This window comes from Enterobacter sp. Sphag1F (genome assembly GCF_014193275.1).
Lineage (GTDB): Bacteria > Pseudomonadota > Gammaproteobacteria > Enterobacterales > Enterobacteriaceae > Pantoea > Pantoea symbiotica.
This window is the reverse complement of record NZ_JACHZD010000002.1, coordinates 114,998-230,340: the sequence shown is the minus strand read 5'-3', so window position 1 is coordinate 230,340 and position 115,343 is coordinate 114,998. Positions and strand designations below refer to the sequence as shown.

The following is a 115,343-nucleotide window of genomic DNA, read 5'->3' as shown; positions in this document are numbered from 1 at the left end:
ACGGTCCGGTTCACTCACTGCGTGCTGAATTCGGTCCGGGTGTGCGTTACGACGATTTCCATGATGGCGGCCATGAAACCAAAGCATTGGGTTATGGTGCAGTGAGCTATCAATGGCAGCTGACAGATACCACCAAATTTATCCAGGGTGTTTCTGTGCTGAGCAGCTTCGGTGAAGACACCACGCTGAACTCAGAAACTGCGCTGCAGGTGGCCATCAATGCGCACTTCGCGCTGAAGTTGGGCTACAACGTGACCTGGAACAACAATCCGCCAGAATCTGCGCCGGATCGTACCGATACCAAAACCACGATCCAGCTCTCATACTCAATGTAAGCGAGACGGATGTGAATCACCGCTGCCAGGCCTGCGCCTCGCAGCGGTTTTTTTTATTTCTCTTTAGCTTAGCGAATTTCCGCACGGGTTTTGATCGGCGGCGAAAGCTGCTATTATCATCGCCGCTTTACATTCCTGGCGTCATTCCGACAACGTGGGTCTGACATCACGCCGGGTTACACACTACAAAACTCATTTTTGCATGTAGGCTTTCGTGTGGCTTACCACTGCAATTAAGGATATGAAATGCCAGTAATTACTCTTCCTGATGGCAGCCAGCGCAGCTTTGACCGTCCGGTCAGCGTGATGGATATTGCGTTGGATATTGGACCGGGTTTGGCGAAAGCCTGTATCGCGGGTCGCGTGAATGGCGAGTTGGTTGATGCGGTTGATCCGATCACCGAAGACGCTCAGGTCGCGATTATTACCGCTAAAGACGACGCCGGTTTAGAAATCATTCGTCACTCTTGCGCGCACCTGTTAGGGCATGCGATTAAGCAGCTGTGGCCAAACACCAAGATGGCTATCGGCCCGGTGATTGATAACGGTTTCTATTATGACGTCGACCTGGAACATACCTTAACCCAGGAAGATCTTGAGCTGCTGGAAAAGCGTATGCACCAGTTGGCTGAAAGCAACTACGATGTGGTGAAGAAAAAGGTGAGCTGGCAGGAAGCACGTGACGTGTTTGCTGAGCGTGGCGAAAGCTACAAAACCACCATTCTTGACGAGAACATCAGCCACAACGATCGTCCTGGCTTGTATCACCATGAAGAATACATCGACATGTGCCGCGGTCCGCACGTGCCGAACATGCGTTTCTGCCATCACTTTAAACTGCAGAAAATCTCCGGGGCTTACTGGCGCGGCAACAGCGATAACAAAATGCTGCAGCGTATTTACGGTACGGCCTGGGCGGATAAAAAGCAGCTGGCTGCTTATTTGCAGCGTCTGGAAGAAGCGGCGAAGCGCGATCACCGTAAAATCGGTAAGCAGCTTGATCTCTACCACATGCAGGAAGAAGCTCCGGGCATGGTGTTCTGGCACAATGACGGCTGGACCATCTTCCGCGAACTGGAAGTGTTTGTGCGTACCAAGCTGAAAGAGTACGACTACCAGGAAGTGAAAGGTCCGTTCATGATGGACCGCGTGCTGTGGGAAAAAACCGGGCACTGGGAGAACTATAAAGAAGCAATGTTCACCACCTCTTCAGAGAACCGTGAATATTGCATCAAGCCGATGAACTGCCCAGGCCACGTTCAGATCTTTAATCAGGGTCTGAAATCCTACCGCGACCTGCCGCTGCGTATGGCGGAATTTGGTAGCTGCCATCGTAACGAGCCATCAGGTGCCTTGCATGGTCTGATGCGCGTACGCGGCTTTACCCAGGATGATGCTCACGTCTTCTGTACCGAAGATCAGGTACGTGATGAAGTGAACAGCTGTATCCGCATGGTCTACGACATGTACAGCACCTTCGGTTTTGAAAAAATCGTGGTGAAACTGTCGACCCGTCCGGAAAAACGTATCGGTACCGACGAAATGTGGGATCGTGCGGAAGTGGATTTGGCAGAAGCGCTGAAAGAGAATGACATTCCATTCGAATATCAGCCGGGAGAAGGTGCCTTCTACGGCCCTAAAATTGAGTTTACCCTGTACGATTGTCTCGACCGCGCCTGGCAGTGTGGTACCGTTCAGCTAGACTTCTCCCTGCCGAAACGTCTGGACGCGACTTTTGTCGGTGAAAACAACGATCGTCAGACACCGGTGATGATTCACCGCGCAATTCTCGGTTCAATGGAGCGCTTTATCGGCATCCTGACCGAAGAGTTCGCTGGATTCTTCCCGAGTTGGCTGGCACCAGTGCAAGCTGTGGTGATGAATATCACCGACAGTCAGTCAGAATACGTCAGCGAATTGACAAAGAAACTGCAGAATGCAGGTATTCGTGTCAAAGCGGACTTGAGAAACGAGAAGATAGGCTTTAAAATCCGCGAGCACACATTACGTCGCGTCCCTTATATGCTGGTTTGCGGTGACAAAGAGGTGGAAGCAGGCAAAGTTGCCGTGCGCACCCGCCGTGGTAAAGACCTTGGGAGCATGGACGTAGATGTGTTTGTTGAGAAGCTGCAACAAGAGATTCGCAGCCGACATCTTCACCAATTAGAGGAAACAGGTTATTAAAGGCGGAAAACGAGTACAACCAACACGTCCGAACCGTATCAACGGCGAAATCCGTGCTACCGAAGTGCGCTTATCTGGCGTAGACGGCGAGCAACTTGGCATTGTCACCCTGCGTGAAGCCATTGAGAAAGCTGAAGAAGCCGGCGTAGATTTAGTTGAAATCAGCCCGAACGCCGAACCGCCGGTTTGCCGTATCATGGATTACGGCAAGTTCCTTTATGAAAAAAGCAAGTCTTCTAAGGAACAGAAGAAGAAGCAGAAAGTTATCCAGGTTAAGGAAATCAAATTCCGTCCTGGTACCGATGATGGCGACTATCAGGTCAAACTACGCAACCTGATTCGCTTTCTGGAAGAGGGCGATAAAGCCAAAATTACGCTGCGTTTCCGCGGTCGTGAGATGGCGCACCAGCAGATCGGTATGGAAGTGCTTAACCGCGTCCGTAAAGATCTGTGTGAAGACATGGATCTGGCGATTGTCGAATCCTTCCCTTCGAAGATCGAAGGTCGTCAGATGATCATGGTGCTCGCTCCTAAGAAGAAACAGTAGGCCTTCAAGTAATAAAGCCGCGCAGCGCTTGCGTTGTGCGGATTTTTATTCGCCTGTCTGATTCATTTTATTAACAATGCGAAGTGGATATTTGTAAAAATGCCAAAGATTAAAACTGTACGTGGCGCCGCTAAGCGCTTCAAGAAGACCGCTTCTGGCGGCTTCAAGCGTAAGCACGCGAACCTGCGTCATATTCTGACTAAAAAGTCTACTAAGCGTAAACGTCACCTGCGTCCGAAAGGCATGGTGTCTAAAGGCGATCTGGGTCTGGTTATTGCCTGCCTGCCGTACGCATAAGTAAGTTTTTTATAAATTTGCCCGAAAACTTTGCGTACTGGCCTTTGGCTTGCAAGGAATAGGGCGTCACAGAATATGATATAGGAGAGCTCACATGGCTCGCGTTAAACGTGGTGTAATTGCTCGCGCACGTCACAAGAAAATCTTAAAACAAGCTAAAGGCTACTACGGTGCACGTTCACGTGTATACCGCGTTGCCTTCCAGGCTGTTATCAAAGCTGGTCAGTATGCTTACCGTGACCGTCGTCAACGTAAGCGTCAGTTCCGTCAACTGTGGATCGCGCGTATCAACGCTGCGGCTCGTCAGAACGGTATCTCTTACAGCCGTTTCATCAATGGCCTGAAAAAAGCCTCTATTGAAATCGACCGTAAGATTCTGGCTGACATCGCTGTATTCGACAAAGTGACATTTACTGCACTTGTTGAAAAAGCAAAATCAGCTCTGGCGTAAGTCAGTTGAAAAAGGGAGCTTGCTCCCTTTTTTATTACCCGCAACTCACGCAAAAGATTGACATTTTGGCCGCTGCGCATTTCAATAGTGCGGTTTCTAAATATGACAAGGTAACGCAAGCATGAATGCTGCTATTTTCCGTTTCTTTTTTTACTTTAGCGCCTGAACATCAGGGGCTTTTGCGCATAAGAAAAGAAACGAAAAATCGCGCTAAAAGCCTCCCTCGTGGAGGCTTTTTTGTTTCTGGCGACACTTAATCGGATCAGCTGATCCCAACGAGAACTGACCAGCCCGGCTGGAAGAAGAGGAAATCATGTCCCAACTCGCAGACCTGGTGGCTCGTGCCACGGCCGCCATCGACGAGGCGGCGGATATCGCTGCTCTGGACGCCGTGCGCGTCGAATTTCTGGGTAAGAAAGGGCATCTGACGCTGCAAATGACCACCCTGCGTGAACTGCCAGCAGAAGAGCGTCCGGCAGCGGGTGCGGTCATCAACGATGCCAAACAGCAAGTGCAGGATCACCTTACCGCGCGCAAAGATACGCTGGAAAGCGCCGAGCTGAATACGCGTCTGGCTGCAGAAACCATCGACGTGTCGCTGCCTGGCCGTCGCGTTGAGAATGGCGGCTTACATCCGGTGACCCGCACGATCGACCGTATCGAAACCTTCTTCGGCGAACTGGGTTTCGCGGTAGTGACAGGTCCGGAAATTGAAGACGATTATCACAACTTTGATGCGCTAAACATTCCCGGCCATCACCCGGCGCGTGCCGATCACGATACCTTCTGGTTCGATGCCACGCGTTTGCTGCGCACCCAAACCTCAGGCGTGCAGATTCGCACCATGAAAAACCAGCAGCCACCGATCCGCATCATCGCGCCAGGCCGTGTTTATCGTAACGACTACGATCAGACGCACACGCCGATGTTCCATCAGATGGAAGGTTTGATTGTCGATAAGGACATCAGCTTCACCAACCTGAAAGGCACACTGCACGATTTCCTGAACAATTTCTTCGAAGAGAATCTGCAAATTCGCTTCCGTCCTTCTTACTTCCCGTTCACCGAACCGTCCGCAGAAGTGGATGTGATGGGTAAAAACGGCAAATGGCTGGAAGTGCTGGGTTGCGGCATGGTGCACCCGAACGTGTTGCGCAATGTTGGCATCGATCCGGAAATTTATTCGGGCTTTGCGTTTGGCATGGGCATGGAGCGTCTCACCATGCTGCGCTACGGTGTGACCGATCTGCGCGCCTTTTTCGAAAATGATTTACGTTTCCTCAAACAATTTAAATAAGGGCAGGTTATCCAATGAAATTCAGTGAACTCTGGTTACGCGAATGGGTAAATCCAGCCCTGGACAGCGCCGCGCTGTCTGAGCAAATCACCATGGCCGGCCTTGAAGTGGACGGCGTGGATCCGGTTGCCGGCGCTTTCAACGGTGTTGTGGTGGGTGAAGTGGTTGAGTGCGGCCAGCATCCAAACGCCGACAAACTGCGCGTCACTAAAATTAACGTCGGTAGCGATCGCCTGTTGGATATCGTCTGCGGCGCGCCAAACTGCCGTCAGGGCCTGAAAGTGGCAGTGGCGACCGTTGGCGCTGTGCTGCCGGGCGATTTCAAAATCAAAGCGGCAAAACTGCGTGGCGAACCCTCTGAAGGCATGCTGTGCTCCTTCTCCGAGCTCGGTATTTCCGACGATCACAGCGGCATTATCGAGCTTCCAGCCGATGCGCCAATTGGTACCGACATCCGCAGCTATCTGCAGTTGGATGACAACACCATCGAAATCAGCGTTACGCCAAACCGCGCCGATTGCCTGGGCATCATCGGGGTTGCGCGTGATGTAGCGGTACTGAACGGTTTGCCGCTGACGGCGCCTGCCATTGAGCCGGTAAAAGCCACCATCACCGATACTTTCCCGATTCGCGTCGATGCTACCGCCGCGTGCCCGCGCTACCTTGGCCGCGTGGTGAAAGGTGTTAACGTAAAAGCCGCTACGCCATTGTGGATGCGTGAAAAGCTGCGTCGTTGCGGTATTCGTTCAATCGATCCGGTGGTTGATATCACCAACTTTGTGCTGCTGGAGCTTGGCCAGCCGATGCACGCCTTTGATCTCGACCGCATCGACGGCGGCATCGTGGTGCGTATGGCAGAAGAGGGCGAAGCCCTGACGTTGCTGGATGGGACCGAAGCTAAACTCAGCAGCGACACGCTGGTGATCGCCGATCACCACAAAGCGCTGGCGATGGGCGGCATCTTTGGTGGCGAGCATTCAGGTGTGAATGAAGAAACGCAGAACGTGCTGTTCGAATGCGCCTACTTTGATCCGCTGGCGATTACCGGCCGCGCACGCCGTCAAGGCCTGCATACCGACGCATCACATCGTTATGAGCGTGGCGTCGATCCGGCTCTGCAGCACAAAGCGATTGAACGCGCGACGCAGCTGCTGCTCGACATCTGTGGCGGCGAAGCGGGCCCGGTCATCGATCAAACTGACGCAAGCGCGCTGCCGCCACGCGCCACCATCACGCTGCGCCGTGAAAAGCTTGATCGCCTGATTGGTCACGTGATTGCTGACGAACAGGTTACTGACATCCTGACGCGTCTCGGCTGTGAAGTGACGGTCGGTGCAGGCGAGTGGCAAGCCGTTGCGCCAAGCTGGCGTTTCGATATGGCCATCGAAGAAGATCTGGTCGAAGAAGTAGCGCGCGTTTACGGCTACAACAACATCCCTGATGTGCCAGTGAAAGCCAGCCTGATCATGACCCAGCATCGCGAAGCCGACCTGTCGCTGAAGCGTGCGAAAAATCTGTTAGTGGATAAAGGCTATCAGGAAGCGATTACTTACAGCTTCGTCGATCCAAAAATGCAGCAGTTGCTGCATCCGGGCGAAGAGGCCCTGATCCTGCCAAGCCCAATCTCCAGCGATATGTCGGCCATGCGCTTGTCACTGTGGACCGGTTTACTGGGCGCGGTGGTGTACAACCAAAACCGTCAGCAGGGCCGCGTACGCCTGTTTGAGAGCGGTTTGCGCTTTGTTCCTGATACACAGGCCGATCTGGGTATCCGCCAGGATCTTATGCTGGCCGGCGTTTTAAGCGGTAATCGCTATGAAGAGCATTGGGATCTGGCGCGTCAGACGGTTGACTTCTATGATTTGAAAGGCGATTTAGAATCGCTGCTGGATTTGACCGGTAAACTTGATGAGATTTCCTTCCGTGCGGAAGCCAATCCGGCGCTGCATCCAGGACAAAGCGCCGCAATTTATTTACGCGGCGAACGAATCGGATTTATCGGGGTGGTTCATCCAGAGCTGGAACGTAAGCTGGATCTTAACGGGCGCACCTTAGTGTTTGAACTGCTTTGGAATAAGGTCGCAGACCGCGTCCTGCCTGATGCGCGCGAGATTTCCCGCTTCCCGGCAAACCGTCGTGATATCGCCGTTGTCGTGGCTGAAAACGTGCCTGCAGCAGATATCATTGCGGAGTGTAAGAAAGTTGGCGTAAATCAGGTAGTTGGCGTAAACTTGTTTGACGTGTACCGTGGTAAGGGCGTGAACGAGGGTGAAAAGAGCCTTGCGATTAGCCTGATTTTGCAGGATACCAGCCGGACACTCGAAGAAGAGGAGATTGCCGCGACCGTTGCCAAATGCGTTGCGGCATTAAAAGAGCGATTCCAGGCAACCTTGAGGGATTGAACCTATGGCGCTTACAAAAGCTGAAATGTCAGAGTACCTGTTTGAAAAACTCGGGTTGAGCAAACGCGATGCCAAAGAGTTGGTAGAACTTTTTTTTGAAGAGGTTCGCCGCGCGTTGGAAAACGGAGAACAGGTAAAACTGTCCGGATTTGGTAATTTTGATCTGCGTGACAAAAACCAGCGTCCGGGCCGTAACCCGAAGACGGGGGAAGATATTCCTATCACCGCGCGCCGAGTGGTGACATTCCGTCCGGGACAGAAGTTGAAAAGTCGCGTCGAGAACGCGACACCCAAGGATGCTGACTAATTTCAGTACGACAAAAAGGCCGCTTAGCGGCCTTTTTTTTGCCTTAAATTTGGTCGTTTTACACGATTTATCCACGATGTAAGGATTTCGTAAGTATCCGGAAAATAGGGCGAAAATCGGTCCTCACTGATAGTGACAGCGTCGACACTTTTGTTATAACAGCGCCATCAAATAACAAGAGGTTCCGCTGATGAAAAAAACAGCACTTTTATTAAGCATCCTGTTAGGCATGCCGCTGCTGGCTAGCGCCAATGTTTCCGTCAACATCAACACACCGGGCGTTTCGATTCATATCGGCGATCAGGATAAGCGTGGCTATTATTGGGATGGCTACGACTGGCGTGCACCAACGTGGTGGAAACAGCACCATAACCAGCGCATTGGCACCAAAGGTCCGCATGGTTACTGGAACGGTAACGGCTGGCAGGCGCAGCATCCGGGCAATGGACCGCATCGGGATGACAAACGTCAGCCACAGCGACAGCCGCAGCCGCAGCATCACGATCAGCATGATAATCAGCAGAAGCGTGATAACCACGGTCAGCCGCTTCCTCCGCACCAATAATGCTTCTCCAGCGGCGCCTCCACAGCGCCGCTTTCTTTTTGCTGTAATCCCACTACAATCAAATCTCTGTTTTCTCAGCCAATCTTATCTATGACTCTGCTGGATCAGCTTGCTTCTCAGGCAAATCGCCGCAGCCAGCGCTGGCTCATCGCACTCAGTGCGCTGTTGTTGCTGCTCATTGGGCTTAGCCTGTCTGCCGGTGATAGCTGGATCTCCCCCACACAATGGTTTTCGGCGCAAGGCGATCTATTCGTTTGGCAACTGCGCATGCCGCGTACGCTGGCGGTGCTGCTGGTGGGTGCGGCGCTGGCGGTGTGCGGCGTGGTGATGCAGGCGCTGTTCAACAATCCGTTAGCGGAACCTGGCTTACTGGGCGTGTCGAATGGGGCGGGGATTGGTCTGGTATTGGGCGTAATGCTCGGTAACGGTTCGTTATGGAGTTTAGCGCTGGCGGCAATGGCCGGTGCGCTGCTGATCACGCTGATTCTGCTGCATTTCGCTCACAAACAACTCTCGGTGAGCCGACTACTGTTAACCGGCGTGGCGCTCGGCATTATCTGTAGCGCCATCATGACGTGGGCGGTGTACTTTAGCACCAGCCTCGATCTGCGCCAGCTGATGTACTGGATGATGGGCGGCTTTAGCGGCATCGACTGGCGCTATGGCTGGATGATGCTGGCGCTGCTGCCGGTTACGCTGCTGCTGATCGCTACCGCGCGCACCCTGAATTTGCTGGCGCTAGGTGAAACCTCGGCGCGTCAGCTCGGATTACCGCTGCTGCTGTGGCGCAACCTGCTGGTGCTGGCGATGGGCTGGTTGGTGGGCGTGAGCGTGGCGATGGCAGGGGCAATCGGCTTTGTCGGTCTGGTGATCCCACATTTGTTGCGTCTCAGCGGATTCAGCGATCATCGTTATTTGTTGCCTGCGGCGGCATTAGCCGGTGCCGCAGTGCTGCTGGGCGCGGATATTATTGCGCGGCTGGTGTTAACCTCCGCCGAACTGCCAATTGGCGTGGTAACGGCCACGCTCGGCGCGCCGCTGTTTATCGTGTTATTAGTGAAGTCTTCGCGCTAGCTACGGCTGGCAACGTGTTATCAACAACAGGAATCGACTATGAGCATTTATCAAACAGAACTGGTGACGCTGGACGGTGAAAAAACCTCGCTGGCCGCCTATGAAGGCAAGGTGCTGCTGGTGGTGAACGTGGCATCGAAATGTGGCCTGACGGCGCAGTACGAACAGTTAGAATCGCTGCAGAAAGCCTGGCAGGATAAGAACTTCAGCGTGCTGGGCTTCCCGTGCAATCAGTTCCTCGAGCAAGAGCCGGGCAGCAACGAAGAGATCAAAACCTTCTGCAGCACCACCTACGGCGTGACTTTCCCGATGTTCGATAAAACTGACGTCAACGGCGAGCATCGTCATCCGCTCTATGCGCAGCTGACGGCGGCGCAGCCAGTGGCGCAACGCCCGGAAGGCAGCGGTTTCCTTGAGCGCATGGAGAGCAAAGGCCGCGCGCCGAAAGCGCCAGGCGATATCCTGTGGAACTTCGAGAAGTTCCTCATTAATAAGCAGGGCAAAGTGATTGCGCGCTTCTCACCGGATATGACGCCGGACGATCCTATCATCCTGAAAAGTGTTGAGCAGGCGCTGGCCGAGTAAATGCTATTGCAGGGTCAGGGAGTCAGCGTCATAGGGCGCCTGGCTCCCGTTGAACTTAGCGTTAACGCCGGTGAATTAGTGCATCTGGTGGGGCCAAACGGCGCTGGCAAAAGTACCTTGCTCAACGCGCTGTCCGGTTTGTTGCCGAGTCAGGGCAGGATTGTGCTGGATGGCGCGCCGCTGTCCACGTTAAACGGTGCGGCATTGTCTCAGCTGCGCGGTTGGCTGCCGCAGCAGCAGATGGCGCCGGGACAAATGCCGGTATGGCATTACTTACGCATGCATATCTCCGCACAAACGGCGGAAACGGACCGCGTTTTACTGGATGTTTTCGCGCAGTTAGCTCTGCAGGACAAGCTGACGCGCAGCCTGACGCAGCTTTCTGGTGGCGAATGGCAACGCGTGCGGCTGGCTGCCGTGGTGTTACAGGTTCATCCGGCGATCAATCCTCGCGGCAAGCTGCTGCTGCTGGATGAGCCGATGAGCGCTCTCGACGTGGCGCAGCAACGCGCAGTTGATAAGTTGATGGCTGAACTGTGTCGCAGCGGTCTGGCGATTGTTGCCAGCGGGCACGACCTCAACCACAGCTTGCGCCATGCCGATCGCGTGTGGCTAATGCATCAAGGCGCGGTTGTGCGTCAGGGCAGCGCCCGCGATGTTTTGACCGCTGCGCAATTAGCACCGCTTTACCAAACCCCGTTTGAACAAATTGATACTGCACAAGGCCCGCTGCTGTTTATTCCCTGACAGAGGATTGCGTGGCGTGGCGCTTTGCCGCTAAAGTGACTGCCGGACGAGGGAGAGAGGAAAAGGCTGATGCGGCTGACAATTTTGATTTTGGCACTGTTGCTGGCGGGCTGTAGCCATCATGCGCCGCCGCCTAATGGTCGCCTTTCTGATTCCATCACCGTGATTGCCCAACTCAACGATCAGCTGAGCCGCTGGCGCGGAACGCCATATCGCTATGGCGGGTTAAGCCGCGGTGGTGTGGACTGTTCCGGTTTCGTCTATCTGACCTTCCGCGATAAATTCGAGATGCAATTGCCGCGCTCGACCATTGACCAAACCGACATTGGTACGCGTATCGATAAAGGCGATCTGCTGCCTGGCGATCTGGTGTTCTTCAAAACCGGCAGCGGAGAAAACGGTTTACACGTGGGTATTTACGATACCGACAACACCTTTATTCACGCCTCGACCAGCCAGGGGGTGATCCGCTCTTCGCTGGATAACGTTTACTGGCGCAAAGTATTTTGGCAGGCGCGTCGCATCTAAATAGCGCTTTTATCGCTTAATAAAGACGCGGAAAAAGAAAGGTTATCTCACCCTGAATTAATTCCGAATCGTGCCGATATTTAACTATCATTTAGAATGGCACTTTACCCGCCATCGATTTAATACTAATAATAAAGCTAAATTTATTTAATTGGTATGGACATTAACCCCGGTTTATTTGGCTTAAGTATTATTTGCGGCTTAAATCGGCGTAATAAGACCTAAAACGGCATCTCTTCAAACGTTTGGTCCTATTGCCTGGTGGTATTCGTTGATATACGATGCGCCAATTGCCATTGCTTCTGGCTTGAAAAATGAAAGTCCATTTGTCTGCCGACTATCAGTCGGAAACCTGGTTTTATCCAGTTTACTCTCTGGCGGGCCAGCTGACTGCGGTCGAGCTGGTGACGCAATTTGTCCACGACAGCGCACCTATTACGCTGCCGCAGGATTTGCTATTGCCACAATTGGACGATGCGCAGCAATTACGTTTGCTGCAGAGCCAGCTTTCATTGCTGGAAAAGTACCGCGACTTTTTTGAGGTTAATCAAATTACCGCTTTGGTACGTATCGATGATTCCATGGCCAATACACTTTTAGCCAGCGAATTTCTGTTAAGGAAATTCCGACAAATTCCTTTTATTGTTTTGGATATCAGCGAAACGTTTCCGCAATTATCTTTGGGTAAATCCCATCCGTTGCTCGCCGCATTACAAAGTGAATTTCGTTTATCGCTTTCGCAATTTGGTGCAGGAAAAGCACCGGCAACGGCGGTGTACGATAATCTGTTTAGTGTGTTAAAACTGGATAAAGCCTTTATTCAGAACCTGGCGAAACGCGCCTCGTTTACGCCTTTTATTCAGACGGTTATCAATAATTTTTCTGATTTTGCGGAGCAGATCATTATTTGTGGTATTGACGATAACCAAATGATGGAAAAGATGAGCACGTTGAGTGGTGCGCAGCTGCAGGGCAGTTTGTTCCCGGTGGTGAAAGCTGAACGTCTTAGCGATCTCATCTATTCCGATCTGAATTTACACACGCCTTCGCAGCAGTAATCCTTTCGCCTGTCTTCCACGCCGCGTCGGCGTTACAATCCTGGTTATCTTAAAACTCAATGCGGGTGCCTTCGTTAAGCGCACCTTCCGGAGTGTCGATGCAATTTACCAATAGCTGGCAGCAAGAATTAGCCGGATTCTACACCGCGCTGGACCCAACGCCGTTGGCAGGTGGACGGCTGTTTTATCACAATGCGCCGCTGGCACAAGAGATGGGTTTAGACGATGCGCTGTTCGCCGGCAACGGGCATGGCGTGTGGTCAGGGCGCGAACTGTTGCCCGGCATGTCGCCGCTGGCGCAGGTGTACAGCGGCCATCAGTTTGGCGTCTGGGCGGGACAACTGGGCGATGGGCGCGGCATTCTGCTGGGTGAACAGCAGCTGACGAATGGGCGTAAGCTCGACTGGCACTTAAAAGGCGCCGGTTTAACCCCTTATTCGCGCATGGGCGACGGCCGCGCGGTGATCCGCTCCAGCGTGCGAGAATTCCTCGCTTCCGAAGCGCTGCATCATCTTGGCATACCCACCACGCGCGCGCTGGCGCTCGCCATCGGCGATGAGCCGGTGCTGCGCGAAACCCAGGAACGCGGTGCGATGCTGATGCGCATTGCCGACAGCCATCTGCGTTTCGGCCATTTTGAGCATTTCTATTACGGCGGTGAACAAGACAAAGTGCGCCAGCTGGCGGATTACGCTATTCGCCATCACTGGCCGCAGCTGAAAGAGGAAGCGGACCGTTATCTGCTGTGGTTCACCGATATCGTTAAACGCACCGCCAGCCTGATCGCCCATTGGCAAAGCGTGGGCTTTGCGCACGGCGTGATGAACACCGATAACATGTCGATTCTGGGCTTAACGCTGGATTACGGTCCGTACGGTTTCCTCGACGACTATCAGCCGGATTACATCTGCAATCACAGTGATTATCAGGGCCGCTACGCCTTTGAAAATCAGCCGATGATTGGCCTGTGGAATCTCAATCGCCTGGCGCATGCCTTGTCGGGTCTGATGACCACCGAGCAGCTTAAACAGGCGCTCGGCCACTATGAAAATGAGCTGATGCGCGTCTGGGGAGAGAAAATGCGCGCCAAACTTGGCTTGCTGACGGCGGATGCCAATGACAACACGCTTCTGACCGGCTTGCTGGCGATGATGACGGCGGAACACAGTGATTACACGCTGACCTTCCGCCTGCTGAGCGATACGCAGCAAGATGAAAGCCGTTCGCCGTTGCGGGATGAGTTTATCGATCGTGACGCTTTTGATCGCTGGTACAGCGATTATCGCCAGCGTTTGTTGCAAGATCACGCCAGCGATGCGCAGCGTCAGGCGGTGATGAAGGCGGCCAATCCGGCGCTGGTGTTGCGCAACTATCTGGCGCAGCAGGTGATTGAAGAGGTTGAGAACGGCGAGACCACGGCGTTAGCCAGGCTGCACAGCGCGTTACAGCAGCCGTTTAGCGATGTGGCCGTCAGCGCGGAGTTGCGCCAACGGCCACCAGAGTGGGGCAAAACGCTGGAAGTAAGTTGTTCCAGCTAGGTCGGGATTAAAAACGGCTGTCGACCGCGGCAGCCAGTTTTGCCAGCACCTCGGCGCTGTCTTCCCAGCCGAGGCACGGATCGGTGATCGATTGGCCGTAGGTCAGCGCTTCACCGCTCACCACTTTCTGATTTCCTTCCTGTAGGAAGCTCTCGATCATCACGCCCGCGACTGCGCGCGATCCGGCACGGATTTGCGCCGCCACGTCATCGGCAACATCACGCTGACGACCATGTTGCTTCAGGCAGTTGCCGTGGCTGAAGTCGATCACCAGCTGCTCCGGCAGATTGAAGTCGCGCAGATTGGCCGCCGCAGCCGCCACATCTTCGGCGTGATAGTTCGGCTGACGACCGCCGCGCAGGATCACGTGACCATGCGGATTGCCGCTGGTTTGATAAATGGTCATCTGACCGTTTTTATCCGGTGACAGGAACATGTGGCTGGCGCGCGCGGCGCGAATCGCATCGACGGCGATCTGCACGTTGCCGTCGGTGCCGTTCTTGAAACCGACCGGGCAGGAGAGCGCCGATGCCATCTCACGGTGAATCTGGCTTTCGGTAGTACGCGCGCCAATCGCGCCCCAGCTGATCAGGTCGGCAATAAACTGGCCGATCACCATATCTAGGAATTCGGTGGCGGTTGGCATGCCGAGCGCGTTGATATCCAGCAGCAGTTTGCGCGCGATGGCGATGCCGCGATTTACATCATAGCTACCATCCAGATCCGGATCGGAAATCAGGCCTTTCCAGCCAATCACGGTGCGCGGTTTTTCAAAATAGGCGCGCATGACAATTTCCAGACGATCTTTATGGCGCTCACGCAGCACGTTCAGACGTTCTGCATACTCAATCGCCGCTTTGGGATCGTGCAGCGAGCAAGGGCCAATAATCACTAAAAGACGCGGATCTTCGCCGGTCAGAATGCGCGCGATGCGTTGACGGGAAGCGGTGACGTTGGCGGCAATCTCTGCCGAAATAGGGTGTTCATGCGCGAGCGCAGCCGGAGTTAACAGGCTACCGATGCGCGCGGTACGCAGTTCATCAGTCTTGTTCATTGGGTTCTCAAAAATTGTTTCTTCGCAGCGGTGAAATACCGGGAAGTGATGGTGGTCACAATAAACTAATAGCCTGCGAATTCAACCTGCTAAAAACAAAGGTCATCAAATCGGACGGAAGCGTGGCTTTACATTGGAATTACAGTGAGATCAGGTCGCCATAAATGGCGACCCTACGGATGTGTAGTGCGGTTTTTGTAGGGCCGCCATTTATGGCGACCGCCAGCAACACCTAATACATGTTGCGGTTCAGGCCCATAATGTCGAGGATTTTGGTGGCGATCTCCTCCACCGAATAGTTGGTGCTGTTGAGATAACGAATCTGATTGGTGCGGAACAACGCTTCCACTTCGCCTACCTCGAGACGGCATTGGCGCAGCGAGGCGTAACGGGTATTTTCCGCGCGTTCCTGGCGAATCGCCGCCAGACGTTCAGGATCGATGGTCAAACCAAACAGCTTGTGCTGATGCGCACGCAGCGCTGGCGGCAGTTTCAGGTTATCCATATCATCGGCGATAAACGGATAGTTAGCGGCACGCACGCCAAACTGCATCGCTAAATACAAGCTGGTGGGCGTTTTCCCGCAGCGAGACACGCCGAGCAAAATCACCTGCGCATCTTCCAAACCGCGCAAAGAAATGCCGTCATCATGCGCAAGGGTGTAATCGATGGCCGCGATACGCGCGTCATATTTGCCGAGGTTGCTGGCGGTTAAACCGTGTGTGCGGTGCGCCACTGGCATTGACGCCACGCCCAACTCGCTCTGCAGCGGTGCCACCAGCGCCTGCACGATGTCCTGACAAAAGCCTTCGCTCTCAAGAATAATTTCGCGTACATCGGGCGTGACAATGGAGAAGAACACCAGCGGGCGTACGCCGCTCTGCTGATAGAGCGCATTGATTTGTGCTTTAACCGCTTGAGCGCGCTGCACATTCTCAACAAACGGCAGCGTCACGCTGTGGGCCATTACCGGGAACTGAGATAACACCGCATGGCCCAGTACTTCGGCGGTTATGGCGGTGCCATCAGAAATGTAGAATACGCTGCGTTCAGTGTTCATCGTGCAAATATCCTCTTGCGTATCAATGCCTAAATTATTGATGACAATATTTCATTTTAATTAATAGTAAAATGAAATATCCATATTTTCCGCTATTGCGCTCTCAAAGATGAATCAGCGAATAATCAATATTAGATGAAATGCTGTTTTGAAAAGCGTTATTTTCGCGCATTTTCCTTTTCGCGCATGAAATAAAGTGTGAAGCCGTTGCGCAACAAAAATCAATCGCTAACCCTCTGAAAAGGGGAAAAATATCGTTGCAGCAATCCATTAGCGCGAAATAGCCAGGTTGCGCAACTCAATTAATTCTAAGTACTAATCCGATTTTGCCGTTCTTTTCCTGCTTTAACGATTCAACACTTAGTCTTTATTTATCGGTTGTGCCAGGCTGTTTTGGCGAATAGCAAAATGTTCCATGTGTATTCACATCATTTAAAAGGATAATCTCAATGTCCAATCAAGACCAACAGTCGCTAGTGCTCTGGTACAACCAGCTTGGCATGCATGATGTTGATCGGGTGGGAGGCAAGAATGCTTCCCTGGGAGAAATGATTACGAATTTGTCGTCGCTGGGTGTTTCCGTGCCAAACGGTTATGCGACCACATCTTATGCGTTTAATCTGTTCCTCGATCAAAGCGGACTGAACCAGCGTATTTATGATTTGCTGGATAAAACGGATGTTGATGATGTTGCTGAGCTCGCACAAGCGGGTAAACAGATTCGTCAATGGGTGGTCGATACGCCATTCCAGCCTGAGCTGGAAGCGGCGATTCGTAGCGCCTACGAACAACTCTCTGCTGATGATGCCGACGCCTCTTTTGCGGTGCGCTCGTCAGCCACCGCCGAGGATATGCCCGACGCCTCGTTTGCCGGCCAGCAGGAGACTTTCCTAAACGTGCAGGGCTATGACGCGGTGATCATCGCGGTGAAGCACGTTTATGCCTCTCTATTTAACGATCGCGCTATCTCTTACCGTGTGCATCAGGGCTACGACCATCGCGGCGTTGCGCTTTCGGCCGGTATTCAGCGCATGGTGCGATCGGATCTCGCCTCCTCGGGCGTAATGTTTACCATTGATACCGAATCAGGCTTCGATCAGGTGGTGTTTATCACCTCAGCCTTTGGTTTGGGCGAAATGGTGGTGCAGGGCGCGGTTAACCCCGACGAGTTCTACGTGCACAAACCGACATTGGCAGCCAACCGTCCGGCGATTGTGCGTCGCACCATGGGCTCGAAAAAGTTGCGCATGGTGTATGCCGATTCGCAGGAGCATGGCGAGCAGGTGCGCATTGAAGATGTCGAGCAGGAACAGCGCGATCGCTTCAGCTTAACCGATGACGAAGTGCAGGCGCTGGCGCGTCAGGCGGTGCTGATTGAGCAGCATTACAAACGCCCAATGGACATTGAGTGGGCGAAAGATGGCCACACCGGCAAACTGTTCATCGTGCAGGCGCGTCCGGAAACGGTGCGCTCCAACGGTCAGGTGATGGAACGCTATACGCTGCAGGGTAAAGGTAAAGTAGTGGTCGAGGGGCGCGCCATTGGTCATCGTATCGGTGCCGGCGAAGTCAAAGTTATTCACGACATCAGCGAAATGCACCGCATTGAAAAAGGCGATGTGCTGGTCACCGACATGACTGATCCCGATTGGGAACCGATCATGAAGAAAGCCTCGGCCATCGTCACCAATCGCGGCGGTCGTACCTGCCACGCGGCGATCATCGCGCGTGAGCTGGGCATTCCGGCGGTGGTGGGCTGTGGCGATGCCACCGATCACCTTAAAGATGGCCATAAAGTCACGGTTTCCTGTGCCGAAGGCGATACCGGTTATGTCTATGACGAACTGCTGGACTTTGAAGTCACCAGCTCGCAGGTCGATACCATGCCGGAACTGCCGCTGAAGATTATGATGAACATCGGTAACCCGGATCGTGCCTTCGATTTCGCCTGCTTGCCGAATGAAGGTGTTGGCCTGGCGCGTCTGGAATTCATTATTAACCGCATGATTGGCGTGCATCCGAAAGCGTTGCTGGAGTTTGATCAGCAAACGCCGGAACTGCAGCAGCAGATTCGTCAGATGATGAAAGGCTTTGATGATCCGATTGAGTTCTACATCGGCCGTCTGACCGAAGGGATTGCGACCTTGGGTGCGGCGTTTGCGCCGAAGCGCGTGATTGTTCGTCTCTCGGATTTCAAAACCAACGAATACGCCAATCTGGTCGGCGGCGAGCGTTATGAGCCGGAAGAAGAGAACCCGATGCTCGGTTTCCGTGGCGCCGGTCGTTACGTTGCTGACAACTTCCGCGACTGCTTCAAGCTGGAGTGCGAAGCGGTGAAGCGCGTGCGTAACGAAATGGGACTGACCAACGTTGAGATCATGATTCCGTTCGTGCGTACCGTCGATCAAGCCGAAGCGGTGGTCGCTGAGCTGGCGAAAAACGGTCTGAAGCGCGGCGAGAACGGCCTGAAAGTGATCATGATGTGTGAGATCCCGTCCAACGCCTTGCTGGCTGAGCAGTTCCTCGAGCACTTCGATGGCTTCTCCATCGGCTCAAACGACATGACGCAGCTGGCGCTGGGCCTCGATCGTGACTCTGGCGTGGTGTCCGCGCTGTTTGATGAGCGTAACGATGCGGTGAAAGCGCTGTTGTCGATGTCGATCAAAGCGGCGAAAAAGCAGGGCAAATACGTTGGTATTTGTGGTCAGGGCCCATCAGATCATCAGGACTTTGCGGCATGGTTAATGGAGCAGGGCATTGATAGCCTGTCGCTGAATCCGGATACCGTGGTTGAAACCTGGTTAGGTTTGGCAGAGTTGAACGCTGCGAAACATTAACCAAGCGGTAATTTGATGCTTCAAATGAGAATTTGACGTGTCATTAAGGTAATTATCAAGGCCAGCGCTGCTGGCCTTGTTGTTTTGCCTGAAAAAAAGCCAAAAAAAAGCCCATCACAGGGGATGGGCAAAGACTACACACAGCAATTCTTCACTTTACTCAGGGGAATAAGGTTGTTTAAAAATCAGTAGCTTGATTCCAAACATAGGAAACATGTTATTGATCAGGCCCGCTGGCGTCTTTAAGAATCCTCTTATTAGTTTAAAGCTGATAACCTTTCGTGGTGATTTTCTTAGTGATCTACCGCTGTTTCAGCTGCAAAAATAATCATTCCGTAAGCGAATCCCACCTAAAGCGCCTAAAACTGCGTTTTTTCTTAAAAATCGCTTATGGAAAAAAATTATTATCGGTAGGGAATGCAAGGTGACGAAGTTAAGGCATTAGGCGGGTTAAAGTAAGGCCAGTGTAAAACGGAGAGTTTATGCATCTTTTGTAGGATGCACTTTCATGTGAATCAGGTCGCCATGAATGGCGACCCTACGAACTTAACGTTGTTCTTCTTCGTGATCGGCTAGTGCTTCGATGGCGGTTTGCATATCGTCATCCGGTTCAGGTGCTTCATGCATCCACACCGAAACCAGACGATAAGAGACCGCCAATACCACCGGACCGATAAATAGCCCAATCATGCCGAAAGCAATCAATCCGCCAATAACGCCGGAGAGAATCAGGATCATCGGTAAATCGGCACCCATACGAATCAACATCGGACGCAACACACTGTCTAGCGTACCGACCACGCAACTCCATACCAACAGCACCGTGCCCCATGTGGTATCGCCGCTCCAGTAGAGCCAGATAATCGCTGGCACTAACACCACCAGCGGTCCGAGCTGCACCAGACAGGTCAGAATCATCAGCACGGTTAACAGCGTGGCGTAAGGAATGCCGGAAATGGCTAAACCGATGCCGCCGAGCACGCCCTGCACCAGCGCGGTGACCACCACGCCGAGCGCCACGGCGCGAATCGCCTGACCAGCCAGCAGCACGGCGGCATCACCACGGCGTCCGCTCATGCGATAAGCAAAATGACGAATCCCGTGACCCACCTGCTCGCCGCGCCAGTAGAGCAACACGCTGAACAGCAGCATCACGATGAGGTGCATCATAAAGCGGCCAAAGTGTCCGGCCTGCGCCACGAAGAAACCCGTTGTACGACCAATATAAGGCTGCACCTGATTGAGCATCGCCGCGCCGCCGCCATCCACTAATTTGTGGTAGCTGGAGTAGAGTTTTCTGCCGACATAGGGAATCTGTCGCAACCAATCGAAGTCTGGCATCACCAGATGGCGCTGCGTTGCCCAGGCAATCACCGGCGCGCTGTTATCAATCAGGCTGCTGACCAGCAGGGCGATAGGAATAATAAACAGCAGTAATAGCAAAATGGTCATGGCGATGACCGCCAGCGAGCGGCGTCCCCATAACATTTGTTGCAGACGAATCATCAACGGCCAGGTGGCGATCACCACCATGCTGGCCCAGGCAAAGCCGAGAATAAAGGGCTGCACCACCCACAGACTGGCGATGATCATGATCAGAATGAACATCAGTGAAAACAGCATTTGCGGTAAATCCATACCGCGTTGCAGGTCTTTCATCACAACGGTTAACCTCGAATGAATCCTTCAGAGTGGGGCTGAACAGCCCTGATTAATGATGATCTATTTCCTGAAAATTAAACAGGAAAAGCAGCGACGGCGGCGCGCTTTCCTGAAAAAACAGCAGCCAGCGGAAAAGTATGATAAAACCAATGGCTGAAAAAAATTACGACGCAAACGTTTACAACATCTCGGTCACTCAATAATGATCCCACAGATTTCTCAGGCACCGGGCCTCGTTCAACTGGTGCTGACATTCCTGCAGTCCTTAAAAGAGCAAGGCTTTACCGGCGATACCGCCACCAGCTATGCCGATCGCCTCTCGCTATCCACCGATAACAGTATTTATCAGCTGCTGCCTGATGCGGCGCTGTTTCCGCGCTCGACGGCGGATGTAGCCTTGATTGCGCGCCTCGCCGGTGAAACCCGCTTTACCAGCCTGGTATTTACGCCACGCGGTGGCGGCACTGGCACCAATGGGCAGTCGCTGAATCAGGGCATCGTGGTGGATATGTCGCGCTACATGAACCGCATCCTGGAAATCAACACTGAGCAAGGTTGGGTGCGTGTCGAAGCGGGCGTGGTGAAAGATCAGCTCAATGCGTGGCTTAAGCCGTATGGCTTCTTCTTCTCGCCGGAGCTCTCCACCAGCAACCGCGCCACGCTTGGCGGCATGATCAACACCGATGCATCGGGTCAGGGTTCGCTGGTGTATGGCAAAACTTCCGATCACGTTGAAGGTCTGCGTGCGGTGCTGCTGGGCGGCGATATCCTGGATACGCGCGCCATGCCGACCGCACTGGCGGAACAGCTGGCGAACACGCCAACGGCGGAAGGGCGCATTTATCAGCAGGTTTTAAGCCGCTGCCGTGAACAGCGCGATCTGATTCTGGAGAAATTTCCCAAACTCAATCGCTTCCTGACCGGCTACGACCTGCGTCATGTGTTCAGCGACGATTTACAGACATTCGATTTGACGCGTCTGCTGTGCGGCGCGGAAGGTACATTGGCCTTTATTACTGAAGCGCGCCTCGACATCACGCCCATCCCGAAAGTGCGGCGTCTGGTGAACATCAAATACGACTCCTTCGACTCGGCGCTGCGTAATGCCCCTTTTATGGTGGAAGCCAAAGCGCTGTCGGTAGAAACCGTTGACTCGAAAGTATTGAACCTGGCGCGTGAAGATATCGTCTGGCATTCGGTGAATGAATTAATTACCGATGTGCCAGACAAAGAGATGCTCGGCCTCAACATCGTGGAGTTTGCCGGTGATGATGGCGAACTGATTGAGCAGCAAATCAGCACGCTGTGCCAGCGCCTGGATGAGCTGATGCAGCAGCAGATGGGCGGCGTGATTGGTTATCAACTGTGCGACGATTTAGGCGGCATTGAGCGCATCTATAATATGCGCAAAAAAGCGGTTGGCCTGTTGGGGAACGCCAAAGGGCGCGCCAAGCCGATTCCGTTTGTCGAAGATACCGCCGTGCCGCCAGAACAGCTGGCGGATTACATCGTCGATTTTCGTGCGCTGCTCGACAGTCACGGCCTGAGCTATGGCATGTTTGGTCACGTGGATGCCGGCGTGTTGCATGTGCGGCCGGCGCTGGATATGTGCGATCCGCAGCAGGAGCTGCTGATGAAGCAGATCTCCGATGAAGTGGTGGCGCTAACCGCGCGCTACGGCGGTTTATTGTGGGGCGAGCACGGCAAAGGCTTCCGCGCGCAGTACAGCCCGGAATTCTTTGGCGAGACGCTGTTCAATGAGTTGCGTCGCATCAAAGCCGCCTTCGATCCTGACAATCGCATGAATCCCGGCAAGATCTGTACGCCGCTGGGCAGTGATGAAGCGATGATGCAGGTTGATGCAGTGAAACGCGGCACCTACGATCGGCAGATTCCGGTTACGGTGCGCAACGAGTGGCGCGGCGCGATGGAGTGTAATGGCAACGGTTTGTGCTTCAACTTTGATGCGCGTAGCCCGATGTGCCCGTCGATGAAGATTACCCGCAACCGCATTCATTCGCCGAAAGGGCGCGCCACACTCACGCGTGAATGGCTGCGCTTGCTCTCCGAGCAGGGCGTGGATCCGGTTCAACTGGAGCAGGCATTGCCCAAACAGGGCGCGAGCTTGCGTACGCTGATTCAGCGCACGCGTAATACCTGGCACGCAAACCAGGGTGAATATGACTTCTCGCACGAAGTGAAAGAGGCGATGTCGGGCTGCCTGGCGTGTAAAGCCTGCTCGACGCAGTGCCCGATCAAGATCGATGTGCCGAACTTCCGTTCACGCTTCCTGCAGCTTTATCACACGCGCTATCTGCGTCCGATGAGCGATCATCTGGTGGCCACAGTGGAAAGTTACGCGCCGTTGATGGCCAAAGCGCCCAAGGTGTTCAACTTCTTCCTCAAACAGCCGTGGATGCGCGAACTGAGCAAAACGCATATCGGCATGGTGGATTTGCCACTGCTGTCATCGCCGAGCCTCAAGCAGCAGTTAAGCGGTCATCCGGCGATGAACCTGACGCTGGAGCAGTTAGAAGCGCTGGATGCGGCGCAACGCGAAAACTGCGTGCTGGTGGTGCAAGATCCTTTCACCAGCTATTACGAGGCGCAGCTGGTCACCGATTTCGTCAAGCTGATTGAGAAACTCGGTTATCGTCCGGTGCTGCTGCCGTTCTCGCCGAACGGCAAGGCGCAGCATGTGAAAGGCTTCCTGCAACGCTTTGCACGTACCGCCAGCAAAACCGCCGATTTTCTCAACCGCGTGGCGAAACTGGGCATGCCGATGGTCGGCGTCGATCCGGCGACCGTGCTTTGCTATCGCGACGAATACAACCAGGTGCTGGGCGAGCAGCGTGGCGAGTTTAACGTGCAGCTGGTGCACGAGTGGCTGCAAACCGCCTTGTCTCCACGCGCGGAACAAACCGCCAGCGGCGAAGCCTGGTATCTGTTTGCGCACTGCACTGAAGTGACCGCGCTGCCATCCACGCCGAATCAGTGGCAGAGCATCTTTGCACGCTTTGGCGCCAGGCTGGAAAACGTCAATGTCGGTTGTTGCGGCATGGCGGGAACCTATGGTCACGAAAGCGCAAACCTGGAGAATTCGCTGGGGATTTACGAGCTTTCCTGGCATCCGCAACTGCAAAAGCTGCCGCGTCAACGCTGTCTGGCAACCGGCTTTTCCTGTCGTAGCCAGGTGAAACGCGCAGAAGGCAATGGCATGCGTCATCCACTGCAAGCGTTACTGGAAATGATGTAAACAAATTGTAGGAGACGTCACAAAGCTGGATTAGAATATCCAGCCTGCGTGGCGAACAAAATCACTCTGCAGGCGGGTAGCTTGATCCCACTCGCCGCTGAGCGCCAGTTGATGACACAAACGTGTTAATGACAGGCGCGCCAGTTGATAGGCCTGAATCCGGAACAAACGGTCACGATCGGCATTGCCCATCTCCTGCACTAAGCGGTGATGGAGCTTGCCCATGGCATGTAGAAAGCTGTGATCGTCGCCGTTAAGTTCGCAGATTTCTGCCATATCGAGGCAGGTGTCGTTGAAGCGACGCAGTTGGTCGAGAGTGCAATCGGTGCGGTTGAGCTTTGCCTGAGCCATGTAGAAGTCAACGGTGATATCGCGCACCGAAAACTTATATTCGTCGATTTTATGTTGTAACCAGGCTGAGACGGTAAGCGTCATATCGCCACCTTTTAGGTTAATGATAATCATTATCATATTCAACCGCGTCAGGAATGCAATTCCCGCTGTGAAATTTTATTGATTTCTTCTGCCTGTTACTAAAATCGGCAATAACAATTTCTTTACATAGTAGAAAGGCGTAACCTATCAATCAGGATTAAATCGTAAAATTGATTTTAAAAATTTTGCGGCAATTTAACGGGTTACGCAGGTCAGGCGCGCACGGGAATGCCGCCGTCAATCTGCTTTGAAGCGACTATGCTTAATAAAGCAGCAGTGAAAAATAGCACGAGATGATTATCCCTGCAAAACAAGAGGTTGAAGTGATATCTGATATCACTACCATAGGGGGATAGCCTGAAAAGGCCCAGACATACGAGGTAGCACAATGTCATCAGTAAATGCCGACTCCTTTTCACCCGAAGATTTCGTCTGGAAAGGGCTCACGCTGACCGAATCGGCAGCGAAACAGATTCTTAACCTGGTAGAACAAGACCCTGAAGTCAAGGGATTGAAACTGGGTGTGAAAACGTCCGGCTGTGCCGGCTTTGGGTACGTTATGGATCTGGTAAAAGATCCTGCCGATGACGACCTGCAGTTTGAGCAATTCGGCGCAAAACTGTTTGTGCCACTTCAGGCGATGCCGTTTGTTGACGGTACCGAGCTGGATTATGTCCGCGAAGGTCTTAACCAGATTTTTAAATTCAACAACCCTAAAGCTCAACACGCCTGCGGGTGCGGTGAAAGCTTTGGCGTCGAGTAAGTAAAACATGTCACGACACACCGAAGCATCTGATGATGTACAAATGTGGGAAGGCAAGCTCAACTATAAAGAGGGCTTCTTTACCCAGTTACAAACCGAAGAATTTGCTCACGGCATCAATGAAGATGTGGTGCGCGCCATTTCGGCTAAACGTAACGAACCTGAATGGATGCTTGAATTCCGTCTCAAGGCGTTCCGCGCCTGGGAGCAAATGGAAGAGCCGCACTGGCTGAAAGCGCACTACGAAAAACTGGATTATCAGGATTACAGCTACTATTCCGCGCCGTCCTGCGGCAACTGCGATGACAGCTGTGCTTCTGAACCTGGCGCGACCCAAACCTCCGGCAGCGTCGCCTCCAGCGACTACCTGACGAAGGAAGTGGAAGACGCGTTCAACCAGTTAGGCGTTCCGGTGCGTGAAGGGCGTGAAGTGGCGGTGGATGCGATTTTCGACTCCGTCTCCGTTTCAACTACCTATCGCGGCAAGCTGGCGGAGCAGGGAATTATCTTCTGCTCGTTCGGCGAAGCGATTCACGATCACCCAGAGCTGGTGCAGAAGTATCTCGGTACTGTCGTGCCGCCAAACGATAACTTCTTTGCCGCGCTGAACTCCGCTGTGGCCTCTGACGGTACCTTCGTGTACATCCCGAAAGGCGTACGTTGCCCGATGGAGCTGTCGACCTATTTCCGCATCAACGCGGCAAAAACCGGTCAGTTCGAGCGCACCATCTTGATCGCCGATGAAGACAGCTACGTCAGCTACATCGAAGGTTGCTCAGCGCCGGTGCGTGACACCTATCAGCTGCACGCCGCAGTGGTAGAAGTGATCATCCACAAGAACGCTGAAGTGAAATATTCAACCGTACAGAACTGGTTCCCAGGCGGTGAAGGCGAGGGCGGTATCCTCAACTTCGTTACCAAGCGTGCCCTGTGCGAAGGCGATCACAGCAAGATGTCCTGGACACAGTCTGAGACCGGTTCGGCGATCACCTGGAAATATCCAAGCTGCATTCTGCGCGGTGACTACTCGATTGGTGAGTTCTACTCCGTCGCGCTAACGGCGGGCCGCCAGCAGGCGGATACCGGTACCAAGATGATTCACATTGGTAAAAACACCAAGTCGACCATCATCTCGAAAGGTATCTCTGCTGGTAAGAGCCAGAACACCTATCGCGGCCTGGTGAAAATCATGCCAACCGCCACCAACGCGCGTAACTTCACCCAGTGTGATTCGATGCTGATTGGTGCCGAGTGCGGTGCGCACACTTTCCCGTATGTGGAAACGCGCAACAATACCGCCCATCTGGAGCACGAAGCCACTACCTCGCGCATCGGTGAAGATCAGATGTTCTACTGCCTGCAGCGTGGCATCAGCGAAGAAGATGCGATCTCAATGATCGTCAACGGCTTCTGCAAAGACGTTTTCTCCGAGCTGCCACTGGAATTCGCCGTGGAAGCGCAAAAATTGTTAGCTATCAGCCTTGAGCACAGTGTGGGCTGATGCCCGTTGCCGGAAGCAATGTGAAGGAAAGAGTATGTTAAGCATTAAAGATTTGCAGGTTAGCGTTGAAGACAAAGAGATTTTGCGCGGTCTGAACCTTGAAGTGAAACCGGGCGAAGTCCACGCCATCATGGGACCGAACGGTTCAGGTAAAAGTACCCTGTCTGCAACGCTGGCTGGTCGTGAAGATTACGAAGTCACTGGCGGTTCTGTCACCTTTAAGGGCAAAGATCTGCTGGAGCTTGAGCCAGAAGAGCGTGCCGGTGAAGGCATCTTCATGGCGTTCCAGTATCCGGTAGAAATCCCGGGCGTCAGCAACCAGTTCTTCCTGCAGACCTCGGTCAACGCGGTACGTAAATACCGTGAGCAGGAGCCGCTGGACCGTTTCGACTTCCAGGACTTTATCGAAGATAAAATCCAGCTGCTGAAGATGCCAGAAGATTTGCTGACCCGTTCTGTGAACGTGGGTTTCTCCGGCGGTGAGAAGAAGCGTAACGACATCCTGCAGATGGCGGCCCTGGAACCTGAGCTGTGCATCCTTGATGAAACCGACTCCGGTCTGGATATCGATGCGCTGAAAATCGTAGCCGAAGGCGTTAACAGCCTGCGCGACGGTAAGCGTTCATTCATCATCGTGACGCACTATCAGCGCATCCTGGATTACATCAAGCCGGATCACGTACACGTGCTGTATCAGGGCAAGATCGTTAAATCTGGCGACTTCTCGCTGGTGAAACAGTTGGAGGAGCAAGGCTATGGCTGGCTTACCGACCAAGAGTGATAACGCCCTGCAGCAGTGGCATCACCTGTTTGAATCGCGCGGTGACGTGCGTTCTTTACAGGCGCAGCAGCACTGGCAGCAACTGATGCGTGTCGGCCTGCCGACGCGTAAGCACGAAAACTGGAAATACACGCCGCTTGATGGCCTGCTGGCGCAGCAATTTGTGCTGCCACAACCGCAGGAAGTGAGCGCTGAGCAAGTTGAAGCGCTGGCGCTGCCGATTGATGCGGTGCGTCTGGTGTTTGTTGACGGTCGCTTTCAGGCCGAATTGAGCAGCCGTGATACCGGCCTGTTTGAAATTCAGCATGCGCAGGCTTCTGAGCGTCGTCCGCTGCCGGCACCGATTCAGCCGGAAGTGTTCCTGCATCTGACCGAAAGCCTGGCGGAAGAAGCTACCACTATTCGTCTGGCGCGTGGCAAATCAGCGGCTAAACCGCTCTATCTGCTGCACATCACCAGCGGTCAGGACGCGGGCACTAACACCGTGCATCATCGCCACCATCTGCAGCTGGAAGCCAGCGCAGAAGCGGAAGTGATTGAGCACTATGTCACGTTGAATGATGTGGCGCACTTTACCGGCGCGCGTTTCACTTTCTATGTGGCCGACAATGCCAAACTGCAGCACATCAAACTGTCATTTGAGAGCGAGAAGGCTTACCACTTCGCGCACAATGATGTGGTGATGGGCCGTGATGCGAATGTGGCCACCACCAGTTTCCTGCTGGGTGCGGGCTTATCGCGTCACAACACCAGCGCGCAGCTAAATGGCGAAAATACCAATCTGGCGATCAACAGCTTGTCGTTGCCGGTGAATCAGGAAGTGTGCGATACCCGCAGCTATCTGGAGCACAACAAAGGCTACTGCACCAGCCGTCAGATGCACAAAGTCATCGCGCGCGATAAAGGTCGTGCGGTGTTCAACGGCATGATCAAAGTGGCACAGCATGCGCTGAAAACCGATGGACAGATGACCAACAACAACCTGTTGCTGGGCCGTTTGGCTGAAGTGGACACCAAGCCGCAGCTGGAAATCTATGCTGATGACGTGAAGTGCAGTCACGGTGCGACCATTGGTCGTATTGATGAAGAGCAGATGTTCTATCTGCGCTCGCGCGGCATCGATGAGACCGCCGCACAGCGTATGATCATCCATGCATTTGCCGCTGAACTCACCGAAACGCTGGAGAATCCGGTACTGCGTCAGGTGGTGCTGCTGCGCATTGCCGCGCGTATTCCGGGAGTTGAGTCATGAGTTTCGATCTCGAACGCATCAGAGCGGAATTTCCGATTCTGAAACGTGAGGTCAACGGACATCCGCTGGCCTACCTTGATAGCGCGGCCAGCGCACAGCGCCCGCTCGCGGTCATCAATGCGGAAAGTTATTTCTACCAGCACGGCTATGCAGCCGTGCACCGCGGTATCCATTCATTGAGCGCGCAGGCGACCACCGACATGGAGAACGTGCGTCATCAGGCCGCGCGTTTTCTTAACGCCGCTTCGCCTGAAGAGATCATCTTCGTCAAAGGCACCACGGAAGCCATCAATCTGGTGGCTAACAGTTGGGGCGGCAGTCAGCTGCAGCCGGGCGATAACATCATCATCACCGAGATGGAGCATCACGCTAACATCGTGCCGTGGCAGATGGTGGCGCAGCGTACCGGCGCAGAAATTCGCGTACTGCCGCTAAATGCGCAGGGCGAGCTGGCGCTAGAGCAGCTGAGCGGCTTGATTGATAGCCGCACTCGTTTGCTGGCGGTGACCCACGTTTCAAACGTGCTCGGAACCGTCAATCCTGTGAAAGCCATCGTGGCGCAAGCGAAAGCCGCTGGCGTAATTACGCTGGTGGATGGCGCGCAAGCTGTGATGCATCACGCGGTGGATGTGCAGGATATCGACTGTGACTTTTACGCCTTCTCCGGCCATAAAATTTATGGTCCGACCGGTATTGGTGTGCTGTACGCGCGTAAAGCGTTGCAGGAGATCATGCCACCGTGGGAAGGCGGCGGTTCGATGATTTCTGAAGTGGTGCTGCCAACCGGCACCACTTTTAACAGTACGCCATGGCGTTTCGAAGCGGGCACGCCAAATACCGGCGGTATCATTGGTTTGGGGGCGGCGTTAACGTGGATCAGCGAACTGGGCCTGGACGTTATTCATCAGCGCGAATCGATGCTGATGCGTTATGCGCTGGATAAACTGGCTTCGGTGCCAGATCTGGTGATTTACGGTCCGGAAAGTCGCAGCGGCGTGGTGGCCTTTAATCTCGGCAAGCATCACGCGTTTGATGTCGGCAGTTTCCTTGATCAATACGGTATTGCGATCCGCACCGGCCATCATTGCGCAATGCCGCTGATGCGTCATTATGCGGTGCCGGCGATGTGTCGTGCCTCCTTCGCGCTGTATAACACCGAAGAAGAAGCCGATCGCCTGGCCGCAGGTTTGACCCGTATTCATCGTCTGCTGGGCGGTTGAGCAGATTTCAGGAGTGATTCATGGCGAATTTGCCAGATAAAGAGAGACTGGTTCGTAACTTTAATCGTTGCGCTAACTGGGAAGAGAAGTACCTCTACATCATTGAACTCGGTGGGAAATTACCAGAATCCTCCGAAAGCTTACAGCAGCCAGAACACGTGATTTCAGGCTGTCAGAGCCAGGTGTGGATACGCATGACCCCGCAGGCTGATGGCACCATCGCCTTCGAAGGTGACAGTGATGCCGCCATCGTTAAAGGGTTGATTGCAGTGGTATTTAGCCTATATCAAGGGCTTAAGGCGCCAGAGATTCTCGATCTCGATGTGCGTCACTGGTTTGGCGAATTGGCGCTGACCTCACATCTCACTCCCTCGCGTTCACAGGGTCTGGAAGCCATGATCCGCGCGATCCGGCATAACGCTCAGACCCTCAGCTAAGTTACACTCTCCAGACCCCGGCTTGACCGGGGTCTGTTCTATCCGACAAAGAGAAAATTGCATGAAACCAGCCTTACGTTTAGCCGGTGCATTGCTGTTGTCCTGTTGCGGACTCTCTGCACCTGCATTTGCTACGGAATATCCCCTACCAGCCGATAACAGCCGTTTAATTGGCGAGAATACCCTGACCACCGTGCCGGATGACAAACGGCCGCTGGAGAGCATTGCCGCGCGTTATAAGATAGGCATGCTCGGCATGCTGGAAGCCAATCCAGGCGTTGATCCCTGGCTGCCAAAGGCTGGCACGCAATTAACCGTGCCGCTGCAGATGCTGCTGCCTGATGCGCCACGCGAAGGAATCGTGATTAACCTCGCAGAACTGCGGCTCTACTACTATCCGAAAGGTGAAGATCGTGTGGTGGTCTATCCGATTGGTATCGGCCAATTGGGGGCCATGACGCCAACCATGGTCACCAGTATCAGCCAGAAAATCCCTAATCCTACCTGGACGCCAACCACTAATATCCGCAAGCGCTATGCCAAAGAGGGCATCACTTTGCCGGGCGTGGTGCCCGCCGGGCCAGATAACCCGATGGGGCTGTTTGCGATGCGTCTGGCGCGCGGTACTGGTCAGTATTTGATTCACGGCACCAATGCTGACTTTGGTATTGGTATGCGCGTAAGCTCTGGCTGCATTCGACTGCGACCGGATGATATTGAAGCGCTGTTCAACAGCGTGCCGAAAGGAACGCGCGTGCAGGTCATCAACCAGCCCATCAAATATGCGATTGAGCCCGACGGTAAGCGCTACGTTGAAGTGCATCAGCCTTTATCGCGCAACGATAAGGATGATCCACAAACCATGCCGATTGCACAGTCTGCGCAGCTGAAAGCCTTCTTAAAGAGTGAGAAGAGCGATACCGCGTTGATTAAGGAAGTGATAGCCCGACGTTCAGGAATGCCGGTGTTAGTGAGCAGCGGTGAGCCGGTAACTAATCAGAGTGCTGAAGCTGTAGGTGAAGCAGTAGCGCAACCCTGAATTCGGACCAGAGAAACGCAGAATCAGGACAAAAAAAATGGTGCCACATGGGCACCATTTTTCAACCAGTACTCTTACTTACGGTAAGAGTGAGCCTGGTTGTCCAGACGCTGGTTAGCGCGAGCTGCGTCATCTTTAGCAGCCTGAACGTCAGAACGGATTGCGTTCACGTCGTTGCTCAGCTGATCAACTTTAGCGTTCAGAGTCTGAACGTCTGAAGACAGTTGGTCGATTTTAGCGTTGCTTGAGCAACCAGCCAGCATAGTTGAAGCCAGGATTACAGCGCCCAGTACCAGTTTAGTGCGATTCATTCTTTATACCCTCTAGATTGAGTTAATCTCCATGTAGCGTTACAAGTATTACACAAAGCTTTTTGAGTTGAGAATAAATTTTTGATGAGAACATGCTTAATTTTGATCGTTCGCTCAAAGAAACAGCATTTCACAGAAGAAGATGAAAATAATTAGCTAAAACAGAGAGATTTAATCGGACTAACCTTAATCATACGAGATTTTGAATAGTTAATTTCGATTGGAAATTTCTGGTTTTTGTATTACATCAGCAATAAAAAAAGCGCCTGGAAAAGGCGCTTTTTAATAAAAATTCAGTTGCTAATCAGATTACATGTACAGAAGCGGTGTTTGTCGTTCCGCTTGGTACTAATGCGCCTGAAACCATGACCACAACATCGCCTTTCTGCGCATATCCGCTTTCCAGCGCCATTTCTTTACCAATGCGATAGAAATCATCAGTTGAGGCAATTTCTGTCACCAGGTGGGTTTCGATACCTTTGCTCAGAATCAGCTGACGCGCGGTGGTTTCGTTGGTGGTGAGCGCCAGAATGGTGGCATCCGGGAAATACTTACGGATCGCTTTGGCAGATTTACCGCCTTCGGTAGCTACAACAATCAGTGGTGCTTCCAGCTTCTCTGCAGTCTCAACCGCACCGCGGCACACTGCTTCGGTGATGCGCAGCTTGCGTGAGTCTTGCAGTGAATCGATGCGGGATTTCATCACGCGATCGGTGCGCTCACAGATGGTCGCCATGATGGTGACCGACTCCAGCGGATAGCGGCCTTTCGCGCTCTCACCAGACAGCATCACCGCATCGGTACCATCGAGGATGGCGTTAGCCACGTCGCCGGCTTCTGCGCGGGTAGGGCGCGGGTTTTTGATCATTGAATCCAGCATCTGCGTCGCGGTGATCACCACTTTGCGGGCTTTATTACATTTTTTGATCATCATCTTCTGCGCGAAGATCACTTCTTCAACTGGGATCTCAACGCCGAGGTCGCCACGCGCAACCATGATGCCGTCTGACGCTTCAAGGATCTCGTCGAAGTTGTTCAGGCCTTCCTGGTTCTCGATTTTCGAGATGATCTGAATGTGTTCGCCGCCGTGCGCTTTCAGGTGCTCACGGATTTCCAGCACGTCAGAACGCTTACGGATAAATGAAGCGGCGACGAAATCAACGTTCTGCTCGCAACCAAAGATCAGGTCGCGCTTATCTTTTTCCGCCAGTGCAGGCAGCTGAATGGAGACACCTGGCAGGTTAACGCCTTTGTTCTCACCCAGATCACCGTTGTTCAGGACATTACAGACCACTGAGTTCTCAGTGACTTCAGTCACCTGCATACCGATCAAGCCATCGTCGACCAGTACGGTGTTACCAATTTTCAGGTCTTCAGTGAAACCGGCGTAGGTCACTGCAACACGTTCGCTGTTACCAATCACCGACTGATCGGTAGTGAAGGTGAAGGTCTGGCCGGCTTTCAACGATACATCGTTGCCGCCTTCCAGTTTCATGGTACGAATTTCCGGACCTTTGGTGTCCAGCAGAATAGCGGCCTGACGACCGGTTTTTTCCATAACAGCACGCATGTTGGTGATGCGTTGGCCGTGTTCAGCGTAATCCCCGTGCGAGAAGTTCAGGCGCATCACGTTCATGCCCGCTTCCAGCAGTTGGGTCAGCATCTCTTCAGATTCGGTTTTTGGACCGATAGTACAAACGATTTTGGTCTTTTTCATGTCAGGTTTTCTATAAGTTGTGATGGATGATAAAGGTCGGAATTCGATGCGCATGGCACCGAAGTGAGAATATTTATGGTGTTGGAACGGATTTCACAGAAATAAGAATAGGAGACGAAAGCAAAGCGTGCAGAGAAGTTATGCAGTACGCGAGGGAACTGAGTGATCAGTGTTGCGCAAATCATTGGAGTTGTTTGCATAGGCACGTTAGCGCTGAAACCTTTCAGGTGGAACAACGCGGCATAGTATAGTCGCTAAGTATGCGAAAACCAATATAAAAGCGGCGTGATAAAGACGATGCAGATCAAGAAAAAGGTGTTGCGCAAGGAGATAAAACCAGAGTGGTGCGCTCTAATGGACTCGAACCATCGACCCCCACCATGTCAAGGTGGTGCTCTAACCAACTGAGCTAAGAGCGCATGCAGAATATTCAATAATTGGTGCGTCCGAGTGGACTCGAACCACCGACCCCCACCATGTCAAGGTGGTGCTCTAACCAACTGAGCTACGGACGCACTTGGTGCGCTCTAATGGACTCGAACCATCGACCCCCACCATGTCAAGGTGGTGCTCTAACCAACTGAGCTAAGAGCGCAACACGCTGTCAGGGCGACAGCGGGGACGAATATTAACGGCAGGCTGTGATGCTGGCAAGGGGAAAAAGTGTTTTTCCCCTACGACTGACCAGCAACTGTGCTATGCGTCGTTTTTTTCGCCGTTACCAGCCACTTAGCGCGCGGCGCGCGCCAAAATCACTTGCGCAGGCAGGCGCTGCAAACGACGGATGCGCCAAATCATCATCACTGCTGCGGAGGTCAGGCCGATAATAAAGCCACACCAGAAACCGGCGGGACCGAGTTTTGGCAATACCCAATCCGTCATCGCCAGTACATAACCCACCGGCAAACCCAGCACCCAATACGCGATAAAAGTAATGAAGAAGATCGAGCGCGTGTCTTTATATCCTCGCAAGATACCGCTGCCAATCACCTGAATCGAATCTGAGAACTGATAGATTGCCGCCAGCAGCATCAGTTGCGCCGCAAGGGTAATGACTTCAGGATTTGCGGTATAAAGCGCGGCGATATCATGACGGAAGATCACGGTAAACAGCGCGGTGATGGCCGCCATGCTGATGCCGACGCCTTGCCCGGTCCACGCGGCAACGCGCGCCTGTTCGGCTGAACCTTGTCCGAGTCGATAGCCAACACGAATGGTGGTGGCCACGCCGAGCGACAACGGCAACACGAACATCAACGAACTGAAGTTGAGCGCAATCTGGTGCCCGGCCACTTTGACGATGCCGAGTGGTGATACTAGAAGCGCAACCACGGCAAACAGTGTCACCTCAAAGAACAGCGCCAACGCCACTGGCAAACCCAGCGTGAACAGGCGTGACAAGATTGCGCGTGACGGCGCGGACCAGCGCGTTTTCATGCGGATATCGCGCATGCTTGCCATGCGTTTCACCCAGAAGCGCATTACCAGGAACATCACCCAATATACCGATGCCGTCGCCACACCGCAGCCGACGCCGCCTAAGGCCGGCATACCGAAATGCCCGTAAATGAAGACATAGTTGAGCGGAATGTTCACCATCAGTCCGAGAAAGCCGAGCAGCATCGCCGGTTTGGTTTTCGACAAACCTTCACACTGGTTGCGCATCACCTGGAACAACAGATATCCCGGTGCGCCCCACAGCAACGCATGCAGGTATCCTTCGGCTTTGGCGGCCAATTCAGGATCGATGTCATGCATGGTGTTAATCAGATAACCGGCATTCCACAGCACCACCATAATCAGTAGCGCAACGGCAATTGCCATCCAGTATCCCTGGCGCACTTGTTCCGCGATACGTTCGCGTCGTCCTGAACCGTTGAGTTGCGCAACGGTAGGCGTCAAAGCCAGTAGAAGACCATGACCAAACAGAATGGCGGGAAGCCAGATAGAGGTGCCGACAGCAACGGCGGCCATATCCGTGGCGCTTACCGCACCGGCCATAACAGTATCTACAAATCCCATCGCCGTCTGGGCCACCTGAGCAAGGATGACCGGGATCGCGAGGGCCAGCAATTGACGCGCTTCTGTAAAATACTTCTGCACGTTACACCTGCTTAATTAAAGAAGAGAGCGGGGCTAAATCCCCAAAGAATGCGCGGCATAGTGTAGCGGCAGCGCTGGCTTCCGCCAAACGTTGATCGCATTTTGTTTAGCAATTTGTGTAAAGTTTGAACTCCGCCAAATTAAGCTGCCGCCAACAAGCTGTGATAAACTGACGCAAAATTTGCAGAGGCTGAGATTATGTTTACTGGAATTGTGCAAGGCACGGCAGAAATTGTCGGCATTGAAGAGAAAGATCTGTTTCGAACCCATATTGTGCGCTTACCGGAGGATCTGTTACCGGGACTGGCGCTTGGCGCATCGGTGGCACACAACGGCTGCTGCCTGACCGTAACCGAGATTAACGGCGATCTGGTCAGCTTCGATCTGATTAAAGAAACACTGCGCATTACCAACCTGGGTGAATTAATGGTGGGTGATGTGGTGAATATTGAACGTGCAGCGAAGTTCAGTGATGAAATTGGCGGTCATTTAATGTCTGGCCATATTATGACCACGGCGGAAATCTGCAAAATCATCCAATCAGAAAACAACCGCGAAATCTGGTTTAAATTACAGGACGCCACGCAGATCAAATATATTCTGCACAAAGGTTTCGTGGGTATCGATGGAATTAGTTTGACCGTTGGCGACGTGACTAAAAGCAAATTCTGTGTGCATTTGATTCCGGAAACGCTGGAGCGCACCACTTTAGGCGCGAAGAAGTTTGGTCATAAGGTCAATATTGAGATTGATCCGCATACGCAGGCCATTGTGGAAACGGTTGAGCGCGTATTAGCGCAGCGTGAAGCCGCTGCACTGGCGCAGATTGCTGGCGCAGAATAATACCGTTAAAAAAGGCGCCATGCGGCGCCTTGATTCATTTGAAAGCTTATTAACGCGCAACGCGTAAACCGCCATCCTTGCCACGACTGAATACTACCTGCCACAGCTGAATATCACGGGCACGAAACGCACCGGCGCAGGCGTTGAGATAATAGTCGAACATTCGTTTAAAACGTTCGCCATATTTCTCAGCCAACTGCGGCCACGCCGCCTGAAAACGTTCATACCATGCCATTAACGTCGTATCGTAATCTGCGCCAAAGTTATGCCAATCTTCCATGACGAAATGTGGCTCACTGGCGTCAGCGATTTGACGCACTGACGGCAAACAACCGTTCGGGAAGATATATTTATCAATCCACGGATCGACATTCATATCTGTGGTGAGGGCGCCAATGGTGTGCAGCAAAAATATGCCGTCTGGTTTGAGGTTGCGGTCAGCAACATCAAAATAAGTGGCATAGTTTTTCGGCCCGACATGTTCAAACATACCGACAGAAACGATGCGATCATATTGATTATTCAGGTCGCGATAGTCCTGAAGTAATATAGTCACATCCAGTCCTTCACAGCGTTGTTGTGCCAGTTTTTGTTGCTCAGCTGAAATAGTCACGCCATGCACCGTGACGCCATAATGGCGCGCGGCGTATTCTGCCAGTCCGCCCCAGCCACAACCGATATCCAACAGCGTCATGCCCGGTTCAAGTTGCAACTTGCGGCAAATCATATCCAGTTTGGCTTGCTGCGCGTTTTCCAGGGTATCAGCATCTTTCCAGTAGCCGCAGGAATATTGCATATAAGGATCAAGCATCAGTGAGAATAGATCATTACCAAGGTCGTAATGCTCTTTACCCACAATCCAGGCGCGTTTTTTTGATTGCAAATTAGTGAGACGCGCGGCGGCGATGCGCAACGTATCTTTAAAATGCCGGGGTAATTGTTTATCCAGATGATGTTTTAAAACGCGATGGAAGAACATATCGAGCTGTTCGCACTCCCACCAACCATCCATGTAACTTTCACCTAATCCGAGCGATCCTTCCTCGAGAACGCGTTTAAAAAAATCTGGATGCTTTACCTGAATATCCCAGGGACGAGTGCCATTAACTGCAATATCAGCCCGCTCTAGCAGTTCATTGACGATCCGATACCAATGGTTTTCTTCAAGGCTCACTTCTTCTATAACAGATGAACTCATAGCTTCTCCATCACCTTCCGATCTGAACCTGAGAAAAAGAATAGCCAATTTCCCAAGACCTGTGAGAGAACTCACGGAAAATCCGTGCGCCAGAAATCCGACGTTGTACGACGTTGTACGACGTTGTACGACGTAGTACAGAGGTATGAATTTGAGCAGAAAAGTGGGTCGCCGCACCGGATAATGTGCAGACGCCATCCCGCGACAGTGTCGCTAAAGGTATTACATTTATATTATTGATTTAATACAGAATTACTGACCCACAGAGTATATGCTCACGTGGGTCAATATTCAACGGGTTATCGTTAGTTTGCTAACGAAAATCGTTGGCTTAGAGATTATCTTCGCAGGGACGGGAAGTGTGGGCAATATCACTTTGTGCGTTTAGCGATCGCTGGCAGACAAAGCCCGCCCACGCCAGTACCACGGTGGCGACCATCACTAACGTGGTGTTGAACAGCGCCTGCTCAAGACCGGCGGAGACCAGCAGGCTGGCAACAAAGCATAATCCTAACTGGAATAAGTTCTGTAATCCTGCGGCTTTACCGGTGGCGTGCGGGAAGGGCGCTAATGCGCTGGCAACCACAATCGGATAGATCGCACCATTGGCCAGCGCCATGCCGCAGAAGGGCATCAACAGCACAAACAGCGGCGCGGAAGGCATCAGGGCGATGACAAACAGACTCAGGATGCTCAGGCTATACAACACCAGCAACCACGGCAGCAGTTGCGCGCCCTGATAACGATTTAACAGCGTGCGGCAGCCAAAGCCGCCAATCAGAAACGCAATGGTCTGCGGAATATAGCTCAGGCCAATATCGCCCGGCGTCAGGCCAGCAGCGGCGAGAATGAAAGGTGATCCCGTCAGCCAGGCGAAAAAGCTCGCCGAACACGCCGAGTAGATCAAGACGTTACCGCTGTAAACGCGGGTGCCCAGCAAGGTCAACCATCCAGGTTGTTTGCCTGCCGCAACTTTCTCGCGCTTAGGCGAGGCTAACTGCAGCGTACCGATCAGCAACACCACGGCAACCAACGTTAGCGTGATAAAGATGCTGCGCCAGTGGAAGTGGCCGATAAGCCAGGCGCCGAGCAGCGGAGCCAGCGCCGGAGACAGCGCAACCAGCGGCATAATCGTCGCAAACACTTTATTGGCTTTCGCTTTTGGATAGTGATCCACCACTAACGCCTGCCAGCTCACGGCAGCAGCACACACACCAATCGCCTGCACAAAACGCAGCGCCAGCATCAGGCGGACATCGGTCACCCAAAGCATCCCCAGACAACCAAGGGCGAAGATGGCTAAACCGGCCAGCAAAATTGGTTTACGGCCGTAACGATCTGACAGCGGCCCCCAAAATACCTGGGCACAGGCGAAACCGCCGAGAAACAGACTCAGGCTGGCGCTAATGGTGCCAGGTGCGCTAGCGAAATCACGCTGCATATCGCCAAAGGCAGGTAAATACATATCCGTGGCAAGAAAGCCGAGCATGCTGAGCACGGCGAGATAAGGCATAAATGCTTTAGACGACAACATGTTGATTCTCTTTTGGGCAGGTTGAACGCCGGGGAGTGTAAAAGGATGCAACGCGCTTTGTGAAACGCTAATATTTGCATAGTGCTGTTAAATTTTTTGAAGGCAAAATTATGTGGTCAGAATATGCGCTTGAAGTGGTGGATGCGGTGGCGCGCACTGGGAGTTTTAGTGCGGCAGCGCAGGAGCTGCATCGTGTGCCTTCTGCCGTCAGCTATACCGTACGACAGCTGGAAACCTGGCTGGCAGTGCCGCTGTTTGAGCGTCAGCACCGCGAAGTGGTGATGACACCCGCGGGCGAGCATTTTGTGCGTGAAGGGCGATCTGTTATCAAAAAAATGCTGGCAACCCGTCGACAGTGTCAGCAACTGGCAAATGGCTGGCGCGGGGAGCTAAGTATCGCGGTTGACTGCATTGTTAAACCGCAGCGCACGCGGCAGTTAGTGAAGGATTTCTATCGCCACTTTCCCGATATGGAGCTGATTATCAGCTACGAAGTGTTTAACGGCGTGTGGGATGCGTTGGCAGATGGCCGGGTTGATGTGGCGATTGGCGCAACCCAGGCGATTCCGGTGGGCGGACGTTTTGCCTTTCAGGATATGGGCGCACTGAACTGGCGTTGTGTAGTGAGTCCCGATCATCCGCTGGTAAACAGCACGGAGCTGGATGATGAAACGTTGCGGGCATGGCCATCGCTGGTGCTGGAAGATACCTCGCGTGCGTTGCCGCGCCGTATGACATGGACGCTGGATAATCAGCGACGTCTGGTGGTGCCAGAGTGGGAAACCGGGATGGATTGTTTGCTGGCAGGATTGTGCGTTGGAATGGTGCCGGGCCATCTGGCACGTCCGCTGCTGGATAGCCATAAACTGGTCGAACTGGCACTGCCGCAAGCCTTTCCGGACAGTCCGTGCTGCGTCAGCTGGTCAGAACAGCGCGCGTCACCGGCGCTGGAGTGGTTACTGGCTTATCTCGGAGATGCCGAAACGCTGAACCACGAATGGCTCAGCGAAGTGTCGGCTTAGCGGCGATAGTCGCGGAACGGACCGTACGCTACCGAACGACGTTCAATCAGCGTTGGCTGGACTTCGATGGTTTGCGGATCTTCACGTTTGCTGGTGATGCGATCCAGCAACATTTCCAGCGCTTTTTCACCCAGTTCGGCTTTTGGCTGATGCACGGTGGTCAGCGCTGGCGTGAAATAGCGCGCGTTGCGCACATTATCGTAGCCGATGACCGAGATATCCTGCGGTACGCGCAAACCCATCTCATCAGCAGCGCAAATCGCGCCCATCGCCATGATATCGCCACCGCAGAACACCGCCGTTGGGCGCTGTTTCTGATTTAAAATCTGCTGCATCGCCTGATAGCCCGATTCAGGCTCAAAGTCGCCCTGAACCACCCATTCCGGACGCACCGTAATGCCCGCTTCGTTCATTGCCTGCAGGAAGCCAGCATGACGGCCGCCGCCGGTGTTGCGCTCCATCTGGCCGGGAATGGCACCGATATCACGATGACCGCGTTCAATCAGATAACGCCCGGCGAGATAGCCGCCCTGAAACGCATTGTCCTGCACGGTATCGGTGAAGTCACCGCGCGATGCACCCCAATCCATCACCACCATGGGAATGTTGCGGTTCTCTTCCAGCATCTGCAGCAAATCGTCTGGATACTCAGAACACATCACCAGCAAGCCATCGACGCGCTTTTGCGCCATCATCGACAGGTAAGCACGTTGCTTTTGCAGATCGTTATGCGCGTTGCCGAGAATCAGCGTGTAGCCGCGTTCGAAACAACGGTTCTCCACCGCTTCGATAATTTCAGCGAAATAGGGCGCTTCGCTGGAGGTCGCCAGCAAACCTAAGGTTTTAGTGTGATTAACTTTGAGACTACGCGCCACGGCACTGGGCGAGTAGTGTAATTCTTTGATCGCTTCCCATACGGCGTTACGCGTCTCTTCCGCAACGAAACGCGTTTTGTTGATGACATGCGAAACCGTGGTGGTTGAGACACCCGCGCGTTTTGCGACATCTTTAATTGTTGCCATGAAAATGGTACTCCTGGGCTTATCGCAACTTACTGATAAGTATATTGTTAAACGTTTGCGTCTGCTAATGCTTTTATAGCCCAAAAAAGCGGGCAAAACGGTGTGTTTTAGCAGGCAAAATCACTTCATCACGCTGAAAATACAGCATGCGCAAAATCTGTTGCGCAACGAAAGGCGGCGATTCTAGCAAGCTGGCGCGGATAACACGAGATTTTTGCCCATTGCTGTGCGAAAATCGCCTTAACCCTAATAATTGTGTGACTAAGGAGTTATGATGAATACCGACCTGAAGCTGGCGCTAATGACCACCGTTGGCGCACTGTTGATGATTATCGCCTTCAGCTTTACCGCGATCATGCATTAACAAAAAAGCCGGAGCTGAGAACAGCATCCGGCTTTTTTATGATTGTTGCGCAACAACTAGCGAATGGTTTTTGGCGTCATCATACGACGCGCGCCCACATAGTGTTTCTGCCAGTAATCCTCACCCAATGCGCTAATCTGAATATCTTTGCCGGTACGCGGCGACTGAATGAATTTCCCGTTGCCGAGATACACGCCAACATGATCGGCAGTGCCGCGATTATTGATGCGGAAGAACACCAGATCACCTTTCTCCAGCATTTCACGCTTAATCGGTGCCGCATCGCGCAGGTGATACATCTCATTGGCGGTGCGTGGGAATTTGAATTTCACCAGATCTTTATAGGCGTACCACACTAAGCCGCTGCAGTCGAAACCGGTGTGTGGCGAAGTGCCGCCCCATTGATAAGGTTTGCCGAGTTGGCCCATTAATTTGGTCATCGCTGTTTCACGCGCTTTTTGATAACGCTGGCGGTGTGCCTTACTCATTTTGATGCCGGTCAGCGCTAACGCTTCATCATCGACGGCGATCTCAGGTGTTTTCTTCGCTAAACGTTGATGACCGTATTTCTTAGCAGAGAGTTTCAGCGGGGATTTTTTGCTGGTGGTCTTGTGCAGCGCGGTTTCTGTTTTGGTCTGTTTTTTGAGTTTGAATTTTTGAACAGCAGTCAGGCGCGATTTTTTAGTGGTGGTTTTCACCGGGCGTCGTTTGCGGCGCTCGTCTTCACGTGCGCTCTTTTTCTCTGCTTTAAGCGAACTGGCATTAACGGGCGCATGCGGAGATGCAGCAGCCACATTAAAAAACAGTTGGGCGAAAGCCAGTATGAAAAGCGTAATTAGTAGACGCATAATCCGGTTACAGGTTAAGCAGGCTGAATGAAAGCAGACTGCGTTAAAGTGAGAGAAATCTGATCAAGCGATCAGCGCCGAGGCAATTCTAATCCACTTTTTTTCCAAAAGGTAAGGCCTTTTTCCATTAATATGTTACCAGATTGATTCTGTAGCAAAAATGAGCTATTTCAGCTGGTTAACGCAGCGAAACTATTGCTAATTATTAATTTATTAATGCCAATTAATGATATGAAAATGTTATTTGTCATGCGTTAACTTAACAAACATGGCGATTTGCCAGTGCAAACGCAAAATCCCGTTTTCAGTCCGGGAGCGAAATCGCTACAATAAACAAACACGAAGTAGAAGATTAAGGAAGGCAATAATGAGTACTGTTGAAAAAATTCAGCGTCAGATCGCAGAAAATCCGATTCTGCTGTACATGAAGGGTTCTCCAAAGCTGCCAAGCTGCGGTTTCTCGGCGCAAGCCGTGCAGGCGCTTTCTGCGTGTGGCGAGCGTTTCGCATACGTGGACATTCTGCAGAACCCGGACATTCGCGCTGAAATGCCAAAATACGCTAACTGGCCAACCTTCCCGCAGCTGTGGGTCGATGGTGAACTGGTCGGCGGCTGCGACATCATCGTTGAGATGTTCCAGCGCGGTGAACTTCAGCCACTGCTGAAAGAAACCGCTGAGAAGTATAAAGAAGCGGAATAATGCAGAAGGCCGACAAATGTCGGCCTTTTCTTAGCTTACTCGGCAGACGCGTCGTCTGCGGATTCTTCACTGAAAGCCAGCGGCCAGCCGCCAAGGCGTTTCCAGCGGTTCACCAACTCACAAAACAGCGTCGCGGTTTGCTCGGTGTCATACAGCGCTGAATGCGCTTGCGTACTATCAAACTCCATTCCCGCCGCTTTACAGGCTTTCGCCAACACGGTTTGCCCCAGCACTAAGCCGCTTAACGCTGCGGTATCAAAGGTGGCAAAAGGGTGGAACGGATTGCGCTTCAGGCTGGCGCGCTCTGCGGCCGCCATCACGAAGTTGAGATCGAAAGTGGCATTGTGCGCCACGATAATGGCGCGATTGCAGCCGCTATCTTTGGTGCCTTTGCGCACCATTTTAAAAATCGCATGCAGCGCTTCATATTCGCTTACCGCACCGCGCAGCGGATTAGTGGGATCGATGCCGGTAAACGCCAGCGCCGCAGGATTCAGAATGGCGCCTTCAAACGGTTCCACATGGAAGTGCAGCGTTTCATCGCGGTGCAACCAGCCGTCTTCATCCATTTTCAGCGTTGTGGCTGCAATTTCCAGCAGTGCATCAGTTTGTGCATTGAAACCTGCGGTTTCAACGTCGATTACAACAGGATAAAAACCGCGGAAGCGTTGGTGGAGAGCGTTTAAAGCGTTCGATTCAGACATCAGGATCTCATGGCAATAAATAGGGCAGCGCGCATTATGGCAAAAATCGCAGGAGGGTGCAGCAGGAGAGGGAAGTCAGCCTGCAATTAGCAGGCTGACCAGCAACCTTAGTTGCCTAAGCCGTGACCGGCATGTTTGTTTTCAATCAGTTCGATCTTGTAGCCGTCTGGATCTTCAACAAACGCAATAATGGTAGAACCGCCTTTTACCGGGCCCGCTTCACGCGTCACGTTGCCGCCCGCGCTGCGAATGCGTTCGCAGGTGTCAGCCACGTTGTCCACGCCCAGCGCGATGTGGCCATAAGCGTTGCCGAGATCGTATTTATCCACGCCCCAGTTGTAAGTCAGCTCAATCACCGCGCCTTCGCTCTCTTCGGTGTAGCCAACGAATGCCAGCGTGTATTTGTACTCGGTGTTTTCGCTCTGACGCAGCACGCGCATGCCGAGCACGCGGGTGTAGAAATCGATAGAACGTTGCAAATCGCCAACGCGTAACATGGTGTGAAGTAAACGCATAACATCCTCTTTTTTAAAACGTCATCAGTGAATGACAAGACAACTTAGTATACACACTGATGAAACAACGCTGCCGCCTATCCAACGCGGCAGCCATTTTCTTACAGGGTTGGATAATCGGTATAGCCTTCCGCGCCGCCGCCGTAGAAGCTCTCAGGACGCTGCGGATTAAGTGGTGCATCCTGCTGCAGACGGGCAACCAAATCCGGGTTAGCGATAAAGTCGCGACCAAACGCCACCGCGTCAATCAGGCCGCGCGCAATCAGATCATCCGCTTTCTCAACGGTGTAGGCACCGGCACCGATAATCACGCCTGGGAACAGCGCACGCACTTTCTCACGGAATGCATCGCTGTATGGCTGTCCGCCTGCCCAGTCTGGCTCAGAAAGGTGCAGATAGGCGATGCCGCGCTTGCCCAACTCGGCGATGTACCACAACGCTGCTTTCTCTTCTTCCGGGCCATTTTCCAGATTCTGGAAGGCACCGATTGGCGAAACGCGGATACCAATACGATCGGCAGACCAGTTAGCAATCGCCGCATCCACCACTTCCAGCGCGAAACGACCACGTTTCTCAATCGAACCGCCATACTCATCGCTACGCTGATTTGAGCCGGGTGCGAGGAACTGATGCATCAGATAACCGTGCGCTGAGTGCAGCTCCAGCAGGTCGAAGTCGGCTTCGCGCGCATTGGCGGCGGCCTGACCAAAATCTTTGACGATTTGCTGAATTTCAGCCACTGACAGCTCGCGCGGCACTGAGGTGTCTTCACGGTAGACCGAACCATCCGCAGCGCGCAGGGAAGTACGTGTACCTGCCGCCAGCGCGGTCGGTGCGACCGGCGCTTTGCCTTCTGGCTGCACGCTATTATGAGAAATGCGGCCGGTGTGCCACAGCTGCACGGCGCTGTGACCTTTAGCGGCATGAATGCCTTCGTTAATCATTTTCCACGCGGCAATTTGCTGCTGTGTGTGCAGACCTGGCGCACCGGCATAGCCTTTCGCCTGGAAAGAGATCTGGGTGGCTTCGGTGATGATCAAACCGGCACTGGCGCGCTGCTGATAATACTCAGCCATCAGCGGCGTCGGAATATCGCCCGGCTCAATGCTGCGCAGGCGCGTCAACGGGGCCATAAAAATGCGGTTCGGTACGGTAATCGCGCCCACTTTGAGTGGGGAGAACAGCTGCTTACTCGCCATATTGATTGCTCCAGGAAGACCGGTCGTCTAGTAACGACGATTTTTAAAAATCAGTGACTTATCAGCCACTGTTCGATGGTTTCGAGCGCCAGACTAATCGGACCCGGCTCTCGGGAAATCTTGCTCTGCAAACTGGCTCCGAGCCACAACAAGTAGCAGCGCTGCGCCAGCTGCTGCGGTGTTTGCCCAAACGGCAGCGGCTGCTCAGCGGCCACCTCAGTCAAACAGCGCGTGTAGGCAGCGATGATGGCATTGGCGCCTTGCTGCAGGGCATCACGCATGGGTTCGGAGAGATCGCACACTTCGGCTGACAATTTCACGCCAAGGCAGCCAACAATATGACCTTGCTCGATAAACAGCCTTTCGCCGTAGCGGAAATGCGCTAACAGGCGTTCGCTCGGCGGTAAACCGGGCTGATTCAGCTGCTGATCGATCTGTTGCTGGAAGTGGGCGAAGTAGCGCTCAATCAGCGCCACGCCAAAGGCCTCTTTCGAACCGAAATAGTGGTAGAACGAGCCTTTAGTGACTTCCGCCAGCGCCAGCATCTCGATCAAACCCATGCCGGTAAAGCCGCGCTGTAAACAAACCTGCTCGCCAATAGCGAGCAGATGTTCACGAGTATCGTTGCGTTGCAGAGTCTTGTTCATGTGGCGCAGGTTATTAGACCAGTCAGTCTAGCGCAACCCTCAGGTGGCGGTTTGGCACGATCTGTTCATATCCAACTGCGGTTGATACTGCTGCGTCTGGATGTTGAACATGCCTAAAATCGTATGGAAAAGATTATCTTGCGACACCTTTGCATCGGCAGCTTGCTGGCGCAAACAGGCTTCATTGATGTGATTCGCCGCCGCGTATCCCGGTGACATCCACATCAGCAGAGGAATGTGTGTTTGCTGCGAGGGCGCAAACATATAAGGCGCACCGTGCAGATACATCCCGCGCTCGCCAAGCGATTCGCCGTGATCGGAGAGATAAACCAGCGCCACATTGAAGCGATCGCTCAGGCCTTTGAGCTTATCGATGGTGCGGCTCAGCATGGCGTCGGTATACAGCAGCGAGTTATCGTAGGTATTTACCAATGCCTGATGATCGCAATCCTGAATCTGTTTGCTGTCGCAGGTGGGCGTAAAACGGCGGAACTCAGCCGGATAACGCTGATAATAGGCTGGACCGTGGCTGCCCATTTGATGCAGTACAATAATGCCGTCGTTGTGTAGGCTATCAACATAGTTATCAAGACGATGCAGCAACACATCATCCTGGCAAAACCCATCGTGACAATATTGCGGCAGTTTCCACTGCGTCATATCGGTGTGCGGCACGCGGTCGCAGGTGCCTTTGCAACCACCATCGTTCTCGCGCCACAGCACGCTCACGCCGGCATGCGCCAGGATATCAAGCACGCCTTCCTGATGGTGCGCCAGATTCGCGTCGTAATGCACGCGTGGCATATTGGAGAACATGCAGGGCACCGATATAGCGGTTTCTGTGCCACAGGAAATGGCGTTGGGATAGTAAATGACCTGCTGTTTTTTCAGCTCCGGATTGGTGTCACGCGCGTAGCCACCCAGCGAAAAATTCTCGGCACGCGCCGTTTCACCCACCACTAACACCACCAGCGTTTTCTTGGTTGCTGCGGAGATTAATGGGCCTTTGTGGGCATCCTCGCCAATCTTTACCAACTCCTGACTACCTTGCAGATAACGTTGATCGACATAGTGGCCAGTACCGCTGACCACGTTGGCCGGAGTAATCATCTTGATCAGGTTTTTATTGTTGCGAATCAGCGAGGCGTAATCTTTGTAAAACAGCGCCGCCATCAGCAATATGATTAATATTGCCCCCAGTGCGCCCGTCAGACGTTGCAGCAGATTCCACCACCAGCGCGTGCCATTATTGATGCGCACGCCGCAAATCAGCACAACCGGCACCATTCCCATCAACAGCATCCAGAGTAGATAGCGACTGCTGATCAGCGCACCGGCTTCCTGCGGGTCGGATTCAAAGACGTTTTGAATCATATTGGTGTCGATCACCGTGCCAAAACTGTGCATGAAGTAATTGGCGGCGGCGCTAACTAATACCAGCGCAATTAGCAACGGTTTGCGCAGATAAGGCCAGGCGGCTAGCGAGAAGAGAAAATAGAAAGCCGAGGCGAGCACCAGCGGAATACTGGCGGCGAACAGATAATCGTGGACGTGATCGTAAGGGATCATTTCCCAGGCGCGCAGCAAGAAAAGGGCATTCAAGACTAATGCGAAAAACAGGGCGGCAATAAGATTAAATCCGTTGGTGCCGCACTGAAAGGTGATCGGGAATCTCATGAAAACTCAACGGTAAGAAGTAATGTGACAATCGTATGAAGACAAGATGAGGAAAACCTTAACGAAGATTAAACATAAGCAATCCAAATCCTTTAAATGCTGGCTTTTTGGTAAACAGGCGTAACGAAATGCCGCGATGGCTTGATTATGCGCAATGCCCGTATACTCTTTGCACAATGTCATTAAGCTGTTATCAATGTGATTTGAGATGTTAATTGCGGAGTGAATGTGGCCGAGCAACTAGAGTTCTTCCCCGTTCCCAGCCCGTGTCGTGGCATTTGCCAGAGTGACGCACGTGGCTATTGTCGTGGCTGTTTACGCAGCCGGGAAGAGCGCTTTAACTGGATGAAATTCAGCGATGCGCAAAAGCGCGATGTGCTGCGCTTGTGCCGGCAACGCTTTTTGCGCCTGCAGCGCCAGCAAAAAGTCGATGAAGATCATGATCCACAACAACCGGAACTGTTTTAAGAAAACGACGATTTGCCTTTCCGTTATACTCCCGCTTTCGTTATCTGGAATCGTGTTTAGGGGAGTTTAACCATGTTACAACCGCAGGCTATTGCACCGCAGGGACCGTCCTTTTCACCGCTGATTGCCGGTTACTGGCGTTTAATGGAGTGGGGCATGACGCCGCAGCAAGTGGTGCAGTTTATTGAGCACCATTTAGCGCTGGGCATCACCACTGTCGATCACGCTGATATCTACGGCGATTACCAGTGTGAAGCCGCCTTTGGTGAAGCACTGCGCCTGGCACCGGGTTTGCGTGAAAAGCTGCAAATCGTCACTAAATGCGGCATTGCGACGCGCGCCAAACCCGAACACCGCATTGGTCACTACATCACCGAAGCCAGCCACATTCTGCACAGCGCCGAAAATTCGCTGCGCCATTTCAATACCGATTACCTCGATTTGCTGCTAATTCATCGTCCGGACCCGTTGATGGACGCGGATGAAATTGCCGAAGCCTTTACGGCGTTGCATCAGAGCGGCAAAGTGCGCCATTTTGGCGTCTCTAACTTCACTGCGTCTCAGTTCACGCTGCTGCAATCGCGTTTGCCATTTAGTCTGGTCACTAATCAACTGGAAATCTCCCCGCTGGAGCAAACGTCGCTGCTGGATGGCTCGCTCGATCAGTGCCAGCAGAACCGTATCCGCCCAATGGCGTGGTCCTGCCTCGGCGGCGGTCGCGTGTTTAACGATCCACACTATCAGCCGTTGCGCGATGAGCTGGAGCAGGTGAAGCAGGAGATTGGCGCCAGCAATATCGAGCAAGTGGTGTATGCATGGGTGATGAAGCTGCCAAGCCATCCGCTGCCGATTATTGGATCAGGCAAAATTGAACGTGTGAAAGAAGCGGTTGGCGCCTGCCAGTTAACCCTCGATCGCCAGCAATGGTTCCGCATCCGCAAAGCCGCCATTGGCTACGATGTGCCCTAAAGCGTAAAGCTGCGTCAAATTACGGCAGCCTGGATGAAAGCAGTCCAGGCTTACAGAGAATCTAACCGTAAGGAGACGTTATGAAGAAAACCCTCATTGTTATGCTGGCTCTGGCCTGCGCCGCAGGCGCGCAGGCGGCGTCAGAAGAAGTCACGCTGCACGAAACCACCGCGCAGGGCATCGGAACGGCAATTGGCAAAGTCACTATCAGCGAAACGCCGTACGGTGTGCAATTTACGCCAGCGTTAAGCGGCCTAAAGCCGGGCGTTCATGGTTTCCACGTGCATGCCAAAGGCAGCTGTGAACCGGGCGAATCGGACGGTAAAACGGTGGCGGCCGGTGCGGCGGGCGGACATCTCGACCCGCAAAAAACCGGCAAGCATCTTGGCCCGTACGCCGATGGTCACCTTGGCGACTTGCCCGCGCTGTTTGTAACCGAAGATGGCAAGGCGAATTATCCGGTGGTTGCGCCACGCATCAAATCCCTGAGTGAAATCAAAGGTAAAGCTTTGATGGTGCATGTGGGTGGCGATAATCATGCCGACCATCCACAACCGCTTGGCGGCGGCGGGGCGCGTTTTGCCTGCGGTGTAATTTAACCTCCTGGGCGGCAGCAGCTTGTCGCCCTGATCTTCTTACTCTGAAAAAAATTGACCCATTTTCTTGCTACTCTCAGCGGTTTTTCCGTCCTATGATATTGATTCAGGAATAAAACCTTCAGGGGCAGGAATGAAAGCGCGTGGGATGATGTTGTTATGTTTATTGCTGGTGGGATGCGATCAACCCAACGACACACAGCTGCGTTTAGATGCCAGTCGACAACTGCAACGCACCATCGATACCAACCCGCTGCGTGTTGAGTGTGAAAAGATTGCGCGTGGGCGTGAATGGCTGACACAGCACACCCTCCATCGTCTGGAAGCCAAAGGCTGCGAAAATGTTCTGCGCAGCGCCACCGAAACTAACTTCACCCACAGCGAAACCTATCATCATGCGATGACGGTGGTATGCGGTGGCATTCAGGGTAAAAGTTTCACCGGCACCACCTTGTATCGACGTTTTATCTACTCTTCAGAAGAGAAGGCGCTGGTGATTGAACCGATGACCGATCAGGACAAAACCCGCTTCGAAGGACAGAAATCGCTGCAGCAGTTGCAGGACGATTTTAATCGCCAGACCACGCAATATTGTCAGTGATTAATCCGGCACCGCCTGCGCTAACTGGGCGAGAGAGCAGCGCAGGCGCCACAAAATACCCGCCAGCGTATTTGCTTCGCTCTCTGCTTGCTGCTGCAGTTGCTCAATCATGGTTTCCAACTCATCCAGCGTGGCCTGCAACGCAGTGTGATGCACGCCGCGCAGACTCATAATCCGTTGCAGATCCTGCAGGCTGCTGTCGCGCATTTGCCCGAGCGTAGCCGAAGTTGGCTGCCATTCGCGCAGCTGCCAGACAATGTGGGAACAGTTGAGTAGCACCACGCCCCAGCGCAGCAGCCAAACACGCGCCTGCTCGTCACGGCTGTTACTGAGCTGACTAATATGATGATAAATTTGCGATTCAAAGTGGCTTTCGCTCAGACGCGGCTGTCGGCGTAGCTGATCGAGAAACGCATGGCGCAGGGCGCGAATATGCCGACGACTACGGCGCGCATCGGAACTGGGACGCAGCACCTGAAACGCCAGCCACGCCAGCAGTACGCCGCACACCTTGGCGATATTGTCATTGAGGAAGCTTTGATAATCCCAATCCGGCGGATTGGTGACGGCGATAAAGGATCCCATAAAAACAATAAATTGACCCCACATTCCCGCACGTTTCTTCTGCTGCAGTTTAAACAACTGCAAGGTGAGCAGCAGCGGAAACAGCACCAGCAAAAACTGCCACAGCGCGCTGATTTGCACCATCAAACCAAACTGCAGCACAAAACTAAACAGCGACAGCCACAGCAAGGTTTTGAGTAACAGCGAGACGCTGCCGCTCGGCGAAGGCGCGGAAGAGTAAAGCACGCACGCGATGGCGGTGAGCGTCAGGGCGGCGGCACCGGAATCCCATTGCGTAGTGATCCAAAAGGCGCAGCCCAGCATAATGACGCTAAAAGTGCGCAGGGCGCTCCAGCCGGCTTCTGCGCTGTCGCTTTCGCGCGCCAGCGACGGCGCATACGGTGGCTGAAATCGGGTATCGGCATCGGCGCGTTCAATCAGGCGAATCCAGCGATTGACGTTGAGATAGACCCAGCAGAAATAGCGCAGTCGCTGGACAAAGGCGCGTTGGCGGTAATCACCGGTTGCTGATGGCGTGATGCCACGCAAAATCAGCGCCAAACGGTATTTGTCGCAGTGCGGCTGCGCCAATTCGTGAAGCAGTTTTGCCATGGCATCGTAAAGTTCGGGCGGTGCATCGGGCCAGTTCAGCAACATGCGGCGCAGACTGGAGAGCACGCTGGTCAGACGCAGCTGCTGATGCAGCACATAGTTCAGCACGTTGTTCTGACGGCGGAAGCGATAGTGGCTCCAGAACGCCTGAATGCGCAGCAGGTTCATGGTAAGAATCTGGCTGATGACATTCTCATGAGCGGTGCGCACGTTATCGGTGCTGCCTTGCTGCAGTAATAACACCGCATGATCCAGCAAACGCGCGTGCATCTGACGCAGTGAACTCATCAGTGCATTGCCATCCGAGGTGCTGGGCAGAATCATCATCATCAATCCGGCGCAAAGAATACCGGAGATCACTTCGCACACGCGCGCCTGGGCGATATCCCACAGCTGAGTGACATCGGTGATATTGACGCTGCTAAAGGCAATGATGGCGGCGGTATATCCCGCCAGCGAAAACGCGTAGGCCACGTTGTTTTGGTAGTGATTGGCGATCCACGTGCAGAACGCCAGCCAACCGGCCATGAAAAAGGCAAACAGCCAGGGCTCGTTTAGCGTGTGTCCGGCAATCAGCAGCGCGGCGCTGGCACCGAGCAAACTGCCAACGATACGCCCCAGACTTTTACTGATGGCACCGCCGACGGTGGGAAAACTCACCACCGCCGCCGATGTCATGGCCCAGTATGGTTCATCGAGTTGCAGCGCATAAGCGATGGTCAAGGCGAGACACATCGCAATGCCATTACGCAGCGCGTAGCGCCACTCGCCCCAGCTTGCTTTTATCCACGGCAGATTTTGCCAGGCCAGCCACTGAAAATTCATCACAACCTCAGTGCGCGATCGAGATGGTGCAGGTGGTGCCTGCCACCAGCGGCACGCCTTCCGGCAACGCATCTAAGCGAATGCGCACCGGCACGCGCTGCGCCAGACGCACCCAGGGCACGTTAGGCTTGATATCCGGCACCAAACCGCCATCGCTGGCGACGCTTTGGTCATAAATGGCGCGTCCAATACTCTCGACTTTGCCCTGCAAACGCGCACCGTTGCTGTACAACACAATCTGCGCCGCAGCGCCGGGTTGAATATGGCGCAGCTTGGTCTCTTCGAAATAGCCCATCACGTAGTAAGAGTGGCTATCGACCAGCGCAAACAGCGGCGTACCGGCGCTGGCATAGTTGCCGGTACGAAGCGTCAGATTGCTGATCCAGCCATCGGTGGGCGCGGTAATTGTAGTTTGATCGAGGTTCCAGCGCGCCTGATCGAGGCTGGCCTGCGCGGCTTTCGCCGTTGATGCGGCGGCATTGGCGGTTAAGCGTGCGGCGTCCATATCTTCCGCTGAAATGACGTTGCGCGGCAGGCTGGCTCGGCGATTGGCTTCATGCTGCGCCTTCGCCAGGTCGGCCTGCGCTTTGGCTAACTGCGCTTCGGCATTGGCCTGTGCGATTTGCCACGGCACCGGATCGAGCTTGAGCAGCACATCACCTTTATGCACGAACTGATTGTCACGCACCTCCAGGGCGATGATGCGCCCGGACACTTCCGGCGTGATATCCACCAGCTCGGCGCGGACTTTGCCATCACGCGTCCACGGCGATTGCATGTAGTAATTCCACATCCACCATCCGGCAAGCAGGGCCAGCGCAAAGATCACTAGGGTTGAAAAATACTTAAAAGGGTTGAATTTCATAGTGATTTATCCGAGGCTCAGTAACCACAATGCGCCAGCAACGCACAGTACAAATAGGGAAAGGTCCATTAAGGTGGGATGCCACACATCGCCGGAGTAGATCCAGCCGCGTATCAGCGGGTGAATCAACAGCCAGAAAAAGAAACCGAGTAACACCGCTTTAAACAGCGGCGGGAAAAACAGCGACGCACCGAACACCAGGTCGGTAAGCGGGGCGCTGGAGGAAAAAGCGGTTAGGGACACGTGTCATCATCCTTTTTGACCGGGAATCATCTAAATAGAGCGTAGACGGCAAGCGTATATGCAGGCCTGGTATTTGTAATTTGCCAGGTAAACTCGCAGAATAGTGTAAAATCTGGCTTAATAGCTAGCAAGCTAATTATAAGGAGATGCAATGGATACGCCCTTGGGAACCGATCTGTCTCGCCTGGTGCGCATTTGGCGCGCGTTAATCGATCAGCGTTTAAAACCGCTCGAGTTGACACAAACACACTGGGTGACGTTACACAACATTCATCAACTTCCGCCAGAGCAGTCTCAGATTCAGCTGGCAAAAGCCATCGGCATTGAGCAGCCTTCACTGGTTCGCACGCTGGATCAGCTGGAAGAGAAGGGATTGATCACCCGCGCGACCTGCGCCAACGATCGCCGTGCCAAGCGCATCAAGCTGACCAAGCAAGCTGAGCCGATCATCGAGCAGGTTGAAAATGTGATTGATGCCACGCGCGATGACATTCTTTCCGGCATCAGCCTGGAAGAGATCAATCAGATGGTGACGCTGATTGCGCGGCTGGAAAAAAACATTCTCGAGTTTCACAACCGCGAGAAATAAAAAAACCGACGCCAGGCGTCGGTTTTTTTTATCTATTCGCTTAACGTGGCGAAACGGTAACCTGGCTGCCGTTTGACGCCATCACGACGCGCTGGCCAACCGAGTAACGGGTGGCAGCTTGCTTCTGCACCACCATGATGGTGTTGCCATCATCCTTGCGGATTTCCAGCTCGACACCGTCAGATTTGTTGACCGCACCCTGAACGCCCTGACCGGCTACGCCACCGAGTACCGCACCGCCTGCGGTTGCCAGACTGCGACCGCTGCCGCCGCCAATGGTGTTACCGAGGAAACCACCCAGCACCGCACCACCAATTGCGCCAATCACGTTGTTTTCATCGCCGCCCTGGATTTTCACCGGACGCACCGAAACCAGCGTGCCATAGGAAACACTTTGTACTTGTTTAGCTTCGCTGGCGCTGTAAACGTCACCGGAAAGGGTGCTGTCGTTGGCACAACCTGCCAGAGTTAAGCCGGTCAACGCCACGGCTACAAAACGCTTAATCATCAGAACGCTCCTTAATGCAAAAAAACGCCATATTTCTCATCCTGTACTGCACAGAGTATAAGACAGAAAACTGGCAAATGACTCTAAGTCCGTATAATACGCGGCTGAGGCGAAGCATAGACCGTCTCCCATCAACAAAAATTCAATTACCTGCAGAAAATATTTCTGAGCTGGAACACACTGCGCAGTGACGCTGAAAAGCGGAATTTTATCATAGAATTAGCCCCGGTAATTTGCCAGGCTTAAGCCAGATGATGTTAAGGGAGTGAACCGCTATGAAATCAGGACGCTATATTGGCGTGATGTCCGGCACCAGCCTTGATGGCGTGGACGTAGTACTGGCGGCCATTGATGGGCAAATGGTGGCGCAGCAGGCCAGCTATTGTCATCCCATCCCGCAGGAATTACGCCAGCAGGTGTTGGCCATTTGTCAGGGACAATCATTGACGCTATCGCAGCTCGGACAACTGGACACGCGGCTTGGCAAACTGTTCGCCGAGGCGGTATTGACCTTGATGCACCAGCAGTCGCTGGAAGCCAGCGACATTATGGCGATTGGCTGCCACGGACAAACGGTGTGGCATGAGCCGCAAAGTGATGCGCCGAATACGCTGCAAATTGGCGATAACAACCAGATTGCGGCGGCCACCGGCGTGACGGTGATCGGTGATTTTCGTCGCCGCGATATGGCGCTCGGCGGGCAGGGCGCGCCGCTGGTGCCGGCCTTCCATCAGGCGCTGTTAATGAACAGCGTCGAGCGCCGCATGGTGCTGAATATTGGCGGTATCGCCAATCTGTCGCTATTAATTCCCGGCCAGCCGGTACGCGGTTTTGATACCGGTCCGGGCAATATGCTGATCGATGCGTGGATTTGGCGCAATAAAGGTTTGCCGTACGATAAAGATGCCGCCTGGGCGCGCAGCGGTCAGGTGGTTCCGGCGCTACTGGAGTTAATGCTAGGCGATCCATGGTTTGCGCTGCCGCCGCCAAAAAGCACCGGACGCGAATATTTCAATCTCAGCTGGATTGAGCAGCAGTTGCAGCGTTTCCCGGCGCTGGCACCACAAGATGTGCAAGCCACGTTGACTGAGCTGACGGCGTTGACCATCGCGCAGCAGGTGCAGCTCAACGACGGTTGCGATCGCCTGTTGGTGTGCGGCGGAGGCAGCCGAAATCCGCTGCTGATGGCGCGCCTCGCCACGCATCTGTCGGGTACTGAAGTCGGTACCACCGACGAAGCGGGCATCAGCGGTGATGATATGGAAGCGCTGGCCTTTGCCTGGCTGGCGTTTCGCACATTAAATGGGTTACCGGGCAACCTGCCAGCGGTAACCGGCGCGCGGGAGATGAGTGTATTGGGCGCGATCTATCCGGCCAATCCCCGACCTATTCGTTAAGAGGTGAAGATGAAAAAAACAATTATGATGCTGAGTAGCGTGGCGATATTAAGTGGTTGCGGCATGATGCATAAACAGGAAGAGACGCCACAACAGCTGCGCTACCAGTGCGGCACCTTGCCGCTGACGGTCACCCAGGATAACGCGAAGCAGCAGGTAAGCTTTATTCTTGATGGCAAGCCGCTGACGCTGGCACAAACGGTCTCGGCCTCTGGCGCGCGGTACAGCGACGGCACTTACGTCTTCTGGTCAAAAGGCAATGGTGCTTTTGTTGAACGTAATAACAAAATCGTGATTAATGATTGTGAATTGCAGAACGCGGATACCTCCGCTCAGTAAACGTTAGAGAAAGAGAAACAGCATGAGCGACAGTGACAGCTTGCAAAATATTGCCCATCTGCGTCGTGAATACACTCGCGGCGGGCTGCGACGTAAAGATCTGCCCGATAATCCTCTGGCGCTGTTTGAGCAGTGGCTGCAGCAGGCTTGCACCGCGCAGTTGCCAGATCCGACGGCGATGACGGTGGCCACCGTTGACAGCAGCGGCCAGCCTTATCAGCGCATCGTGCTGCTTAAGCACTACGACGAGCAAGGAATGGTGTTCTATACCAACCTCGGCAGCCGCAAGGCGTTGCAGTTGGCAGAGAATCCGCGTATCTCGCTGCACTTCCCGTGGCACTTCCTGGAGCGTCAGGTGATGGTGCTGGGTGAAGTGGAAAAACTGTCGCCGCTCGAGGTGCTGAAATACTTCAGCAGTCGCCCGCGTGATAGCCAGATTGGTGCGTGGGTGTCGAAGCAGTCGAGCCGCATTTCGGCGCGCGGCGTGCTGGAAGGGAAGTTCCTCGAACTTAAACAAAAATTCCAGCAGGGTGAAGTACCGCTGCCGAGTTTCTGGGGCGGTTACCGCGTAAAATTCCACACCGTTGAGTTCTGGCAGGGCGGCGAACATCGCCTGCACGATCGCTTCCTCTATCAGCGTAATGACAATGGCTGGTCGATTGACCGTTTAGCCCCGTAAAACTGCGTTTTATCCCCTTTCAACGCTGGCGCAGTTGGCGTCAGCGCTTTATGCTATAGCCCTCTTTTTTTTCGTCTCCGCACGTCGGCGGAAAGCTGTGTACCAGCCTAGGTGCAGTCTGATCAATTTGGAGTCAGTGATGACCAGCAGTAACCTGATACAACAATTGCAAGAAAGGGGCTTAGTCGCCCAGGTAACGGATGAAGAAGCGTTAGCAGAGCGACTGGCGCAAGGGCCAATTGCACTCTATTGCGGCTTCGATCCTACCGCTGATAGCTTGCATTTGGGCCATCTGGTGCCGCTGCTCTGCCTGAAACGTTTTCAGGATGCCGGACACAAGCCGGTCGCGCTGGTGGGTGGTGCCACCGGTCTGATTGGCGATCCCAGCTTTAAAGCAGCAGAACGTAAACTTAACACCGCTGAAACCGTTAGCGAGTGGGTCGACAAGATCCGCAACCAGGTCGCGCCTTTCCTGAGCTTCGATTGCGGCGACAACAGCGCAATTGCCGCGAACAACTACGACTGGTTTGGCGGCATGAACGTGCTGACCTTCCTGCGTGACATCGGTAAGCACTTCTCCGTCAACCAGATGATCAACCGTGAAGCGGTGAAACAGCGTCTGAACCGCGAAGATCAGGGCATCTCCTACACCGAGTTCTCTTACAATCTGCTGCAGGGTTATGACTTTGCTGAGCTGAACAAGCGTCACGATGTGGTGCTGCAGATTGGCGGTTCCGATCAGTGGGGCAACATTACTTCTGGTATCGACCTGACGCGTCGTCTGCATCAGCAGCAGGCGTGGGGATTGACCGTACCGCTAATCACCAAATCTGACGGCACCAAATTCGGTAAAACCGAAGGTGGCGCGGTGTGGCTGGATGCGAAGAAAACCAGTCCGTACAAGTTCTACCAGTTCTGGATCAACACCGCAGATGCAGACGTGTATCGCTTCCTGAAGTTCTTCACCTTCATGAGCATTGAAGAGATCAATGCGCTGGAAGAAGAGGACAAAAACAGCGGCAAAGCGCCACGCGCGCAGTACGTGCTGGCTGAGCAGGTCACGCGTCTGGTGCACGGCGAAAGCGGCTTAACCGCGGCAAAACGCATCACCGAGAGCCTGTTCTCTGGCAGTTTGAGTGCGATGACCGAAGCAGACTTCGAGCAGCTGGCGCAGGACGGCATGCCAACCATCACGCTGACGGCAGAAGACGATCTGCAGCAGGCGCTGGTAGCGGCTGAGTTGGTGCCATCACGCGGCCAGGCGCGCACCATGATCGGTTCCAACGCGGTCTCGCTGAATGGCGAAAAACAGTCAGATGCGGAGTACCTTTTCAGCGACAGCGATAAACTGTTTGGACGTTTCACGTTGTTGCGTCGCGGTAAAAAACATTACTGCCTGATTAACTGGCAGTAAGCGTTCAGGGCCGGCTTCCGGCCCTTTTTTTATGGCAAGACAGCAGTACAGGGCAAAATGAAAAATATTCTCGCAATTCAATCTCACGTTGTTTACGGACACGCCGGTAACAGCGCTGCCGAATTCCCGATGCGCCGCATGGGCGCAAACGTTTGGCCGCTGAATACCGTGCAATTTTCTAATCACACCCAGTATGGTCACTGGACCGGCACTGTGATGCCCGCCACGCATTTGACCGACATCGTTAAAGGCATTGCGGCAGTTGATCGCCTGAAGACCTGTGATGCGGTATTAAGTGGCTATCTGGGATCGGCGGAGCAGGGCGAACAGATTCTGGAGATCGTGCGTCTGGTGAAAGAAGCCAACCCGAACGCATGGTTCTTCTGCGATCCTGTGATGGGCCATCCGGAAAAAGGCTGCATTGTGGCGCCGGGCGTGGCGGAGTTTCACTGCAAAATGGCGTTGCCCGCCAGCGACATCATCGCGCCGAACCTGCTGGAGCTGGAGATGCTCAGCGGGCATGAAGTGGCCAACGTGGAGCAAGCGGTGGTTGCGGCACGTGAACTGATTAGTAAAGGCCCGAAAGTGGTGCTGGTGAAACATCTGGCGCGCGCCGGACGCCGCAGCGACCGCTTTGAGATGCTGCTGGTGACCGCTGATGAGTGCTGGCACATCAGCCGTCCGTTGGTGGACTTTGGCGTGCGTCAGCCGGTTGGCGTGGGCGATCTCACCAGCGGCCTGCTGCTGGTCGATCTGCTGCACGGTAAGTCGCTGCAGGATGCGCTGGAGCACATTACGGCGGCGGTGTATGAAGTGATGCTGAAAACCCACGAAATGGGCGAGTACGAGTTGCAGCTGGTGGCCGCTCAGGATGCGATTGCCAAACCGACGCAGCATTTCGCCGCCGAAAAGCTGTAAATTCCCGTAGGGTGCGCATTAATGCGCACCTGTAATCCAGGTCGCCATAAATGGCGACCTTACAAGAGATTAAACCAAACCTTCCGCCTTCAACGCCGCCTGCACCGCTGGGCGCTCCGCAACCCGGCTAAACCAGGCTTCCAGCGCATCCAGTCCCGCTAAATCCAGCTTGATGGCTTTAGCCCAGCGCGTCACCACGAACAGATACACATCGGCAACGGTAAAACGCAATCCCAGCAGCCACTGTTTATCCTGCAACGCCTCATTCACCTGTTGGTACTTCTTCTCCAGCTGCGCACGCGCAATGGCTTTGTACTCTTCCGGCGTATCAGGACGGAACAGCGGGCTAAAACCCTTGTGCAGTTCGCTGCTGACATAACTCAGCCATTCCAGCGTGTGATAGCGCGTCAGGCTGCCGGTTGGTGCCAGCAGGTTGCGATCCGGCTTGAGGTCCGCCAGATACTGCACAATCGCCACGCCTTCGGTCAGGATGCTGCCATCATCAAACTGCAGCGCCGGCACTTGTCCTTTCGGGTTAATCTGCCAGTAATCTTCTCCTTGCTCGGTCACTTTCTTCTGCAGGTCCACGTTCACTTGGGTAAAGTCCAGTCCGCATTCAAGCGCGACAATATGCGGTGATAGCGAACAGGCACCGGGCTTACAATAGAGTTTCATCATGGCTTCTCCTTGAGTGTTGTGGTGATCGAAGCAGCATAAGTCTGCCAGGGATTTTTGCCCGTGACAGCGATCAGGAATTGCGGTCACCGTTCAGGTTTATTCAGCAAAGCATGGCAGTAATGGCAGCTTTTCGAGCGCGAAATCCCAAAATTGCCGCACTTTAGGCGTCATATTCTTCACGCGCTGGGTGACTAACTGCACCGGCAACGGTGCCGGCTCCCATTCAGGCAGTAAACGCAGCAGTTTTCCGCTGTGGATATCGTCGAGAACCTGATACGACAGCAGCCGTCCAATGCCGTGTGCGCTGCGCAGCGCTTCCAGCTGGCTCTCCACATCATTAACCCGCAGACGCGGTGTGATGCGCACGCGCAGATCCTGGGCGAAGCGCCACTCGCGCGTATGGCGCAGGCTCGTCACTAGCGCATGTTGAGTCAGTTCAGTGGGATGAAGAGGCGTGCCAGCCTGTTGCAGATAGTCGGGGCTGGCAACCAGCGTTGAACGCACCGTGCCAACCTGACGCGCCACCATCGAAGAGTCCTGCAGTTCGCCAATGCGTAGCGCGATATCAAGGCCGTTTTCAATCAGGTCCTGATAGGTGTCGCTGAGCACCACCTCAATCTGCATCTCCGCATGCTGTTGCAGGAAGGCATTCACTAAGGGCATGACGTGGCGACGACCAAACTGCACCGGTACGGTTAAACGCAGCAAGCCATGCAGGCCGCTGTGGTGAGCGCTGTCGATGGCGCGCTGATAATCGCTCAACACCCGTTGCGCCTGCTCAAACAGCTGCCAGCCGGCTTCGGTGGGGGCCAGCTGGCGGGTGGTGCGTTCAATCAGGGTGGTGGCGAGACGGGCTTCGAGCGTATTAAGAGTGCGAGTGATCACCGGTGGCGATCGCTGTAACAAGCGTGCAGCGCCAGCCAAACTGCCTTGCTGGATAACCGCGACAAACACCTCAAGCTCATCAAACCTGTCCATGCTTCTTCCACGCTGATTAACAGTGAGCCGACATCATGAAGTTAAGCGAGCAAAAAGCGAAGTGTGAGCAGCAGAAATCGTTAAAGGAAATGTGAATAGCAGGCAGAAAAAAGCCGGGACAAGCCCGGCTTTCTCATTACTGATTGGCGCTAGCGCGTTTCAGTTCAGTTTGACTGTCATCCTGCGTCATGCGGTTCAGCAATGGCGCGGTGATCAACATCAGCAGGGCAATCACGCCGGTAGCAATACCAATCTGCTGGAACACATGGCTGTAAACTGCCAGTGAAGTATGCGGATCGGTCACATCACTCGGCACTGCCATCAGGTTGGCGACTTTACCCGCAATCATTGCTGCACCTGCGGTGGTCAGGAACCAGGAACCCATGATGAAGCCCATCAGGCGCTGTGGTACCAACTGTGCCACCATCGCCAGGCCCAGACCGGAAATCATCAGCTCACCGATGCTCTGCAGCGCATAGCTGAGGATCAGCCAGTTCACCGAGACAATACCGGCTTCGTTGGCAAATTTGGCACCAAACGGCAGCACCAGGAAGGCCGCTGAACACAGCACCATACCGAAGGCGAATTTGTGTGGCATCGGCATTTTATCGCCGAGCTTGTTATACACCGCCGCCAGAATCGGGCTTGCCAGCATAATCCAGAACGGGTTCAGCGCCTGGAACTGCTCTGGTTCAAAGGTGATGCCGAGAATGGCATGCTCAACGTTGCGGATAGCGAAGAAGTTGAGTGAGGTCGGCATCTGCATATAGAGCACGAAGAACACAATCGCTTCTACCATCAGCAGGAAGGCCACGATCATCTTACGACGGGCGGCACCTTTCAGCGCGAAAGCTTCTTTGGCGAAGATCACCACGATACCCGCGGCGATGACGCCCAGCGTCATACGCGCGATGCTCTGGTGATGCAGCAGCCAGGCCGCCAGCGCAATCAGCGCTACCACGCCAACCAGCGTCATCAGCAGTTTACCCATCTGCAGCGGGGCAAAATCCGGCTTGGAGCCGTAGTTTTTCACCACACGCTGGAAGAACAGGAAGTTCAGCAGCGTGATCACCAGACCGACAACCGACAGCGAGAACGCCGCGCCCCAGCCATATTTCGCAGCCAGCCACGGCGTCAGCATCATCGAGAACAGCGAACCGATGTTGATCGACATGTAGAACATGGTGAAGGCACCGTCGAGGCGCGCGTCATCTTTCTCATAGCAGGTCGACAGCAGGGAAGAAGGGTTAGCTTTAAACAAGCCGCTACCCACCGCGATGGTCGCCATACCGATGTACACCATTGAGGTGTCATGGCCGGAGAAGGCAATCAGCGCATAACCCAGCGCCAGTACCATCACGCCAAGCACGATAACGCGTTTGGTACCCAGCACTTTATCGCCGAGCCAGCCGCCGATGGCGACCAAACCATACACCAGCGCGCTAAACGAGGTGAACAGCGTAATGGAGTCCGCTTCGGACATGCCCAGCTGTTTAACCAGGTAAACCGCCATGATGGCTTGCAGACCGTAGTAACCAAAACGTTCCCACAGTTCGATGGAGAAGATCAGATAAAACGCTTTCGGTTGCTTAAAAGCGTTGAGGCTTGGCGCCCCGTCAGTGTGTTTGTTTGCAGTTGACACGTGTACCTCAGTTTTAACATAGCCTGTTTTGCGACAGGAATTAAGTCTGCGTCGGGCTGGGTAATCCCGCGCAACATTGTTATTAGAAAGGAAAAACGGCGACTAATTTGGCTGAATCAGTCCAACAGGGCAAGCATTTTCTACACGCTGAAATACTTGCAATAGGTAGGGTTAATGCCGTTATACAAAGTTGTAAATCAGTGTTAAATCTCGCTGCGTGGCATTATATCAGGATAAACAGGTGAAATGCAGATCTGGAAGATCATTTTCCTGATATAAACTGCTCAGAGAGACATTATTGGAATATAACGCTAAGGTTCATAAATTAAACAGAGATAATTATTGCTGTTGTGCATAATATAAGCACAACAGCTTGATTGGTGAGCGTAATAAGCAGTCAAAAGATTCCAGATCGCTAATTAGTTGATCCTGCGCACAAAATCGTGAATTAATTAGCAAGGTAAAAGAAGAAAACGTTTGCGCAGCAGACATCTGACGAATTTTAGCGCGAATGGATACATTATTTGCCAGATAAACAGGTCGCCATAAGCGCAATGCGTGGAAAAGGAAGACGCAAAAATCGGCAATTAAGGCGTTTAGACAGAGCATTAACTTTGCTGTAACCTCCTTTTTTCCCTGAAAGGACGTAGTCATGACGAAGTCGATTCGTGTTGCCCTGATTGGCGATTACCGTGTTGATGCCGTTGCGCATCAAGCCATTCCTCCCGCCGTACAACTCGCTGCAAAAACCCTTTCCCTTAACGTTAGCGCCGACTGGATTGCCACGCCCGAGCTCGATCAGCACAACCTCAATGATTACCAGGCGATTTGGCTGGTGCCGGGCAGTCCTTATCTTAATGACGCGGGCGTGTTTGCCACTCTTCGCTGGGCGCGGGAAAGCGGTAAGCCATTTTTAGGTTCGTGTGGCGGATTCCAGTACGCCATCGTGGAGTACGCGCGCAATGTGCTGGGCTGGGAAGATGCAGCACATGCGGAAACCGATCCCAGCGGTCGCTGGGTGATTGCGCCGCTGGCCTGTTCACTGGTGGAACAGCGCGGAAGCGTCACCTTCCAGCCGGGTTCACGTATTGCAAAGGCTTACGGCACATTGCAGAGCGATGAGGGTTACCACTGCAACTTTGGCGTTAACCCTGAATTCAGCGAAGCGCTGGCGACACAAAATCTGCAGATCACTTCCTGGGATTTGGAAGGCGACGTGCGCGGCATTGAATTGACCGATCACCCGTTCTTTATTGCCACCTTGTTCCAGTCCGAGCGGGCAGCGTTACAAAACCGGCTTTCCCCGCTGGTGGTCGCGTGGCTGCAGGCCGCCGCAGTTTAAATACGTAGGGTCGCCATTCATGGCGACCGCTTTCAACTAATCTGCAACAGCGGCTTATGCTCCCGCCCCGATTGGTGATAGCACTGAATAGCATCCCGCCAGTGCGCCAGCGGGAAAATCTCGACCTCGCCACACTCACTGGCACGCAACAGCGGCCAGATCTCACGGAATAACGTTTGCCAATCCTGATGTGCTAAATCCTCTAGCGTATGCCGGACGTGGAACCAGTGCAGCGCCGGACGTGGCGCATTAACCCGCACCGGCTTGCCACTCAGCACGCCATAAGCAATGAATTCAGCGTCGGGAGACAAAGCTTGCCAAATCAACTGGCCGATTTCGCCGCCCACCGCATCAAACACCAAATCGCACTGCTGCGCAGCCGTAGCAATCTCGGCACGCTGCGTTTCAGCCAGCGCAGCGATCCCCAATTGCTGCAAGCGTGCGCCATGCTGCGGCGCACGATAAATTATGGTGATATCAATCGCGCCCGTCAGCCTTGCCCACTGCGCCAGTAACAGGGCACAAGCGGAACCGCCTGCGGTGATCAACACGCGCTTACCGGCTGGCGACCACTGTTTGAGCATCAGCAACGCCGCCAGTGGATTGATATAAGCGCGCGCCGCCAGCGTGGTGCTGATGTCGGGCGGAACCGGCACCGCAATCAGCGGATCGCAATCGACATAACGTTGCCAGGTGCCGGCGCCTCGCAGCGGCAGCACGCGCTGGCCGAGCAAATGGCTAAACGCAGGCGGAGCAGTCATCACCGTGCCAACGCCCTCATAGCCGGCGATGAGCGGCGGCGAGACGCGATGGCGATAGGCGCCGGTAATCGGAATCAGATCGGAAGCATTAATGGGAGCAAACTGCATCGCCACGCGCAGCAGGCCAGCCGCGCAGGGCGCTAAAGCAGAGGATTCGAGCGTAAGTACGCTGGCAGGATCGCCAAACTGCCGATAAGCGAGGGCGAGATTGCTTATCGGCAGCGATTCAGAGTTCGGTTTTGGCGTCGAATTCACACAGATCTTCGATCAAACAGGATCCGCAGCGCGGTTTGCGTGCCACGCAGGTATAGCGACCGTGCAGAATCAGCCAGTGATGGCAGTCGACTTTAAACGCCGCCGGCACCACTTTCAGCAGTTTGTCTTCTACTTCTTCTACATTCTTACCCGGCGCGAAGCGGGTGCGATTACTGACGCGGAAAATATGCGTATCGACAGCAATCGTCGGCCAGCCAAAAGCAGTATTGAGCACCACGTTGGCGGTTTTTCGCCCAACTCCCGGCAGCGCTTCCAGCGCCGCACGATCTTCCGGCACTTCGCCGCCGTGCTGTTCCAGCAGAATGCGGCAGGTCTTGATGACGTTCTCCGCTTTGCTGTTAAACAGGCCGATGGTTTTGATGTACTCCTTCACGCCATCAACGCCGAGCGCCAGAATGGTTGCTGGCGTATTCGCCACTGGATAGAGCTTCGCGGTGGCTTTGTTGACGCTGACGTCAGTGGCTTGCGCGGAGAGTAACACCGCAATCAGCAGCTCAAATGGCGAGCTGAAGTTCAGTTCTGTGGTTGGATGCGGATTCTCATCACGCAGGCGCGTCAGGATTTGCGCGCGTTTCTCTTTATTCACACCGCTTTCCCGGTTGCGCCTTGCGGCTCGGCTTCAGGCGCTGCCACACGCAGGGCTGCACGCTGTTTCATCTTCTGATCGATCAGGTATTTCGCCGCCAGCAGCATGCCGAGGCCGATAAAGGCGCCCGGTGGCAGCATCGCCAGCAGCATTGGGGAATCAAAATGCACCACTTCAATACGCAGCGCTTTGGCCCACGGTCCCAGCAGTTGATCCGCACCGTTAAACAGTGTGCCGCTGCCAATCAGTTCACGAATCGAACCCAGCGTCACCATCGCGCAGGTTGCGCCCATGCCGATGGCAAAACCATCCAGCGCGGAGAGCGGAATGCTGCTCTTCGAGGCGACCGCTTCGGCGCGACCCACCACGATGCAGTTGGTGACGATCAGCGGGATAAAGATGCCGAGCGACTGATACAAACCATATGCGTAGGCGTTGATCAGCATCTGCACGCAGCTCACCACCGAGGCGATGATCATCACGTAAATCGGGATACGGATTTCAGCCGGCACCCAACGACGTGAAGCAGAAATTGCGCTGTTGGTGATGGTCAGCACCAGCGTGGTCGCCAGGCCTAAGCCGAGGGCATTCGTGGCGGTTGAGGTGACCGCCAGCAGCGGACACAGGCCGAGCAGCTGCACCAGCGCGGAGTTATTTTTCCACAGGCCGCCGACCAGTAAATTCTTGGCTTCACTCATTTGCATCTCCACATTCAGGCAGCGAAGTGAGCTTCGCTGGCAGTGTTTCAATCAGCAGCGCGGTGCGCTTAGTGGCATTTACCACCGCACGTGGCGTAATGGTTGCGCCGGTAAATTGGTCGAATTCACCGCCGTCTTTTTTCACCGCAAAATTTTTGTCATCAGCGCCGTGGATCACTTTGCCATTGAAGCTGTTGATCCAGTCTGAAATACGCAGTTCGATTTTATCGCCAAGGCCCGGCGTTTCATGATGCTCAACCACGCGCACGCCCAGCACTTTGCCGTGGAAATCGGCCCCGACCAACATCTGAATCGCCCCAGAATAGCCGTCTGGCGCGGTGGTCTCAAGCGCCGCCGCCACCGGTTGATCGCCTTTACGCGCTAAATAGAGATGATGCGGTTTACCATTGCCCAGCGCCACCGCATCGGTCACCAGATAACACTCTTGCTGGATGTGATTGTCGTACAGATCGGTCGGCACCACCTGATCTAACAGATTTTTCTGTTGCAGTGCGGTTTGATGCTCCACCGTCGGCTTGGTGACATAGTTAACCACCGCCGTCACGCCGGTGGTGATCACCGCAAACGCCGCCAGCGTCACCGCATTTTTACGAATAGCTTCGATCATCTTCAGTCCTTGCGATGGCCGTAAACGCGCGGCTGGGTGTAGTAATCAATCAGCGGCACACAAATATTGGCCAGCAATACCGCGAAGGCGACGCCGTCTGGATAGCCGCCAAAGCTACGAATTAGCCACACCAGCAAACCAATCAGCGCGCCGTAAATCAGGCGTCCGCGATTGGTGGTCGATGCCGTTACCGGATCGGTGGCAATAAAGAACGCGCCAAGCATGGTGGCACCGGAGAACAGGTGAATCAGCGGTGAGTTAAGCGACTCCGGCGAGAACAGCCAGCCCAGCGTGGCGCAGAACGCCAGCGAGACGAGGAAGCTAACCGGAATGTGCCAGCGGATGGCATTTTTCGCCAGCAGCAGCACACCGCCCAGCAGATAACCGAGGTTAACCCACTGCCAGCCGAGACCGGCTAACACGCCGCTGTAAATCGGCTGCGCCAGCAATTGATCGGCGCTGTGTCCGGCACGCAGACCGGTTTTAAAAGTATCGAGCGGCGTCGCCTGGCTGACGCCATCAACGCCGAGTTGCAGCTGCTGCATGGTTTCACCGGCCAGCGTGTGGTGGGTGAAGATCATGCTGAGCGAATCCAGCAGGCCAGGCTTGATCGCCTGCAAACTATCGGGCGGCAGCCAGCTGGTCATCTGCACTGGGAAAGAGATCAGCAGCACCACGTAACCCACCATCGCCGGGTTAAACGGGTTTTGCCCCAAACCCCCGTACAGCTGTTTGGCGATGACGATGGCGAAAATGGTACCCAATACCACCAACCACCACGGCGCAAGCGGCGGCAGGCTAATGCCGAGCAGCAACGCGGTGAGCAGGGCGGAGTTATCGGATAAGGTCGGCACCACCGGCGTTTTGCGCAGGCGCAGAATCGCCCCTTCGGTGGCCCACGCGGTGGCGGTCGCCAGCAAAACCTGAATTAAAAAACCCACGCCAAAGAAATACCATTGTGCGGCCATGCCCGGCACTGCGGCCAACACCACCAACAGCATAATATTGCCGGTGCTGCGGCGGTTGTGGGTATAGGGAGAACTTGCGATACGAAAAGCCATTTAATCCTCAGTCGTCGAAGGCTGCTGCTGCGCTTTACGCGCTTTGGCACGGGCGACCGCAGCGGCAATTGCCGCTTTGCGTGGGTCGGCGGAGTCAGGAGAGGCAGCAGCCTCCACTTCAGGAGATGGTGTTTCAGCCTGCTGCGCGGCTGCCGCAGCGGCTTTTTTGGCTTTAGCGCGCGCTATTGCCGCTTCAACGGCGGCTTTGCGCGGATCGACTTCAGCAGTAGGCGCGTCAGCTGGCGGCTCGACTGGCGCAGGTTCAGCAGGTTGTGCGGCAGCGGCGGCTTTCTTCGCTTTCGCGCGGGCAATCGCTGCTTCAACGGCAGCTTTGCGTGGATCGACTTCAGGAGCAGGCGCGTCAGATGGCGTCTCGGCAGGTGCCGGTTCAGCGGCAGCGGCGGCTTTTTTCGCTTTCGCACGCGCAATCGCGGCTTCCACGGCCGCTTTGCGCGGATCAACCTCAGCCGCAGGTTCAGCGGCAGGCGCTACCTCAGCCGCTGGTGCGCCCGCTTTCTTCGCCTTCGCACGCGCAATTGCCGCTTCCACCGCCGCTTTACGCGGATCGCCAGATTGACGACTCAGCGCCTGAGTTTCAGCTTGCTTCTCGGCCTGCTGCGCTAAGGCTTGCGCGTGACGCGCTTCGCGCTCTGCAGCATCCTGCTCTGGCGTTTTTTCCTGACGCGCTTTCACACGTGCCACGGCAGCGTCTCGTTCACCCTGGTCGCTGCGCGCCACGCGCTGTTTGGCGTTTTCATGACGCGCTTCACGCGCCTGTTTTTCGCGCTCTAAACGGGCCAGACGCGCTTCAAAACGCGCTTTCGCTTCGGCGGTGCGTTTCGCTTCGAGGTCGATGGCGCGCAGTTCCGCCTTCTCCTGGCGATAATATTGCACCAGCGGAATGTTACTTGGGCAAACGTAAGCGCAGGCACCACACTCAATGCAGTCATCAATATTGTGTGCGCGCGCTTTTTCGTGATCGCCGCCCTGGCTGTACCAGAACAGCTGCTGCGGCAGCAGCTTGGCCGGACAAGCATCAGCGCAGGCGCTGCAGCGGATACAGGATTGTTCTTCCTGATCGTTGCCCATTTCGCTGGCGGACGGCGCCAGAATACAGTTGGAGATTTTCACCAGCGGCACGTTGAGCGACGGCAGGGTAAAGCCCATCAGCGGACCGCCCATGATCACCATCTGGCGCGGTCCCGGCGTAAAACCAGCATGCTGCAGCAGGTGGCTCACCGGCGTACCGAGACGTCCCCAGACGTTGCGCGGGCGCGCCAGCGCTTCGCCGGTCAGCGTCACCACGCGTTCGGTGATTGGTTCGCCGTCAACGATGGCGCGTTTTACCGCCCATGCAGTGCCGACGTTCTGCATCAACACACCGATATCGGTGGAGCGTCCGCCGTGTGGCACTTCGAGACCGGTAAGAATCTGCGTCAGCTGCTTCGCGCCGCCAGAAGGATACTTGGTGGGGATGACGCGAATCTGCAATTCACGATCGCCACCCAATGCCTGCTTCAGCGCAGCAATCGCTTCAGGTTTATTATCTTCAACGCCGATCAGCACGCGTTCCGCCTGCAACACCCACGCCAGAATGCGGCAGCCTTCCAGCACTTCGGCGGCACAATCCTGCATTAAACGGTCATCGGCGGTGATGTAAGGCTCGCACTCGGCGGCGTTGATGATCAGGGTTTTGACGCCGCGCAGGCCGCCGCGCAGTTTGGTGGCGGTCGGAAAGCCCGCGCCGCCTAAACCGGCAATGCCGGCATCGTGAATGCGTTTTACCGCCTCTTCACGCGAAAGGGCGCGGTAATCGGGCTGCGGATCGAGCGTGGTCCAGCGATCTTCGCCGTCGGCACGCAGGAAAATGCACAGCTCGGAGAGTCCAGAAGGATGCGCCGTCATGTGTGGCGCAATCTCTTCGATAGTGCCGGATGTCGGAGCGTGTACCGGCAGCATGCGTCCGCCGCCAAAGGTCAGCGGCTGACCGCGTAACACTTTGTCGCCGGGCGCGACGCAAATCTCACCTTCATGACCGATATGCTGTTTTAACGGGATGATAAAGCGCTCAGGCAGCGGTAACTGACTCAGCGGCGTGCCGTTGGACTGTGTTTTCATTTCCGGCGGATGAATGCCGCCCTGAAAATCCCACAGCTTCTCTTTGCGGAACAGGTTAAACAAATTAAGCATGGGTTGTTTCTACCGGGATCACCCGTACAGGAATGGTGTCGAGATTCCACTTCCAGTTGGCCGTGGTGGTGGCAACCGGGCGCATCTCAATGCAGTCGGTCGGGCAAGGCGCAACGCAGAGATCGCAGCCGGTGCAGACATCGCTCAGTACGGTGTGCATGGCGCGCGTGGCACCAACGATGGCGTCCACCGGGCAAGCCTGAATACATTTGGTGCAGCCGATGCAGTTCTCTTCATCGATCCACGCCACGGTACGTATTGGCTCCAGCACTTCTGCGCCGCCGTCGAGCGGTTGCGGTTCAACGTTGAGCAGCGCGGCCAGCTTGAGCATGGTCTGCTCGCCGCCAGGCGCGCACTTATTGATGGCTTCGCCGTTATTACCTACCGCATCGGCATACGGACGACAGCCGGGATAGCCGCACTGCCCACACTGGCTCTGCGGTAAAATCTCATCGATCTGTTCAACAATCGGATCTTCTTCCACCTCGAAGCGACGCGAGGCGTAACCGAGCAGGGCACCGAACACCAGGCCCAATGCAGCAAGTGCGACAATCGCAATCCAAATCGCGGTCATTAGAATTTCACCAGCCCGGTGAAGCCCATAAAGGCCAGCGCCATCAAACCGGCGGTGATCAGCGCAATTGAGTTGCCTTTAAACGGTGCAGGAACATTCGCCAGCACCAGCCGCTCACGCATACCCGCGAATAGCACCATCACCAGCGAGAAGCCGAGTGACGCGCTGAAGCCGTACAGCGCCGCTTGCAGGAAGGTGTGATTCAAATTAACGCTCAAGAGTGGCACGCCCAGTACCGCGCAGTTGGTGGTGATCAGCGGCAAAAAGATACCCAGCAGGCGATAAAGTGACGGGCTGGTTTTGCGCACCACCATTTCGGTGAACTGCACGACAACAGCAATCACCAGGATGTAGGCGAGGGTACGCAGATAAACCAGATCGAGCGGCACCAGAATCAGGTGGTTCACCAGCCAGGCGCAGATCGCCGCCAGCGTGATCACGAAAGTGGTGGCAAGTCCCATGCCGATGGCCGTTTCCAGTTTTTTTGACACGCCCATAAAGGGACAAAGGCCGAGGAATTTGACCAACACGAAGTTGTTCACCAGCACTGTGCCAATAAAGAGAAGTAAGTAATCGGTCATTTTTTAACCTGGGAAGCCGAAAGGCGTCTATTATCCGGAATTGAGAGGTGCATCTCAACCTTCACCGGGTTTGTGTGGTCGTTGAGAGCACTCAGAATTAAATTGCTGACGAAACTCACATCATTATGGCTGGATAAACGTCTGTTTCACGCGTTGAGAGCGTTTGAAATAGGGCACAAACACCGCCGCAGCCAACAGCGACAGCAGCAACGTCTGAATCGCCTTGCCGTCGGCAACGGGCGTGAAGGCAAAGGTTTTTAACGCCAGCAAAATCGTCATCAACAGCCACAGAATGTAGTGGCGCGGTAAGCGACGCGAACGTTTACAGAAAATCCAGCACACCCACATGCTGTAAAGCCAAACCACTGCGGCGGTCAGCAGTGAGATCGACCATTGCGTGAGCAAAATGCCGCCGTGTGAAAACAGCGTAGTACGCAATTCGGGATTGAACAGCGGGCTCAGATACATCGCCACCACCAGCGCGCTGGTCAGCATGGTCATGATCAGCCACGCCAGCGGCAGCAATAACCAGCCAGCGATACGCGGCGGGAACACCTGTTCGGTCATCGGGAAGATCCTGTTTGCAGAAAAGAGGGCGATGCAGAGCGTATCATGTCCAAACGGGGCACGCCCGACCTGGACAACGCAAGAGCGCAGATAAAGAGGGGATAAATCAATTAGATCACGTAACGCCAGACGGTTTTAGGCACGCGGCCCATGTCGAACAGACGTCCGCCAGAGACCAGTTCAGCACGTCGATGGTCGGCAGCGCGATACATATTGATGATCTCATTATCATCAGTCAGCGAATAATTAAGATGGTCGTAGAGTTTTTCCAGACTATCGAGATTATTCACTTTGCGGAATTTCAGCAGGTAATCTAACGCAGTCATGATTGCCATTTAAATATAAAGTACTCGGAAGTGTCCAAGTATAGGGAGCACGCAGCGAGAGTCCATACGCGACTTGTAAAAAAATACAAAATTCAGACAACATGCGCTAATTCGCTCATGAAACGACACTTTTTTGCCTTTTAAATGTTTTAAACGCGTATTTGAAAAGCGATTTAAGGCAAATTCAGGCCGGTAATTAGCGGGTATGTGAGAAAATCTCACACTAATTAATCCATACTGGTTAGCCATTATTTATCCGTCTCTATAATAGTTATTTCCGATCGTGCTGCTGACGAATCCGCTAATTATTAGCGACTGGTCGGCAAATTTATGCACACGCCATGAAACCAGCACTCACAATCTGTGCGAGCAGTCACAAAACCAATAATTGATTGTCCGGACAGACAATAACCATTCTTTACGTACCTGCTGTAATCGTTTCCAGTAGTGAGAAACATAACCGATTCTGTTTATTACATTTATTTAACCACCTGCGCAATAATTAGCAGGCATTTTGTCCATAACGGCACTCTCCTTAAAGCCTTGCTCGTTCGCGTAACTCCTTTAATTCACTCTGATTTGTGAAGTAAGTCGCGCTTGTTTACGCGCTTTTCAGCCAGGCTTAATTCGCGTTTTGTACCCCTACAACACACTCCCTTCAGAGGAATGAAATTATGTGGAAACGTTTACTCTTGACCGCCATGGTGAGCTCGGCACTGAGTACGTCGGTGTTGGCTGCTGATATGACGGTGGGCTTCTCACAGGTTGGCTCGGAATCTGGCTGGCGTTCAGCAGAAACCAATGTGGCAAAAAGTGAAGCGCAAAAGCGCGGCATCACACTGAAAATCGCCGATGGCCAACAGAAACAAGAGAACCAAATCAAAGCGGTGCGCTCGTTCATTGCGCAGGGCGTTGATGCCATCTTCATTGCGCCGGTGGTGCAAACGGGATGGGAGCCGGTGCTGGAAGAAGCCAAAGACGCCAAAATTCCGGTGTTCTTACTTGATCGCGCCATCGTGGTGAAAGACAAATCGCTGTACATGGCGGTGGTCACCGCTGACAACGTGCTGGAAGGCAAGTTGATTGGTGACTGGTTGGTCAAAACCGTTGCGGACAAAAAATGTAACGTCGTCGAGTTGCAAGGCACCGTTGGCGCTAGCGTGGCAATCGACCGTAAGAAAGGCTTTGCCGAGGCCATCGCGGGACACGACAACATCAAAGTGATTCGCTCTCAGTCCGGCGACTTTACCCGCAGCAAAGGTAAAGAGGTGATGGAGAGTTTCATCAAGGCGGAAAACAACGGCAAGAACATCTGCATGGTTTACGCGCATAACGATGATATGGCGATCGGTGCAATTCAGGCGATCAAAGAAGCCGGCCTAAAGCCAGGTAAAGATATCCTGACCGGTTCGATTGACGGCGTGCCCGATATCTACAAAGCGATGCTGGCCGGTGAAGCCAATGCCAACGTGGAGCTGACGCCAAACATGGCGGGGCCGGCATTTGACGCGCTGGAGAAATTCAAGAAAGACGGCACGATGCCGCCGAAAATCATCAAAACAGAATCGAAACTGTATCTGCCGGACTCCGCGCAGGCACAGCTCGATACCAAAAAAGGCATGGGTTACTGATCCCCGCAACCGCCCTTCGGGGCGGTTTTTGATGACGTAAAGCGAGGTAGAACCCGATGAGCACCTCCGATGAAACCGCACTGCTGACCATCAGCGGCGTCAGCAAAGGCTTTCCCGGCGTGAAGGCGCTGGATAATGTTTCGTTCAGCATCCGTAAGGGCGAGATCATGGCGCTGCTGGGCGAAAATGGCGCGGGCAAATCTACGCTGATTAAAGTCCTGACCGGCGTTTACACCCGCGATGCCGGCACCGTAACCCTGAATGGCAAGGCGATTACGCCGCACAATACCGCTGATGCGCAGGAGATGGGCATTGGCACCGTTTATCAGGAAGTGAATCTGCTGCCGAATATGTCGGTGGCGGATAATTTATATATTGGCCGCGAGCCGCGTCGCTTTGGCATGATCGATCGCAAGCGCATGGTGCGCGATGCCGATGCGCTGATGCGCAATTACGGCTTCGTGCTCGACGTAACGCGTCCGCTGGGCCATTACTCGGTGGCAATGCAGCAGATCATCGCAATTTGCCGCGCGGTCGATCTCTCCGCGCAGGTGCTGATCCTCGATGAACCGACCGCCAGCCTCGATGCCAACGAAGTCGAAATGCTGTTTACCCTGATGGCGCAGCTGAAAGCCAAAGGGATGAGCCTGATTTTTGTGACCCACTTTCTCGACCAGGTTTACCGCATTACCGATCGCATCACCGTGCTGCGAAACGGCCAGTTTATTGCCACACGCGATACCGCCACGCTGCCGCAGATTGAACTGATTAAACTGATGCTGGGGCGCGAGCTGCTGGAAACCGCTTTGCAGCGTCAGGGCAGCACGCTGCGTAGCAATCAGCCGGTGGTGTCGTTTGAAGATTACGGCAAGAAGGGCACTATTGAACCGTTCAACCTGCAGGTGCGACCGGGCGAAGTGGTAGGCCTGGCCGGCTTGCTCGGTTCCGGTCGTACCGAAACCGCCGAAGTGCTGTTTGGTATCCGCCGCGCCGATCGCGGTACCGCGACCATCAAGGGTAAAGTGCAAAACATTCGCACACCCGCGAAGGCCTCGCGCCTTGGTATGGGTTTCTGCCCGGAAGATCGTAAAACCGACGGCATCATTGGTGGCGCATCGGTACGCGAAAATATCATCCTGGCATTGCAGGCACAGCGCGGCTGGCTGCGACCGATTAAGCGGCGTGAGCAGCAGGAGATCGCCGAGCGCTTTATCAAGAGCCTTGGCATTCGCACGCCGCATGCCGATCAACCGGTTGAGCTGTTGTCCGGCGGCAACCAGCAAAAGGTGCTGCTGTCGCGCTGGCTGGTGACCAAACCGCAATTCCTGATCCTCGACGAGCCCACGCGCGGCATCGATGTGGGCGCCCACGCCGAGATCATTCGCTTAATTGAAACCCTGTGCGCCGACGGATTGGCGCTGCTGGTTATCTCCTCTGAACTCGAAGAACTGGTGGGCTATGCCGATCGCGTGTTGATTATGCGCGATTTGAAGCAGGTGGCCGAAATCCCGCTGGAGCAGCTGTCGGTGGCCGCGATCGTCAACGCCATCGCTGACGGAGGAGCACAACATGCTTGAATCCCCTATGACACATGACAAACCCGAACGGCGTAAGCCGAAGCTGCCGCCCGGCATGCCGCAGATTGTGGCGCTGATTCTGGTGCTGCTGGTGGATAGCCTGGTGGCGAATAACTTTTTTGCTATCCACATTCAGGATGGCCGTTTGTTCGGTAGCCCGATTGATATTCTCAATCGCGCCGCGCCGGTGGCGCTGCTGGCGATCGGCATGACGCTGGTGATTGCCACCGGCGGCATCGATCTGTCGGTGGGCGCGGTGATGGCAATTGCGGGCGCGACGGCGGCGACGCTGACCGTGGCGGGGCACAGTTTGCCGTTCATCATTCTGGTGACGCTCGGTACCGGCCTGGCCTGCGGTTTGTGGAATGGCATTTTAGTGGCGCTACTAAAAATTCAGCCGTTTGTCGCCACCTTGATTTTGATGGTGGCGGGACGCGGCGTGGCGCAGCTGATTACGCAGGGGCAAATCGTCACCTTCAACAGCGATAGCCTGGCGTGGTTCGGCAGCGGTTCGCTGTGGCTGTTGCCAGTGCCAGTATGGATTACGCTGCTGGTGGCGTTAGTGGTGTGGTTGCTGACGCGCAAAACCGCGCTTGGGCTGTTTATCGAGGCGGTGGGTATCAACCTGCGCGCGGCGCGCAATGCCGGTGTGAATGGCTGGCTGGTGGTGATGTCGACCTATGTGATTAGCGGCATGTGTGCAGCGGTGGCGGGCATGATCGTCGCGGCAGATATCCGTGGGGCCGATGCCAATAACGCCGGTTTGTGGCTGGAGCTGGATGCGATTCTGGCGGTGGTGATTGGCGGTGCCTCGCTGATGGGCGGACGCTTTAATCTGGTGCTATCGCTGATTGGCGCGTTGATTATTCAGTCGATGAATACCGGTATTTTGCTGTCCGGCTTCCAGCCTGAACTCAATCAGGTAGTGAAAGCGGTGGTGGTGATGTGCGTGCTGCTGCTGCAGTCGCCACGCTTTATTGCCATGTTGAAACGGAGACGCCCGAAATGATTAAACGTCATCTGCCCTTAATGATCACGCTGCTGGTGTTTGTGGCGGGTTATCTGTTTTGCCTGAGTCAATTTCCCGGCTTCGCCTCAACGCGCGTGATCTGCAATATCCTTACCGATAATGCCTTCCTCGGCATTATTGCCGTGGGAATGACGTTCGTAATTTTGTCTGGCGGGATTGATCTGTCGGTGGGCGCGGTGATCGCCTTCAGCGGCGTGTTCCTCGCGCGAGTGATTGGCGATTATCATCTCGATCCAATTCTGGCGTTTGCGCTGGTGCTGGCGATGGGCGCGCTGTTTGGCGCGATGATGGGCTGGTTGATCGATGCGCTGAAAATCCCGGCATTTATCATTACGTTGGCTGGGATGTTTTTCCTGCGCGGCTGTAGCTATCTGGTGTCGGAGAATTCGATTCCTATCGATCATCCGCTCTACACCACGCTGTCGAGTCTGGCGTGGAAGATCCCCGGCGGCGGGCGTTTGAGCTTGCTGGCGCTGATTATGCTGGTGGTGGTGCTGGGCGGCATTATTCTGGCGCACCGCACGCGTTTTGGTAATCAGGTATATGCGATTGGCGGCAGCCTGACTTCGGCACAGCTGATGGGCGTGTCTACGCGCGCGACCACCATTAAGATTTATATGTTGTCGACCACGCTGGCGACGCTGGCGGGCATTGTGTTCTCGATTTATACCTCGGCGGGTTATGCGTTGGCGGGTTTGGGCGTGGAACTGGACGCGATTGCCTCAGTGGTGATTGGCGGGACGTTGTTGTCCGGCGGCGTCGGCACGGTATTAGGCACGCTGTTCGGCGTGTTGATTCAGGGATTGATCCAGACCTGGATTAACTTCGATGGAACCTTGAGTTCATGGTGGACAAAAATCGCCATCGGCATTCTGCTGTTCGCCTTTATCGCGCTGCAACGCCTGTTAACGGTTATGTGGGATCGCCAGCAGAACGCCCCTGTCAAAAGATTAACCTCGTAATTGTCGTAGGGTGGCCATTAATGGCCACCTGGTTTTCTTGATGGCTGCTGGATCGGCGCCAGGGCCAGAAAAGGCCAGCCCGATCGCAAAGAAACCCTGCATCCATGCAGATCGGCCTCGCCATCAATGGCTCGGACGCTTTGCTCTTCGGGCTGGCCTTTCCTGTCCCCCGTGGATAATTTCATCGCTGTTTCACACTAGGTGCGCATGAATGCGCACCCTACGAAGATGTAGGGTCGCCATTTATGGCGACCACCGTTACCGCCGCCAACAAAAAGGCCGCGAATCATCGCGGCCTTGTTCATTCCAGACCACATCAACGCGCTAAGCGGTAATACGCCTCATTCCAGCGCAGCGCATCTTTAAATGCCGGTAAGCGCGTCTCCTCATCAATCACCAGCACTTCAATGCCGTTCAGTTCGCCGTACAGATACATATCATCAAGATCCAGCGCCTGGCTGAACACCGTGTGATGCGCGCCGCCGGCCAGAATCCAGGCTTCGGAGGCCGTTGCCAGCGACGGCTGGGCACGCCACAGTGCACGTGCCACCGGCAGTTTTGGCAGTGGTTTAGGTTGTTCGATGGCATCCACCACATTCACCAGCAGGCGGAAACGATCGCCCATATCGATGACGCTGGCATTCACCGCACGTCCGGCCGGCGTGGAGAAGATCATGCGCGCTGGATCGGCTTTGTCGCCAATGCCGAGGAACTGCACATCAATCAGCGGCTTCTCCTCTTTGGCGATGGACGGACACACTTCCAGCATGTGCGAACCCAGCACCAAATCGTTGCCCGGTGAGAAGTGATAAGTGTAATCCTCCATAAAGGAAGTGCCGCCTGCACGCGTGCCCGCTTGTACCTTGAGGATGTGCAGCAGCGCGGCGGTTTTCCAGTCGCCTTCACCAGCGAAGCCGTAGCCCTGGCCCATCAAGCGCTGCACCGCCAAACCGGGCAGTTGCGTCATACCGTGCAAGGTCTGGAAGTTGGTGGTGAAGGCTTTGCAACCCTCGGCTTCGAGGAAGCGCTTCAGACCGAGCTCAATGCGTGCCGCATCCAGTACGTTTTGACGCTTTTCACCGTTAACCGCTGCAACATCGGTAAAGCGATATTGGCTTTCGTATTCATCAATTAACGCGTTGACGTCGCCATCGCTGACGCTGTTCACCACCTCGACCAGATCGCCCACGCCCCAGCCATTCACGGAATAACCGAACTGAATCTGCGCTGCGACTTTATCGCCTTCTGTTACCGCCACTTCGCGCATGTTGTCGCCGAAGCGCGCCACTTTCAGCTGCTGACTGGCCTGTTTTGCCAGCGCGGCATTGATCCAGCGTCCAATCCGCTGCTGGCTGGCTTTATCCTGCCAGTGACCGGTGACCACGCTGTGCTGCAAGCCCATGCGCGCGCCGATAAAGCCGAACTCGCGGCCGCCGTGTGCGGTTTGGTTGAGGTTCATAAAGTCCATATCCATGCTGTCCCACGGAATCTCCGCGTTGAACTGGGTATGGAATTGCAGCAGCGGCTTATTGAGGATGCTCAGACCACCAATCCACATCTTGGCTGGCGAGAAGGTGTGCAGCCAGGTAATGATGCCGACGCACTGATTGTCGTGGTTGGCAGCGCGGCACAGGGCCAGCGCTTCGTCCGGCGATTTCACCAGCGGCTTCAACACCAGCGACACCGGCAGCGTGCCAGCCTGATTCAAGCCTTCCATCACCTGGCGAGCGTGCTGTTCCACCTGACGCAAGGTTTCCGCGCCGTAAAGGTGCTGCGTACCAATAACAAACCACACCTGTTGTACGTTGTGCTGTTCCATTAAATCTCTCCTTTACTGAGCGGATGCGGTGCGTGCGGCATACTGCGGTTCAGCGGCCTGGCACCAGTTTTGATAACGTTGATAAAGTTGCTGATAAACCACCACGCGCTCGGCGTTGGGTTGCAGCGTGACATCAATTGGACTGGCCATCACGTGCTGGGCGGCAGGCACATCGGCATACACGCCCGCAGCGACGGCGGCAAAAATGGCGGCGCCGAGTGCGCAGCATTCGTCAGAGGCGACGATATCCAGCGGACGGTTCATTACGTCGCAGCACGCCTGCATGATGGCGGGGGATTTGCGGGCAATGCCGCCGAGCGTCAGGATGCTCTGCACCGGAATCTGCTGCTGCTCGAAACACTCCATAATGGCGCGCGCGCCAAACGCGGTCGCGGCGATCAAGCCACCAAACAGCGCTGGCGCATCGGTGCCAAGGTTGAGATCGGTGATCACGCCTTTTAAGCGCTGATTAGCATCCGGCGTGCGGCGGCCGTTGAACCAGTCAAGCACCACCGGCAGGTGATCGAGCTGCGGATTGGCCGCCCAGGCTTCGGTGAGATTACGGATCAGATCCTTTTGCAGCGCGGCTAACTGCGGTTGCAGCTCCGGATGCTGCTGCGCCGCCTGCTGCAATGGCCAGCCGAGCAAGCGGCTGAACCAGGCATAAATATCGCCAAACGCCGACTGACCGGCTTCGCAGCCAATCGCGCCCGGCACCACGCTGCCATCCACCTGGCCGCAGATCCCTTTGATGGCGCGGTCGCCAACGGTGTCGCTGTCGGCAATCAGAATGTCGCAGGTTGAGGTGCCAATCACTTTCACCAGCGTATATGGCTGCGCACCGGCACCGACCGCGCCCATGTGGCAGTCAAACGCACCGCCCGAAAGTATCACCTTTTCCGATAAACCGAGGCGCTGCGCCCATTCGCTGCTGAGCGTGCCAACCGGCACATCGGCGGTCCAGGTTTCTTCGAACAGGGGAGAATCAAGCTGCTCGACCAGCAGAGGATCGAGTGCGCGGAAGAAGTCAGCCGGTGGCAAGCCTTGCCACTCTGGATGCCACAGTGATTTGTGCCCGGCGGCACAGCGTCCACGACGAAGTTGCGCAGGTGCAGTGGTGCCGCTGAGTAACGCGGGCACCCAATCGCACAGTTCCACCCAAGACACTGCCGCGTCACGTACCGCAGCATCGGCGCGTGACACGTGCAGTATCTTGGCCCAGAACCACTCCGACGAATACACGCCGCCAATATAGCGGGTGTAATCGTTGAAACGACCGCTACGACACAGCTGATTGATCTCTTCGGCTTCTTCAATCGCGGTGTGATCTTTCCACAGCACAAACATCGCGTTGGGGTTATTGGCGAATTCCGGGCGCAGCGCCAGCACGTTGCCATCACGATCGATGGGCGCGGGCGTCGAGCCGGTGGAATCCACGCCAATCCCGACCACGGCGGCGCGCTGTTCAGGTGTTAAGGCGTTAACCACGGTGACAATCGCCTGTTCTAACGCATCAATATAGTCCTGCGGATGGTGACGAAAACGGTTGGCGTGCGCGTCGCAAAATTCGGCGTTGGCCCAGCGTGCATAGTTGACCACCGCTTTTTCCAGCTCTTTGCCACTGTGGCAGTCCACGGCCAGCGCACGCACCGAGTCACTGCCGAAATCCAGCCCAATTGTTATGGTGCCAGCACCCATTGGGATTCTCCTGTGTGAGTTATCTGGCTCTATCCTGGAATGGGGCGGCAGAAGCGGTTAGTCATCAGTCGCTGAGAATATGCACTTTTCTGCCATCGGCGAGGATGTGTGATCCATAGCAAAAGTTAACGACCGGTTAAATTTGCTGAATATATGGAGGATTTTGTCATCGTTTTGGGATGTGATACCGCTCTACATTTTTCATCTCCATTCCCGCTACAACTAGCCCAGCGTTTGCGCAGCCTTTGTACAACCTTTGTGCTAAAGCGCTGATTTTTAGCTGTACCCCACAGAATTATTTGATTGGTAACGTTTACACCGATTGGTTAATAACAGCCTAAAACAACATTGTGCCGGAGAGCATCATGCATAAATTCACTAAAACGCTGGCGGCGGTTGGTCTCGCTGCGGTTATGTCACAATCCGCTATCGCCGAGACCATGAAACTCGGTTTCCTCGTCAAACAACCGGAAGAGCCCTGGTTCCAGACCGAATGGAAATTCGCGGATAAAGCCGGCAAGGATCTCGGTTTCGAAGTGATCAAAATTGCGGTGCCTGACGGCGAGAAAACCCTCAACGCTATCGATAGCCTGGCCGCCAGCGGCGCGAAGGGCTTCGTTATCTGTACGCCGGATCCCAAACTCGGCTCGGCGATTGTCGCCAAAGCGCGCGGTTACGGCTTGAAAGTGATCGCCGTCGATGACCAGTTCGTCACCGCCAAAGGCAAGCCGATGGATACCGTGCCATTAGTGATGATGGCCGCGACCAAGATCGGCGAGCGTCAGGGACAAGAACTGTATAAAGAGATGCAGAAACGCGGCTGGGATGTAAAAGAGACCGGCGTGATGGCCATCACCGCCAACGAGCTCGACACCGCACGCCGTCGCACTAGCGGTTCGATGGATGCGCTGAAAGCTGCCGGTTTCCCGGAGAAGCAGATTTATCAGGTACCAACCAAATCCAACGATATTCCTGGTGCGTTTGACGCCGGTAACTCGCTGCTGGTGCAGCATCCGGGAGTTAAACACTGGCTGATTCTCGGCATGAACGATAACACCGTGCTGGGCGGCGTACGCGCCACCGAAGGTCAGGGCTTCAAGGCGCCAGATGTGATCGGTATCGGCATCAACGGTGTTGATGCGGTAAGTGAGCTGTCGAAAGGTTCCGCCACCGGCTTCTACGGTTCGCTGCTGCCAAGCCCGGACGTGCACGGTTATAAGAGCAGCCAGATGCTCTACAACTGGGTAACCAAAGATCAGGAGCCGCCGAAGTTCACCGAAGTCACCGATGTGGTGCTGATTACCCGCGATAACTTCAAAGCCGAGCTGGATAAGAAAGGGCTGAAGTAATCCCATTTCCCCAAAACCTGCCTAACAGGCAGCCAAAATGATTCGTGCTGTAACAAGGCGGCAAGTGCACTTATCCCCGGGAGCTTATTTTTGTAAGTGACCGGGGTAAGTTCACGCAGCCAACGCAGTTACAGTGCGAAGCATGAAGGCTTAGAGGAGTCACCATGAACATAGATCAAGCCTTTCTGTCGTTTCATGGCATCAGCAAAACCTTCCCCGGCGTGAAAGCGCTGCAGGACATCTCATTCAGCTGCCGCGCCGGAGAAGTGCACGCGCTGATGGGGGAAAACGGTGCCGGTAAATCGACGCTGTTGAAAATCCTCAGTGGCAGTTATCAGCCGAGCGGCGGCGAAATTCGCATTAAAGGCGAGCCGAAGAGTTTCAACACTACCGTGGATGCGCTGGACGCCGGCGTGGCGATCATTTACCAGGAACTGCATCTGGTGCCAGAAATGAGCGTGGCGGAGAACATCTATCTCGGCCAGCTGCCGCACAAGCGCGGTTTGGTGAATCGCAAACTGCTGCGCTATGAAGCCGGTTTGCAGCTGCAAAATCTCGGCATGGATATCGATCCGGATATGCCGCTGAAATACCTGTCACTCGGCCAGTGGCAGATGGTGGAGATCGCCAAAGCGCTGGCGCGTAACGCGCGCATTATCGCCTTTGACGAACCGACCAGCTCGCTGTCAGCGCGCGAGATTGATCACTTGTTCCGCGTCATCCGCCAGCTGCGCGAGCAGGGCCGCACCGTGCTGTATGTCTCGCACCGCATGGAAGAGATTTTCGCGTTGAGCGATGCCATCACCGTGTTTAAAGATGGTCGCTACGTGCGCACCTTCACCGACATGAAAAACACCCATCATGACGATTTAGTGCAGGCGATGGTGGGACGCAATCTGGGAGATATCTATGGTTACGCGCCGCGTGATTTGGGCCCGGTGCGTCTGCAGCTGGACGCGGTAGAGGCGAAGGGCGTGCGCACGCCGATTTCGCTGACGGTGCGCGCCGGTGAAATCGTTGGGCTATTTGGCTTAGTTGGCGCAGGACGCAGCGAATTGATGAAAGGGCTGTTCGGTGCCACCAAACTGCGCGGCGGCACCGTGACGCTGGATGGCAACAAGCTCAACATTCGCCAGCCGATCGACGCTATCCGCGCTGGCATCATGCTGTGCCCGGAAGATCGCAAATCTGAGGGCATCATTCCGGTGCATTCGGTGCGCGATAACATCAACATCAGCGCGCGTCGCCACAATCTCACCGCCGGTTGCCTGATCAAACCGAGCTGGGAGGCGAAAAATGCCGATATCCACATTCGTTCACTCAACATCAAAACGCCGGGTCCGCAGCAGCTGATCATGAACCTTTCGGGCGGCAACCAGCAGAAGGCAATTCTGGGCCGTTGGCTGTCGGAAGAGATGAACGTGATTCTGCTTGATGAGCCGACGCGCGGAATTGACGTCGGTGCCAAACACGAAATCTACAACCTGATTTATGCCCTGGCGAAAAAAGGCATTGCGGTGCTGTTTGCCTCCAGCGACTTGCCGGAAGTGATGGGATTAGCCGATCGCATTCTGGTGATGCGTGAAGGTGAAATTGCCGGTGAACTGTCCCACGACACGGCCACAGAGCAGCTGACGCTGAGCCTGGCGATGCCGAAAACCACTCAAGCGGCCGCCGTGGCCTGATGTAAAGGAGAGCAATAATGGCTTCATCTACCACTTCCAACACGCCACCGGTGCAGCGCAACGGGCTGCAACTCGGGCGGATTTGGGACAACTTCGGCATGCTGGTGGTGTTCGCACTGCTGTTTATCGTTTGTGCCATTTTCGTGCCGAACTTTGGCTCCATCATCAATATGAAAGGGCTCGGTCTGGCGATGTCGATGTCCGGCATGGTGGCGTGCGGCATGCTGTTCTGCCTTGCCTCCGGTGACTTTGACCTTTCTGTGGCGTCGGTGATCGCCTGCGCCGGTGTGGTCACCGCAGTGGTGATCAATATGACCGAAAGCCTGTGGATTGGCGTTGCGGCCGGTTTACTGCTCGGCATGGCCACCGGCTTTATTAACGGCTTTGTCATCGCGCGGTTGAAAATCAACGCCTTAATCACCACGCTGGCCACCATGCAGATTGTGCGCGGTCTGGCTTATATCTTCTCCGACGGCAAAGCGGTGGGCATTGAAGACGAGCGCTTCTTTACCCTCGGTTACGCCAACTGGCTCGGCGTGCCGGCACCCATTTGGCTCACTATCGCCACCATGGTGCTGTTCGGCTTCCTGCTAAATAAAACCACCTTTGGCCGCAATACGCTGGCGATTGGCGGCAACGAAGAAGCCGCGCGTCTGGCCGGTGTGCCGGTGGTGCGTACGCGCATCATCATTTTCATCTTGTCGGGTTTAGTGTCGGCGGCGGCGGGCATCATTCTGGCGTCGCGCATGACCAGCGGCCAGCCGATGACTTCGCTCGGTTACGAGTTGATTGTGATTTCGGCTTGCGTGCTGGGCGGCGTTTCGCTGAAAGGCGGCATCGGCAAAATTTCGTACGTGGTAGCGGGCGTGCTGATACTGGGCACGGTTGAGAATGCGATGAATTTATTGAATATCTCGCCATTCTCACAGTATGTGGTGCGCGGTTTGATACTGTTAGCGGCGGTGATTTTTGACCGCTACAAACAGAAAAGTAAAGCCGCCTGATAACCAAGGCTGAGCGCGCCGGATAGCGGGCGCGCTCGCCGCATTTCACGCGATAAGTGAGGCCACTATGTACCATCGTGAACCCCCGAGTGAGCAGCAGAATCCCTTATTGCCGGGCTATGCGTTCAATGCCTGGCTGGTGGCAGGATTGACGCCGATTAACGCCAATGACGCGCTCGATTTCTTTATCGATCGTCCGCACGGCATGAAAGGCTACATCCTCAATCTGACCATTAAAGGTCAGGGCCGCGTGTTTGATGGTGAATCCGCCTTCGACTGCGAGCCGGGCGATCTGCTGCTGTTTCAACCGAAAACCCCGCACTATTACGGACGCGCACCCGATAGTCCGTGCTGGTTTCATCGCTGGGTCTATTTCCGTCCGCGCGCCTACTGGACCGATTGGCTGCAATGGCAGGATGAAAGTCAGGGCGTGGGGCGTTTGCGTCTGTCAGAAGCGCAGCGTGCCGAGTTTGATCGCCTGTTCGCCAGCATCGAACAAACCCACAACTCCGGACGTCGCTTCGCCGAAGAGCTGGCGATGAACCTGCTGGAGCGCCTGCTGCTGCGCGCGGTGGAAGAGGACCCGCGCAGCCATCAACAGATTCGCGATCCACGCGTGATTGAAGCTTGCCAGTACGTCACCAATCATCTGGCGGGCGAAGTGAAGATTGAAGAAGTGGCGCGCCATGTTTGCCTGTCGCCGTCACGGCTGGCGCATCTGTTCCGCGAGCAAATGGGCATTAATCTACTGCGCTGGCGTGAAGATCAGCGGGTTATCCGCGCCAAACTGCTTTTGCAAACCACCCAGGAACCGATCGCTTCTGTTGGCCGCGAAGTGGGCTACGATGACCAGCTCTACTTCTCGCGCGTGTTCCGTAAACGCGTTGGCGTCAGCCCCAGCGACTTCCGCCGCCGCAGCCAGGATGCACAGGACGCTTTGGTGGCTCACGAGAGCTGGCAATCCGCACGGAGTGCTATTTCCTGAGTTTTCAGGTGATTCCGCCTTGTTCTTATAGACCGATTCGTCTTAAATCAGTCTGGTAACGAACAAGAGGAATGAGAATGAGCGATAAATTACGTGTCGGCCTAATCGGCTACGGTTTTGCCAGCAAAACCTTTCATGCACCCTTGATCGCCGGTACGCCGGATGTTGAGCTGGCGGCGATCTCGAGCAGCGATGCCAGCAAAGTGCATGCTGACTGGCCGTCAGTGCAGGTGGTTTCCGATCCACAGGCGCTGCTGGACGACCCGACACTGCAACTGATTGTTATTCCGACCCCGAATGACACCCATTTTCCCTTAGCCAAAGCGGCACTTAACGCCGGTAAACACGTGGTGGTCGATAAGCCATTTACCGTGACGTTGTCACAGGCGCGTGAACTGGATGCGCTGGCGAAAGCCAAAGGTTTGCTGCTGTCGGTGTTCCATAACCGCCGCTGGGACAGCGATTTCCTGACGCTGAAATCCTTGCTGAACGACGGCACCTTGGGCGAAGTGCGTTACTTCGAATCCCACTTTGACCGTTTCCGCCCTGAAGTGCGTCAGCGCTGGCGTGAAATGAAAGGCGCGGGCAGCGGCATTTGGTTCGATCTCGGACCGCACGTGCTGGACCAGGCGCTGCAGCTATTTGGCACGCCGGTCGCTATCAATGTCGATATGGCAGAGCTGCGTCCAGGCGCTCAAACCACCGATTACTTCCATGCCGTGTTGACCTATCCAACGCGCCGCGTGGTGCTGCACGCCAGCATGCTGGTGGCGGCGGAATCAGCACGCTTTGTGGTGCACGGCACGCGCGGCAGCTACGTGAAATACGGACTCGATCCGCAGGAAGATCGTCTGAAAGCGGGTGAACGTCCGCCGCAGGAAGATTGGGGCTACGACATGCGCAACGGCACGCTGACGCTGGCGGAAGGTGATGTGATGGTGGAGAAAGAGCTGCTGACCTTGCCGGGCAACTATCCGGCGTATTATGCAGGCATTCGTGATGCGATTGCGGGCACAGGTGCAAATCCGGTGCAGGCAGAAGAAGCGATTCAGGTGATGGAGTTGATCGAGCTGGGCTTGCAGTCCGCCGAGAAGCGCCAGACTATGTCGTTGCGTTAATTCTGTAAAGCGGTCGCCAGGAATGGCGACCTTACATTGTAAGGTGCGCGTTATGCGCACTTTTTTTATCCCGCCACGCGTGCGCGCAGCGCGGCTTTCTCTGCATCACTCAGGAACGCGATGGTCACGCCATTATCCTGCGCCTGACGCATCTCTTCCGCCGTCAATCCCGCTTGCGGTGCCGCCACTTCATACTCATGTGCCAACTCAACGCCCTGGACCGCCGGATCGTCAGTGTTAATGGTGGCGAGAATGCCGTGCTGCAGGAAGGTTTTTAGCGGATGGCTGCTCAGCGATGATACGGTGCTGGTCTGAATATTCGAGGTCAGGCAAGACTCAATACCAATGCGCTGCTCGGCAAGGAAATCCATCAGTGCGCGGTCTTCAATCGCCTTCACGCCGTGACCAATACGCTCTGCGCCCAGCTCGCGAATCGCTTGCCAGATGCTTTCCGGGCCCGCGGCTTCACCGGCGTGAACGGTAATGCGGAAACCGGCATCACGCGCACGATTAAAGTGGCTGAGGAATTCGCTGCCTGGGAAGCCTAACTCGTCACCGGCCAAATCGACGGCGGTGATGCCATCGCGATGCGCCAGCAAACCTTCCAGCTCGCGCAGGCAAGCTTCTTCACCAAAGGTACGGCTCATAATGCCGGTCAGGCGCACATCAACGCCATATTGCTGAATACCGGCCCGCACGCCATCAATCACCGCTTCAACCACGCCGGCAATCGGCAGCTTGTGGGTCATTGCCATATAGCCCGGTGAGAAGCGCAGTTCCGCATAGTGAATGCCAGCGCTCGCCGCATCTTCGACGTTTTCCAGCGCGATACGGCGGCAGGCATCAAGATCGCCCAACACTTTCACGCCCCAGTCGAGTTTCTGCAGGAAGCTCACCAGATCCGGTTCATTCGCGGTGACCTGCACATGCGGGCGCAATGCATCAAGCGAATCAGCGGGCAGCGCAAGATTATGCTGACGACCTAAATCGAGAATGGTTTGTGCGCGGATATTGCCATCAAGGTGGCGGTGAATGTCGGTGAGGGGGAGTTTTAGATCAATCATGGCGCACTCGCTTAAGTTTCATAAAGTGCAGAGGATTATAAAAACATCTTGCGCAACAGCGCCAGCGATTTGCGCAAACAGGAAAACGGATGCTGAATTAATCAGCATCCGTCGCATTTCAGAACGATTTTAACCCGGCGATGAGACGATCCAGCCCATCATCCAGCTTGCTGCGCGGGCAACCGGCGTTGAGGCGCAGATAACCCTGGCTCGCCGCGCCGTAAGTCGAACCGGGCATGATCGCCACTTTGTGTTGATGAATCAGACGCTGTTGCAGCGCCTGTTCGTCAATGCCAAGCGGATTGAGATCGATCCACGCCAGGTAAGTCGCGGCTGGCGGCTGCCAGTTAAGCTGCGAAAACGCCGTGTTCATCCGTTCTGCAATGTGCTGCATATTGCCACGTAAGTGGGTACGCAGCGCATCCAGCCACGGCGCGCCATCGCGATACGCAGCGATGGTGGCGGCAAGCGCCATTACTGCCGGCGAGGATAAACCATCCTGCTGCTTCAGCGCGTGGAACCACGCCTGACGATCGCGCTCATCTGGAATGATGCCCCACGCGCCGGTCAGCGCCGGAATATTGAAGCTCTTGGAGGCCGAGGTGAACAGCGCCCAATCGGACTGCGCAACCTGGCTCCACGGCGTATGCCGCGCATCACTCAGCACCATATCCATATGGATTTCATCGCTGATCACCTTCACGCCATGCTTTTCGCATAGCGCTGCCATCTGCCGCAGCTCCTCTTCGCGCCACACTTTGCCGGTAGGATTGTGCGGACTGCACAGCAGCATCATTTTACAGCGCGGACGCGCCAGCAAGCTTTCCAGCTGCGCCATGTCGCACAGCCATTCACTTCCGTGGCGCTGCAGCGGCAGCTCCAGCACGCGACGCTGATTGCCGTTGATGGTGTGGTAAAACGCATCGTAAGCAGGCGTGTGGATCAGCACTTCATCGTCCGGCTGCGTCCAGTGGCGCAACAGCTGCGCCACCATGTAAATCACCGACGGGCCATAAATCAACGATTCTGCCGCGACTTCAGTAGCGAAACGGCTGCGCATCCAGTGTTGAATGGCAGAAAGAAAATCATCATGCTGCCAGCGGCTGTAACCAAACACCCCGTGCGTGAGGCGCTGTTGCAGCGCCTCGATGATGCAAGGCGCGGTGGCGAAATCCATGTCGGAGATGGTGAAGGGCAGTAAATCCGCCACGCCAAACCGATCGGCCACGAAATCCCACTGCGTACACCAGCTGCCGTGGCGATCCACCACCTGATTGAAATTAAAATCCGGCATCATTACACCGTCGCACTCATCAGGTGTGCCATCTCATCTTTGACCGACTGCACCTGCGGGCCCATCACCACTTGCAGATTGGTGGCATTGACATGCACCACGCCAATCGCGCCGTTGGCTTTCAGTATTGCATCATCCACCTTGCTCATATCGACCACGGTAATGCGCAGACGCGTCAGGCAGTTATCCAGTGAAGCGATGTTTTCCACGCCGCCCAGCGCCGACAGAATCGCTGGCGTGTTGAAGCCCGATTTACCGACAGCTGCGCGATTAACCTGCTGCTCCACGCTGTTGGTTTCCACTTCGCGACCTGGGGTTTTGATATTGAAGTGGCTGATGGCAAAACGGAAGATAACGTAATAAGACACGAACCACACCGCAGCAATGACCGGCACCCAATACCATTTGGTGGAGAGGCCGTGCAGCACGCCGAAGACGAAGAAGTCGATCACGTTGCCGTCGGTGTTACCGATAGTCACACCCAGCATCGCCATCACGGTGAAGCCTAAACCGGTCAGCAGTGCGTGGATCAGATACAGCACCGGCGCGACAAACAGGAACAGGAACTCCAGCGGTTCCGTGGTGCCACCTACGACGCAAGCCACCACGCCGGAAATCAGCAGGCCTTTAATTTTATGACGGTTTTCCGGACGGGCGCAGTGATACATCGCCAATGCTGCACCCGGCAAACCGCCGAGGAAGGCCGGCATTTTACCCTGCGACAGGAAGCGCGTGGCGCTCTCGGCAAAGCCGTGCGTATCCGCACACGCCAATTGCGCCTGGAAGATGGTTAACGCACCGCTGACACTTTTACCGCACACATCCATGGTGCCGCCGGCATCGGTAAAGCGGATGATCGCCACCAGAATGTGCTGCAAACCAAACGGCAGCAGCAGACGTTCGCCGGTACCAAAAATCATCGGACCAAATTCACCGGCGCTGTTAATCACCCAGCCAAGGCCGGTAATCGCACGGGCGAAGAATGGCCAGATATGCGGAACCACTAAGCCCAGCACGCCCATCGCCATCGCGGTGACGATCGGCACAAAGCGCGTGCCACCGAAGAACGCCAGCGCATCTGGCAGGCGAATGTTGTGGAAACGCTCATGCAACCAGAACACCACGATACCGACGATAACCGCGCCGAGAATACCGGTGTCGATGGACTGAATGCCGAGAATATTTTGTACGTTATTAGCTTTCAGCACCGCCGCATCGGTGGTCGGCAGAATGCCATTGATGTTGAGCCAGAAGTTGATGCTCAGGTTCAGCACCGCATAGCCAACAAAACCGGCAAACGCTGCCACGCCTTTGTTCTCGCGCGCCATACCGAGCGGAATGGCAATGGCAAACATCACCGGCAGATAGCTAAAGGCAAAGGAACCGATTTTCGCCAGCCAGATAAACATATATTGCAGGAAAGGATGATCGAGCGCGGGGATGAGCGTGAGCACATCGCGGCTGCTGAGCGAACTGCCGATGCCGAGCAGGATACCGCAGAACGAAAGCAGTGCGACGGGCAACATAAATGTTTTGCCCAGACTTTGGAAAAACTCCCAAAGTGACATTTTGGGACGACTGGCGGACATAGACTCTCCTGGCAATAAAAGTTAAAGGCTTCAATGTGGTCAAGGATGATAAAACGTTTTACCACTTATTTTTGTGGCTATAATCACAAAGAGTGACTAATTGCAGACTTTATTTTTGATGCAATCAGTGTAACGTTTTACCTCTTTGAATTTGGACGTTGGTAACGGAACGCTATGTCCCAGCAGAAAACCACTATTCATGATGTGGCGTTGGTCGCCGGGGTGTCGGTCTCTACCGTGTCGTTGGTGCTCTCCGGCAAAGGGCGCATTTCGCCCGCTACGGCCACACGTGTCAATCAGGCGATTGAGCAGCTTGGCTACGTGCGTAATCGTTCGGCCTCAATCCTGCGCGGCGGCGAAAGCGGCGTGATCGGCTTGATCGTGCGCGATCTCAGCCAGCCATTTTATGCCGCGATGACGGCAGGACTAAGCGAAGTGCTGGAGCAGCAGGGCAAAGTGCTGGTGCTGACACAAAGCGGTCAGCACGGCCAACATCTTAAACGCTGTTTTGACACGCTGGTGGCGCAGGGCGCGGAAGGGATTGTGCTCGGCGGCGCGGTGGCGCAGGCAGAAATGCTGGTGCCGCAGGCGCAGGAGCAGAACATTGCGTTAGTCTGCGCCTCACGCGCCAGCAGCCTGGATAACGTTGACTCATTGCGTCCCGATAATAGTCAGGCGGCGCGTATGGCGACGGAGTATTTGATTCGTCAGGGCCATCAGCGCATCGCCTGGATGGGCGGTTTGGGTTCGTCACTGACGCGCGCCGAGCGGATTGGCGGCTATTGCGCCACTTTGCTGCAATACGGTTTGCCGTTTCGATCCGACTGGATTATTGAGTGTGACGATCGCCAGCAAAGCGTGTCGGCACTAACACTGCAGTTGTTGCGCCAACATCCCGGCATTACCGCGATTTTGGCGCATAACGGCAGCACCGCGCTCGGCTGCTATTTCGGCGCGTTACGCTGTGGGCGAACCTTTGGTGAAGGCGCGGTGGATAGCTACTACACGCAGCAACTGGCGCTGGTGGGCTTTAATGACGATCCGCAGCGGGAGTTGCACGATCCCACCATGACCTTTGTCAGTAGCGAAGCGCGTGATGTAGGAAGAAGGGCGGCGGAACGGATGTTGCAGCGGCTGGCGCAGCCGGAAGCGGAGATTCAAAGCTTGATTGTGCCGCCGCAGCTGATGCGCGGGGAAGTTTAAGGGCGGCCAATTGGCCTAATGCTTGTCAGTTAAGCGTGAAAAGGTCGCCATAAATGGCGACCCTACGGGGATTTGGCGGGATTTTCGTAGGGTGCGCATTCATGCGCACCTGCATACATTGGCAATTTATTGCTTAAGTGATTTACTCAGGCATGCCTTCGCTGGTCGGTGCGCCAAGCATATAACGTGACAGGAACTGCTCCAGCGTCATCTTGTCGCCGTTCATGGTTACCTGACCGTTGCCGTATTGCAGGCTGGTGACGATGTTGTCATCCTGCTGCTGCGTCAGGCGGAACATCTGGCCCATCGCCGCTAAACCTTTCACCTGCTGATCCGCCAGCTTCTGCGCATCATCACCCTGATAACCTTCCGCTAAACCGACATGACGCATGGTTTCTGTCGCCATCGGCATATTGATCGCCAGCTTGCCGTCGAGGGTTTTCAGCACGCGATCCACTGCGGCACCCAAACTCTGCGCTTCGCCGGTGACGGTGGCCGGATCGTTAAAGCCGACGTTCAGATTAAAGGTGCTTTCACCTTTGTCATTTTTCCAGCTCAACGGCGCGATGCTCAGCGTTGGCGAGCCTTTCAACAGCGTTGGCAGGTTATTACGCAGGATGGTTTGCACGCTGGCCTGATAGCGAATTGGATCTTCCGCTACGCCCGGCTGGTTCAGCAGATCCTGCATCTGCGCGTTGTAAGTATCGGAGAAGGCTTTCACCGCTTGCGCATCGAACTGCGCAAACTTCATCGCCAGCTTAGCTTCACCAAATGGCTGCTTCTGCAGGGTGATCTTGTCAACGTTGACGTCCAGCTGCCCGCCAATCTTGCCTTCTTTGTTGTCGAAGGAAGAGGTAGTTTTCAGCTTCTCCAGTGACAAACCTTCCTGACCGTTGATGCTGGCATCCAGTTTATCCAGAGAGATCGACTGATCGCCAACGCGCACGCCTTCCGGGCTGAGGTGGGTATCGCCGCTCAGCTTCAGGCCATTGAGCGTGAACAGCACTGGCTGTTCCACCTGATTTTTGCTGGTGACCGCGATGCTGGAGAAGTCGCCGTCGAGGCTGACTTTGTCGCCTTTGCTGTCGGCGCTGATGTTCAGCGTGCCGCCGTTGGTGGCCAGACGATCGCCGGTCTGCGGATTGTTGTAATCCACCGCCAGCAGGTTGAGATCGGTATTGGTCGCACCGCTGTAACCGACGCGGGTATCAGCATTAACCAGCGATTTGCCGTTGGTCAGTTCAAACAGTTTCTTCACCGCATCGGTGTTTTCCAGCTCGGTGTGCACCGACGCCATGCTTGGGATCAGGCTGCCGCGCTTCAACTGGGCGAACGGGAAAGGACCGTGATCGATAGTCTCGTTCAGCACGATGCTTTGACCAGGCTTCAACAGCGGGTTGTCATTGGTTTGCGAGCTAGCCTGCACGACCAATTTGGTTTTGCTGCTAAACACGCCGCGCTGGTAATCCTGATAGCTCAGCGTCAGTCGGCTGTTCGGCGCGTAAGCATTTAGCTGCGCATTGGCATTCTGCAACATCTGATCCATGTGGCTTTCCAGTTGTTTACCGGTAAACCATGCAGCACCAGTCCAAATCACGCCGAGCGCCACAATTACACCTACGGCAACCTGGGTCTTTTTCATCGCTGTGTCGTCCTTATCCTTGCGTCCGCACGCCGCTGGTCGGTGCGCGACGGGTGAAGAAAAACGCCCGCAGGCGTTTTAAATTAATAGTTTGAAAGAATAGCAGTTAATGCTGGCAGCGTCAGCCGGAACTCAGTTGAGCGTGTTAAATACGCGCGCCAGACGACCGGTGCCCGCCGCGTTGACCGGCGACTCATTGGCGGCGACAAAGCAGGATTCACCCGGCTTCAGCACCAGCTGTTGACCGGACTTCTCAATCACCGCCTGGCCTTCAATGCAGAACAGCAGGGCAGCGCTGTTTTGTGCCAGCGATTGCGGCGCAGCGGAAAGCCCATGAATGGCAAAGGCAAAGTCTTCTACCGGAATCGGGAAGTTCAGGGTTTCGCCGTCGCGCTGCGGCTGAGTCAACAGCGTCGCGGCCGGTTTTGCCTGGAACTTCAGGTTAGCCAGCAGTTCCGGGATATCGATAAACTTCGGCGTCAGACCGGCGCGCAGCACATTATCGGAGTTCGCCATCACTTCCAGCGCCACGCCTTTCAGATATGCGTGCGGCGTTTCGGCAAACAGGAACATCGCTTCGCCCGGCTGCAGGGTGATGACATTGAGCAGCAGCGGCGAAAACAGCCCGCTATCATCCGGATAATCGGTGGCGATGGATTTGATCGTCTGCCACGGTTCGCCTTCACGCGCATTGAGCGCCGATTTCAGTACGCCAATAGCGCGCGATTTGGCCTCGTCTTGCAACGAAAGCAGCGTGGCTAACAGTTTTGCCAGGTTGGCTTCGTCAGCATTTTCCAGGAAGTGGGCGATTTGCGGATGCGCACCGGCCACCGGCTCCAGCAGCGAGACAATTTCATGCAGCTCGCGGAAACCGTTCATCGCCTGGAATGGCGTCAGCGCATACACCAGCTCGGGCTTGTGATTGGCGTCTTTATAGTTACGTTCAGCGGCGCTGAGTGGGATACCAGCGGCATTTTCACGTGCAAAACCCTCTTCAGCAGCGGCTTTGCTCGGGTGTACCTGAATCGACAAAGGCTGATCGGCGCACAGCACTTTAAACAGGAATGGCAGCTCGCCGAAACGTTCCGCCACCGCATTGCCTAGCGTGGCGACCTTGTCGGCATCAATCACTTCGCGCAGCGAACGCGCTTCACCGTTGACCTCAACGGTCGAAGGGCTTTTCGGGTGTGCGCCCATCCACAGTTCCGCCATCGGCAAACCTTGTGGATTTTCGATGCCGTAGAGTTCTGTCAGCGCAGTTTTGCTGCCCCAGGCGTAATTTTGCAGCGAATTGTTCAATTTTTGCATCGTTTACCCTTAATAACCGTAAGTAAATAGGCTTATTAAAGCAGAAAGTGCCATAGAAAATACACGAACAAGTGCAATAAAGGCGATAGGCTCGCATAATGTTAAATTCTTGTATGTGACAATCTTGCTCGCTCAACGGCGTCGCGGGAAGGCGTTTAGAGCGGAAACCTCAAAATCTGAGCTAAGGAGACGTAGTCATGGCAGCCAATCGCATTGAAAAAGACTCAATGGGACCGATCGAAGTACCGGCAGATAAGTTGTGGGGCGCACAAACCCAGCGTTCGCTGGAACATTTCAAAATCTCAACCGAGAAAATGCCAGTGGCATTGGTGCATGCGCTGGCGCTGACCAAGCGTGCGGCGGCGCAGGTGAACCAGGATCTCGGCTTGCTTCCTGCCGATCGCGCCCAGGCGATTCTTAAAGCCGCCGACGAAGTGCTGGCAGATAAACACAGCGACGAGTTCCCGCTGGCGATCTGGCAGACTGGCTCCGGCACCCAGACCAACATGAACATGAATGAAGTGCTGGCCAACCGCGCCAGTGAAATTCTTGGCGGCGAGCGTGGCATGTCGCGTCTGGTGCATCCCAATGACGACGTGAATAAAAGCCAAAGCTCCAACGATGTGTTCCCCACCGCCATGCACGTGGCCGCGGTCATCGCCGTGCGGGAGCAGCTGATTCCGCAGATTCACGTGTTGAAAAAGACGCTGAGTGAGAAGTCCGACGCTTTCAAAGATATCGTCAAGATTGGTCGTACCCACTTGCAGGATGCGACCCCGCTGACGCTCGGCCAGGAGATCTCCGGCTGGGTGGCGATGCTCGAGCACAATCTCAAGCACATCGAGAACAGTATTCCGCACGTGGCGGAGCTGGCGCTGGGCGGCACGGCGGTTGGTACCGGCCTGAATACCCATCCGGAATACGCGGTACGCGTGGCCAAAGCGCTGGCCGATTTGACCAAACAGCCGTTTGTTACCGCGCCGAATAAGTTTGAAGCGCTGGCGACCTGCGATGCGCTAGTCCACGCGCACGGTGCGCTGAAAGGTCTGGCGGCTTCGTTGATGAAAATTGCCAACGACGTACGCTGGCTGGCCTCTGGCCCGCGTTGCGGCATCGGCGAACTGGCAATCCCGGAAAACGAGCCTGGCAGCTCGATCATGCCGGGCAAAGTGAACCCGACGCAGTGCGAAGCGCTGACCATGCTGTGTTGCCAGGTGATGGGCAACGACGTGGCGGTGAACATTGGCGGCGCGTCCGGCAACTTTGAGCTCAACGTATTCCGTCCGATGGTGATCCACAACTTCCTGCAATCGGTGCGTCTGCTTGCCGACGGTATGGACAGCTTCAATCATCATTGCGCGATTGGTATTGAACCGGTACGCGAGCGTATCGATCAGTTGCTGAACGAATCGCTGATGCTGGTGACCGCGCTGAATACCCATATCGGTTACGACAAAGCGGCAGAAATCGCTAAGAAAGCGCATAAAGAGGGCCTGACGCTGAAAGGCTCGGCGCTGAAGCTCGGCTATCTGACCGAAGAGCAGTTCGATGAATGGGTACGTCCAGAAGAGATGGTTGGCAGCATGAAGCAATAGCTGTTGAATAAACTAAGGCCGTTCAGATGAACGGCCTTTTTTGTTTACAGCTGCCCACTATACAACACCGGACCGGTTGGCTGGCCCGTTGGCGAGCCGCCGCGCGGTTCAAGACTGATAGCGATCACGCCTGAGCGGGAAATCGTGCTATTTAACGCAACATCGGTTGCCTTCTGGTTATCCAGCAAACCCAGCGAAATAGGCGCTTTACCTGGCGGAATCAGCCACAGCTGCAAACTGTTGCTGTCGGCGATGGCCACCGGATGTAACGGCGTCAGGCTCAACTGCGCCAGTTTGCTGTCCGCGCTGACCACCCATTGCTGTTGATGCTGAGCATCGTTAAGTACCGTCAACGGCGTTAACGTCGGCTGCTGCAGGAACAGTGAGGCGAGCAGGGCGATCGCCGCGATACTGGCGGCCGCCAGCCAGCCGGCATAATGGCGTTTAGGTTGAATCGCGCGTTGCTCGGGCAAGCTCAACGTAATCTTCTTCCACACCTTTTCCGGCGGCGTGACCGGCGCAAGCTGATTATCAAGGCCCGCCAGCATGGTTTGCCAGCGCGCGACGTTAGCCGCGAGTTCAGGCTCGTTACGCAGCCGGCGCTCAAAGCGCAAACGCGCCAGCTCGCTTAAAGTGCCCAGCGCATACTCGGCAGCTAAGGCATCATCGCGTTGTAAGTTTTCGTTCATAGGCCCACACACTCCCGCAGATGCTCCAGCGCGCGGCGAATCCAGCTTTTTACCGAGCCAACCGGCTGTTGCAGCCAGGCGGCAATATCACTGTGGGACATCCCCTGATAATAGGCGAGCGTGATGCTTTGCTGCTGTTCGCTACTCAGATGGCCAATGCAGTGTCGCAGGCGATCGGCTTGCGCCGGATCGTGCCAGGTATTTTGTTCGTCTTCCGCCGTTATCTGCATTAGATCGTCAAACTCTTCTGTATTAAGCGTCATGCGCGCTTGTCCGCTGCGTAACCCGTCAATGCAGCGATTGCGCACAATGTGCGTCATCCATGTCATCGGCGCGCTAAGGGCGGCATCGTAGGCGTTGGCGCGGTTCCAGATAGTCAGATAGCAATCGTGCAGCACCTCTTCCGCCCAGCCTTGCTGGCGTAGCATGCGCAGGGTGAGGGCGAAGAGATGTGGCGAAGTCAGTCGATAGAGTTGTTCAAACGCGCGGCGATCGCCCTGTGCGATCGCCGGCAATAACGTCACTAATTGTTCTGTTAGCCTATTATCCATAATCTTCCCGGTTGGCTAAAATGCCCAATCCGAGTATAGGCAATTACTTAGGCATTAAGACGGTATCAATCACATCAATCACACCATTTTTCTGATTGACGTCATAAGTGCTGATATTCGCCACATTGCCTTGACCATCTTTCAGCTGAATATTGTGCGGGCCATTATTCATAATCCACAACGGTTGGCCGTTAACAGTTTTCAGCTCGGCATGACCGCCACCTTGCTTGATTTTCATCTCCAGCGCTTTCATGTCGTATTTGCCCGCCACCACATGATAAGTCAGGATGCTGGTCAACTTCGCTTTGTTCTCCGGTTTCACCAGGCTATCAACGGTGCCCGCTGGCAACTTGGCGAAGGCCGCATTGGTTGGCGCGAAGACGGTAAACGGACCTTTACCTTCGAGGGTTTCCACCAAGCCCGCCGCTTTAACAGCAGCAACCAGCGTGGTGTGATCTTTAGAGTTCAGCGCGTTTTCAACGATGTTCTTTTGCGGATACATCGCGGCTCCGCCTACCATCACGGAGCCATTATCCATCGCGGCGAATGCACCTGCGGTGAACAGTAAAGTGCTGGATACGACTGCAATGCCCATTAGCTTTTTCATCATAAATCCTCGTAGTAGGGAGCGAAGAAGTTGCTCACACTCTGATATACGAGGGCAGGTGATGAATTGGATGCAGTGATTTTGAAATTTATTTTTAAACCTGCCGATCGCTCCATAAATGCAGGCGCGGAATGATCAGATGCAGCGGCTCGGCCAGCGGTTTGTGGCGATAAGCCACGTTATCGGCATCGTAATTCAGCAGCTCACCCAGAATCGGTACCTGGGTGCGATCGCGGCACAGCACCAGCAGCGGAGAAGGGCAGGCAAGCTGCACCTGTTTCTTTTCGCTGGCGCGCCACATGCGGGCAATCGGCTGCACCTTAACCGGACGTTTGATTTTCAGTTTCGCACCCGCCGGTAACGCAAGAATTGCTTCCAGCTCCAATTGCACTTTTTCCGCCCACTGCTCGCGCGTCCACGGCGCCTGAGCGCGATTGGCCTTCAGGCTGCGCTCCAGCTGTTCGACCACCTCATCACGCGTAACGTTTTTGATGATATTTTTATTCGCCCAGCCGAAGCGCAAACTGTCCGGTGAGTTAAGCAGCGTCACGCTGCGGTAAGCGTTAAGCGTAATTAACCCGCGCAGATGCTGGTGGACAAACTCAAAACGCGCCTCGCTCGGCAAGCCCGATTCCACGGTAATCAGCTGTTCCAGCCGCTGCTTGAGGGTATTTATCTCCGCAACCTGCTGCGTAATCTGTTCATGTATATCGCCATCAGCTTCGATGCAAATTGCGCCCGGCAAGCGCACAGCGGCTTTGGTGCTGAGCTTTTCCGATTGATGCTGTATAAACAGGCGGCAATAGTGCGCCAGCGCTAAGTCGCGCGCCGTTTTGCCAAGATGCTGCGTCACCGCGATGTGTTCAATTTCATCATGTTCGCGGCCTTTCTCGATTTCCGGCAGGCTAAACACGCGCGCAATCAGCAGCGGTTGCTGCTCAATCTGTTGACGCAACGCGCCCAAACCCGCTTCCAGCGCGTTGACGCAGTCATGCAGATCGGCAACCAAATCATAACGAGCCATAAATGGCCTCCATAGTTACAACATACTTTTAAGTGTACTGACTTAGACGCTGGTCTGCCAGCGCAGCGCAAGGTTTTTGTTAAGCAGCTAACGGCGGGATTTTTCCAGCGGGATGAACGTGTTATAACAATGCTTTGCCTGCTAATGGATAATTGTTGTGAAGCCTCAGCCAAAGCCACCTGCTGCCGCCATCGTTACGCTTGGATTAGTGCAAATCCTGTCATGGGGCGGATCCTTCTATCTTATGGCGGTGATGGCTAATCCCATCGTGGCGGAAACCGGCTGGTCGCAACAATGGGTGTATGGCGCGCTATCGCTCGGCATGCTGATTTCCGGTTTGCTGGCACCGTTGAGCGGGCGACTGATTTCCCGCACTTATGGCCGCGCATTGCTGGCGGCGAGCGGGGCGGTGATGGCGCTCGGTCTGGTAATTATGGGATTGAGTCATAACCTGCCGCTGTTTCTGTTTGCCTGGCTGATTATCGGCATTGGCATGGCGATGGGCCTGTACGATGCGCTGTTTGCCACGCTCGGCACGCTTTACGGCGGCCAGGCGCGCGGTGCGATTACCGGCATCACACTGATCTCCGGCTTCTGTACAACCTTGGTGTGGCCGGGCACCGCGCTGCTGATTCACTGGCTGGATTGGCGCGGCGCCTGTTTTGCTATCGCCGGATTGTTATGTGTTTCAGTGTTGCCCGCGTATCTTTACGCGCTTCCCGCGCCAGAAGGGAAAATCGCCGCCGCCAAAACAAAACCAACCGCGCAGGGCGACGAACTGGCGCCAACGCTGTTTTGGCTGCTGTGCAGCATTTTCACTCTCGCATCGGTGATCATGACGGCCATTTCGGTACAGCTGATCACCTTGCTGCAGGCCAGCGGCCACACGCTGGCGTCGGCGCTGGCCATCAGCGCGATTCTCGGCCCGTGTCAGGTGGGATCACGCATCGTGGATATCGCCTTTAAGCGCGGTCACCCGATCTGGACCACCTTTTTCTCGGTGGGATTAGTGGCGCTCGGCTTGCTGCTGCTGGCGTGTTATCCGCAATTTGCGGTGCTCAGCATGGTGCTGTACGGTGCCGGGAATGGGTTGCGTGCCATTGTGCGGGGAACTTTACCGCTGGTGATGGTCAAACCAGAGGCTTACGCGATTGTGGTAGGGCGCATGGCGCGTCCCGCTTTAATCGGCCAGGCATTGACGCCGCTGGTTGGCGGCTATGTGTTTCAGCACCTCGGAGCCAGCGCCACGCTGTGGTTGTTGTGCGTTCTGGCGTTGATTAACGTGCTGTTGGTGGTGCTTTTGCAGCAGAAGTTGCCGCAGGCCAGCCCACAGTCGGAAAGGGGAGTGATAAACTAAGCAGCCTGTGCGCTTCTGCCCGATTAAATGGGGAATACGTGCCTGGATCACGGACGTTGACTTCTAAAAAGCAACAGTGTTTGTTATATTTATTGCTCATTGATTACTCACTGTCGCGGCATAAAAACAACAAGATAACCGCAACTCAGGATATAGAAATGCTTGATTACCGCTTCCCGACAGCTTTGCAGATGGTTTTGAGCGTAGCGATGGCGGAGCAACTGGGTAAACGCTCGACCAGTGCCATATTGGCGTATGGTCTTGAAGCGAACCCCAGTTTCATTCGGAAACTTATGGTTCCGCTCACGCGTGACGGCATCATCGTCTCAACGCTTGGCCGCACCGGCTCGATTCATTTGGGTCGCCCGGCCGCTGAGATCACGCTGCGCGATATTTATACTTCTGTGATTGAAGATAAAAAACTCTGGGCATCACGCCCTGATGTGGCACCGCGTTGTTTGGTCAGTGCCAACCTGTGTTGGTATTTCAAATCGATTGCTGAAGAGGCTGAAGAAGCGTCGCTAAAAGTGCTGGAAACCCGCACCGTCGCGGACGCGCTGGCCGAACTGAAGCATAACGACACCAGCAACTGCGAAGAGCTGCCCGATCTCGAACTCGCCGAGCTGTGTAAGAAAGGCCGCTAAAACCACACCCCGTAGGGTCGCCATTCATGGCGACCTTTTTTATTACCTCATGCTCCAGCCATACAATTCCATGCACATTAGCGAACTGCACTTCATTTTTAGCTAATCGGTCACCATAAATGGCGACCCTACGGTTGTTTGACAAGGTTTCTGTAGGCTGCACATTTATAAAAAATCCGGGCACTTGGCCCGGATTGTTCATTTAACCTAAAACCTTCACACCGTTTGCACTTCACCCTGCGGCTGCTTGCGCGTCACCAGCTTACGCAGCGTCACATAGAACACTGGTGTCAGGAACAGACCAAACAGCGTCACGCCCAGCATGCCAGAGAACACGGTAATCCCGGTTACGCCGCGCACTTCCTCGCCTGCACCTTCGCCAAGAATCAGCGGAATGGTACCGGCGATAAAGGCAATCGAGGTCATGACGATGGGACGCAGACGCAGACGACAGGCTTCCAGCGCCGCATCGACAATGCTCTTGCCCTGCATCTCCAGCTCACGCGCAAACTCAACGATAAGAATCGCGTTCTTACACGCCAGCCCCATCAGCACCACCAGCCCAACCTGCACAAACACGTTGTTATCGCCACCGGTCAGCCACACGCCGACCAGCGCAGAGAGCATGGTGACCGGCACAATCAGGATCACCGCCAGCGGCAACGTCCAGCTTTCATACAGCGCCGCCAGCACCAGGAACGCCAGTAAAACGGCGACCGGGAAGACGATCAGCGCGGTATTGCCCTGCGTTGATTGCTGATAACTCAGGTCAGTCCATTCAATGTTCATGCCGTTCGGCAGTACCTGCGTCGACATCTCTTCCAGCTTCTGCATCGCCTGCGCCGAAGAGAGCACGCGTGGGTCGGCATCGCCAATCAGGTCCGCTGCCGGATAACCGTTGTAGCGAATCACCGGATCCGGGCCGTACGTGGTGGTGATATTCACCATGCTGCCAATCGGCACCATTTCGCCGCGATCGTTGCGGGTACGCAGATTACCGATATCCTGCACGCTATCGCGGAAATCGCCGTCCGCCTGCGCCATTACGCGCCAGGTACGACCAAACTTATTGAAATCGTTAACGTACGACGATCCCAGATAGGTTTGCAGCGTGCTGAACAGTTCGGTCAGCGACACGCCTTGCGCTTTGGCTTTATCACGATCCACCTGCACATCCAGCTGCGGCACGTTGGCCTGGTAGGATGAAATCGGGAACATCATGCCCGGCGTCTGTAACACCGCACCCGTCATGGTATTGATGGCGGTTTGCAGCGCACCGTAACCGAGGCCCGCGCGATCCTGCACATACAGTGAATAACCCGAACCTTGTCCCAGACCCAAAATCGGCGGCGGCATAATCGAGAAGCCAAAGCCTTGCTGGATTTTGGAGATTTTGGCGTTGATCTCGGCATTGATCTCCGCCGCACTGCGCTTACGCTCGTTGAACGGTTTCAGGCCGAAGAACACCGTGCCGGTATTCGGCGTGTTGGTGAACTGCAACGCATTCAGACCGGGGAAGGCGACCGAATAGGCCACGCCTTCGGTGTTCATGCCGATTTCGCTCATCTTGCGAATCACTTCATCGGTACGTGCCAGCGATGAACCTTCCGGCATCTTCACGCCGCCAATCAGATAGAGCTTATCCTGGGTCGGAATAAAGCCGCCCGGCACGGTATGGAACATAAAGCCCGCACCCGCCAGCAGCAGCACGTATACGCCGAACACTGCGCCACGGCGACGCAAGGTTTTACCCACCAGCGATTCATAGCCATCCGAGCTGCGCTGGAAGAAGCGGTTAAACGGACGGAACAGCCAGCCGAGCAGGCGATCGATAATGCGCGTCGGCATATCCTTCGCGGCATCATGCGGCTTCAGCAGCAGCGCCGCCAGCGCCGGTGACAGCGTCAGTGAGTTGATAGCGGAGATCACCGTTGAAATGGCAATCGTCACCGCAAACTGCTTATAGAACTGACCGGTCACGCCGGACAGGAACGCCATCGGCACGAAAACCGCACACAGCACCAGCGCGATGGCGATAATCGGGCCGGACACTTCACGCATCGCCTGATGCGCCGCCGCCGTCGGCGACAAGCCTTGCTCGATATTACGCTCGACGTTCTCCACCACCACGATGGCGTCATCCACCACGATACCGATCGCCAACACCAGCCCGAACAAACTCAAGGTATTCAGCGAGAAGCCGAGTAGATAGAGGATGCTGAAGGTACCAACCACCGAAACCGGCACCGCCAGCAGCGGGATGATCGACGCGCGCCAGGTTTGCAGGAACAGAATCACCACCAGCACCACCAGCACAATCGCTTCGAACAGCGTTTGCACCACGGCACGAATTGAATCTCGCACGAACACCGTTGGATCGTACGGCGCGGCCCACTGCACATCGTCCGGGAAGCGGGTTGCCAGTTCAGCCATTTTGTCGCGCACCGCATTCGACAGGTCGATAGCATTGGCGCCCGGCGCCTGGAAGATACCAATACCCACCGCATCTTTGTTGTTCAGCTGCGAACGCAACGCGTAGCTGCCGGAACCCATCTCAATGCGCGCCACGTCACGCAGGCGCACCAGCGTGCCGTCGTCGGCGGTTTTCAGGATGATATTGCCGAACTGCTCTTCGCTCTCCAGACGACCCTGGGTGTTGATCGACAGCAGGAAATCGCTCTGTTTTTTCAGCGGCTCTGCGCCAAGCTGACCGGCAGAAACCTGCACGTTCTGCTCCTGCATCGCGCTGACCACATCGGATGCGGTCAAGCCACGCGCCGCCACCTTATTGGGATCGAGCCACACGCGCATCGCGTATTCACCGGCCCCGAAGATCTGAATCTGACCCACGCCCGGCAGGCGCGCCAGTTCATCTTTCACCTTCAACGTCGCGTAGTTGCGCAGATAGAGCGAATCATACTTGCCGTGCGGCGAGAACATATGCACCACCAGCGTCAGCGTCGGCGACATCTTCTGCGTGGTGAGGCCGAGTTGGCGAACCTCTTCCGGCAGACGCGCTTCGGCCTGCGCCACGCGGTTCTGCACCTGAACCTGCGCCTGATCCGGATCGGTACCTGGACGGAAGGTCACGGTGGTGACCAGCACGCCGTCGGAACCGGCCACGGATTTCATGTACATCATGTTTTCCACCCCGTTGATGGCTTCTTCCAGCGGCGTCGCCACGGAATCTGCAATCACTTTGGGGTTGGCGCCGGGATATTCCGCGCGCACCTGCACGCTGGGTGGCACCACGTTGGGATATTCACTGATCGGCAGCAGCGGAATGGCGATCAATCCGGTGGTAAAGATCAAAATCGACAGCACCGCGGCGAAAATCGGTCGGTCGATAAAAAAGCGGGAGAAATCCATAAAAGGCAGTCTCGAAGGTTATTGAGCGGAGCGCATCGCCACCGGTTGGGCGGTCACCGGCATGCCAGGCATAAAGACTTTCTGCAAGCCGTTAACGATCACCTTGTCGCCAGGTTTCAGGCCTTGCTGCACAATGCGCAGGCCATCGGCTAAATCACCGGCCTGAATATCGCGGCGCTGGGCTTTACCTTGCGCATCAACCACGTAAACGTACTTACGATCCTGATCGGTGAGCACGGCTTTATCGTCGATTAACAGGGCGGTGAAGTCGGCGCTGCCCGGCAGGCGTACGCGGGCAAACAGGCCTGGCGTGAACTGACGCTGCTGATTATCCAGCGAGGCGCGCATGCGGATGGTACCGGTGCTGGCGGTCAGCTGGTTATCAAGGAAATCCACGGTGCCGCGATGCGGAAAACCCTCTTCGCCGGTCAACGCCACTTCTACCGGCAGCGATCCGCGATTTTCGCCTTTACGCGCCATCGCCTGATAATGCAGATAGGTGGCTTCGTCGACGTCGAAGTAGACGTACATGCGATCCTGCGACACCAACGTGGTCAGCACGCTGGCGCTGTCACCGGCGGTCACCAGGTTGCCGGTGGTGATCATCGCGCGGCTGGCGCGGCCTTCAATCGGTGCGGTGACGCGGGTGAAATCGAGATTCAGCTGCGCCATATCCACCGCCGCTTGGGCTGACAGCACGCTGGCCTGCGCTTGATTAGCCGCCGAGCGACGCTGTTCCCACTCTTCGCGTGACACCACATTGGTGCCGATCAGTTTATCGGTACGTGCCGATTCACTGCGGGCCAGCGTGGCCTGGCTGCGCGCGTTGGCGAGTTCGGCCTGCGCCTGTTCGAGCGTGGCGCGATAGGTGCGATCGTCAATAGTGAACAGCACCTGACCTTTTTTCACCTCGTCGCCTTCGCGATAATTGACCTGATCGATATAGCCGGAAACGCGCGGCCGCAGCTGCACGCTCTGCACCGCTTCGAAACGGCCATTGAAGCTATCCCATTGGCTGACTTTCTGCTCTACCACCTGCGCGACACTTACTTCGGGCGGCGGCGGCGGGGCGTTTTGCGCCACCCCGCGATCGCAACCGGCCAGCAGGCTTCCCAGCAACATCACTCCTGACAGGCTTACCGCCCATTGAACCCTATATGTTTGCAGATGCATTGTTGTTATTCCGCATTGGTGAAAAAGAAAGGAGACGTACGAAAAATCTGCAACTTTTATGATTGCATTAAAACGCCACGAGTGTAGGCTTGCTCAAACTGCATCTGCAAGAATATCTGATACACTTTATGTGCTGTTTTGATCATTACGTTGCAGAAGGATCAAAGCCCCTACGCGCAGTGCGGCATTTAATGCAATAATAAAACTTGCATTAACTGGCATAGTCGTTCAACCTTAAAGTGTAATTGCAACTGATACTGATACTGTTCGCAACGGCGACCGGAGAAAACGAGATGATGACCACCGCATTTATTCACGATTTGATCGACTGGATTGACAACAATATTGAAACGCGTCTGGATCTGGATACCGTAGCGGGGCGCGCCGGTTATTCGAAATGGCACCTGCAACGTATGTTCAAAGAGCACACGGGTTTGCCTCTGGGCGAATACATTCGTGAGAAGAAGCTGAAGAAGTCAGCGGATCGCTTGACCACCAGCAATGAACCAATTCTTAACGTGGCGATTTCACTCGGTTTCGACTCGCAGCAGTCGTTTAACCGCAGCTTCAAACGCCAGTATGGCGTAGCGCCGGGAGCATGGCGTCGTCACGCCGCGCCATCCGCCAGCGCAATGCAGTAAACCCCGCCAGGGCCAGCTTAGCTGGCCCGCGTTTTTCCCTGCCTTAAATCTGTTATTATCGTCGTCCTGTTTTTCAGGATGCCACCATGTCAAAAAAACTCTGGATTGCCTTAATTCTGGTCCTCGCCGCGCTGTGGCTCGGGCTGAAACCGCGTTTGTCCGATAAATGGTCCGCCAGCCACCCCGATATCTCGCAACTCACCGATGCCAACACCGTGGCGCGTTGGGTGCAGCAGCATCACAAATTACCCGACCTCTATCTCACCAAAAATGAAGCGCGTCGCCAGGGCTGGAATCCCAGCAAGGGCAACTTGTGTGAAGTCTTGCCGGGCCGCGCGATTGGTGGCGATCGTTTTAGCAATCGCGAAAGAAGGTTGCCGATGCAGGCGGGCAGGCAATGGTATGAAGCGGACGTCAATTACGATTGCGGTCACCGCGATGCCGATCGTCTGCTTTACTCTTCCGATGGACTGATTTTCCTCACCACCGATCACTATCGCAGCTTCAAACAGGTGCCTTAACCATGTTGACGCTCCATTTTGACTTTGAAAACTTGTCGGATCGCCAGGCGTTTTACCGCGCACTGGTGCAGCAGAGTGCTTGCCCAGTGGATTTCGGTAACAATCTTGATGCGCTGTGGGATTGGCTGACCGGCGGCATGGCGCTGCCGGCGACCTTCTATTTAGCGCATGCTGATGACGCCAGCGAGAGTGCCGAATTCGCGCCGGTGCTGGCGTTACTGGAAGAGGCGCAGCAGCAGTTAGAAGGCGAGCTGCGCCTGGTGCGTGGCGAGTAAATTACGCGTGCAGCGGTAACAGCAAAATCGCCAGCATCTGGCGGGCATTCGCGGGCAAATCGCCACCGCCGGTATAGCCATTGTTCTCAACGATCACCGAATTCAACCCCACCAGCCAGTCATAGATGTAGTAAGCGGTATGATTGGCGGGCGCGGCCGACAGACGTGTTAAGCGCTGTCCCGGCGAGAAGCTCACGCTCGGCGCAGGCGGACGGGCAAAAATCGTCTGACCGCGATTGACGCGGCTTTCAGGACGCTCGCTCTCCGGACGCTGTAAAAAGCCCAGCCACGCGACAAAATCACCCAGCACCGTCATGGCGCGTGAAACCTGACGATCGGTTCGCGCTTCGTGGGCGCTGGCCTGCGCATCCGGCTCATTCAGCGCGTTTTGCAGTTTGCTCAGCACCTTGAGACGGAAGCTGGCGGTAATCAACTCTTCCACCAGCATCTCCAGCGTCGGCTTATCGACGTTGAGCAGTGCCAGTAGGCTGCGGCTCTCCGGCAACTGACGCAAATGCTCAAGCCACAACGCAAACACCTGCTGCGGGAATTGCTGATCGCGCTGACCGCCCGAGCTGCGCGGCTCAGCGGCGGCGACCGGCTCGTCTTTAAACAGATCAAACTCAAAGCCGATGCCAAAATAGCTCTGCTCAGCGGCTGCGGTTTTGGCGCTGTGCTGAATAGTAGTGCTGCTGCTCTGGCTCAGCCACAGCTGACGTACCGCTTCACGCGACGGCTGCAAACGTTCCAGCAGTTCACCGTGCAAACCGGTGCGATGTTGCAAACATTTCAGCAACGTATCGGAGATCGCCTGCTTGCGAGCGGCCTGTTCTGGCGTGGCGCTGGATTCGGTCCACGGCTGCAAACGTTCCACCAGCTTCTGCTGCAGCGCGCCGAGCTGCAATGCCAGACGATCGCGGCGCGCTTCCGGCTGCATCTCATCCTGCAACCAGCTGCCCATACGATCGACGCCCGCGCGATCCAGCGCCAGCATCGAACCCCAGCTCTGTCCCGGCTGACCAATCTGCCGTTGCACTGCTTCATCAACGTTAATTTGCTGCTGCTGATAGCGCGCGTCATGCGGCGTGATTGCCCAAATCAGACGCGGCTTTTCAACGCTGGCGGCGATGGTTTGATGCATGTGCCACTCGCGCAGTGCGCTGGCAGCGACATCGGTATCCTGACGCTGGCTGGCGGCGGTACAGATCAGCATCAAATCGATGCCCTGACGCGCGGCGTACAGGCCCGGCAGCAGCGCACGTTTCTGTTCCAGCAGCGTGGCGCGCAGCGGATCGCGTTTGCGCAGCTGCGCCAGTTCATCCTGTTGGGCGCGATCGGCTGGCGTGCCCGGCGCGGGCAGCTCGAGCATATCCGCATCATCGTACAGCGCCTGACGCGGCGTGGAGCTGAGCGGCAAGGTGATCTCCAGCGTCAGCAGCGACAGCAATCCCAGCGGCACATGCTGCGCTTTCCCCACACGATTGGCGACGATCGGACACACTTCGATCATCTCCTGCCAGTCGGCATCGTTGCCAATCAGTTTTTCTGCCGGCAGTGCGGCGTCGTCCACCAACACGCTAAGCGGCGCTAACACGCGCGGTGCGTGGCGCAGCTGGTGACGCAAGTGCATCAGGCTACGCAGGCTTTCGTTCAGCGCGTTTTGGCCCGGCCACAGCAGGGCAAACAGCTGCACGCGATCGTCGACGTTGAGCCACGGTGCCAGCGCAATCGCCTGCGGCCAGAAGTGACGATCGAGAATCTCGGCATGGCGATGATGACGACGGCTCCACGCCCACAGCGTGATCAGCGCATCGCTGTCGAGGCCAGGCTGCGGTTCATCCTGGCGATGGCGCTGCAAACGCTGCAAAGCAGCATCGATCTGCGCGGTGTCGGGCTGAAGCTCGGTTTTGGCGCAGGCCAGCATCAAACGAATCAGCTCCACTTCGCTCAGCAGCGTCATCTCCAGCGGCCAGGCGTTGGATTGGGTTTCGCGCTGATGGCTGAAGCGGGTAGCGATAGCGAAATCGAGATTGCCGGGATTGATGTTCTGGAAATAGTTCAGGGTTTTATCGCCGAGACGCGCGATCAGTTGGCCCTGCGCATCACCGACCATTTCACTCAGCAGCCAGGCTTTGCCCGCCTGCGACTGACCAAACAGCGCCAACGTCACCGGACGCGCCAGCTGGCGCGCCAGGGCATGGCTTTCCACGCGCGCGCGGCGCAGCTGCAGCGTCAGGGTTTCGGCTTCCAGTGCCAGACGCGGCGCGTGCGACTGATGGGTTTCCACCCAGTTCAGCGCGCCATCCAGCGTTTCCTGCATCAGGCTCAGACGTTTCGCGGGTGTAACCGGCGAGGCTTTTTTGGCAGTTCTCATCGTTTGCAGACGCTCCCGCTGTCGATCCAATATTGCGCATTCGCGTTGCCGGTGGCGGAAAGCGTATTCAGTTTCAGACTCAGCTGCTCCAGCGGCACGCGCGTGCCGTCATCCATGCGTGCATCGCTTAACACTAAGCGTTCTGGGCCGAGATTATCCGGTCCAGGCTGCACCGCCAGCTTGATGCGCAGTACGCTTTCACCGGCAACCTGACGTGCCAGCGTCGGGTCGACAATGCTCAGGCTATACAGCGGCGATGCCGGCCAGCGATCGTTTTCCAGCTGGCGGAAACCAAGGCAAACGTTGCCGCGAATGCGGAAGCTGCTTTTGCGATCCAGCGCGAAACTGCTGCTGTCGAGGTCGATCTCGCTATAGCACAGATTATCGTCGCTAAGCGCCGAGGTCTCATCCAGCACGCCGAGATAGCGAATGGTGGAGTAAGGTTCGAAATCACCGGCGCGGAACCAGAAGCTGCTGAGGCGCAGATCGAGCGCCAGCAGGCACAGCATCGCGCCCACCGCGGCGGTGGATTTCGGGTTATCAATACGGCCTTGCTTGTTGAACGGATACCAGTCGCTGGTGTGATAGCCTTCCAGCGACAAAATACGGCTACCCGGCAAGGGTTGCAGATGGCGCACCAGCGCCTGAATGCCGGGGAAGCGTGACGGACGACCGGTAAGCAGCAGCACATCGCACTGATACAAGGAAACCACTTCGCACATCGCGCGCAGCGCCGGAATAATTGCCATACGGTGTTGCAGGAACTCGCCGTGCAGCTGCGCCATGCTCACCACCAGCGGCACCTCAAGCAGATCGAAACGGCTATCGCCGCCGAGCGTGCGCTGAATTTCGCCGTTCACAAACGCCAGCACGCTACTGGCCGGTTTTTGTGGCACCAGCTCGCCAAACAGCGCGTTGATTTCGCTGTGGCTGTCGAGCGGATCCCAGTTTTCATACTGCTCCAGCACCGCCTGCGCCAGCGGAATGAACAGCTGCAGCGTCACCTGCTGACGCAGCGTGGCTTGTCCGTCCATGCGGCTGTCGTGACCAAACAGCTTATTCATTAGCGGTTCGGCCAGCTGTAATCCGGCTTTCTGCAAGCTCTGCTGCAATGCCGGCAGAATCCACAGCTGAATTACATCCAGCAGAATATCGTCACCGGCGACTTTGAAGCCTTCGCGGAACAGTAAGCGCGGGGTGATTTTGACGTTGTTGCCCTGGCCGTCATCGAGGCGATATTGGGTGATGGCTAAATCGGTGGTGCCGCCGCCGATATCAATCGAGGCGATGCGCAGGCTTTTACCCGGCAGCTCATCGACTTCACGCGGACGATCCGGGCGCGCCATGCTGCTGAAGAAATCTTCTGCGCGACCAGCAAAGTTGACCTGAGTTTCGTTGAACAGCCACACCATCTGACCGCAGGTGGCTTCGTCCCACTCCATCTGCACATCCGGCACCGGACGCAGGCTGGTTGCCTGGCTGGCGGCGGTGAACTCTTCTTCGGCCGGATGCCAGCCTTCGGCTTTCCACACCAGCGCGATGGCTTCCTGCATGCGGCGACGGAAAATCTCACGCTCTGGCTTTGGCATCGCCGACGGCAATGTCAGAATCACATGACGCAGCTGACGCGGCGCCTGGCTTTGCGGCATGCGCTGGCGCTGCGCCACGCTGTTCATCTGCATCATCGCCTGCGCCAGCAGTTCGCACAGCATAAAGGTCATCAGCGAACTGCGGCTGTAGCTGGCGGAGAACACCGGCAGACGATCGTCTTCCGCCAGCGCGTGCAGCGGCTGGCCTTCGTCATTGATCAGTAAAGTGAACGGCAGCGCAGTCGCCTGCGGCTCATCGCTGCTGCCGTTGGCGTTGAAGCGCCAGCCTGGCTGATAGCGTGCTTCATCCCATAAATAGCGGCGCGGACTGGACAAGCCGGTGCTGCCTTCGGTGCCAGCACGCAGCAGCGCCAGACGGCTGGCTTCACGGCCCACGCGCGTCAGCGACGGCCACATAAAGGCATTTTCACGGCCGCTCTCCAGCGAGAAGTTGGCCTTGCCGAAACGGGTTTCAGCAAACTCCAGACGGCTGTCGAACAGTTCGTTGTACACCTGATGCGGCTCAGAGAGATCGCGCAGCTGCAGCTCGTAAGTTTGACGCAGGCCGCTGCTCTCTTCGGCGTGATCTTCCACCAGAATGCCGCAGGTATGCGAGTTGCCGACGTCGAGAATGATATCGACGTTGACCGCCGGCGTTTGCAGCGACGTCGCCTGGATATAGATCTCCGCCAGATCGAGCTGTTCGCCCAGTAGTTCCAGCAGGTTGAGATAGTGCGCCTGATATTCGAATTCACGCAGCGCCTGGTTTAGCTCCTGTTCGCGACGCGACTCCAGCGCATGCACCTGCTGGCTAAAGGTTTCACGCAGCCAGCCATCGACCCACGTATGGTCGAGGAATTCGCCCAGCTCGTAGTTGTGCCAGGCAAGGGCGAAACTGACGCCGTTCTGCGCATCGGCTTTGCTTAAACCGTGCTGCTCGCCGCCATCTTGTTCTGAAACAATGCGCGTATCGAAGGCGAGGGTAATGCGATGAGTGTTGCCTGCCGCATCAGGTTGCGCCAGCGGCGCCAGATGCAGACGTGCCCAGTTATCCGGGCCGCCGATAAAACGACGTCCGCTGGTGCAGCGCAGCACCGGCAGCGGCAGCCATTGATGAGCCAGCAGCTTCAGCGAATCGGCCAGCGCGATATCCGTTTCCGGACGCACCACTTCCGCCGCGCCGCCATCTTCCGGATAGAGCAGAAACTTGCCGCTGTTGCCGTCGACGTTGAGGCGCAGCAGCGGGCCGTTGGCGGTTTGACGCACGAACTGGCGGCGAGCCTGCAACGCAGGCAAACGCAAACCGAAATCAAGAAACTGCACACCGCTATCTTCAATCAGCGTGATTTTCTGTTTGTCATCGATGAGGGGAGCCAACATGTTTACTTACTCTCACGCTTAATCGTCAACGGGAAGACCTGATCTGCGCCGTATTGCGCAGTACAGCTGGCGATACCATCACCGGCCTTACACACCAATTCCGGCATGCGGTAACGCGATTTGTCGCTGCAGGTCGCAGTATAGCGGCTGCGCACTTCCATGCTGCCGGCGCTGGTCATCGCGGCTGTGACATCGGCTTTGCAGCGGATGTTGTCGCCCTGGGTAATGGTGGCGGTGCCTTTGCCGTTGCGAATTTGATAGCGCAGGCTTGGTGGTTTGCCGGTCGGCAGATTGGTTTGACGCAAGGTCACGCGCCAGGTGCCATTGATAAATTTCACCGAGCCAACGCGCGCATCTTCGGTGGTCATCACCAAATCATCCGCTTTGGCCGGTTCGGTGTGTTCAGCGACCACCTCAGGCGGCGCGACAGGCGCAGTAACCGGCGCTGGGGCGGCAATGACGGTGGCGGCGGTTTGTGGCAGCGTGGCGGCGAGTTTTTCCGCTTTCACCATCACGGCCGGCGGCTTACTTACCGGCACAGGCACATCGGCAACGCTAATCGCAGCCGGTTGTGGTGCGCTGTGCAGCCAGAAGGCGACGCCCGCAGCGACCACCGCCGCAACCGGCAACAGTAGCATCAGCGGACGCACGTTAAAGGCGCGACGTGGCGGCGCGACAGGTGCCGGTTCAGGCGCTGGTTCAGGAATGACTTCGGCTTCTGGTTCTTCGACTTCAGGTTCCGGCTCGATCAGCGGTTCGGCAGCAGCAGGCGGCACGTCGATCAGCGGCGCAATTACTGGCGCGACCACCAGCGGAGCGGGCGCTGGCGGTTCTGGCAGTAGCGGCGGCAGTTCATCTTCCAGCGAATCACGCAGGCAAGCCAGCGCGTCATCACGTGAACGCGCCTGCGGATCAACAAAGCCCCAGAAGGTGATCACCGGTTTGCCATCCACCAGATAAACGTACTGCTGATCCGGGAACTGCAACGTCTTGCTCAGCAACGCACCAAACAAGCGCATCGCCGGATTCTCCGCGTCGCGTGCGCGCAGGCTCAGTGCCTGCAAATCTTGCTGGTTCAGCGTCAGCAGCTCCAGCGCCTGACGGCGCTCGTGATCGCTGGCACCCAGCCAGGATTTTACTTTGCCATTAAACGGGGCGTACCAATCGAGGCGGTCACCGCGCTCGTTGACCTGCGGAATCGCGAGGCAATTGGCCAGCGTGGTTTGGCGGCGCAGGCGCAGGGTTTCACGGATTTGCAGCGCGGACGTCCAGACCGGCTGGCCGTTTTCACCCAGTGCCAGTACCGTGTCCAGATTGCCGCTGCGCAGAAAAGTTTTTGCCACTCGTTGGGCCCTTATCGGTGGTTGTCTGAGGCAGAACAGTGTGTGTTTTTGGCGATGATAGTGATCTTAAGCCAAATGCTGCGAAATCAAACGGCTGATAAAGGGGGAAAAACAGGGCGTTTTTCCCGGGTGCGGAGAAGATTGCTGAAATTTTAAGCGCGGCGTCGTGGGGAAAGAATCAAATAGGTCAGCATGCCTCCGAGCAAGCCCCAAAAGGCGGAGCCGATGCCGAGTAGCGAAATGCCGCTGGCGGTGATCAGGAACGCCACGATAGCGCTATCGCGCTGATCCGGCTCCGCTAAAGCGCGCTGCAAGCTGCCGGAGAGCGTGGCCAGCAGCGCCAAACCGGCTAGCGTGGCAATCAATACCGGCGGCAAGGCGCTCAGCATGATGGCGATCAATCCGCCGGTAAAGCCGGTCAGCAGGTAGAACACGCCCGCCAATGCGGAGGCCATCCAGCGGCGCGCCGGATTCGGATCGACATCGTCGCCCATACAGATAGCGGCGGTAATGGCGGCGATACATACCGAAAATCCACCAAACGGCGACAGCACTAAGGCGATAAATCCGGTCCAGCCGGTCAGCGCCGAAACCGGCGGCTGGTAACCGTGCGCCTGCAAGGTGGCGATGCCCGGTGCGTTTTGCGACGCCATGGTGACGAGAAAATAGGGCAAACCCACGCCAATCAGCGCTGCCAGATTAAATTGCGGCATGATGAATTCGGGACGACTGATCGCCAGCGCATGCGGCGGAAAGTGGATCGATTGCTGGCCCAGCGCCACCAGCACGCCGGCGATCAACGCCAGAATAATCGCGTAGCGCGGCAGCCAGCGACGGCTCAACAACCACACCAGACACATGCTGCCGCACAGCGCGAAATTGCTCTGCAAACCGCTAAAGGTGCCGATGCCAAACTTCAGCAGAATCCCGGCCAACATCGCCGCCGCCAGCGACTGCGGAATGTGATTCATCAGACGAGCGAACAGGCCGGTGACGCCGCATAACACAATCAGCAGGTTAGTCGCGACAAATACGCCAACCACTTCATTCAACGTCAAACCCTGCACGCTGGTGGCGAGCAGCGCCGCGCCAGGCGTTGACCATGCGGCGAGGATTGGCATGCGCGTCCACAGCGATAAACCGAACGAGGCCAAACCCATGC

106 protein-coding genes, 3 tRNA genes, 1 other RNA gene and 1 other annotated feature (2 of these 111 running past the window's edge) are annotated in these 115,343 nt (G+C 55.2%); of the genes, 56 read left to right on the top strand and 54 right to left on the bottom strand.

The genetic code is table 11. From position 1 onward, the window contains the following. The 16 genes from FHW71_RS06525 to FHW71_RS06450 form a co-directional block, all read left to right on the top strand. A protein-coding gene (locus FHW71_RS06525) for a DUF481 domain-containing protein (protein ID WP_061716706.1) crosses the window boundary here: on the top strand, positions 1–335 show its 3' end. It extends 427 nt beyond the left edge of the window; the window shows 335 of its 762 coding nt (coding positions 428–762); its start codon lies beyond the left edge, outside the window; it ends in the stop codon at positions 333–335. Positions 336–581: 246 nt separating this feature from the next. Further along, positions 582–2,519, top strand: a complete 1,938-nt coding sequence (gene thrS, locus FHW71_RS06520; protein WP_179451142.1) for a threonine--tRNA ligase — start codon at positions 582–584, stop codon at positions 2,517–2,519. Next, positions 2,515–3,066: a translation initiation factor IF-3 gene (infC, locus tag FHW71_RS06515; RefSeq protein ID WP_036647992.1), complete on the top strand. Its 552-nt coding sequence runs from the start codon at positions 2,515–2,517 to the stop codon at positions 3,064–3,066. Before thrS ends, infC begins: the two co-directional genes overlap by 5 nt. Positions 3,067–3,165: 99 nt before the next feature. Further along, the gene (gene rpmI, locus FHW71_RS06510) at positions 3,166–3,363 is read left to right on the top strand and encodes a 50S ribosomal protein L35 (protein WP_004157374.1); all 198 of its coding nucleotides are present in this window, start codon (positions 3,166–3,168) and stop codon (positions 3,361–3,363) included. A gap of 94 nt (positions 3,364–3,457) precedes the next feature. Next, entirely contained in the window at positions 3,458–3,814 is a 357-nt protein-coding gene (gene rplT, locus FHW71_RS06505; protein WP_007892678.1) for a 50S ribosomal protein L20, read from the top strand. Positions 3,815–3,930: 116 nt separating this feature from the next. Then, positions 3,931–4,056 (top strand) — a sequence feature (Phe leader region). Further along, positions 3,936–3,980 (top strand): pheST operon leader peptide PheM, encoded by a 45-nt coding sequence (pheM, locus tag FHW71_RS06500; RefSeq protein WP_106120997.1) that lies wholly within the window; start codon positions 3,936–3,938, stop codon positions 3,978–3,980. It overlaps the preceding feature by 45 nt. Before the next feature lie 71 nt (positions 4,057–4,127). After that, positions 4,128–5,111, top strand: coding sequence for a phenylalanine--tRNA ligase subunit alpha (pheS, locus tag FHW71_RS06495; RefSeq protein ID WP_179451140.1), 984 nt, complete (start codon positions 4,128–4,130; stop codon positions 5,109–5,111). A 14-nt stretch (positions 5,112–5,125) separates the two neighbouring features. After that, complete coding sequence (gene pheT, locus FHW71_RS06490) at positions 5,126–7,513, top strand: phenylalanine--tRNA ligase subunit beta (RefSeq protein WP_179451138.1); 2,388 nt, start codon at positions 5,126–5,128, stop codon at positions 7,511–7,513. Between the two features lie 4 nt (positions 7,514–7,517). After that, the gene (gene ihfA, locus FHW71_RS06485) at positions 7,518–7,820 is read left to right on the top strand and encodes an integration host factor subunit alpha (RefSeq protein ID WP_007892687.1); all 303 of its coding nucleotides are present in this window, start codon (positions 7,518–7,520) and stop codon (positions 7,818–7,820) included. Between the two features lie 190 nt (positions 7,821–8,010). After that, complete coding sequence (locus FHW71_RS06480) at positions 8,011–8,385, top strand: DUF2502 domain-containing protein (protein ID WP_179451136.1); 375 nt, start codon at positions 8,011–8,013, stop codon at positions 8,383–8,385. 90 nt (positions 8,386–8,475) lie between these two features. Then, entirely contained in the window at positions 8,476–9,459 is a 984-nt protein-coding gene (btuC, locus tag FHW71_RS06475; protein ID WP_061716702.1) for a vitamin B12 ABC transporter permease BtuC, read from the top strand. 39 nt (positions 9,460–9,498) lie between these two features. Continuing rightward, positions 9,499–10,044 carry a glutathione peroxidase gene (locus tag FHW71_RS06470; protein WP_008102947.1) on the top strand — a complete coding sequence of 182 codons (546 nt, stop codon included), beginning with the start codon at positions 9,499–9,501 and terminating at the stop codon, positions 10,042–10,044. Beyond that, positions 10,045–10,791 carry a vitamin B12 ABC transporter ATP-binding protein BtuD gene (gene btuD, locus FHW71_RS06465; protein ID WP_179451134.1) on the top strand — a complete coding sequence of 249 codons (747 nt, stop codon included), beginning with the start codon at positions 10,045–10,047 and terminating at the stop codon, positions 10,789–10,791. Between the two features lie 69 nt (positions 10,792–10,860). Beyond that, complete coding sequence (locus FHW71_RS06460) at positions 10,861–11,319, top strand: NlpC/P60 family protein (protein WP_008102952.1); 459 nt, start codon at positions 10,861–10,863, stop codon at positions 11,317–11,319. 314 nt (positions 11,320–11,633) lie between these two features. After that, positions 11,634–12,377: an EAL domain-containing protein gene (locus tag FHW71_RS06455; protein ID WP_179451132.1), complete on the top strand. Its 744-nt coding sequence runs from the start codon at positions 11,634–11,636 to the stop codon at positions 12,375–12,377. 98 nt (positions 12,378–12,475) lie between these two features. After that, positions 12,476–13,915 (top strand): protein adenylyltransferase SelO, encoded by a 1,440-nt coding sequence (locus tag FHW71_RS06450; RefSeq protein ID WP_179451130.1) that lies wholly within the window; start codon positions 12,476–12,478, stop codon positions 13,913–13,915. A 7-nt stretch (positions 13,916–13,922) separates the two neighbouring features. On the opposite strand, the gene FHW71_RS06445 is transcribed toward FHW71_RS06450, so the two are convergent. After that, positions 13,923–14,969 carry a 3-deoxy-7-phosphoheptulonate synthase gene (locus FHW71_RS06445; protein ID WP_008102958.1) on the bottom strand — a complete coding sequence of 349 codons (1,047 nt, stop codon included), beginning with the start codon at positions 14,967–14,969 and terminating at the stop codon, positions 13,923–13,925. A gap of 232 nt (positions 14,970–15,201) precedes the next feature. Then, positions 15,202–16,029, bottom strand: coding sequence for a pyruvate, water dikinase regulatory protein (locus FHW71_RS06440; protein ID WP_008102960.1), 828 nt, complete (start codon positions 16,027–16,029; stop codon positions 15,202–15,204). Between the two features lie 449 nt (positions 16,030–16,478). Here FHW71_RS06440 and ppsA point away from each other — a divergent pair, with 449 nt between their 5' ends. Beyond that, the gene (gene ppsA, locus FHW71_RS06435; protein ID WP_154152463.1) at positions 16,479–18,866 is read left to right on the top strand and encodes a phosphoenolpyruvate synthase; all 2,388 of its coding nucleotides are present in this window, start codon (positions 16,479–16,481) and stop codon (positions 18,864–18,866) included. 99 nt (positions 18,867–18,965) lie between these two features. On the opposite strand, the gene rprA is transcribed toward ppsA, so the two are convergent. After that, positions 18,966–19,073: antisense sRNA RprA (gene rprA, locus FHW71_RS06430), an RNA gene on the bottom strand. A 339-nt stretch (positions 19,074–19,412) separates the two neighbouring features. Beyond that, the gene (gene ydiK, locus FHW71_RS06425; RefSeq protein WP_008102965.1) at positions 19,413–20,525 is read right to left on the bottom strand and encodes an AI-2E family transporter YdiK; all 1,113 of its coding nucleotides are present in this window, start codon (positions 20,523–20,525) and stop codon (positions 19,413–19,415) included. Between the two features lie 205 nt (positions 20,526–20,730). On the opposite strand from ydiK, the gene FHW71_RS06420 reads away from it, so the two are divergent. Beyond that, positions 20,731–23,784 (top strand): FAD-binding and (Fe-S)-binding domain-containing protein, encoded by a 3,054-nt coding sequence (locus FHW71_RS06420; protein ID WP_179451128.1) that lies wholly within the window; start codon positions 20,731–20,733, stop codon positions 23,782–23,784. 30 nt (positions 23,785–23,814) lie between these two features. Here the strand turns inward: FHW71_RS06420 and FHW71_RS06415 are convergent, their stop codons facing one another. Continuing rightward, positions 23,815–24,219, bottom strand: a complete 405-nt coding sequence (locus FHW71_RS06415) for a hypothetical protein (RefSeq protein ID WP_008102969.1) — start codon at positions 24,217–24,219, stop codon at positions 23,815–23,817. A gap of 388 nt (positions 24,220–24,607) precedes the next feature. Here FHW71_RS06415 and sufA point away from each other — a divergent pair, with 388 nt between their 5' ends. The 7 genes from sufA (at position 24,608) to FHW71_RS06380 (ending at position 31,212) form a co-directional block, all read left to right on the top strand. Then, positions 24,608–24,982 carry a Fe-S cluster assembly scaffold SufA gene (gene sufA / locus FHW71_RS06410; protein ID WP_007892717.1) on the top strand — a complete coding sequence of 125 codons (375 nt, stop codon included), beginning with the start codon at positions 24,608–24,610 and terminating at the stop codon, positions 24,980–24,982. 7 nt (positions 24,983–24,989) lie between these two features. Then, on the top strand, positions 24,990–26,483 hold the full coding sequence (sufB, locus tag FHW71_RS06405) for a Fe-S cluster assembly protein SufB (RefSeq protein ID WP_008102971.1): 1,494 nt from the start codon (positions 24,990–24,992) through the stop codon (positions 26,481–26,483). A gap of 34 nt (positions 26,484–26,517) precedes the next feature. Then, positions 26,518–27,264, top strand: coding sequence for a Fe-S cluster assembly ATPase SufC (gene sufC / locus FHW71_RS06400; RefSeq protein ID WP_008102973.1), 747 nt, complete (start codon positions 26,518–26,520; stop codon positions 27,262–27,264). Next, positions 27,239–28,516, top strand: coding sequence for a Fe-S cluster assembly protein SufD (gene sufD, locus FHW71_RS06395; protein WP_179451126.1), 1,278 nt, complete (start codon positions 27,239–27,241; stop codon positions 28,514–28,516). The genes sufC and sufD overlap by 26 nt, the downstream gene beginning before the upstream one ends. After that, a complete protein-coding gene (gene sufS / locus FHW71_RS06390; protein ID WP_091003179.1) occupies positions 28,513–29,736 on the top strand; it encodes a cysteine desulfurase SufS in 1,224 nt (407 codons plus the stop codon). Before sufD ends, sufS begins: the two co-directional genes overlap by 4 nt. Before the next feature lie 20 nt (positions 29,737–29,756). Beyond that, a complete protein-coding gene (gene sufE, locus FHW71_RS06385) occupies positions 29,757–30,173 on the top strand; it encodes a cysteine desulfuration protein SufE (protein ID WP_008102979.1) in 417 nt (138 codons plus the stop codon). A gap of 61 nt (positions 30,174–30,234) precedes the next feature. Beyond that, a complete protein-coding gene (locus FHW71_RS06380) occupies positions 30,235–31,212 on the top strand; it encodes a L,D-transpeptidase family protein (RefSeq protein WP_179451124.1) in 978 nt (325 codons plus the stop codon). A 74-nt stretch (positions 31,213–31,286) separates the two neighbouring features. Here the strand turns inward: FHW71_RS06380 and FHW71_RS06375 are convergent, their stop codons facing one another. The 6 genes from FHW71_RS06375 to FHW71_RS06350 form a co-directional block, all read right to left on the bottom strand. Continuing rightward, complete coding sequence (locus tag FHW71_RS06375) at positions 31,287–31,523, bottom strand: major outer membrane lipoprotein (RefSeq protein ID WP_007892735.1); 237 nt, start codon at positions 31,521–31,523, stop codon at positions 31,287–31,289. Positions 31,524–31,827: 304 nt separating this feature from the next. Then, on the bottom strand, positions 31,828–33,240 hold the full coding sequence (pykF, locus tag FHW71_RS06370) for a pyruvate kinase PykF (RefSeq protein WP_061716691.1): 1,413 nt from the start codon (positions 33,238–33,240) through the stop codon (positions 31,828–31,830). A gap of 342 nt (positions 33,241–33,582) precedes the next feature. Next, positions 33,583–33,659 (bottom strand) — tRNA-Val (locus FHW71_RS06365). Between the two features lie 19 nt (positions 33,660–33,678). Then, positions 33,679–33,755, bottom strand: a tRNA-Val gene (locus FHW71_RS06360). Positions 33,756–33,758: 3 nt separating this feature from the next. Next, positions 33,759–33,835 (bottom strand) — tRNA-Val (locus tag FHW71_RS06355). A gap of 134 nt (positions 33,836–33,969) precedes the next feature. After that, positions 33,970–35,343, bottom strand: coding sequence for an MATE family efflux transporter (locus FHW71_RS06350; RefSeq protein WP_179451122.1), 1,374 nt, complete (start codon positions 35,341–35,343; stop codon positions 33,970–33,972). Positions 35,344–35,541: 198 nt separating this feature from the next. Here FHW71_RS06350 and FHW71_RS06345 point away from each other — a divergent pair, with 198 nt between their 5' ends. Beyond that, a complete protein-coding gene (locus FHW71_RS06345; protein WP_179451120.1) occupies positions 35,542–36,186 on the top strand; it encodes a riboflavin synthase subunit alpha in 645 nt (214 codons plus the stop codon). A gap of 49 nt (positions 36,187–36,235) precedes the next feature. Here FHW71_RS06345 and cfa read toward each other — a convergent pair whose 3' ends face one another. Next, positions 36,236–37,384 carry a cyclopropane fatty acyl phospholipid synthase gene (gene cfa / locus FHW71_RS06340; RefSeq protein ID WP_008110314.1) on the bottom strand — a complete coding sequence of 383 codons (1,149 nt, stop codon included), beginning with the start codon at positions 37,382–37,384 and terminating at the stop codon, positions 36,236–36,238. A gap of 331 nt (positions 37,385–37,715) precedes the next feature. Continuing rightward, positions 37,716–38,918, bottom strand: coding sequence for a purine nucleoside transporter PunC (gene punC / locus FHW71_RS06335; protein ID WP_179451118.1), 1,203 nt, complete (start codon positions 38,916–38,918; stop codon positions 37,716–37,718). Between the two features lie 110 nt (positions 38,919–39,028). Between punC and punR the strand changes: the two genes are divergently transcribed. After that, entirely contained in the window at positions 39,029–39,940 is a 912-nt protein-coding gene (gene punR / locus FHW71_RS06330) for a DNA-binding transcriptional activator PunR (RefSeq protein WP_061716686.1), read from the top strand. Here punR and purR read toward each other — a convergent pair. Further along, a complete protein-coding gene (gene purR / locus FHW71_RS06325; protein ID WP_008110309.1) occupies positions 39,937–40,962 on the bottom strand; it encodes an HTH-type transcriptional repressor PurR in 1,026 nt (341 codons plus the stop codon). The genes punR and purR overlap by 4 nt on opposite strands. A 274-nt stretch (positions 40,963–41,236) precedes the next feature. Between purR and FHW71_RS06320 the strand changes: the two genes are divergently transcribed. Beyond that, on the top strand, positions 41,237–41,326 hold the full coding sequence (locus FHW71_RS06320; protein ID WP_007892756.1) for a YnhF family membrane protein: 90 nt from the start codon (positions 41,237–41,239) through the stop codon (positions 41,324–41,326). A gap of 56 nt (positions 41,327–41,382) precedes the next feature. Here FHW71_RS06320 and FHW71_RS06315 read toward each other — a convergent pair whose 3' ends face one another. Further along, positions 41,383–42,174, bottom strand: coding sequence for a C40 family peptidase (locus FHW71_RS06315; RefSeq protein WP_061716685.1), 792 nt, complete (start codon positions 42,172–42,174; stop codon positions 41,383–41,385). Positions 42,175–42,538: 364 nt separating this feature from the next. Between FHW71_RS06315 and FHW71_RS06310 the strand changes: the two genes are divergently transcribed. Next, entirely contained in the window at positions 42,539–42,874 is a 336-nt protein-coding gene (locus tag FHW71_RS06310; protein ID WP_175501675.1) for a Grx4 family monothiol glutaredoxin, read from the top strand. 35 nt (positions 42,875–42,909) lie between these two features. Here the strand turns inward: FHW71_RS06310 and rnt are convergent, their stop codons facing one another. From rnt to eptA, 5 genes are all read right to left on the bottom strand, one after another. Beyond that, positions 42,910–43,578, bottom strand: a complete 669-nt coding sequence (gene rnt, locus FHW71_RS06305) for a ribonuclease T (protein WP_154152440.1) — start codon at positions 43,576–43,578, stop codon at positions 42,910–42,912. 107 nt (positions 43,579–43,685) lie between these two features. Next, positions 43,686–44,093, bottom strand: coding sequence for a lactoylglutathione lyase (gloA, locus tag FHW71_RS06300; RefSeq protein WP_007892766.1), 408 nt, complete (start codon positions 44,091–44,093; stop codon positions 43,686–43,688). A gap of 101 nt (positions 44,094–44,194) precedes the next feature. Continuing rightward, the gene (locus tag FHW71_RS06295; RefSeq protein WP_008110301.1) at positions 44,195–45,292 is read right to left on the bottom strand and encodes an alkene reductase; all 1,098 of its coding nucleotides are present in this window, start codon (positions 45,290–45,292) and stop codon (positions 44,195–44,197) included. 50 nt (positions 45,293–45,342) lie between these two features. Next, positions 45,343–45,939: a TetR/AcrR family transcriptional regulator gene (locus FHW71_RS06290; RefSeq protein ID WP_179451116.1), complete on the bottom strand. Its 597-nt coding sequence runs from the start codon at positions 45,937–45,939 to the stop codon at positions 45,343–45,345. A 39-nt stretch (positions 45,940–45,978) separates the two neighbouring features. Continuing rightward, entirely contained in the window at positions 45,979–47,616 is a 1,638-nt protein-coding gene (gene eptA, locus FHW71_RS06285) for a phosphoethanolamine transferase EptA (RefSeq protein WP_179451114.1), read from the bottom strand. Between the two features lie 228 nt (positions 47,617–47,844). Here eptA and FHW71_RS06280 point away from each other — a divergent pair, with 228 nt between their 5' ends. The 4 genes from FHW71_RS06280 (at position 47,845) to FHW71_RS06265 (ending at position 50,250) form a co-directional block, all read left to right on the top strand. Next, a complete protein-coding gene (locus FHW71_RS06280) occupies positions 47,845–48,084 on the top strand; it encodes a DUF1289 domain-containing protein (RefSeq protein ID WP_008110296.1) in 240 nt (79 codons plus the stop codon). Between the two features lie 72 nt (positions 48,085–48,156). Continuing rightward, positions 48,157–49,053, top strand: a complete 897-nt coding sequence (locus FHW71_RS06275; protein WP_179451112.1) for an aldo/keto reductase family oxidoreductase — start codon at positions 48,157–48,159, stop codon at positions 49,051–49,053. An 80-nt stretch (positions 49,054–49,133) separates the two neighbouring features. After that, complete coding sequence (gene sodC / locus FHW71_RS06270; protein ID WP_179451110.1) at positions 49,134–49,652, top strand: superoxide dismutase family protein; 519 nt, start codon at positions 49,134–49,136, stop codon at positions 49,650–49,652. 130 nt (positions 49,653–49,782) lie between these two features. Beyond that, the gene (locus FHW71_RS06265; protein ID WP_179451108.1) at positions 49,783–50,250 is read left to right on the top strand and encodes a hypothetical protein; all 468 of its coding nucleotides are present in this window, start codon (positions 49,783–49,785) and stop codon (positions 50,248–50,250) included. On the opposite strand, the gene FHW71_RS06260 is transcribed toward FHW71_RS06265, so the two are convergent. The 3 genes from FHW71_RS06260 to FHW71_RS06250 are packed head-to-tail and all read right to left on the bottom strand — an operon-like array spanning position 50,251 to position 53,359. Beyond that, on the bottom strand, positions 50,251–52,251 hold the full coding sequence (locus tag FHW71_RS06260) for an FUSC family protein (protein WP_179451106.1): 2,001 nt from the start codon (positions 52,249–52,251) through the stop codon (positions 50,251–50,253). It abuts the gene before it with no gap. Positions 52,252–52,258: 7 nt separating this feature from the next. Next, complete coding sequence (locus FHW71_RS06255; protein ID WP_179451104.1) at positions 52,259–53,116, bottom strand: HlyD family secretion protein; 858 nt, start codon at positions 53,114–53,116, stop codon at positions 52,259–52,261. A gap of 6 nt (positions 53,117–53,122) precedes the next feature. Further along, positions 53,123–53,359 carry a DUF1656 domain-containing protein gene (locus tag FHW71_RS06250; protein WP_061716676.1) on the bottom strand — a complete coding sequence of 79 codons (237 nt, stop codon included), beginning with the start codon at positions 53,357–53,359 and terminating at the stop codon, positions 53,123–53,125. 151 nt (positions 53,360–53,510) lie between these two features. Here FHW71_RS06250 and slyA point away from each other — a divergent pair, with 151 nt between their 5' ends. Then, complete coding sequence (gene slyA, locus FHW71_RS06245) at positions 53,511–53,948, top strand: transcriptional regulator SlyA (protein WP_007892783.1); 438 nt, start codon at positions 53,511–53,513, stop codon at positions 53,946–53,948. 40 nt (positions 53,949–53,988) lie between these two features. Here the strand turns inward: slyA and slyB are convergent, their stop codons facing one another. Beyond that, on the bottom strand, positions 53,989–54,456 hold the full coding sequence (slyB, locus tag FHW71_RS06240; RefSeq protein WP_008110282.1) for an outer membrane lipoprotein SlyB: 468 nt from the start codon (positions 54,454–54,456) through the stop codon (positions 53,989–53,991). A 275-nt stretch (positions 54,457–54,731) separates the two neighbouring features. Here slyB and anmK point away from each other — a divergent pair, with 275 nt between their 5' ends. From anmK to pdxY, 5 genes are all read left to right on the top strand, one after another. Continuing rightward, on the top strand, positions 54,732–55,853 hold the full coding sequence (gene anmK, locus FHW71_RS06235; RefSeq protein ID WP_179451102.1) for an anhydro-N-acetylmuramic acid kinase: 1,122 nt from the start codon (positions 54,732–54,734) through the stop codon (positions 55,851–55,853). 9 nt (positions 55,854–55,862) lie between these two features. Then, a complete protein-coding gene (locus tag FHW71_RS06230) occupies positions 55,863–56,192 on the top strand; it encodes an MliC family protein (RefSeq protein WP_179451100.1) in 330 nt (109 codons plus the stop codon). Between the two features lie 22 nt (positions 56,193–56,214). Next, complete coding sequence (gene pdxH, locus FHW71_RS06225) at positions 56,215–56,871, top strand: pyridoxamine 5'-phosphate oxidase (protein ID WP_008110277.1); 657 nt, start codon at positions 56,215–56,217, stop codon at positions 56,869–56,871. 139 nt (positions 56,872–57,010) lie between these two features. Continuing rightward, positions 57,011–58,285, top strand: a complete 1,275-nt coding sequence (tyrS, locus tag FHW71_RS06220; protein WP_179451098.1) for a tyrosine--tRNA ligase — start codon at positions 57,011–57,013, stop codon at positions 58,283–58,285. 57 nt (positions 58,286–58,342) lie between these two features. Further along, entirely contained in the window at positions 58,343–59,203 is an 861-nt protein-coding gene (gene pdxY / locus FHW71_RS06215) for a pyridoxal kinase PdxY (RefSeq protein ID WP_008110272.1), read from the top strand. Between the two features lie 69 nt (positions 59,204–59,272). On the opposite strand, the gene gstA is transcribed toward pdxY, so the two are convergent. The 3 genes from gstA to dtpA all read right to left on the bottom strand — a co-directional run bounded on the left by gstA (position 59,273) and on the right by dtpA (position 62,501). Further along, positions 59,273–59,878 (bottom strand): glutathione transferase GstA, encoded by a 606-nt coding sequence (gstA, locus tag FHW71_RS06210; RefSeq protein ID WP_179451782.1) that lies wholly within the window; start codon positions 59,876–59,878, stop codon positions 59,273–59,275. Positions 59,879–59,977: 99 nt separating this feature from the next. Beyond that, positions 59,978–60,859 (bottom strand): LysR family transcriptional regulator, encoded by an 882-nt coding sequence (locus tag FHW71_RS06205; RefSeq protein WP_179451096.1) that lies wholly within the window; start codon positions 60,857–60,859, stop codon positions 59,978–59,980. 136 nt (positions 60,860–60,995) lie between these two features. Next, positions 60,996–62,501 carry a dipeptide/tripeptide permease DtpA gene (dtpA, locus tag FHW71_RS06200; protein WP_008110266.1) on the bottom strand — a complete coding sequence of 502 codons (1,506 nt, stop codon included), beginning with the start codon at positions 62,499–62,501 and terminating at the stop codon, positions 60,996–60,998. 652 nt (positions 62,502–63,153) lie between these two features. On the opposite strand from dtpA, the gene FHW71_RS06195 reads away from it, so the two are divergent. Then, on the top strand, positions 63,154–63,843 hold the full coding sequence (locus FHW71_RS06195) for a CTP synthase (protein ID WP_179451094.1): 690 nt from the start codon (positions 63,154–63,156) through the stop codon (positions 63,841–63,843). 32 nt (positions 63,844–63,875) lie between these two features. On the opposite strand, the gene FHW71_RS06190 is transcribed toward FHW71_RS06195, so the two are convergent. The 10 genes from FHW71_RS06190 to ydgT form a co-directional block, all read right to left on the bottom strand. Further along, positions 63,876–64,712 carry a zinc-dependent alcohol dehydrogenase family protein gene (locus FHW71_RS06190; protein ID WP_179451781.1) on the bottom strand — a complete coding sequence of 279 codons (837 nt, stop codon included), beginning with the start codon at positions 64,710–64,712 and terminating at the stop codon, positions 63,876–63,878. Positions 64,713–64,830: 118 nt separating this feature from the next. Continuing rightward, the gene (gene nth, locus FHW71_RS06185) at positions 64,831–65,466 is read right to left on the bottom strand and encodes an endonuclease III (protein WP_008110262.1); all 636 of its coding nucleotides are present in this window, start codon (positions 65,464–65,466) and stop codon (positions 64,831–64,833) included. Then, positions 65,463–66,164 carry an electron transport complex subunit E gene (locus FHW71_RS06180; protein ID WP_179451092.1) on the bottom strand — a complete coding sequence of 234 codons (702 nt, stop codon included), beginning with the start codon at positions 66,162–66,164 and terminating at the stop codon, positions 65,463–65,465. Before FHW71_RS06180 ends, nth begins: the two co-directional genes overlap by 4 nt. Next, positions 66,157–66,792 (bottom strand): electron transport complex subunit RsxG, encoded by a 636-nt coding sequence (gene rsxG, locus FHW71_RS06175; protein WP_179451089.1) that lies wholly within the window; start codon positions 66,790–66,792, stop codon positions 66,157–66,159. Before rsxG ends, FHW71_RS06180 begins: the two co-directional genes overlap by 8 nt. 2 nt (positions 66,793–66,794) lie before the next feature. After that, complete coding sequence (gene rsxD, locus FHW71_RS06170) at positions 66,795–67,853, bottom strand: electron transport complex subunit RsxD (protein ID WP_179451087.1); 1,059 nt, start codon at positions 67,851–67,853, stop codon at positions 66,795–66,797. Continuing rightward, positions 67,854–70,043 carry an electron transport complex subunit RsxC gene (gene rsxC / locus FHW71_RS06165; protein WP_179451085.1) on the bottom strand — a complete coding sequence of 730 codons (2,190 nt, stop codon included), beginning with the start codon at positions 70,041–70,043 and terminating at the stop codon, positions 67,854–67,856. Continuing rightward, positions 70,036–70,617, bottom strand: coding sequence for an electron transport complex subunit RsxB (gene rsxB / locus FHW71_RS06160; RefSeq protein ID WP_008110257.1), 582 nt, complete (start codon positions 70,615–70,617; stop codon positions 70,036–70,038). The genes rsxC and rsxB overlap by 8 nt, the downstream gene beginning before the upstream one ends. Beyond that, positions 70,617–71,198, bottom strand: coding sequence for an electron transport complex subunit RsxA (gene rsxA / locus FHW71_RS06155; protein ID WP_008110256.1), 582 nt, complete (start codon positions 71,196–71,198; stop codon positions 70,617–70,619). The genes rsxB and rsxA overlap by 1 nt, the downstream gene beginning before the upstream one ends. Before the next feature lie 123 nt (positions 71,199–71,321). Next, complete coding sequence (locus FHW71_RS06150; RefSeq protein ID WP_008110253.1) at positions 71,322–71,765, bottom strand: DUF2569 domain-containing protein; 444 nt, start codon at positions 71,763–71,765, stop codon at positions 71,322–71,324. A 110-nt stretch (positions 71,766–71,875) separates the two neighbouring features. Then, entirely contained in the window at positions 71,876–72,091 is a 216-nt protein-coding gene (gene ydgT / locus FHW71_RS06145) for a transcription modulator YdgT (protein WP_036650139.1), read from the bottom strand. Between the two features lie 674 nt (positions 72,092–72,765). On the opposite strand from ydgT, the gene ytfQ reads away from it, so the two are divergent. The 4 genes from ytfQ to yjfF are packed head-to-tail and all read left to right on the top strand — an operon-like array spanning position 72,766 to position 77,291. Next, the gene (gene ytfQ, locus FHW71_RS06140) at positions 72,766–73,722 is read left to right on the top strand and encodes a galactofuranose ABC transporter, galactofuranose-binding protein YtfQ (RefSeq protein WP_008110249.1); all 957 of its coding nucleotides are present in this window, start codon (positions 72,766–72,768) and stop codon (positions 73,720–73,722) included. A gap of 56 nt (positions 73,723–73,778) precedes the next feature. After that, positions 73,779–75,299 carry a sugar ABC transporter ATP-binding protein gene (locus FHW71_RS06135; protein ID WP_154194182.1) on the top strand — a complete coding sequence of 507 codons (1,521 nt, stop codon included), beginning with the start codon at positions 73,779–73,781 and terminating at the stop codon, positions 75,297–75,299. Continuing rightward, positions 75,292–76,308, top strand: a complete 1,017-nt coding sequence (ytfT, locus tag FHW71_RS06130) for a galactofuranose ABC transporter, ATP-binding protein YtfT (protein ID WP_008110246.1) — start codon at positions 75,292–75,294, stop codon at positions 76,306–76,308. The genes FHW71_RS06135 and ytfT overlap by 8 nt, the downstream gene beginning before the upstream one ends. Then, positions 76,305–77,291: a galactofuranose ABC transporter, permease protein YjfF gene (gene yjfF, locus FHW71_RS06125; protein ID WP_154194186.1), complete on the top strand. Its 987-nt coding sequence runs from the start codon at positions 76,305–76,307 to the stop codon at positions 77,289–77,291. The genes ytfT and yjfF overlap by 4 nt, the downstream gene beginning before the upstream one ends. A 316-nt stretch (positions 77,292–77,607) precedes the next feature. On the opposite strand, the gene araA is transcribed toward yjfF, so the two are convergent. After that, positions 77,608–79,110, bottom strand: a complete 1,503-nt coding sequence (gene araA / locus FHW71_RS06120; RefSeq protein ID WP_179451083.1) for an L-arabinose isomerase — start codon at positions 79,108–79,110, stop codon at positions 77,608–77,610. A gap of 12 nt (positions 79,111–79,122) precedes the next feature. Next, entirely contained in the window at positions 79,123–80,808 is a 1,686-nt protein-coding gene (locus FHW71_RS06115; RefSeq protein WP_179451081.1) for a ribulokinase, read from the bottom strand. A 365-nt stretch (positions 80,809–81,173) separates the two neighbouring features. Here FHW71_RS06115 and FHW71_RS06110 point away from each other — a divergent pair, with 365 nt between their 5' ends. From FHW71_RS06110 to FHW71_RS06090, 5 genes are all read left to right on the top strand, one after another. After that, positions 81,174–82,157 (top strand): arabinose ABC transporter substrate-binding protein, encoded by a 984-nt coding sequence (locus tag FHW71_RS06110; RefSeq protein WP_008110238.1) that lies wholly within the window; start codon positions 81,174–81,176, stop codon positions 82,155–82,157. A 164-nt stretch (positions 82,158–82,321) separates the two neighbouring features. Continuing rightward, entirely contained in the window at positions 82,322–83,842 is a 1,521-nt protein-coding gene (gene araG / locus FHW71_RS06105; protein WP_179451079.1) for an L-arabinose ABC transporter ATP-binding protein AraG, read from the top strand. Between the two features lie 17 nt (positions 83,843–83,859). Next, on the top strand, positions 83,860–84,846 hold the full coding sequence (gene araH, locus FHW71_RS06100; RefSeq protein WP_008110235.1) for an L-arabinose ABC transporter permease AraH: 987 nt from the start codon (positions 83,860–83,862) through the stop codon (positions 84,844–84,846). Between the two features lie 67 nt (positions 84,847–84,913). After that, a complete protein-coding gene (araC, locus tag FHW71_RS06095; RefSeq protein WP_008110234.1) occupies positions 84,914–85,831 on the top strand; it encodes an arabinose operon transcriptional regulator AraC in 918 nt (305 codons plus the stop codon). A gap of 77 nt (positions 85,832–85,908) precedes the next feature. Then, entirely contained in the window at positions 85,909–86,949 is a 1,041-nt protein-coding gene (locus FHW71_RS06090) for an oxidoreductase (RefSeq protein ID WP_008110233.1), read from the top strand. Positions 86,950–87,014: 65 nt separating this feature from the next. Here the strand turns inward: FHW71_RS06090 and add are convergent, their stop codons facing one another. The 3 genes from add to malX form a co-directional block, all read right to left on the bottom strand. Continuing rightward, a complete protein-coding gene (add, locus tag FHW71_RS06085; protein WP_179451077.1) occupies positions 87,015–88,013 on the bottom strand; it encodes an adenosine deaminase in 999 nt (332 codons plus the stop codon). A gap of 118 nt (positions 88,014–88,131) precedes the next feature. Next, the gene (locus FHW71_RS06080; protein ID WP_179451075.1) at positions 88,132–89,310 is read right to left on the bottom strand and encodes a MalY/PatB family protein; all 1,179 of its coding nucleotides are present in this window, start codon (positions 89,308–89,310) and stop codon (positions 88,132–88,134) included. Next, positions 89,310–90,896, bottom strand: a complete 1,587-nt coding sequence (gene malX / locus FHW71_RS06075; RefSeq protein WP_179451073.1) for a maltose/glucose-specific PTS transporter subunit IIBC — start codon at positions 90,894–90,896, stop codon at positions 89,310–89,312. The genes FHW71_RS06080 and malX overlap by 1 nt, the downstream gene beginning before the upstream one ends. A 174-nt stretch (positions 90,897–91,070) precedes the next feature. Here malX and malI point away from each other — a divergent pair, with 174 nt between their 5' ends. Continuing rightward, positions 91,071–92,099 (top strand): Mal regulon transcriptional regulator MalI, encoded by a 1,029-nt coding sequence (gene malI, locus FHW71_RS06070; RefSeq protein ID WP_179451071.1) that lies wholly within the window; start codon positions 91,071–91,073, stop codon positions 92,097–92,099. A gap of 142 nt (positions 92,100–92,241) precedes the next feature. On the opposite strand, the gene FHW71_RS06065 is transcribed toward malI, so the two are convergent. Then, positions 92,242–93,741: a YdgA family protein gene (locus FHW71_RS06065; protein ID WP_008110227.1), complete on the bottom strand. Its 1,500-nt coding sequence runs from the start codon at positions 93,739–93,741 to the stop codon at positions 92,242–92,244. A gap of 132 nt (positions 93,742–93,873) precedes the next feature. Further along, positions 93,874–95,049 carry a mannose-6-phosphate isomerase gene (gene manA / locus FHW71_RS06060; protein WP_179451069.1) on the bottom strand — a complete coding sequence of 392 codons (1,176 nt, stop codon included), beginning with the start codon at positions 95,047–95,049 and terminating at the stop codon, positions 93,874–93,876. A gap of 197 nt (positions 95,050–95,246) precedes the next feature. Here manA and fumC point away from each other — a divergent pair, with 197 nt between their 5' ends. Continuing rightward, positions 95,247–96,644: a class II fumarate hydratase gene (gene fumC / locus FHW71_RS06055; RefSeq protein ID WP_154152367.1), complete on the top strand. Its 1,398-nt coding sequence runs from the start codon at positions 95,247–95,249 to the stop codon at positions 96,642–96,644. Between the two features lie 44 nt (positions 96,645–96,688). On the opposite strand, the gene FHW71_RS06050 is transcribed toward fumC, so the two are convergent. The 4 genes from FHW71_RS06050 to tus all read right to left on the bottom strand — a co-directional run bounded on the left by FHW71_RS06050 (position 96,689) and on the right by tus (position 99,515). Next, on the bottom strand, positions 96,689–97,333 hold the full coding sequence (locus FHW71_RS06050; RefSeq protein WP_179451067.1) for an anti-sigma factor: 645 nt from the start codon (positions 97,331–97,333) through the stop codon (positions 96,689–96,691). Then, the gene (locus tag FHW71_RS06045; RefSeq protein WP_179451065.1) at positions 97,330–97,884 is read right to left on the bottom strand and encodes a sigma-70 family RNA polymerase sigma factor; all 555 of its coding nucleotides are present in this window, start codon (positions 97,882–97,884) and stop codon (positions 97,330–97,332) included. Before FHW71_RS06045 ends, FHW71_RS06050 begins: the two co-directional genes overlap by 4 nt. Before the next feature lie 43 nt (positions 97,885–97,927). Then, positions 97,928–98,491 (bottom strand): fasciclin domain-containing protein, encoded by a 564-nt coding sequence (locus FHW71_RS06040; RefSeq protein WP_008110148.1) that lies wholly within the window; start codon positions 98,489–98,491, stop codon positions 97,928–97,930. 94 nt (positions 98,492–98,585) lie between these two features. Continuing rightward, positions 98,586–99,515: a DNA replication terminus site-binding protein gene (gene tus, locus FHW71_RS06035; RefSeq protein ID WP_179451063.1), complete on the bottom strand. Its 930-nt coding sequence runs from the start codon at positions 99,513–99,515 to the stop codon at positions 98,586–98,588. A gap of 148 nt (positions 99,516–99,663) precedes the next feature. On the opposite strand from tus, the gene FHW71_RS06030 reads away from it, so the two are divergent. Together FHW71_RS06030 and FHW71_RS06025 are read left to right on the top strand one after the other, a co-directional pair. Further along, positions 99,664–100,872, top strand: coding sequence for an MFS transporter (locus tag FHW71_RS06030; protein WP_179451780.1), 1,209 nt, complete (start codon positions 99,664–99,666; stop codon positions 100,870–100,872). Positions 100,873–101,030: 158 nt separating this feature from the next. Further along, the gene (locus FHW71_RS06025; protein WP_179451061.1) at positions 101,031–101,516 is read left to right on the top strand and encodes an Rrf2 family transcriptional regulator; all 486 of its coding nucleotides are present in this window, start codon (positions 101,031–101,033) and stop codon (positions 101,514–101,516) included. Between the two features lie 216 nt (positions 101,517–101,732). Here FHW71_RS06025 and oqxB read toward each other — a convergent pair whose 3' ends face one another. Together oqxB and FHW71_RS06015 are read right to left on the bottom strand one after the other, a co-directional pair. Then, a complete protein-coding gene (oqxB, locus tag FHW71_RS06020; RefSeq protein ID WP_179451059.1) occupies positions 101,733–104,885 on the bottom strand; it encodes a multidrug efflux RND transporter permease subunit OqxB in 3,153 nt (1,050 codons plus the stop codon). An 18-nt stretch (positions 104,886–104,903) separates the two neighbouring features. Then, a complete protein-coding gene (locus FHW71_RS06015) occupies positions 104,904–106,058 on the bottom strand; it encodes an efflux RND transporter periplasmic adaptor subunit (protein ID WP_008110157.1) in 1,155 nt (384 codons plus the stop codon). A gap of 293 nt (positions 106,059–106,351) precedes the next feature. Between FHW71_RS06015 and FHW71_RS06010 the strand changes: the two genes are divergently transcribed. The 3 genes from FHW71_RS06010 to FHW71_RS06000 all read left to right on the top strand — a co-directional run bounded on the left by FHW71_RS06010 (position 106,352) and on the right by FHW71_RS06000 (position 107,495). Next, the gene (locus FHW71_RS06010) at positions 106,352–106,699 is read left to right on the top strand and encodes a helix-turn-helix domain-containing protein (protein WP_008110158.1); all 348 of its coding nucleotides are present in this window, start codon (positions 106,352–106,354) and stop codon (positions 106,697–106,699) included. Between the two features lie 86 nt (positions 106,700–106,785). Then, on the top strand, positions 106,786–107,220 hold the full coding sequence (locus FHW71_RS06005) for a ribonuclease domain-containing protein (protein ID WP_154183372.1): 435 nt from the start codon (positions 106,786–106,788) through the stop codon (positions 107,218–107,220). A 2-nt stretch (positions 107,221–107,222) separates the two neighbouring features. Continuing rightward, entirely contained in the window at positions 107,223–107,495 is a 273-nt protein-coding gene (locus FHW71_RS06000; RefSeq protein ID WP_110866072.1) for a barstar family protein, read from the top strand. A gap of 1 nt (position 107,496) precedes the next feature. Here FHW71_RS06000 and FHW71_RS05995 read toward each other — a convergent pair whose 3' ends face one another. The 4 genes from FHW71_RS05995 to FHW71_RS05980 all read right to left on the bottom strand — a co-directional run. Further along, the gene (locus tag FHW71_RS05995) at positions 107,497–109,869 is read right to left on the bottom strand and encodes a virulence factor SrfC family protein (protein ID WP_179451056.1); all 2,373 of its coding nucleotides are present in this window, start codon (positions 109,867–109,869) and stop codon (positions 107,497–107,499) included. Continuing rightward, the gene (locus FHW71_RS05990; RefSeq protein ID WP_179451054.1) at positions 109,866–112,838 is read right to left on the bottom strand and encodes a virulence factor SrfB; all 2,973 of its coding nucleotides are present in this window, start codon (positions 112,836–112,838) and stop codon (positions 109,866–109,868) included. Before FHW71_RS05990 ends, FHW71_RS05995 begins: the two co-directional genes overlap by 4 nt. Before the next feature lie 2 nt (positions 112,839–112,840). Further along, positions 112,841–114,181: an SrfA family protein gene (locus FHW71_RS05985; protein WP_179451052.1), complete on the bottom strand. Its 1,341-nt coding sequence runs from the start codon at positions 114,179–114,181 to the stop codon at positions 112,841–112,843. 152 nt (positions 114,182–114,333) lie between these two features. Then, positions 114,334–115,343, bottom strand: partial view of a benzoate/H(+) symporter BenE family transporter gene (locus FHW71_RS05980; RefSeq protein WP_179451050.1) — the 3' portion only. The gene runs 169 nt beyond the window's last position; the window shows 1,010 of its 1,179 coding nt (coding positions 170–1,179); the start codon falls outside the window, past its right edge — the gene reads right to left on this strand; it ends in the stop codon at positions 114,334–114,336.

Coding starts and splice junctions, on each gene's coding strand:
- FHW71_RS06455 (WP_179451132.1), top strand. CDS start 11,634: ATGAAAGTCCATTTGTCTGCCGACTATCAGTCGGAAACCTGGTTTTAT.
- FHW71_RS06380 (WP_179451124.1), top strand. CDS start 30,235: ATGAAACCAGCCTTACGTTTAGCCGGTGCATTGCTGTTGTCCTGTTGC.
- FHW71_RS06460 (WP_008102952.1), top strand. CDS start 10,861: ATGCGGCTGACAATTTTGATTTTGGCACTGTTGCTGGCGGGCTGTAGC.
- ydgT (WP_036650139.1), bottom strand. CDS start 72,091: ATGACTGCGTTAGATTACCTGCTGAAATTCCGCAAAGTGAATAATCTC.
- btuD (WP_179451134.1), top strand. CDS start 10,045: ATGCTATTGCAGGGTCAGGGAGTCAGCGTCATAGGGCGCCTGGCTCCC.
- FHW71_RS06445 (WP_008102958.1), bottom strand. CDS start 14,969: ATGAACAAGACTGATGAACTGCGTACCGCGCGCATCGGTAGCCTGTTA.
- slyB (WP_008110282.1), bottom strand. CDS start 54,456: ATGATTAAGCGTTTTGTAGCCGTGGCGTTGACCGGCTTAACTCTGGCA.
- rsxG (WP_179451089.1), bottom strand. CDS start 66,792: ATGATCGAAGCTATTCGTAAAAATGCGGTGACGCTGGCGGCGTTTGCG.
- FHW71_RS06065 (WP_008110227.1), bottom strand. CDS start 93,741: ATGAAAAAGACCCAGGTTGCCGTAGGTGTAATTGTGGCGCTCGGCGTG.
- yjfF (WP_154194186.1), top strand. CDS start 76,305: ATGATTAAACGTCATCTGCCCTTAATGATCACGCTGCTGGTGTTTGTG.
- ydiK (WP_008102965.1), bottom strand. CDS start 20,525: ATGAAAGACCTGCAACGCGGTATGGATTTACCGCAAATGCTGTTTTCA.
- araA (WP_179451083.1), bottom strand. CDS start 79,110: ATGGAACAGCACAACGTACAACAGGTGTGGTTTGTTATTGGTACGCAG.
- malI (WP_179451071.1), top strand. CDS start 91,071: ATGTCCCAGCAGAAAACCACTATTCATGATGTGGCGTTGGTCGCCGGG.
- FHW71_RS06420 (WP_179451128.1), top strand. CDS start 20,731: ATGATCCCACAGATTTCTCAGGCACCGGGCCTCGTTCAACTGGTGCTG.
- FHW71_RS06090 (WP_008110233.1), top strand. CDS start 85,909: ATGAGCGATAAATTACGTGTCGGCCTAATCGGCTACGGTTTTGCCAGC.
- FHW71_RS06195 (WP_179451094.1), top strand. CDS start 63,154: ATGACGAAGTCGATTCGTGTTGCCCTGATTGGCGATTACCGTGTTGAT.
- FHW71_RS06345 (WP_179451120.1), top strand. CDS start 35,542: ATGTTTACTGGAATTGTGCAAGGCACGGCAGAAATTGTCGGCATTGAA.
- malX (WP_179451073.1), bottom strand. CDS start 90,896: ATGTCCGCCAGTCGTCCCAAAATGTCACTTTGGGAGTTTTTCCAAAGT.
- FHW71_RS06290 (WP_179451116.1), bottom strand. CDS start 45,939: ATGAACAAGACTCTGCAACGCAACGATACTCGTGAACATCTGCTCGCT.
- fumC (WP_154152367.1), top strand. CDS start 95,247: ATGGCAGCCAATCGCATTGAAAAAGACTCAATGGGACCGATCGAAGTA.
- FHW71_RS06045 (WP_179451065.1), bottom strand. CDS start 97,884: ATGGATAATAGGCTAACAGAACAATTAGTGACGTTATTGCCGGCGATC.
- purR (WP_008110309.1), bottom strand. CDS start 40,962: ATGGCAACAATTAAAGATGTCGCAAAACGCGCGGGTGTCTCAACCACC.
- ytfT (WP_008110246.1), top strand. CDS start 75,292: ATGCTTGAATCCCCTATGACACATGACAAACCCGAACGGCGTAAGCCG.
- araC (WP_008110234.1), top strand. CDS start 84,914: ATGTACCATCGTGAACCCCCGAGTGAGCAGCAGAATCCCTTATTGCCG.
- FHW71_RS06440 (WP_008102960.1), bottom strand. CDS start 16,029: ATGAACACTGAACGCAGCGTATTCTACATTTCTGATGGCACCGCCATA.
- gstA (WP_179451782.1), bottom strand. CDS start 59,878: ATGAAACTCTATTGTAAGCCCGGTGCCTGTTCGCTATCACCGCATATT.
- FHW71_RS06000 (WP_110866072.1), top strand. CDS start 107,223: ATGTTGACGCTCCATTTTGACTTTGAAAACTTGTCGGATCGCCAGGCG.
- pdxH (WP_008110277.1), top strand. CDS start 56,215: ATGAGCGACAGTGACAGCTTGCAAAATATTGCCCATCTGCGTCGTGAA.
- rplT (WP_007892678.1), top strand. CDS start 3,458: ATGGCTCGCGTTAAACGTGGTGTAATTGCTCGCGCACGTCACAAGAAA.
- pykF (WP_061716691.1), bottom strand. CDS start 33,240: ATGAAAAAGACCAAAATCGTTTGTACTATCGGTCCAAAAACCGAATCT.
- rsxA (WP_008110256.1), bottom strand. CDS start 71,198: ATGACCGATTACTTACTTCTCTTTATTGGCACAGTGCTGGTGAACAAC.
- eptA (WP_179451114.1), bottom strand. CDS start 47,616: ATGAGATTCCCGATCACCTTTCAGTGCGGCACCAACGGATTTAATCTT.
- FHW71_RS06450 (WP_179451130.1), top strand. CDS start 12,476: ATGCAATTTACCAATAGCTGGCAGCAAGAATTAGCCGGATTCTACACC.
- sufA (WP_007892717.1), top strand. CDS start 24,608: ATGTCATCAGTAAATGCCGACTCCTTTTCACCCGAAGATTTCGTCTGG.
- FHW71_RS05990 (WP_179451054.1), bottom strand. CDS start 112,838: ATGTTGGCTCCCCTCATCGATGACAAACAGAAAATCACGCTGATTGAA.
- rpmI (WP_004157374.1), top strand. CDS start 3,166: ATGCCAAAGATTAAAACTGTACGTGGCGCCGCTAAGCGCTTCAAGAAG.
- pheT (WP_179451138.1), top strand. CDS start 5,126: ATGAAATTCAGTGAACTCTGGTTACGCGAATGGGTAAATCCAGCCCTG.
- FHW71_RS06480 (WP_179451136.1), top strand. CDS start 8,011: ATGAAAAAAACAGCACTTTTATTAAGCATCCTGTTAGGCATGCCGCTG.
- FHW71_RS06005 (WP_154183372.1), top strand. CDS start 106,786: ATGTCAAAAAAACTCTGGATTGCCTTAATTCTGGTCCTCGCCGCGCTG.
- FHW71_RS06115 (WP_179451081.1), bottom strand. CDS start 80,808: ATGGGTGCTGGCACCATAACAATTGGGCTGGATTTCGGCAGTGACTCG.
- FHW71_RS06025 (WP_179451061.1), top strand. CDS start 101,031: ATGCTTGATTACCGCTTCCCGACAGCTTTGCAGATGGTTTTGAGCGTA.
- FHW71_RS06230 (WP_179451100.1), top strand. CDS start 55,863: ATGAAAAAAACAATTATGATGCTGAGTAGCGTGGCGATATTAAGTGGT.
- gloA (WP_007892766.1), bottom strand. CDS start 44,093: ATGCGTTTACTTCACACCATGTTACGCGTTGGCGATTTGCAACGTTCT.
- FHW71_RS06320 (WP_007892756.1), top strand. CDS start 41,237: ATGAATACCGACCTGAAGCTGGCGCTAATGACCACCGTTGGCGCACTG.
- manA (WP_179451069.1), bottom strand. CDS start 95,049: ATGCAAAAATTGAACAATTCGCTGCAAAATTACGCCTGGGGCAGCAAA.
- sufC (WP_008102973.1), top strand. CDS start 26,518: ATGTTAAGCATTAAAGATTTGCAGGTTAGCGTTGAAGACAAAGAGATT.
- FHW71_RS06080 (WP_179451075.1), bottom strand. CDS start 89,310: ATGATGCCGGATTTTAATTTCAATCAGGTGGTGGATCGCCACGGCAGC.
- rnt (WP_154152440.1), bottom strand. CDS start 43,578: ATGTCTGAATCGAACGCTTTAAACGCTCTCCACCAACGCTTCCGCGGT.
- FHW71_RS06470 (WP_008102947.1), top strand. CDS start 9,499: ATGAGCATTTATCAAACAGAACTGGTGACGCTGGACGGTGAAAAAACC.
- araH (WP_008110235.1), top strand. CDS start 83,860: ATGGCTTCATCTACCACTTCCAACACGCCACCGGTGCAGCGCAACGGG.
- FHW71_RS06415 (WP_008102969.1), bottom strand. CDS start 24,219: ATGACGCTTACCGTCTCAGCCTGGTTACAACATAAAATCGACGAATAT.
- araG (WP_179451079.1), top strand. CDS start 82,322: ATGAACATAGATCAAGCCTTTCTGTCGTTTCATGGCATCAGCAAAACC.
- FHW71_RS06050 (WP_179451067.1), bottom strand. CDS start 97,333: ATGAACGAAAACTTACAACGCGATGATGCCTTAGCTGCCGAGTATGCG.
- FHW71_RS06010 (WP_008110158.1), top strand. CDS start 106,352: ATGATGACCACCGCATTTATTCACGATTTGATCGACTGGATTGACAAC.
- oqxB (WP_179451059.1), bottom strand. CDS start 104,885: ATGGATTTCTCCCGCTTTTTTATCGACCGACCGATTTTCGCCGCGGTG.
- FHW71_RS06110 (WP_008110238.1), top strand. CDS start 81,174: ATGCATAAATTCACTAAAACGCTGGCGGCGGTTGGTCTCGCTGCGGTT.
- rsxD (WP_179451087.1), bottom strand. CDS start 67,853: ATGGCTTTTCGTATCGCAAGTTCTCCCTATACCCACAACCGCCGCAGC.
- ppsA (WP_154152463.1), top strand. CDS start 16,479: ATGTCCAATCAAGACCAACAGTCGCTAGTGCTCTGGTACAACCAGCTT.
- FHW71_RS06135 (WP_154194182.1), top strand. CDS start 73,779: ATGAGCACCTCCGATGAAACCGCACTGCTGACCATCAGCGGCGTCAGC.
- FHW71_RS06040 (WP_008110148.1), bottom strand. CDS start 98,491: ATGAAAAAGCTAATGGGCATTGCAGTCGTATCCAGCACTTTACTGTTC.
- add (WP_179451077.1), bottom strand. CDS start 88,013: ATGATTGATCTAAAACTCCCCCTCACCGACATTCACCGCCACCTTGAT.
- pheS (WP_179451140.1), top strand. CDS start 4,128: ATGTCCCAACTCGCAGACCTGGTGGCTCGTGCCACGGCCGCCATCGAC.
- sufS (WP_091003179.1), top strand. CDS start 28,513: ATGAGTTTCGATCTCGAACGCATCAGAGCGGAATTTCCGATTCTGAAA.
- sufE (WP_008102979.1), top strand. CDS start 29,757: ATGGCGAATTTGCCAGATAAAGAGAGACTGGTTCGTAACTTTAATCGT.
- sufD (WP_179451126.1), top strand. CDS start 27,239: ATGGCTGGCTTACCGACCAAGAGTGATAACGCCCTGCAGCAGTGGCAT.
- FHW71_RS06260 (WP_179451106.1), bottom strand. CDS start 52,251: ATGAATTTTCAGTGGCTGGCCTGGCAAAATCTGCCGTGGATAAAAGCA.
- FHW71_RS06150 (WP_008110253.1), bottom strand. CDS start 71,765: ATGACCGAACAGGTGTTCCCGCCGCGTATCGCTGGCTGGTTATTGCTG.
- tyrS (WP_179451098.1), top strand. CDS start 57,011: ATGACCAGCAGTAACCTGATACAACAATTGCAAGAAAGGGGCTTAGTC.
- sodC (WP_179451110.1), top strand. CDS start 49,134: ATGAAGAAAACCCTCATTGTTATGCTGGCTCTGGCCTGCGCCGCAGGC.
- FHW71_RS06015 (WP_008110157.1), bottom strand. CDS start 106,058: ATGCATCTGCAAACATATAGGGTTCAATGGGCGGTAAGCCTGTCAGGA.
- FHW71_RS06180 (WP_179451092.1), bottom strand. CDS start 66,164: ATGAGTGAAGCCAAGAATTTACTGGTCGGCGGCCTGTGGAAAAATAAC.
- FHW71_RS06275 (WP_179451112.1), top strand. CDS start 48,157: ATGTTACAACCGCAGGCTATTGCACCGCAGGGACCGTCCTTTTCACCG.
- anmK (WP_179451102.1), top strand. CDS start 54,732: ATGAAATCAGGACGCTATATTGGCGTGATGTCCGGCACCAGCCTTGAT.
- ihfA (WP_007892687.1), top strand. CDS start 7,518: ATGGCGCTTACAAAAGCTGAAATGTCAGAGTACCTGTTTGAAAAACTC.
- FHW71_RS06205 (WP_179451096.1), bottom strand. CDS start 60,859: ATGGACAGGTTTGATGAGCTTGAGGTGTTTGTCGCGGTTATCCAGCAA.
- FHW71_RS06315 (WP_061716685.1), bottom strand. CDS start 42,174: ATGCGTCTACTAATTACGCTTTTCATACTGGCTTTCGCCCAACTGTTT.
- FHW71_RS06265 (WP_179451108.1), top strand. CDS start 49,783: ATGAAAGCGCGTGGGATGATGTTGTTATGTTTATTGCTGGTGGGATGC.
- rsxB (WP_008110257.1), bottom strand. CDS start 70,617: ATGACCGCGATTTGGATTGCGATTGTCGCACTTGCTGCATTGGGCCTG.
- sufB (WP_008102971.1), top strand. CDS start 24,990: ATGTCACGACACACCGAAGCATCTGATGATGTACAAATGTGGGAAGGC.
- thrS (WP_179451142.1), top strand. CDS start 582: ATGCCAGTAATTACTCTTCCTGATGGCAGCCAGCGCAGCTTTGACCGT.
- FHW71_RS06295 (WP_008110301.1), bottom strand. CDS start 45,292: ATGGCGAGTAAGCAGCTGTTCTCCCCACTCAAAGTGGGCGCGATTACC.
- punR (WP_061716686.1), top strand. CDS start 39,029: ATGTGGTCAGAATATGCGCTTGAAGTGGTGGATGCGGTGGCGCGCACT.
- FHW71_RS06190 (WP_179451781.1), bottom strand. CDS start 64,712: ATGCAGTTTGCTCCCATTAATGCTTCCGATCTGATTCCGATTACCGGC.
- tus (WP_179451063.1), bottom strand. CDS start 99,515: ATGGCTCGTTATGATTTGGTTGCCGATCTGCATGACTGCGTCAACGCG.
- pdxY (WP_008110272.1), top strand. CDS start 58,343: ATGAAAAATATTCTCGCAATTCAATCTCACGTTGTTTACGGACACGCC.
- ytfQ (WP_008110249.1), top strand. CDS start 72,766: ATGTGGAAACGTTTACTCTTGACCGCCATGGTGAGCTCGGCACTGAGT.
- cfa (WP_008110314.1), bottom strand. CDS start 37,384: ATGAGTTCATCTGTTATAGAAGAAGTGAGCCTTGAAGAAAACCATTGG.
- rsxC (WP_179451085.1), bottom strand. CDS start 70,043: ATGCTTAATTTGTTTAACCTGTTCCGCAAAGAGAAGCTGTGGGATTTT.
- slyA (WP_007892783.1), top strand. CDS start 53,511: ATGGATACGCCCTTGGGAACCGATCTGTCTCGCCTGGTGCGCATTTGG.
- btuC (WP_061716702.1), top strand. CDS start 8,476: ATGACTCTGCTGGATCAGCTTGCTTCTCAGGCAAATCGCCGCAGCCAG.
- punC (WP_179451118.1), bottom strand. CDS start 38,918: ATGTTGTCGTCTAAAGCATTTATGCCTTATCTCGCCGTGCTCAGCATG.
- FHW71_RS05995 (WP_179451056.1), bottom strand. CDS start 109,869: ATGAGAACTGCCAAAAAAGCCTCGCCGGTTACACCCGCGAAACGTCTG.
- FHW71_RS06255 (WP_179451104.1), bottom strand. CDS start 53,116: ATGAAATTCAACCCTTTTAAGTATTTTTCAACCCTAGTGATCTTTGCG.
- FHW71_RS06375 (WP_007892735.1), bottom strand. CDS start 31,523: ATGAATCGCACTAAACTGGTACTGGGCGCTGTAATCCTGGCTTCAACT.